General features: G+C 60.7%; 105 protein-coding genes and 1 tRNA gene (1 of these 106 only partly in view). 64 read left to right on the top strand and 42 right to left on the bottom strand.

From position 1 onward, the window contains the following. The 10 genes from MM194_RS04505 to galE all read left to right on the top strand — a co-directional run. Positions 1–86 carry the final stretch of a DUF1365 domain-containing protein gene (locus MM194_RS04505; protein ID WP_033130207.1) on the top strand. The gene continues 652 nt to the left of window position 1, outside the view, so only the last 86 of its 738 coding nucleotides appear in the window; the start codon falls outside the window, past its left edge; it ends in the stop codon at positions 84–86. Then, on the top strand, positions 86–1,342 hold the full coding sequence (locus MM194_RS04500) for a cyclopropane-fatty-acyl-phospholipid synthase family protein (RefSeq protein WP_033130208.1): 1,257 nt from the start codon (positions 86–88) through the stop codon (positions 1,340–1,342). The genes MM194_RS04505 and MM194_RS04500 overlap by 1 nt, the downstream gene beginning before the upstream one ends. Before the next feature lie 3 nt (positions 1,343–1,345). Beyond that, positions 1,346–1,825: a DUF2878 family protein gene (locus MM194_RS04495; protein WP_033130209.1), complete on the top strand. Its 480-nt coding sequence runs from the start codon at positions 1,346–1,348 to the stop codon at positions 1,823–1,825. After that, entirely contained in the window at positions 1,822–2,040 is a 219-nt protein-coding gene (locus MM194_RS04490; protein ID WP_033130210.1) for a TIGR02450 family Trp-rich protein, read from the top strand. Before MM194_RS04495 ends, MM194_RS04490 begins: the two co-directional genes overlap by 4 nt. Beyond that, entirely contained in the window at positions 1,997–2,539 is a 543-nt protein-coding gene (locus tag MM194_RS04485; RefSeq protein ID WP_241342800.1) for a chalcone isomerase family protein, read from the top strand. Before MM194_RS04490 ends, MM194_RS04485 begins: the two co-directional genes overlap by 44 nt. A 14-nt stretch (positions 2,540–2,553) precedes the next feature. Beyond that, entirely contained in the window at positions 2,554–3,099 is a 546-nt protein-coding gene (locus tag MM194_RS04480; RefSeq protein WP_241342798.1) for a DUF3833 domain-containing protein, read from the top strand. A 129-nt stretch (positions 3,100–3,228) separates the two neighbouring features. Continuing rightward, positions 3,229–3,696: a Dps family protein gene (locus MM194_RS04475; protein WP_021140949.1), complete on the top strand. Its 468-nt coding sequence runs from the start codon at positions 3,229–3,231 to the stop codon at positions 3,694–3,696. Positions 3,697–3,944: 248 nt separating this feature from the next. Next, the gene (gene hcp, locus MM194_RS04470; protein WP_241342880.1) at positions 3,945–5,594 is read left to right on the top strand and encodes a hydroxylamine reductase; all 1,650 of its coding nucleotides are present in this window, start codon (positions 3,945–3,947) and stop codon (positions 5,592–5,594) included. 283 nt (positions 5,595–5,877) lie between these two features. Then, the gene (locus MM194_RS04465) at positions 5,878–6,873 is read left to right on the top strand and encodes a hybrid-cluster NAD(P)-dependent oxidoreductase (protein WP_033130213.1); all 996 of its coding nucleotides are present in this window, start codon (positions 5,878–5,880) and stop codon (positions 6,871–6,873) included. Between the two features lie 84 nt (positions 6,874–6,957). Beyond that, positions 6,958–7,983: a UDP-glucose 4-epimerase GalE gene (gene galE, locus MM194_RS04460; RefSeq protein ID WP_241342797.1), complete on the top strand. Its 1,026-nt coding sequence runs from the start codon at positions 6,958–6,960 to the stop codon at positions 7,981–7,983. Between the two features lie 130 nt (positions 7,984–8,113). Here the strand turns inward: galE and MM194_RS04455 are convergent, their stop codons facing one another. Then, positions 8,114–8,863: a DsbA family protein gene (locus tag MM194_RS04455; RefSeq protein ID WP_241342795.1), complete on the bottom strand. Its 750-nt coding sequence runs from the start codon at positions 8,861–8,863 to the stop codon at positions 8,114–8,116. 198 nt (positions 8,864–9,061) lie between these two features. On the opposite strand from MM194_RS04455, the gene MM194_RS04450 reads away from it, so the two are divergent. The 7 genes from MM194_RS04450 (at position 9,062) to MM194_RS04420 (ending at position 17,336) form a co-directional block, all read left to right on the top strand. Continuing rightward, positions 9,062–9,149 (top strand) — tRNA-Ser (locus MM194_RS04450). A gap of 863 nt (positions 9,150–10,012) precedes the next feature. Further along, the gene (locus MM194_RS04445; protein ID WP_241342794.1) at positions 10,013–10,780 is read left to right on the top strand and encodes a LuxR family transcriptional regulator; all 768 of its coding nucleotides are present in this window, start codon (positions 10,013–10,015) and stop codon (positions 10,778–10,780) included. Positions 10,781–11,010: 230 nt separating this feature from the next. Next, positions 11,011–11,529, top strand: a complete 519-nt coding sequence (gene hcp1 / locus MM194_RS04440; protein ID WP_033130216.1) for a type VI secretion system effector Hcp1 — start codon at positions 11,011–11,013, stop codon at positions 11,527–11,529. A gap of 290 nt (positions 11,530–11,819) precedes the next feature. Then, positions 11,820–13,856 (top strand): type VI secretion system tip protein VgrG, encoded by a 2,037-nt coding sequence (locus tag MM194_RS04435; protein ID WP_241342793.1) that lies wholly within the window; start codon positions 11,820–11,822, stop codon positions 13,854–13,856. A 2-nt stretch (positions 13,857–13,858) separates the two neighbouring features. After that, positions 13,859–14,656, top strand: coding sequence for a DUF4123 domain-containing protein (locus MM194_RS04430; RefSeq protein WP_033132089.1), 798 nt, complete (start codon positions 13,859–13,861; stop codon positions 14,654–14,656). After that, a complete protein-coding gene (locus MM194_RS04425; RefSeq protein ID WP_241342791.1) occupies positions 14,656–16,656 on the top strand; it encodes a DUF2235 domain-containing protein in 2,001 nt (666 codons plus the stop codon). The genes MM194_RS04430 and MM194_RS04425 overlap by 1 nt, the downstream gene beginning before the upstream one ends. Then, the gene (locus MM194_RS04420; RefSeq protein ID WP_241342790.1) at positions 16,653–17,336 is read left to right on the top strand and encodes a DUF2931 family protein; all 684 of its coding nucleotides are present in this window, start codon (positions 16,653–16,655) and stop codon (positions 17,334–17,336) included. Before MM194_RS04425 ends, MM194_RS04420 begins: the two co-directional genes overlap by 4 nt. A 25-nt stretch (positions 17,337–17,361) precedes the next feature. Here the strand turns inward: MM194_RS04420 and MM194_RS04415 are convergent, their stop codons facing one another. Then, positions 17,362–17,922, bottom strand: coding sequence for a DJ-1 family glyoxalase III (locus MM194_RS04415; RefSeq protein WP_033132091.1), 561 nt, complete (start codon positions 17,920–17,922; stop codon positions 17,362–17,364). A gap of 145 nt (positions 17,923–18,067) precedes the next feature. Further along, positions 18,068–19,015 carry a 2-dehydropantoate 2-reductase gene (locus MM194_RS04410; protein WP_241342789.1) on the bottom strand — a complete coding sequence of 316 codons (948 nt, stop codon included), beginning with the start codon at positions 19,013–19,015 and terminating at the stop codon, positions 18,068–18,070. A 202-nt stretch (positions 19,016–19,217) separates the two neighbouring features. Here MM194_RS04410 and MM194_RS04405 point away from each other — a divergent pair, with 202 nt between their 5' ends. After that, a complete protein-coding gene (locus tag MM194_RS04405) occupies positions 19,218–19,700 on the top strand; it encodes a YajQ family cyclic di-GMP-binding protein (RefSeq protein WP_033132093.1) in 483 nt (160 codons plus the stop codon). Positions 19,701–19,832: 132 nt separating this feature from the next. On the opposite strand, the gene MM194_RS04400 is transcribed toward MM194_RS04405, so the two are convergent. The 6 genes from MM194_RS04400 to MM194_RS04375 form a co-directional block, all read right to left on the bottom strand. Continuing rightward, complete coding sequence (locus MM194_RS04400) at positions 19,833–20,639, bottom strand: outer membrane protein OmpK (RefSeq protein WP_033132094.1); 807 nt, start codon at positions 20,637–20,639, stop codon at positions 19,833–19,835. A gap of 157 nt (positions 20,640–20,796) precedes the next feature. Continuing rightward, on the bottom strand, positions 20,797–22,188 hold the full coding sequence (locus MM194_RS04395; protein ID WP_241342788.1) for an MFS transporter: 1,392 nt from the start codon (positions 22,186–22,188) through the stop codon (positions 20,797–20,799). A gap of 85 nt (positions 22,189–22,273) precedes the next feature. Further along, positions 22,274–22,600, bottom strand: coding sequence for a hypothetical protein (locus MM194_RS04390; protein WP_241342787.1), 327 nt, complete (start codon positions 22,598–22,600; stop codon positions 22,274–22,276). Positions 22,601–22,715: 115 nt separating this feature from the next. After that, on the bottom strand, positions 22,716–23,267 hold the full coding sequence (locus tag MM194_RS04385; protein WP_033132097.1) for a peptidylprolyl isomerase: 552 nt from the start codon (positions 23,265–23,267) through the stop codon (positions 22,716–22,718). A 14-nt stretch (positions 23,268–23,281) separates the two neighbouring features. Continuing rightward, entirely contained in the window at positions 23,282–23,857 is a 576-nt protein-coding gene (locus MM194_RS04380; protein WP_033132098.1) for a YajG family lipoprotein, read from the bottom strand. A 24-nt stretch (positions 23,858–23,881) separates the two neighbouring features. Next, a complete protein-coding gene (locus MM194_RS04375) occupies positions 23,882–25,021 on the bottom strand; it encodes a methyltransferase (RefSeq protein ID WP_241342786.1) in 1,140 nt (379 codons plus the stop codon). Between the two features lie 209 nt (positions 25,022–25,230). Between MM194_RS04375 and MM194_RS04370 the strand changes: the two genes are divergently transcribed. From MM194_RS04370 to nqrM, 9 genes are all read left to right on the top strand, one after another. Beyond that, positions 25,231–25,539 carry a BolA/IbaG family iron-sulfur metabolism protein gene (locus tag MM194_RS04370; RefSeq protein WP_033132134.1) on the top strand — a complete coding sequence of 103 codons (309 nt, stop codon included), beginning with the start codon at positions 25,231–25,233 and terminating at the stop codon, positions 25,537–25,539. A 433-nt stretch (positions 25,540–25,972) separates the two neighbouring features. Further along, positions 25,973–27,316: a Na(+)-translocating NADH-quinone reductase subunit A gene (locus tag MM194_RS04365; protein ID WP_033132100.1), complete on the top strand. Its 1,344-nt coding sequence runs from the start codon at positions 25,973–25,975 to the stop codon at positions 27,314–27,316. Positions 27,317–27,319: 3 nt separating this feature from the next. Continuing rightward, positions 27,320–28,549, top strand: coding sequence for an NADH:ubiquinone reductase (Na(+)-transporting) subunit B (locus tag MM194_RS04360; RefSeq protein ID WP_033132101.1), 1,230 nt, complete (start codon positions 27,320–27,322; stop codon positions 28,547–28,549). Next, positions 28,539–29,327 carry a Na(+)-translocating NADH-quinone reductase subunit C gene (locus MM194_RS04355; RefSeq protein ID WP_033132102.1) on the top strand — a complete coding sequence of 263 codons (789 nt, stop codon included), beginning with the start codon at positions 28,539–28,541 and terminating at the stop codon, positions 29,325–29,327. Before MM194_RS04360 ends, MM194_RS04355 begins: the two co-directional genes overlap by 11 nt. Beyond that, on the top strand, positions 29,320–29,952 hold the full coding sequence (locus MM194_RS04350) for an NADH:ubiquinone reductase (Na(+)-transporting) subunit D (protein WP_005330711.1): 633 nt from the start codon (positions 29,320–29,322) through the stop codon (positions 29,950–29,952). The genes MM194_RS04355 and MM194_RS04350 overlap by 8 nt, the downstream gene beginning before the upstream one ends. 3 nt (positions 29,953–29,955) lie before the next feature. Further along, entirely contained in the window at positions 29,956–30,552 is a 597-nt protein-coding gene (gene nqrE / locus MM194_RS04345; RefSeq protein WP_005330713.1) for an NADH:ubiquinone reductase (Na(+)-transporting) subunit E, read from the top strand. A 17-nt stretch (positions 30,553–30,569) separates the two neighbouring features. Further along, positions 30,570–31,793 (top strand): NADH:ubiquinone reductase (Na(+)-transporting) subunit F, encoded by a 1,224-nt coding sequence (gene nqrF / locus MM194_RS04340; RefSeq protein ID WP_033132103.1) that lies wholly within the window; start codon positions 30,570–30,572, stop codon positions 31,791–31,793. Positions 31,794–31,796: 3 nt separating this feature from the next. Beyond that, a complete protein-coding gene (locus MM194_RS04335; RefSeq protein ID WP_241342785.1) occupies positions 31,797–32,834 on the top strand; it encodes an FAD:protein FMN transferase in 1,038 nt (345 codons plus the stop codon). Positions 32,835–32,845: 11 nt separating this feature from the next. Continuing rightward, a complete protein-coding gene (nqrM, locus tag MM194_RS04330) occupies positions 32,846–33,070 on the top strand; it encodes a (Na+)-NQR maturation NqrM (protein WP_033132105.1) in 225 nt (74 codons plus the stop codon). An 80-nt stretch (positions 33,071–33,150) separates the two neighbouring features. Here nqrM and MM194_RS04325 read toward each other — a convergent pair whose 3' ends face one another. Continuing rightward, positions 33,151–33,357 (bottom strand): hypothetical protein, encoded by a 207-nt coding sequence (locus MM194_RS04325; protein WP_241342784.1) that lies wholly within the window; start codon positions 33,355–33,357, stop codon positions 33,151–33,153. Between the two features lie 129 nt (positions 33,358–33,486). On the opposite strand from MM194_RS04325, the gene dinB reads away from it, so the two are divergent. The 6 genes from dinB to rlmM all read left to right on the top strand — a co-directional run bounded on the left by dinB (position 33,487) and on the right by rlmM (position 40,129). Then, positions 33,487–34,539, top strand: coding sequence for a DNA polymerase IV (dinB, locus tag MM194_RS04320; protein ID WP_033132107.1), 1,053 nt, complete (start codon positions 33,487–33,489; stop codon positions 34,537–34,539). 67 nt (positions 34,540–34,606) lie between these two features. Further along, the gene (locus tag MM194_RS04315; RefSeq protein ID WP_241342782.1) at positions 34,607–36,748 is read left to right on the top strand and encodes a methyl-accepting chemotaxis protein; all 2,142 of its coding nucleotides are present in this window, start codon (positions 34,607–34,609) and stop codon (positions 36,746–36,748) included. Between the two features lie 283 nt (positions 36,749–37,031). Beyond that, positions 37,032–37,952 (top strand): transcriptional regulator GcvA, encoded by a 921-nt coding sequence (locus MM194_RS04310; protein ID WP_241342781.1) that lies wholly within the window; start codon positions 37,032–37,034, stop codon positions 37,950–37,952. 39 nt (positions 37,953–37,991) lie between these two features. After that, positions 37,992–38,612 carry an alpha/beta fold hydrolase gene (locus tag MM194_RS04305; RefSeq protein ID WP_033132110.1) on the top strand — a complete coding sequence of 207 codons (621 nt, stop codon included), beginning with the start codon at positions 37,992–37,994 and terminating at the stop codon, positions 38,610–38,612. A 31-nt stretch (positions 38,613–38,643) separates the two neighbouring features. Further along, a complete protein-coding gene (locus tag MM194_RS04300) occupies positions 38,644–39,042 on the top strand; it encodes a DUF423 domain-containing protein (protein WP_033132111.1) in 399 nt (132 codons plus the stop codon). Beyond that, entirely contained in the window at positions 39,035–40,129 is a 1,095-nt protein-coding gene (gene rlmM, locus MM194_RS04295) for a 23S rRNA (cytidine(2498)-2'-O)-methyltransferase RlmM (protein ID WP_033132112.1), read from the top strand. The genes MM194_RS04300 and rlmM overlap by 8 nt, the downstream gene beginning before the upstream one ends. Before the next feature lie 342 nt (positions 40,130–40,471). On the opposite strand, the gene MM194_RS04290 is transcribed toward rlmM, so the two are convergent. From MM194_RS04290 to queF, 7 genes are all read right to left on the bottom strand, one after another. After that, positions 40,472–40,915, bottom strand: coding sequence for a hypothetical protein (locus MM194_RS04290; RefSeq protein WP_033132113.1), 444 nt, complete (start codon positions 40,913–40,915; stop codon positions 40,472–40,474). A 119-nt stretch (positions 40,916–41,034) separates the two neighbouring features. Next, a complete protein-coding gene (locus MM194_RS04285; RefSeq protein WP_033132114.1) occupies positions 41,035–42,042 on the bottom strand; it encodes an isocitrate dehydrogenase in 1,008 nt (335 codons plus the stop codon). 144 nt (positions 42,043–42,186) lie between these two features. Then, on the bottom strand, positions 42,187–42,996 hold the full coding sequence (gene xni / locus MM194_RS04280; protein ID WP_241342779.1) for a flap endonuclease Xni: 810 nt from the start codon (positions 42,994–42,996) through the stop codon (positions 42,187–42,189). 127 nt (positions 42,997–43,123) lie between these two features. Beyond that, the gene (gene ppnN, locus MM194_RS04275; RefSeq protein WP_033132116.1) at positions 43,124–44,479 is read right to left on the bottom strand and encodes a nucleotide 5'-monophosphate nucleosidase PpnN; all 1,356 of its coding nucleotides are present in this window, start codon (positions 44,477–44,479) and stop codon (positions 43,124–43,126) included. Between the two features lie 147 nt (positions 44,480–44,626). Further along, on the bottom strand, positions 44,627–46,234 hold the full coding sequence (locus MM194_RS04270) for a GGDEF domain-containing protein (protein WP_241342778.1): 1,608 nt from the start codon (positions 46,232–46,234) through the stop codon (positions 44,627–44,629). Between the two features lie 84 nt (positions 46,235–46,318). After that, on the bottom strand, positions 46,319–48,589 hold the full coding sequence (locus MM194_RS04265; RefSeq protein WP_241342777.1) for a hypothetical protein: 2,271 nt from the start codon (positions 48,587–48,589) through the stop codon (positions 46,319–46,321). 195 nt (positions 48,590–48,784) lie between these two features. After that, a complete protein-coding gene (queF, locus tag MM194_RS04260) occupies positions 48,785–49,633 on the bottom strand; it encodes an NADPH-dependent 7-cyano-7-deazaguanine reductase QueF (protein ID WP_241342776.1) in 849 nt (282 codons plus the stop codon). Positions 49,634–49,723: 90 nt separating this feature from the next. Between queF and syd the strand changes: the two genes are divergently transcribed. Continuing rightward, positions 49,724–50,272, top strand: a complete 549-nt coding sequence (gene syd / locus MM194_RS04255; protein ID WP_241342775.1) for a SecY-interacting protein — start codon at positions 49,724–49,726, stop codon at positions 50,270–50,272. Between the two features lie 113 nt (positions 50,273–50,385). On the opposite strand, the gene MM194_RS04250 is transcribed toward syd, so the two are convergent. From MM194_RS04250 to MM194_RS04230, 5 genes are all read right to left on the bottom strand, one after another. After that, entirely contained in the window at positions 50,386–51,171 is a 786-nt protein-coding gene (locus MM194_RS04250; RefSeq protein WP_241342774.1) for a Zn-ribbon-containing protein, read from the bottom strand. A 9-nt stretch (positions 51,172–51,180) separates the two neighbouring features. Continuing rightward, positions 51,181–51,480, bottom strand: a complete 300-nt coding sequence (locus tag MM194_RS04245) for a hypothetical protein (protein ID WP_241342773.1) — start codon at positions 51,478–51,480, stop codon at positions 51,181–51,183. A gap of 88 nt (positions 51,481–51,568) precedes the next feature. After that, positions 51,569–51,811, bottom strand: a complete 243-nt coding sequence (locus tag MM194_RS04240; RefSeq protein WP_033132123.1) for a DUF2789 domain-containing protein — start codon at positions 51,809–51,811, stop codon at positions 51,569–51,571. A gap of 68 nt (positions 51,812–51,879) precedes the next feature. Next, the gene (locus MM194_RS04235; RefSeq protein ID WP_241342772.1) at positions 51,880–52,176 is read right to left on the bottom strand and encodes a DUF3301 domain-containing protein; all 297 of its coding nucleotides are present in this window, start codon (positions 52,174–52,176) and stop codon (positions 51,880–51,882) included. 79 nt (positions 52,177–52,255) lie between these two features. Continuing rightward, positions 52,256–53,284: a DUF3549 family protein gene (locus MM194_RS04230; protein ID WP_241342770.1), complete on the bottom strand. Its 1,029-nt coding sequence runs from the start codon at positions 53,282–53,284 to the stop codon at positions 52,256–52,258. A gap of 208 nt (positions 53,285–53,492) precedes the next feature. Between MM194_RS04230 and MM194_RS04225 the strand changes: the two genes are divergently transcribed. The 6 genes from MM194_RS04225 to ptsG all read left to right on the top strand — a co-directional run bounded on the left by MM194_RS04225 (position 53,493) and on the right by ptsG (position 60,057). Beyond that, the gene (locus MM194_RS04225; protein ID WP_241342769.1) at positions 53,493–53,828 is read left to right on the top strand and encodes a YqcC family protein; all 336 of its coding nucleotides are present in this window, start codon (positions 53,493–53,495) and stop codon (positions 53,826–53,828) included. A 100-nt stretch (positions 53,829–53,928) separates the two neighbouring features. Then, on the top strand, positions 53,929–54,675 hold the full coding sequence (gene truC, locus MM194_RS04220) for a tRNA pseudouridine(65) synthase TruC (RefSeq protein WP_033132127.1): 747 nt from the start codon (positions 53,929–53,931) through the stop codon (positions 54,673–54,675). Positions 54,676–54,850: 175 nt separating this feature from the next. Beyond that, complete coding sequence (locus MM194_RS04215) at positions 54,851–55,291, top strand: flavodoxin (RefSeq protein ID WP_033132128.1); 441 nt, start codon at positions 54,851–54,853, stop codon at positions 55,289–55,291. Between the two features lie 522 nt (positions 55,292–55,813). Beyond that, positions 55,814–57,136: a maltoporin gene (locus tag MM194_RS04210; RefSeq protein ID WP_033132129.1), complete on the top strand. Its 1,323-nt coding sequence runs from the start codon at positions 55,814–55,816 to the stop codon at positions 57,134–57,136. A 90-nt stretch (positions 57,137–57,226) separates the two neighbouring features. After that, positions 57,227–58,201, top strand: a complete 975-nt coding sequence (locus MM194_RS04205) for a MalM family protein (protein WP_241342767.1) — start codon at positions 57,227–57,229, stop codon at positions 58,199–58,201. Between the two features lie 425 nt (positions 58,202–58,626). Continuing rightward, positions 58,627–60,057: a PTS glucose transporter subunit IIBC gene (ptsG, locus tag MM194_RS04200; protein ID WP_033132131.1), complete on the top strand. Its 1,431-nt coding sequence runs from the start codon at positions 58,627–58,629 to the stop codon at positions 60,055–60,057. 250 nt (positions 60,058–60,307) lie between these two features. Here ptsG and MM194_RS04195 read toward each other — a convergent pair whose 3' ends face one another. The 4 genes from MM194_RS04195 to map all read right to left on the bottom strand — a co-directional run bounded on the left by MM194_RS04195 (position 60,308) and on the right by map (position 65,620). Next, positions 60,308–60,691 (bottom strand): DUF3461 family protein, encoded by a 384-nt coding sequence (locus MM194_RS04195; RefSeq protein WP_033132132.1) that lies wholly within the window; start codon positions 60,689–60,691, stop codon positions 60,308–60,310. A gap of 427 nt (positions 60,692–61,118) precedes the next feature. Continuing rightward, complete coding sequence (dapD, locus tag MM194_RS04190) at positions 61,119–61,946, bottom strand: 2,3,4,5-tetrahydropyridine-2,6-dicarboxylate N-succinyltransferase (protein WP_033132042.1); 828 nt, start codon at positions 61,944–61,946, stop codon at positions 61,119–61,121. A 135-nt stretch (positions 61,947–62,081) separates the two neighbouring features. Next, positions 62,082–64,757: a bifunctional uridylyltransferase/uridylyl-removing protein GlnD gene (gene glnD / locus MM194_RS04185; protein WP_241342765.1), complete on the bottom strand. Its 2,676-nt coding sequence runs from the start codon at positions 64,755–64,757 to the stop codon at positions 62,082–62,084. Between the two features lie 74 nt (positions 64,758–64,831). Continuing rightward, positions 64,832–65,620: a type I methionyl aminopeptidase gene (gene map, locus MM194_RS04180; RefSeq protein ID WP_033132044.1), complete on the bottom strand. Its 789-nt coding sequence runs from the start codon at positions 65,618–65,620 to the stop codon at positions 64,832–64,834. Between the two features lie 361 nt (positions 65,621–65,981). Here map and rpsB point away from each other — a divergent pair, with 361 nt between their 5' ends. The 17 genes from rpsB to accA all read left to right on the top strand — a co-directional run bounded on the left by rpsB (position 65,982) and on the right by accA (position 85,362). Next, positions 65,982–66,710, top strand: coding sequence for a 30S ribosomal protein S2 (rpsB, locus tag MM194_RS04175; RefSeq protein WP_033132045.1), 729 nt, complete (start codon positions 65,982–65,984; stop codon positions 66,708–66,710). Positions 66,711–66,814: 104 nt separating this feature from the next. Further along, complete coding sequence (tsf, locus tag MM194_RS04170) at positions 66,815–67,696, top strand: translation elongation factor Ts (RefSeq protein WP_241342763.1); 882 nt, start codon at positions 66,815–66,817, stop codon at positions 67,694–67,696. A gap of 71 nt (positions 67,697–67,767) precedes the next feature. Continuing rightward, complete coding sequence (gene pyrH / locus MM194_RS04165) at positions 67,768–68,502, top strand: UMP kinase (RefSeq protein ID WP_033132047.1); 735 nt, start codon at positions 67,768–67,770, stop codon at positions 68,500–68,502. A 48-nt stretch (positions 68,503–68,550) separates the two neighbouring features. After that, positions 68,551–69,108: a ribosome recycling factor gene (gene frr, locus MM194_RS04160; protein ID WP_033132048.1), complete on the top strand. Its 558-nt coding sequence runs from the start codon at positions 68,551–68,553 to the stop codon at positions 69,106–69,108. A gap of 72 nt (positions 69,109–69,180) precedes the next feature. Beyond that, the gene (uppS, locus tag MM194_RS04155) at positions 69,181–69,957 is read left to right on the top strand and encodes a polyprenyl diphosphate synthase (RefSeq protein WP_033132049.1); all 777 of its coding nucleotides are present in this window, start codon (positions 69,181–69,183) and stop codon (positions 69,955–69,957) included. Positions 69,958–69,984: 27 nt separating this feature from the next. Further along, positions 69,985–70,842, top strand: coding sequence for a phosphatidate cytidylyltransferase (locus MM194_RS04150; protein ID WP_033132050.1), 858 nt, complete (start codon positions 69,985–69,987; stop codon positions 70,840–70,842). 67 nt (positions 70,843–70,909) lie between these two features. Continuing rightward, on the top strand, positions 70,910–72,109 hold the full coding sequence (ispC, locus tag MM194_RS04145) for a 1-deoxy-D-xylulose-5-phosphate reductoisomerase (protein ID WP_241342761.1): 1,200 nt from the start codon (positions 70,910–70,912) through the stop codon (positions 72,107–72,109). Between the two features lie 230 nt (positions 72,110–72,339). Further along, positions 72,340–73,692: a sigma E protease regulator RseP gene (rseP, locus tag MM194_RS04140; RefSeq protein WP_241342760.1), complete on the top strand. Its 1,353-nt coding sequence runs from the start codon at positions 72,340–72,342 to the stop codon at positions 73,690–73,692. Between the two features lie 34 nt (positions 73,693–73,726). After that, a complete protein-coding gene (gene bamA, locus MM194_RS04135) occupies positions 73,727–76,150 on the top strand; it encodes an outer membrane protein assembly factor BamA (RefSeq protein WP_033132052.1) in 2,424 nt (807 codons plus the stop codon). A 147-nt stretch (positions 76,151–76,297) separates the two neighbouring features. Next, on the top strand, positions 76,298–76,810 hold the full coding sequence (locus tag MM194_RS04130) for an OmpH family outer membrane protein (RefSeq protein ID WP_033132053.1): 513 nt from the start codon (positions 76,298–76,300) through the stop codon (positions 76,808–76,810). A 3-nt stretch (positions 76,811–76,813) separates the two neighbouring features. Continuing rightward, a complete protein-coding gene (lpxD, locus tag MM194_RS04125; RefSeq protein WP_241342759.1) occupies positions 76,814–77,833 on the top strand; it encodes a UDP-3-O-(3-hydroxymyristoyl)glucosamine N-acyltransferase in 1,020 nt (339 codons plus the stop codon). A gap of 24 nt (positions 77,834–77,857) precedes the next feature. Further along, positions 77,858–78,319, top strand: a complete 462-nt coding sequence (gene fabZ, locus MM194_RS04120) for a 3-hydroxyacyl-ACP dehydratase FabZ (RefSeq protein ID WP_277605030.1) — start codon at positions 77,858–77,860, stop codon at positions 78,317–78,319. A 2-nt stretch (positions 78,320–78,321) separates the two neighbouring features. Continuing rightward, complete coding sequence (lpxA, locus tag MM194_RS04115) at positions 78,322–79,113, top strand: acyl-ACP--UDP-N-acetylglucosamine O-acyltransferase (protein WP_241342758.1); 792 nt, start codon at positions 78,322–78,324, stop codon at positions 79,111–79,113. Continuing rightward, positions 79,106–80,245, top strand: a complete 1,140-nt coding sequence (gene lpxB, locus MM194_RS04110) for a lipid-A-disaccharide synthase (RefSeq protein WP_033132056.1) — start codon at positions 79,106–79,108, stop codon at positions 80,243–80,245. Before lpxA ends, lpxB begins: the two co-directional genes overlap by 8 nt. A gap of 80 nt (positions 80,246–80,325) precedes the next feature. Next, positions 80,326–80,916, top strand: a complete 591-nt coding sequence (gene rnhB, locus MM194_RS04105) for a ribonuclease HII (protein WP_241342756.1) — start codon at positions 80,326–80,328, stop codon at positions 80,914–80,916. After that, the gene (gene dnaE / locus MM194_RS04100) at positions 80,916–84,395 is read left to right on the top strand and encodes a DNA polymerase III subunit alpha (protein ID WP_033132058.1); all 3,480 of its coding nucleotides are present in this window, start codon (positions 80,916–80,918) and stop codon (positions 84,393–84,395) included. Before rnhB ends, dnaE begins: the two co-directional genes overlap by 1 nt. Before the next feature lie 16 nt (positions 84,396–84,411). Continuing rightward, positions 84,412–85,362 carry an acetyl-CoA carboxylase carboxyl transferase subunit alpha gene (accA, locus tag MM194_RS04095; RefSeq protein ID WP_033132059.1) on the top strand — a complete coding sequence of 317 codons (951 nt, stop codon included), beginning with the start codon at positions 84,412–84,414 and terminating at the stop codon, positions 85,360–85,362. Positions 85,363–85,457: 95 nt separating this feature from the next. Here accA and MM194_RS04090 read toward each other — a convergent pair whose 3' ends face one another. Then, entirely contained in the window at positions 85,458–86,864 is a 1,407-nt protein-coding gene (locus MM194_RS04090) for an MATE family efflux transporter (protein ID WP_241342754.1), read from the bottom strand. A 107-nt stretch (positions 86,865–86,971) separates the two neighbouring features. Then, positions 86,972–87,877 (bottom strand): LysR family transcriptional regulator, encoded by a 906-nt coding sequence (locus tag MM194_RS04085; protein WP_241342752.1) that lies wholly within the window; start codon positions 87,875–87,877, stop codon positions 86,972–86,974. 500 nt (positions 87,878–88,377) lie between these two features. Here MM194_RS04085 and MM194_RS04080 point away from each other — a divergent pair, with 500 nt between their 5' ends. Together MM194_RS04080 and yjeH are read left to right on the top strand one after the other, a co-directional pair. Continuing rightward, positions 88,378–89,673, top strand: coding sequence for an HAAAP family serine/threonine permease (locus tag MM194_RS04080; protein WP_042639614.1), 1,296 nt, complete (start codon positions 88,378–88,380; stop codon positions 89,671–89,673). A gap of 134 nt (positions 89,674–89,807) precedes the next feature. Beyond that, positions 89,808–91,094, top strand: a complete 1,287-nt coding sequence (gene yjeH / locus MM194_RS04075) for an L-methionine/branched-chain amino acid transporter (protein ID WP_241342750.1) — start codon at positions 89,808–89,810, stop codon at positions 91,092–91,094. Positions 91,095–91,147: 53 nt separating this feature from the next. On the opposite strand, the gene MM194_RS04070 is transcribed toward yjeH, so the two are convergent. The 4 genes from MM194_RS04070 to MM194_RS04055 all read right to left on the bottom strand — a co-directional run bounded on the left by MM194_RS04070 (position 91,148) and on the right by MM194_RS04055 (position 96,453). Continuing rightward, complete coding sequence (locus tag MM194_RS04070) at positions 91,148–91,687, bottom strand: GNAT family N-acetyltransferase (RefSeq protein ID WP_241342748.1); 540 nt, start codon at positions 91,685–91,687, stop codon at positions 91,148–91,150. A gap of 63 nt (positions 91,688–91,750) precedes the next feature. Continuing rightward, positions 91,751–93,481, bottom strand: coding sequence for an ABC-F family ATP-binding cassette domain-containing protein (locus MM194_RS04065; RefSeq protein ID WP_241342746.1), 1,731 nt, complete (start codon positions 93,479–93,481; stop codon positions 91,751–91,753). Between the two features lie 387 nt (positions 93,482–93,868). Continuing rightward, positions 93,869–94,306 carry a PliI family lysozyme inhibitor of I-type lysozyme gene (locus MM194_RS04060; protein WP_033132603.1) on the bottom strand — a complete coding sequence of 146 codons (438 nt, stop codon included), beginning with the start codon at positions 94,304–94,306 and terminating at the stop codon, positions 93,869–93,871. A 113-nt stretch (positions 94,307–94,419) separates the two neighbouring features. Further along, complete coding sequence (locus tag MM194_RS04055; protein ID WP_241342744.1) at positions 94,420–96,453, bottom strand: M13-type metalloendopeptidase; 2,034 nt, start codon at positions 96,451–96,453, stop codon at positions 94,420–94,422. A gap of 271 nt (positions 96,454–96,724) precedes the next feature. On the opposite strand from MM194_RS04055, the gene tilS reads away from it, so the two are divergent. Then, on the top strand, positions 96,725–98,062 hold the full coding sequence (gene tilS / locus MM194_RS04050; RefSeq protein ID WP_241342743.1) for a tRNA lysidine(34) synthetase TilS: 1,338 nt from the start codon (positions 96,725–96,727) through the stop codon (positions 98,060–98,062). A 173-nt stretch (positions 98,063–98,235) separates the two neighbouring features. Here tilS and MM194_RS04045 read toward each other — a convergent pair whose 3' ends face one another. Continuing rightward, entirely contained in the window at positions 98,236–99,069 is an 834-nt protein-coding gene (locus MM194_RS04045; protein ID WP_241342877.1) for a GGDEF domain-containing protein, read from the bottom strand. A gap of 383 nt (positions 99,070–99,452) precedes the next feature. Between MM194_RS04045 and MM194_RS04040 the strand changes: the two genes are divergently transcribed. Beyond that, positions 99,453–101,405, top strand: a complete 1,953-nt coding sequence (locus tag MM194_RS04040; RefSeq protein WP_241342742.1) for a monovalent cation:proton antiporter family protein — start codon at positions 99,453–99,455, stop codon at positions 101,403–101,405. Positions 101,406–101,419: 14 nt separating this feature from the next. Here the strand turns inward: MM194_RS04040 and MM194_RS04035 are convergent, their stop codons facing one another. The 4 genes from MM194_RS04035 to MM194_RS04020 form a co-directional block, all read right to left on the bottom strand. Next, complete coding sequence (locus tag MM194_RS04035) at positions 101,420–102,565, bottom strand: patatin-like phospholipase family protein (protein ID WP_033132607.1); 1,146 nt, start codon at positions 102,563–102,565, stop codon at positions 101,420–101,422. Between the two features lie 137 nt (positions 102,566–102,702). Next, on the bottom strand, positions 102,703–103,560 hold the full coding sequence (locus MM194_RS04030; RefSeq protein WP_241342741.1) for an alpha/beta fold hydrolase: 858 nt from the start codon (positions 103,558–103,560) through the stop codon (positions 102,703–102,705). A 57-nt stretch (positions 103,561–103,617) separates the two neighbouring features. Further along, entirely contained in the window at positions 103,618–104,199 is a 582-nt protein-coding gene (locus tag MM194_RS04025; RefSeq protein WP_033132609.1) for a helix-turn-helix domain-containing protein, read from the bottom strand. Positions 104,200–104,399: 200 nt separating this feature from the next. Further along, on the bottom strand, positions 104,400–105,044 hold the full coding sequence (locus MM194_RS04020) for a response regulator transcription factor (RefSeq protein WP_241342740.1): 645 nt from the start codon (positions 105,042–105,044) through the stop codon (positions 104,400–104,402). A 159-nt stretch (positions 105,045–105,203) separates the two neighbouring features. On the opposite strand from MM194_RS04020, the gene MM194_RS04015 reads away from it, so the two are divergent. Then, complete coding sequence (locus MM194_RS04015; protein ID WP_241342739.1) at positions 105,204–105,830, top strand: glutathione S-transferase N-terminal domain-containing protein; 627 nt, start codon at positions 105,204–105,206, stop codon at positions 105,828–105,830. A gap of 80 nt (positions 105,831–105,910) precedes the next feature. Here MM194_RS04015 and MM194_RS04010 read toward each other — a convergent pair whose 3' ends face one another. From MM194_RS04010 to MM194_RS03990, 5 genes are all read right to left on the bottom strand, one after another. Further along, on the bottom strand, positions 105,911–108,034 hold the full coding sequence (locus MM194_RS04010) for an alpha-amylase (protein WP_241342737.1): 2,124 nt from the start codon (positions 108,032–108,034) through the stop codon (positions 105,911–105,913). A 221-nt stretch (positions 108,035–108,255) separates the two neighbouring features. Continuing rightward, the gene (locus MM194_RS04005; RefSeq protein ID WP_033128719.1) at positions 108,256–109,416 is read right to left on the bottom strand and encodes a membrane protein; all 1,161 of its coding nucleotides are present in this window, start codon (positions 109,414–109,416) and stop codon (positions 108,256–108,258) included. Further along, complete coding sequence (locus MM194_RS04000) at positions 109,416–109,787, bottom strand: GtrA family protein (RefSeq protein ID WP_033128718.1); 372 nt, start codon at positions 109,785–109,787, stop codon at positions 109,416–109,418. The genes MM194_RS04005 and MM194_RS04000 overlap by 1 nt, the downstream gene beginning before the upstream one ends. Next, the gene (locus MM194_RS03995; protein ID WP_033128717.1) at positions 109,784–110,806 is read right to left on the bottom strand and encodes a glycosyltransferase family 2 protein; all 1,023 of its coding nucleotides are present in this window, start codon (positions 110,804–110,806) and stop codon (positions 109,784–109,786) included. The genes MM194_RS04000 and MM194_RS03995 overlap by 4 nt, the downstream gene beginning before the upstream one ends. A gap of 56 nt (positions 110,807–110,862) precedes the next feature. Beyond that, positions 110,863–111,408, bottom strand: a complete 546-nt coding sequence (locus tag MM194_RS03990; protein WP_033128716.1) for a hypothetical protein — start codon at positions 111,406–111,408, stop codon at positions 110,863–110,865. A 504-nt stretch (positions 111,409–111,912) separates the two neighbouring features. Between MM194_RS03990 and MM194_RS03985 the strand changes: the two genes are divergently transcribed. Beyond that, a complete protein-coding gene (locus tag MM194_RS03985) occupies positions 111,913–113,397 on the top strand; it encodes a L,D-transpeptidase family protein (protein WP_241342736.1) in 1,485 nt (494 codons plus the stop codon). Between the two features lie 113 nt (positions 113,398–113,510). Next, positions 113,511–114,087, top strand: a 577-nt coding sequence (locus tag MM194_RS03980) for an IS1595 family transposase (protein ID WP_241342734.1), incomplete at its 3' end; no start/stop codon positions are given.

Here is a 114,087-nt window from a genome sequence, read left to right as displayed (position 1 = left end):
TGCGGGTGCTGCTCGGCATCTATTGGCAGGCCGTGCGGCTCCTCATCAAACGGATACCGCTGTTCACCCACCCGGAGACTCACTAATGGAACTGGTGCAACTCACAACCTCCATCCCCCTGCTCGATCGCTGGGCGCGGCAACTGGTGTTCCGATTGCTTGGACACTTGCAACATGGTCAGCTGCTGCTGCGTGACGGGGAGGCGAGCCTCATCTTCGGGGAGCGCGGGGCGGATCTGCAGGCCGAGGTCGTGGTACTGGATCCCGCCTTTTACCGACGGCTCCTGCTGGGGGGCAGCATAGCGGCGGGGGAGACCTGGGTGGAGGGGCTCTGGACCAGCCAGGCACCGGTCACCCTGGTGCGGCTGCTGGCCCGCAACATGGCGATGCTCGATCGGCTGGAGCGGCGATTTGGCTGGCTCAGCTTTCCGCTCAACAGGCTGCGGCACTGGGGCAGCCGCAATACCCTGACCGGCTCAAGGGTCAACATTGCGGCGCACTACGACCTCGGCAACCGGCTCTATCAGGGCTTCCTCGATAGCCACATGCAGTATTCCAGCGCCATCTATCCGGCTGCGGATGCCACCCTGGAGGAGGGGCAGCAGGCCAAACTCAGGACCATCTGCGAGCGATTGGCACTGGGACCGGAGGATCACCTGCTGGAGATAGGCACAGGTTGGGGTGGGCTCGCCATCTACGCCGCCCGCCACTACGGCTGCCGGGTCACTACCACCACCATCTCTCGGGCCCAGCACGATCATGCCCGCGACTGGATTGCGGCGGCGGGGCTGGAGGATCGCATCACCCTGCTGCTGGAGGATTATCGCAAGCTGGAGGGTCGCTACGACAAGCTGGTCTCCATCGAGATGATAGAGGCAGTGGGTCATGCTTTCCTACCTGACTATTTCAGGCAATTATCGCGCCTGCTCAAACCCGGCGGCCGCCTGCTGATCCAGGCCATCACCATCGCCGATCAGCGCCACGACCAGTATGTGCGCAGCGTCGACTTCATCCAGCGTTACATCTTCCCTGGCGGCTGTTTGCCGAGCGTCTCCCAGATGGCGGGGCTGCTGGCCCGGGAGACCGACATGCAGCTGGTGCGCTTGCATGATCACGGTCACCACTACGCCCGCACCCTGGCCCACTGGTGCGAGCGCTTCCTGGCGCTGGCCCCCGAGTTGCCGAGGCTCGGCTACAGCCAGGACTTCATCCGGCTATGGCACTTCTATTTCGCCTATTGCGAGGGGGGGTTTTGGGAGCGAGCCATCAGCCTGGTACAGCTGGAGGCCGCCAAGCCTGGCCCGGAGGGCTGGTCGGGGGACAGGCCCGTGAACTCCCCCTGAATCATGTGGGGCTGGCTGCAACTGTTGGGGTTCAACCTCTATTGGTGGTTGGCGGTGGTGTGGCAGCAGCCGGGACCACTGCTGTTGCTGCTGGGGTTGCATCTGCTCTGCTCGCCGGATGCCCGTGGGGATCTGCGCCGCTGGCCCCTGGCCTTGGCCGGCTGTCTGCTTGATGGCCTGCTCTGGCATCTCGGATTGTTCCAGTTTCCCCAGGGCTTTCCCCTCTGGCTGGGGCTGCTGTGGCTCGGATTTGCGTTGACTCTGGGCCAGGGGCTGCGCTGGTTGCTGGCGTTGCCCCGCTGGCAGCAGGGACTGCTCGGCATGGTGGGGGGAGCGGGTTCCTATGTGGCGGGAGCCGCCTTGGGATCGGTACACTTGTCTTGGGGCATCGGGATCAGCGCCCTCATACTGGCGCTGATCTGGGTGTGGTGGTTACCCGTATTGCTGTGGGTAATGGTCAAGCTGGAGGGTGAGCCAAGATGAGCACCTTTTCGACCGATACGCTGCTGTTTTCGAAGTGGACCAGGGAGGGCCAGCAAGGGCCAAACGCGCACTTCTATCTGGTGGTCTCCTGCCAGCGGGATGCGCAGGGGCTGCTGGCTCGCGTGGTGTTGCAGGATATCAACACCTTGCAGGAACAGGAGATGAACTGGCATGAGCTGGAAGATCCCACCCGCTGGCACATGGGGTGGAATTAGCACCTTGCTTGCGGCGCTGATGCTGCTTGTGGCCACTGCCGTGCAGGCCTCTACCGCCCCCTGGCAACAGTTGCGCCCGGTCGGACAGGGGGAGATGAGCTGGCTCTGGTTCAAGCTCTATGACGCCACCCTCTACAGCGAGAGCGGCCACTACGAGCCCGGTCGCTATCCGCAGGCCCTGACCATCACCTATGCCAAATCCATTTCCCGCCAGGACTTGCTCGCCGTGACCGGGCAGGAGTGGCAGCGACTCGGGGTGGGCAACCAGGATCAGCGACGCCGCTGGCTGCAACAGCTGGCGACCCTGTGGCCGGATGTGAGCTCGGGGGATGCATTGACCTTCTACGTGGATGACGCCGGGCTTGGCCATTTCTGGTGGCGAGACAAGCCGCTGGGCAGCATGCCTGATCCTCAGTTCCCGGCCGCGTTTCTGGCCATCTGGCTGGCCGACAACAGCCGTGATCCCGCCCTCACCCGCCGCCTGCGCGGCCAACCCTGATACCGGAGTCCCTCATGCCTCTCTACCGCACATGGCGCATTCTGCTGCTGTGGCCACTGCTGCTGCTGCTGGCAGGGTGTGGCGCCAGCCTCGATGACTATAGAGGGCAGGGCCCTAACTGGGATCTCGCCCGTTTCTTCAATGGCAAGCTGGTGGCCCACGGCCTGGTGACCGACCGTAGCGGCGAAGTGACCAGTCGCTTTCGGGTCGAGATGCAGGGACGCTGGCAGGGTGGCAAGGGGGAGTTGTTCGAGCAGTTCTATTTCGACGACGGCCGCCGGCAGACCCGCACCTGGTTTTTGAACAAGGGGGCGGATGGGCACTGGCGCGGCACCGCCTCGGATGTGGTGGGGGAGGCGGTGGGCAAGACGGCAGGCTTTGCCCTGAACTGGCGTTATCAACTCGATCTGGCCCTGCCGGACGGGGAGGTGGTGCGGGTGAGCTTCGATGACTGGATGTATCTGCTGGATCAAGATCGCCTGATCAATCGCGCCGAGATCAGCAAGTTCGGCATTCACCTGGGCGAGGTGATCCTCTATATCGAGCGGCTCGAGCGATGAAAGCAAGTGCTTTTCCCACTGACGATAGCCATTCGCTATCAATGGACAAGGTATAAGCAATTGTCTTTTGAGTCTGTGCGGGGATATGCTGACTCCGTTCCCAATAATGTTTCCACCTGGAGGTGAATGATGAAGAGCCCCATTGGTCTTGATACCGTTCAATCACAAGCCCTGGCCGCCGAGCTGAACAAGTTGCTGGCCAGCTACCAGATCCTCTACATGAACGTGCGCGGCTTCCACTGGAACATCCGTGGCAACCAGTTCTTCGAGCTGCACCTGAAGTTCGAAGAGATCTACAACGATCTGCTGCTCAAAGTCGATGCCCTGGCCGAGCGTATCCTCACCCTGGACGGGGTGCCCATGCACAGCTTCAGCGACTACTTGAAGGTCTCCGCCATCCCCGAGCAGAAGGGGCTGCACGATGGCCGCGCCTGCGTCGAATCCCTGCTGGAGAGCTTCCGCGAGCTGCTGGTAGCTCAGCGCCGCATCCTGGGACAGGCCGCCGAGGCCGGTGACGAGGGCACGGCCTCCATCCTCTCCGACTACGTGCAGCAGCAGGAAAAACTGGTCTGGATGCTGCGAGCCTATCTGGCCTGACGTTAGAAGGGGCTGGATGCAGCATGATTAAATGCTGCTCCGCCCCTGATGTGCTCGAATATTGTTGCAAGCCTGAGTTGTCTTTCCCCTATATCTACCCCTTTGCCGCCCTGTTTGGGCGGCTTTTTTGTTTTTGATCTGCATCAATGAATACTTAATTGGTAAATTGAATGCCTATTAAGTTTTTACCGGGGGGAATAGAATCGCCACAAAACAAGCAACTGAAATGTCCAATTAGGAGAGGCATGATGTTTTGTGTGCAATGTGAACAGACAATTCGTACCCCGGCAGGCAATGGCTGCGCTTACGCACAAGGTATGTGCGGCAAGACGGCCGAAACCTCGGATCTGCAGGATGTGCTGATTTATACGCTGCAAGGCCTCAGTGCCTGGGCGTTGGCCGCCCGCGAGCATGGTATCGTCGATGACGAGATCGATGCCTTCGTACCCAAGGCGTTCTTCGCCACCCTCACCAACGTCAACTTCGACTCCGCGCGCATCGTCGGCTATGTGAACCAGGCGATCGCTTATCGCCAGCAACTGGCCGACCGTCTGACCGCGCTGGCGGTGCAGGTCAGCGAGCTGCCCGCCGCCGCCCGCTTCGAGCCGGGTGCCGAACTGCTGGAACAGCTGGCTCATGCGCCCCAGACCGCGGTCAATCGCGGCAAGAGCGAGGTCAACGAAGACATCATGGGGCTGCGCCTGCTCTGCCTCTACGGCCTCAAGGGCGCCGCCGCCTACATGGAGCATGCCCGGGTGCTGGACCAGCAAGACAGCGCCGTGGCCGCCGAATTCCACCGCATCATGAGCTGGCTCAGCACGGATCCGAGCGATCTGGATCCCCTGTTCAAGTGCGCCATGGAGATAGGCCTGCTCAACTTCAAGATCATGGAGATGCTGGATCTCGGTGAAACCACCGCCTTCGGCCACCCCGAGCCGACTCAAGCAAGAGTCACCCCGATCCCGGGCAAGTGCATCCTGGTCTCCGGCCACGACATGATGGATCTCAAGCTGATCCTGGAGCAGACCGCAGGCACTGGCATCCATGTCTACACCCACGGCGAGATGCTGCCCGCCCTGGCCTACCCCTTCTTCAAGCAGTACCCGCACCTGGTGGGCAACTATGGCTCCGCCTGGCAGAACCAGCAGAAGGAGTTCGCGAACTTCCCCGGCGCCGTGGTGATGACCTCCAACTGCATCATCGACCCGAACGTGGGTGACTACAGCGACCGCATCTTCACCCGCTCCATCGTCGGCTGGCCGGGTGTGACCCACCTGGAAGGGGAAGACTTCTCCGCCGTAGTGGCCAAGGCGCAGGCACTGGAGGGCTTCAAACACACCGAGCTCGAGCACTTCATCACCATCGGCTTTGCCCGCAATGCCCTGATGCAGGCCGCCCCCGCAGTGATCGACAAGGTGAAAGCAGGCGAGATCAGCCACTTCTTCCTGGTGGGCGGTTGTGACGGCGACAAGGCCGAGCGCGCCTACTTTACCGAGTTTGCCAAGGCCGCCCCCCGAGACAGCCTGCTGCTCACCCTGGGCTGCGGCAAGTACAAGTTCAACAAGCTCGATTTTGGCGACATCGGCGGCATCCCCCGTCTGCTGGACGTGGGTCAGTGCAACGATGCCTACTCTGCCATCCAGCTCGCGCTGGCGCTGTCCGAGGCGTTCGAGTGCGGCGTCAACGATCTGCCGTTGACCCTGGTGCTCTCCTGGTTCGAACAGAAGGCCATCGTCATCCTGCTCACCCTGCTGGCGCTCGGCGTGAAGGACATTCGCACCGGCCCGACCGCCCCCGCCTTCCTGACCCCGGCCCTGCTCAAGGTGCTGGAGGAGCAGTTCGCTCTCAAGGGAACCACGACCGCAGAGGCAGATCTGGCCGAGATCCTGGCTGCTTGATCAAGGTGCTGGAGACATAGTCCGGTCTCAAGGGCACCACCACGGCCGAAGCTGATCTGGCCGAGATCCTGACAGCTTGATCAAGGTGCTGGAGACATAGTCCGGTCTCAAGGGCACCACCACGGCCGAAGCGGATCTGGCCGAGATCCTGGCGGCCTGATCCCGGCTTTTTCCGGCCAGACGCATTTCGCATGTTGTAAGCCTTTGGCGAGCCGATTGGCTCGCCTTTTTTTCAAACAAGGCTGTTCATCAGACCTTTTACATTCGATAGAGGAGCCTAGTGATGAGCTCAACGTCTCTCACGCTCACATGCATCGCACGCCGGGCGGATACCCACGATGTGACCAGCTGGCAATTTGCCTCGCTAACGGGCGACCTGCCGGCCGTGCTGGCTGGCCAGTGCATCACCCTGCACACCGAAATAGACGGCAAGCTCCAGTGCCGCGCCTATACCCTCTCCTCCAGCCCGCAGGATGCCTGCTGGCAGGTCACCATCAAGGACGTGGGCCTGGTCTCCCATCACCTGCACCAGAGCCTGCAGGTGGGGGGCGAGATCCGGGCCGACGGTCCCTTCGGTGACTTTCATCTGACCGCTTTGCCCTGCGAGCGACCGCTGCTGCTGAGCGCGGGCTCCGGCATCACCCCCATGTGGGCCATGCTGCGAGACGAGCTCGCCAGGCGACCGGAGGCGGATATCCGCTTCATTCACAGCGCCCGCTCCCCCGAGGATGTGATCTTCGCGGGTGAATTGGCCGCCCTGGCAGAGGCGCATCCCGGCGTGCGCCACGCGCTGGTGTTGGAGCAGGCGCCGGCGGCTCACCCCTGGGTCGGTCGGCTCAGCCCGGACATGCTCAAAGAACTGGCGCCGGACTTGCTCAGCCGCCACGTCTACCTGTGCGGGCCGGCGCCTTACATGACGGCGGTCTGCACCATGCTGACAGCGCTGGGGCTGCCGGCCGGCCAGCTGCATCAGGAGTCGTTCGGTCTGCCCGAGGCGCCGCCGGTGGCTACCGATAGCAACCATTTCTGGCTGACCCTCAAGAAGAGCGGCAAGAAGGTGAAGATACTGCCGGGGCAGACCCTGCTGGCCGCGCTGGAGGGGGCGGGGGAGACCATGATGGCCGCCTGTCGCGCCGGGGTGTGCGGCGCCTGTCGCTGCTCCACCACGGGGATCATAGAGCGCCAGAGCGTGATGACGCTCAGTGCGCAGGATCTTGAAAATGGGGTGGCGCTCGCCTGCTCCTGCACCGCCAAGGGGGACGTCAGCCTCGACTATTGATGGCGCCATGAGTATCCCGGTCTTCTCCCGTCGAAACCGGGCGGGTACACTTGGCCCAGTTTCAACGGAACACGGGATAAATAAATGACAATTCTGGTCACGGGGGGCGCCGGTTATATCGGCTCCCACACCTTGGTGGAGCTGCTGGAAGCCGGGCAGCAGGTGGTGGTACTGGACAATCTCTCCAACGCATCGCCGGAGTCCCTGCGACGGGTCGAGCGGATCACCGGCAAGGCTGTCACTTTCGTCGAGGGGGATATTCTCGACCGTGGCTGCCTGCAGGCGCTGTTTGCCCAGCACCAGATCGAATCAGTTATTCACTTCGCCGGATTGAAAGCGGTGGGGGAGTCCAGCCAGATCCCGCTCACCTACTACCAGAACAACGTGACCGGCACTCTGGTGCTGTGCGAAGAGATGGCCAAGGCCGGGGTGTTCCGGCTGGTGTTCAGCTCCTCGGCCACCGTCTATGGCGATCCAGCCTCTGTGCCGCTGCGGGAAGACTTCCCCACCGGCGCCACCAATCCCTACGGCCGCTCCAAGCTGATGGTGGAGGAGATCCTGCGGGATCTTTCCAACTCCGATCCGCGCTGGGCCATCGTCCTGCTGCGTTACTTCAACCCGGTCGGCGCCCACCAGAGCGGTCTCATCGGTGAAGATCCCAACGGTATCCCCAACAACCTGCTGCCCTACATCAGTCAGGTCGGGGTGGGCAAGCTCAAGGAGCTAGGGGTATTCGGTGACGACTACCCGACGCCGGACGGTACCGGGGTACGCGACTACATCCACGTGGTGGATCTCGCCATCGGCCACCTGAAGGCGCTGGCACGCATCGCAAGCGACACCGGGGTGTTCACCTACAACCTCGGCACCGGCCAGGGCTACTCGGTGCTGGAGATGATCCGTGCGTTCGAGGCGGCCAGCGGTCGCCCCATCCCCTACCGGATCAAACCCCGTCGCCCTGGCGACATCGCCGAATGCTGGGCCGAACCCACCCTGGCCCGTGACGAGCTGGGCTGGCAAGCGATGCGTGGGCTGGAGCAGATGATGGTCGACACCTGGCGCTGGCAAAGCCAGAACCCGAACGGCTATGGTCCTGCTGCGAAGCAGTGATCAAGGCTCATGCGCAGCTCTTCGCCTTGCTGACAGCGTCTCGCGACGGTCTATCAGACTTGAAGGTGCGAAGCCTGAATAGCAAAACGCCCCGATAAATCGGGGCGTTTTTTATGGGCGCGGGGCAGGATTACTGAATGCTCTTGCCCGCGCGCACGTCCTTGACGATGGCCTGCAGGCTGGCCAGATCGCGGGGGGCACCGCGCAGGATCTGGTCGCCGATGATGAAGGCCGGCGTGCCCGAGATGCTCATGGCTTCGGCCAGGGCACGGTTGGTGCCAAGGTTTTGATCGATGCTGCCATCCTTGATCTTCGCCTCGACCTTGTTCCAGTCCACCCCGGCGGCCTTGGCGACGGCTTTCACCTGGGCTTCGTCGGACAGCGGGCCCTGATGGGCATACAGCTTGTCGTGGAAGGCCTGGTACTTGTCGGGCTGGCCGAGCTGCACCGCCAGTGCCGCGCGGGCGGCGTAGTAGGAGGTCTCGCTCAGGATGGGGAACTGCTTGTAGATGTAGCGGATCTCCTTGTCTTCGCCGAGCAACTGCTGGATGAGCGGATGGGCACGCTTGCAGTAGCCGCAGTTGTAGTCGAAGAACTCGACCACGGTCAGGCTGCCCTTGGGGTTGCCGCTCTCGGGATCCTTGTTGGAGTAGAGCTGCTTGGCATGCGCCTCTATCAGCGACTTGTCGTTGGCGGACTGCTGGCTCTCCTGCTTGGCGCGCAGGGCGTTGGACATCTCGACCAGTATTTCCGGGTTCTTGACCAGATAGTCGCGCACTATCTGCTCGACATCCGTCTTGGTCAGCTCACTCGCCTGCAGCGGCGCCGCAAGCAGGGTCGCGCCAGTCAAGGCGGCGATCAGGGCATGTTTGATTCTCATAGGTCCAACTTGCTGGGAATATCGTGGAGGCCACTATAGTGGGTGAGTCTGTTTTCAAGTCAAGTTATCCGGCTGAAAAAGCACGACCTGTGCCCAATTTACGGGTTTTATGCGTCATTTAGCCCAATAAATCGGCAAACAGACAGGGCAGGGATTTACAAGCCGGATCGCGATGGGTAGTATTCGGCGCACTGCTGCGGAGGGGTGGCAGAGCGGCTGAATGCACCGGTCTTGAAAACCGGCGATGGGCGACCATCCGTGGGTTCAAATCCCACCTCCTCCGCCATTTATATAGCCCAATCGATTGAATCGGTTGGGCTTTTTTGTGTCTGTGATTTTTAGTATGCCACTTGGTATGTCATTAAGTGTTGGCTGGCATGCTATCGAGATGAACTGGGTTGGACACAGCACTGAATCGATGCAACTAATCATGGAAATATGGAGTGTCTATTCCGTAAGCTGACTGCGTCAATCTCACTTGCTTCTTCATAAGTCATAAGGGTGAATCGCCCGGCCGGTTCCGGGGATAGTTGCCCATTTGTCCACCTAGCCAGCGGCAAGGTGGGCCAGTCGCTTGTCAATCCAGCGCACTCGGGCAGAGGCCTGGCTGCGGCAGGCGGGCGCACACTATATGGGCGACACCTGACCGATATCGAGCCGGTGATTGCCGATATCAACCGCCGTCTGGCGTGCGGGGCGTATAAAGCCACCGTCCGGGTGTGTGATGGACCTGTTGTTGCACGAGGCCGAGGAAAAGCCTGCTCCCAGGCGCGCTGTCTTCCTTGATTTACCCGATCCGACCAAGCCCTGCAAATACGCTGTCTCAGGATCCTTCTTTGGATATGCCGCTATCAGGTAAGGTGCCATTAGTCGAATATGCTGAAGTGGTTATTTTTATCGAGCGTAATTAGTGGTAATTAAATGAAAATATGTACAATATATCGATAAATATGCCTTCATTGTATTTTAATGGGAGTGGCATAGTTTGAGTTACGGTGAGTTGTTGTTTCTGTGAATATAACCCAAGTGACTGAATTACTTGGTTTTTATTTTTATATTGTACGTATCTCAACTTATTGAGATGTGATTCAGCACCCATTGTGGTTCATGCTGAACAATATGGTTACCCTTTGAAAGCAGCATCATGACATGGATACAACTGACGCATTAGATCTCATTTCCCAGTTCGATCGGGCCAGCGATGAAGGCACCATAGTGGCCTTGCTGCGCAAACTGACGCGCCAGATGGGGTTTGATTATTTCCGGCTGGCGCTGATTTTCCCGAATACCATACAGCGGCCAGATGTCATCATCTTCAATGGCTGTCCGCTGGCCTGGGTGGATGCCTATACCCAGGCAAACTTCTTCGCCATCGATCCCGTGGTGCAGCGTGGCATGGTGCAGAGTACCCCTATCCTGTGGGCGGATCTCATGGAGGAGGTTATCTGCGATGTCCAGGGCCTGGCGGTCATGAGGCTGGCCCAGGAAGCGGGATTGCGAGATGGCATCACCTTTCCCTGGCACGGTGCCAATGGCCATGTTGGCCTGCTCTCCCTGATCAGCCGTGAACCTCGTAGCGGGCAGCAGTGGCTGGCCGTCACCCCCTCCCTCACCTGGTTATCCATGCATATCTTCGAGGCCGTGGCTCGGGTATGCCTGGTGGGCCTGTCGCCCCACGATGCCTTGAGCCTGCGAGAGCTGGAGGTGTGCCGCTGGGCGGCAGAGGGCAAACAGGTGAGCGACATCGCCCAGATCCTGGGGATCACCCCGCGTACCGTGACGTTTCATCTGAACAACGTGGTCACCAAGCTGGGGGCGAGCAGCAAGTGCCAGGCCATCTCCTGGGCCCTCAAGCAGGGAGTCGTCAGGTTGAATGTCGAGCTGGCGTCCGTCGCCAATGTGGATGAGAAGCAGTGAACTCGTCTGCATGGCGCAACAAATTGCGCACGGTGCGGAACATTATTCCAGTCAGGCAATCATTGGTGGTTTAAAAGAGGGGGAAACACAATTCGTTGCGCTATTCATACTGGTAGTCGTGCCGGGTTATTTATAAAACATTGAAATATATTGATTTTAATGGGTGGCATGGTCACTGCTAAGGGTTTCGGTCGAGTGTCATTACCGTTCAACCCATCAGGAGCATACCCATGCCAACTCCATGTTATATCAGTATCGAAGGCAAAACCCAGGGCAACATCACCGCCGGTGCCTTCACCTCTGACTCCGTCGGCAACATCTTCGTGCAAGGTCATGAAGACGAGATGCTGGTTCAGGAATTCCAGCACATCGTCACGGTGCCGACCGACCCGCAATCCGGTCAGCCGGCTGGCCAACGTGTCCACAAGCCGTTCAAATTCACCGTCGCGCTGAACAAAGCCGTGCCGCTGATGTACAACTCCCTGGCCTCCGGCGAGATGTTGCCTAAAGTGACCCTGAAGTGGTATCGCACCTCGGTCGAAGGCAAGCAGGAGCACTTCTTCTCTACCGTGCTGACCGACGCCACCATCGTCGACATCGACTGCCAGATGCCGCACTGCCAGGATCCGGCGAAGTCTGACTTCACCCAGCTGATCCAGGTCTCCCTGGCCTACCGCAAGATCGATTGGGAGCACACCGTTGCCGGTACTTCCGGTGCCGATGACTGGCGCGCGCCCATCGAAGCATGATGACATGCAGGAGCACCCGTTTGGGTGCTCCTCATCTTTTGGGGGGCCCATCCTGTGCAAGCCACTGTCCAAGTACCCGTGTCCCCCAGTCGTTTCTTGTCTGTGCCATGCCTTCCTTCTGCCCGTTTGTTTGCCGAGCGGGCACAAGAAAGAACATGACGACGGATCTTCACGCACGCCTTCGGGGCGTGCGGTAGCCATGGTGGCGAAACAGCGGCGACCATGGTGGATCTTTCCCCCATCTTGAGGCCAGCCGGCAGAAATGCGGGGCCGACAGCAGAGGCGCACCGATGGCAGACAGCACAGGATTACAATTTACCGTCAAGGTGGGGGCGCTGCCCGAGACCACCTTCGTGGTGGCCGAGTTCATGCTGGAGGAGGCGTTGAACGGGCCCTTCCAGCTGAGGCTGGAGCTCGCCAGCCCCGAGCCGGACGTCGACTTTGGCGCCGTGCTGGATCAGCCCTGCGAACTGCTGGTGTGGTACAACGGCGAGCTGCAGCGGCGGGTGTGCGGTGTGGTGAGCGACTTTGCTCAAGGGGACAGCGGCTTTCGCCGCACCCGTTATCAGCTGCTGGTACAGCCGGCCCTGTGGCGGCTCTCCCTTCGCCAGAACTCCCGCATCTTCCAGGCCCAGAAGCCCGACGAAATCCTCTCCATCCTGCTGCAAGAGCACGGCATTACCGACTACGCCTTCGCGCTCAAGAACGAGCATGCCCAGCGCGAATACTGCGTCCAGTACCGTGAGACGGACCTTGAATTCCTAAACCGCCTCGCCGCCGAAGAGGGGCTCTTCTACTTCCACGAGTTCGAAGCTGGCAAGCATCGGCTGGTGTTTGCCGACGATGCAGCGGCCCTGACCGCCGGCCCCGAGCTGTTCTTCAACCTCGGCAACCGCTCCCTCGAACAAGGCCCCTATGTGCGCCAGTTCCACTACCGCGAGGCGGTGCGCCCCAGCGATGTGGAGCTGAAAGACTATAGCTTCAAGACCCCGGCCTATGGCCTCTCCCATAAAAAGCTCGGCGCCGAGCTTTCCCATCAACGCGACACCTACCAGCACTTCGACTACCCGGGCCGCTACAAGCTGGACGGCAGCGGCAAGGCGTTTGCCCAACATAGGCTCGATGCGCTGCGAAGCGATGCGGTGACCGGCTTGGCTAAGTCCAACTGCGCGGCCCTGCTGCCGGGTCAGACGTTCTCGCTGACCGAACACCCGAACGGAGCGCTCAATGTCGACTGGCAAATCGTGCGTATCAGCCACGTGGGTTCTCAGCCCCAGGCATTGGAAGAAGAGGGAGGCAGTGGCCCGACCGTCTACCACAACGCATTCGGGGTGGTGAAGGGGAGCACCACCTGGCGTGCGCGCATTGGCAGCCCACAGGCGCTCTACAAACCCATGGTGGACGGCCCGCAGATTGCGACCGTGGTGGGGCCGGAAGGGGAGGAGATCTACTGCGACGAGCACGGCCGGGTGAAGCTGCAATTCCCCTGGGACCGCTATGGTTCGAGCAACGATCAGAGCTCCTGCTGGGTGCGGGTATCTCAAGGCTGGGCCGGCGGTCAGTACGGCATGATGGCGATCCCGCGCATCGGCCACGAAGTCATAGTGAGCTTTCTGGAAGGAGATCCGGACCAGCCCATCATCACGGGCCGTACCTATCACGCCACCAACAGACCCCCCTATGAGTTGCCGGCCAACAAGACTCGCACCGTGCTGCGCACCGAGACTCACCAGGGGGAGGGTTTCAACGAGCTGCGCTTCGAAGATCAGGCGGGCCAGGAAGAGATCTATATCCACGGTCAGAAAGACCTGAATCTGCTCATCGAGAACGATGCGGCCTGGCACATCAAGCACGACGAGCACAGGGACATCGACAATGAGCGGGTGACCCGGATCAAGGCCAATGACCACCTCACGGTGAATGGTGAGAAGCGGGACCATATCAAGGCTGACCTGTCGCTGACAGTGGATGCCTCCATGCACCAGAAGCTCGGGCAGTCCCTGTTGGTGGAGGCGGGTACTGAGGCGCATCACAAGGCGGGCATGAAGATAGTGATGGAGGCGGGCTCAGAGCTGACCCTGAAAGTGGGGGGGAGCTTCGTCAAGATAGACCCAAGCGGCGTCACCCTGAGCGGCGGCTCCATCAAGATGAACTCCGGCGGCAGCGCAGGCTCAGGTTCAGGTTGGGCTGGACAGATGCCGCTCCAACCCGGCGAGGTGGAAGTGGTGGCGCCGCCGCCAGCAACCTTGCCCGCCCCGGCCATTTTCAAGAGCATGGCGTCCATGGCTCCACTGGTTAAGCCCTGTCCTTTCGCCGAGGAAGGTTAATCATGGACTTTTATGAATGGCGGGCCAAGCACCAGGGAACCTTGTTTGTCATCGTAGATGGCGGTGCGGACAGCACATTGATACAACGCTTCTACGAACTGGGGAGCGGAGAAGCCTGCCCCCTGTTTGCTGGAACCCCTTTTGCTGAACAATCCGCACTAGGCCCCTGGTTGTTGCAAGAGCCCTCTGCCGAATTTGTGACCTTGTACCCAACTCTGAGCGGTTTTTATCTGATCAGTGATCAGCCAGCCGAGGAGGTTCGCCGCCACTGGCGAAGCTTGATAGAGGTTATCCACGAAGGAGAGGCTGTCTGGTTTCGTTTCTCTGACCATCGTATTTTCTTGCCGATGCTCACGACCATGACGCTTGACGAGCTCGATGCCGTTTTGGGTCCTTGTGCCGGATTGTGGGCCAATAACGATGGGTTTTCCCGCACACAGGGGGCCGAGTTTCATCCACCGAGACAGACCCCCTGGTTTCACATCCGACCTCATCACCTGACTGCGCTCTACGACGAGAGTCGACATGCCTATATCTTGCGGCGGCGGTTATGGCAGGCCATGACGGCTATGATGGAGCGTCATCCGAACCCTGAGGATGTGATTCTTCCCCTGCTTAAACGGGCCAATCAGGCAGGATTGCAAGATGACATTCGTGATGGTGTCGTGGCCGGGGCTCTCACTCTACAGGTGGGACTGCCGCTGGATAGCATCCAGGTACCCTTGGTATTGACGGAAGATGAGCTGGCGCAGATTGAAAACTGGTTGAACAAACATAACGACCTGACGGGAGCCCGCTGATGTTTTCCGATCCCCACTGCATACCCTGCGAACGCTATAACTGCTGGATAGAAGTAGACGTTCGCGATGAACATAATCGATCGTTTAAAGGCCTAAAGGCAACGCTGACGGATGAGGCTGGCAAGAGCAAGACAGTGACCTTGAAAGACGGCCCGACCCTGGTTGAGGGCTTTGCGGTCGGCTCGGTAACCGTCAAGCTGGAGACCCCATCCTGGCTCAAAGCGGCGCAATCCCGTGAGACGCTCAAAGAAGGGGACATCAGTGAGGTTCCTGCCTATACCGACAAGTTGCCGGGGCACTGCGATATCAAGCGCGAGCATATCAAGGTCACCTCCGGCGACCTCTGCCTTACCTACCCCGAGCAACCACTACCGGAAGGACATAAAGCCGGACAGGCACAACCGCCGCGCTTTATCACCAAACATTCCTATGTGATCGAGGTTAAGGGCTATCAAATCAATGTATTACGGATTGGAGTTTTCTTCGATGGTACCGGTAACAATACCCGTAATGCTCAGGCCGGGTTGCAAAAGGTAGAGCAGTGGTTGCTCGAGACCTGCTCCGATCCGCACCAGCGGGAGAAGGAACTGCGTGGTTGTCAAATGGGGAGAAGTCCGGTCGAGGGGAGTGCCGCCAATGATGTGACCAATGTTTGGAAGCTTCGGGAGCAATATCGGATTGGTGAGGATACCCTGAGTGCTCGCGCTTACATTAGTGGCATAGGTACTCGCGATCCCGAGCCAGGAAAGGATGGCCCTGTATATCGTTCTGACGACCCTTTTACTCAGGGCCTAGACCTCGATCTGGGCGGAGAAAACACCTCCATCATTGGCAAAGTTATGTTGGCTTGTGAACTTAAAATTACTGAGGGTATCCAACTTGATCTGGGACGGGTGCTGCCCGAAATAGACTGCATCCATCGTATCGAGTTTGATGTGTTTGGCTTTAGTCGTGGTGCGGCAGCGGCTCGTCATTTTGTTAATGTGATTGACCAAAAGGCCGACCATCCTCTAGTCAAGGCTGTGGCCAATAATTCGGATATCCGGCTTAAGGCGGGGTTTGATTGGGCCAGCCGAGACGATGTGCGCTTTACCTTCATTGGTCTGTTCGATACAGTCGTTTCCTCTTATAACGCCAGCGTCAATGTCCATCTAAAAGCCGATTGTGCTGAGCGGGTGGTGCATCTGACAGCGCAGGATGAGGTCCGTAAACACTTCCCGTTGTCGCGCATCACCGAGGATAAAGCAGGCACTGATATTCCGGCTCACTTTACCGAACTGGCGTTACCGGGGGCCCACTCGGATATTGGTGGTGGGTACTACAGTCGCTGGAGTCTGAGTAATCCCAATAGCGCTCCTGCGCTGACCGAATGTGTCGAGCTGGAGCGCTTTATGAGCGTAGAGAGTGCCAACACCCCAGATGGCACCAGCCGTGCCTATCAGCAGGCCAAGGTTTATGCCGAGGAGAAAAAGGCCATGGGTTGGGTGGATAGTATCAATCCCCACTTGCCTCGTGGTGTCATACCTTCGCTCGGGGCCATCAGCCTGAAGCCCTACTCATTCCGGCGCTCCGAGGGGAAAAATAGCTCAGGCCCCAGCAAGAAATCCGTCTATGTGGAAGTACTGATGAACAGGGTGGTGGAGGGGGAGTACTCCCGTATACCGCTGCATATGATGGTGGAGGCCGGACGCGCCGTAGGAGTACCGTTTAAACAGTGGAGGTCAGAAGAAAGAACACTTCAACTTGAGTCGCTTTCAGTTAAACGACCTGCAGTTAATCTGACTAAGCTGGATCAGCTTTGGGTTCAGGCTGCTGCAAAACAAAAGGTGGTGGAAAATTTGGCTTATTCACTATCCCTCGATGATTACCGCGCGCTGCGCCGCGACTATTTACACCATAGCGCCAGTAGTCAAGGGATTGCTAACCCAGCTAATACCAATAAATACGAGGCAACAGTCAGCAAGGAAAGGCGCGAATTGATAGGGAACAAAAAGGAATGATATTAAATAAATTATTTATCCTGAGTAACCTTGTGTGGTCTCTGGCGGTTTATGCAGTACAGCCGATTTATTGGATTTATGGAACCGGAAGTAATATTGATGAGATTTGGACTAGTAAAGCTGAATTTTATCGCAATGACCGTTTGATCGTGAGTTATCCGGGCGGAGGGGGAGGGCCAGAGACTAGCGAAAAGCGTATTATTCAAAAAAAATACTACTGGAGTGGAGGAGATGGTGGGCCGACTAATGGGGCTCCTGTACCAGATAAAGCCATTATTGAGATGGTTTCATTTCACGATCGTAAACGCTATCGCATCAAGGTAGATTTACCCGCCGATCTGGAAAAATGGATACGACAAGAGTACATGGTCGATGGAAAGGTTGAGCGTCGTCATTGGCTCTACTTTGGATTAGCACCAGGTGGTTATTTTGAAGTGCTGTTGCAAGGATTCAAGATCCGACCTGATCAGTTGCTTGTTCGCGGTATTGCCGAAGAGGTGACCGACGACTGGTATGATAAAAAAGTCCCGGTAGCTCGCCAATATGGCATGGATGATTTCGACAAAAAATATGGCGAGCTATTCAAGCAATATCCTGTGCCGCTCGGCATGGATTGGGCCCCCATCATGGATGCCTACCGCGCCAAGCAGCCCAAAACAGATATAGAACCAGTCAACTAGTCTGTTGCATCCAGAATCTTCGCTTTTATGGCATCACCATGGGGCCAGCCACAGCATGGGCAATATCATCACCTCGCAATGCCCGCACGATTTCGAGGGCGAACTCGATGGCGCTGCCGGGGCCCTGACTGGTGATAAGCCGATGGGCCTCGTCCCTCACCACCCGCTCTGTGCTGAGTTGAGCGGGAGGGAGCTTGGACTGAAAGCCCGGGTGGCAGGTGACCCGCGCATCTCCCAGCAGATGATGGTGCTGCAGCACCACCACGGGGGCGGCGCAGAGGGCGGCGCGCCAGCGGCCAAGCAGAGCCTGCTCCTTGAGCAGGTCGATGGCGAGGGGGGTATCGCGGATCACCTCGCTGCCGGGCAGGCCGCCCGGCACGACGATGGCCTCGAAGTCACGGCTGGTCAGCTCGTCGATGTGGCAGTCGGCCACCAGCTGCACTCCGCGGGAGGCGCGGATCTGGCGCTGTCCCGCCGGGCAGCAGGAGGCGAGCACCACTTCGATGGAAGCCCGTACCAAGGTGTCGACGATGGCGACGGTCTCGATCTCTTCCGAGCCCGGGGCAACCAATACCAAAACGCTCATTGTGCACTCCTCGCTGTACGGGCTCGGCGCCTCTCTTATATCTGGATCCCGATACAGGCCCTGATTGACAGGCACCGTGATGGGGCCATTTGGTCGGATGGGTCAAACGGTGGCGATGACCCCATCCTCGCTTACATCCTTGGATTCAACTCTTCTCTTTGATGGCCTGATAGAGGCCCTGATTGACCGGCACCGCGATGCCGTGCTGGGCGGCGCAGGCCAGCAGGAAGCCGGTGATGGCCTCGATCTCGGTCTCGCGACCCAGCTCCATGTCCTGATACATGGAAGAGTAATTGTCGGCGGTGAGCTCCACCACCATCATGGCGCGGCGCAGCAGTTCCTCGGCACTGGTCGGCTGGCCTTCGGCCTGCATCACGTCCGCCACTTCCACGCAGATCTGCTGCAGGGCGTCGGCGAAGCGGGGACCGGTCAGATCGCCATTCTTGAGTCTATACAATGCGGTCAGCGGATTGATGGCGCAGTTGATGGCGAGCTTCTGCCACTGGCGGGCCAGGATATGTTCATCCCATCCGGTCTGGCCGAGGGCGGCGGCGAGCTCGTCCGCCAGGCCGGCGTGGGCCTTGGCGGCCTCGTTGACCGGGCCGAGCCAGGTCTCACCCTTGCCGGTATGGCGGAACACGAAGTGACCGTTCTGCATGGCGCCGTGGCTGGTGACGCCGGCGATCACCGGGTTGTGCGGGAACAGCTGCACCACCTGCTCGGCGATGCCCATGCCATTGTGCAGCAAGATGATGGGGATGCCTGCCGCCAGCTTGCCCGCCAGCGGCGTCAGGGCCGACACCACCTGGCCAGCCTTGGTCATCACCAGCAGCCGCTTGATCTGGCCGGGCTCGCTGACGAAGCCCCGCTCGATGGCGATCAACTGGGTATGGCCTTCCAGCGAGGTGAAATCGATGCCGGGGTGCAGGGTCGAGCGGTGCCGATCGCGCAGCAAGACGCGGGTCGATTGGCCGCTCAGGGTCAACAGGGATGCGAACACGCCACCCAGGGCACCACAGCCCAGCAGTGACCATTGAGGGGAGGAGGGCTGTCGGCTGTTTTTAAGGTTTAAATCGCGTAATCCGCTTGGCATGGAGAGGCTCAATCAAGGTAGGGGTCGCGTTCCGAACAACCACCTGCCGGGGATAAGTGAAGATGTCGCGTGGCGGACACTAACGGGTCTCGCCATTCCTGTGCGCAGGGGATTCTAGCAGAGCAACCCCATCAAAATCAGCAAATTTGCCGGTTTTCTGGTAGATTTGCCCCCCTATAAGCGCAACTTGAGGAGCCCTGACATGCCGTCATTCGATATTGTCTCTGAAGTCAAAATGAACGAGGTGTTGAACGCCGTCGATAACGCCAATCGTGAACTGGCGACCCGTTTCGATTTTCGTGGTGTTGAAGCCAGCTTCGAATTGAACAAAGAAGAAGTCAAACTGGAGGCCGATGCCGATTTCCAGCTCAAGCAGATGGTCGAGATCCTGCGCGGAGCCCTGCTCAAGCGCAACATCGAAGGCAATTCCATCGACGTGGGTGACAGCGTTCACTCCGGCAAACGCTTCCACCTGAACGTCAAGTTCAAGCAGGGGATCGAGAAGGAGATCGCCAAGAAGTTGGTGAAGCTGATCAAGGACTCCAAGATCAAGGTGCAGGTCGCCATCCAGGGCGATGAGGTGCGTGTTACCGGCAAGAAGCGTGACGATCTGCAGGAGGCCATGGCGCTGGTGCGCGGGGCCGAGCTGGGTCAGCCGATGCAGTTCCAGAATTTCCGTGATTGATCGCTGGCGGGGAGGGTTCGGTCCTCCCCCTTGTTCAATGGCAAGACGTTCGATGGCAAGACCGTCGATGGTCGAGCCATAAAAAAACCGGAGCAGCTGCTCCGGTTTTTTGTGTCCGCGATACCCGTTCGATTAGAACTTGTAGGTAACGGAGAAGTAGTGACCGAAACCAGTGGTCTTCAGGCCGTAGGAGCCGTTCTGGATGCCATAGATGTCGTTGAAGTACTTCAGGCCGTAACCGACGGCGTAGCGGTCGGAGTGCCAGTACAGGCCGTTGAACATGGCGGTACCGTCGGTGGAGGTGTCCTTGGCATCAAACAGGTGATCCAGGTAACCCTGATACGCGATGAAGCTGCCGTTGGAGAAGGTGTAGAAAGGCTTGAACCAGTTCATGGAGAACTGATAGCCGTTCCAGCCCTGCTCGCCGCTGCCTTCGTTGACGTGACGGGCATACAGGTTCATGCCAACCTTGCCGAACCAAGGCACCTGTACGTCGGCACCCAGACCGGTCATGGCTTCAAACAGACCATCCGGACCACCCACGTTGATCAGGTTGGCGATGTACAGCTCTTGCACCGGGCCGAAGGAGAGATCTTTGCCGGTCATGCCGTCGATGGAGATACGCGGTGCAAACTTGATGAACAGGTTGTCCTGGTTGTGCTTGTCGTCGCTGTTGTTCTGGAAGATGTCGAAGACGTCGACGTAACCGTACAGATCGAAGATACCAGAGCGGCCACCAAACTCCATTTCGAAGTAGGTATCGTTGTAACCACCTTCAGACTCGCTGTAGGGCATCTGATCGATGGTGTGCATGACGTTGAACTGGAACCACTTGTAGTCGTTCTTGTGGATGTCGCCGCTGTAGTCGGCAGCGAAGGCCGGGGTGGCGGATGCAGCCAGCAGACCGGCAGCGATCAGAGTCTTGGTAAATTTGGCCATTTTATTGGTCTCTTGTGTGTTTAGTTGAGGTTTTCCGTAGCCTGCCCACAAGGAGCGGGAGGGATTCTAGCCAATTAATTTCAACGGATAAACAAGAGCCAGGGAACTTTGTCAGGATTTGTGAATCTAATCACCCCTCAAATCGCGCAAACGCTTGCTATTTGTTCGGTTGTGGTAACAAATGCTTGTGCCGTTTGGAAATCATGATGATCAGCACCATCACCGGAATGCCGAGCAGGCTGGTGCCAATGAAGAAGCTGCTGTAGCCAAACTGCTCGACGAAGTGGCCGGAAAAACCTGCAAGCAATTTGGGCAGCAGCAGCATGATGGAGCTGAACAGCGCGTACTGAGTGGCCGAGAAGGCGACGTTGGTCAGGCTCGACAGATAGGTCACGAAGGCCGCCGTGGCGATCCCCGCGCTGAGGTTGTCCAGCGAGATGATCAGGGTCAGCAGCTCCAGATCGTGGCCAACCTGGTTGAGCAGGGCGAACAGCAGATTGGTGCTGGCGGTGAGCACGGCGCCGAGAAACAGGATGCGCAGGGTACCGAAGCGCATTACCAATACCCCCCCCAGGGCCGCCCCCACTAGCGTCATGATGACGCCATACACCTTGGTGATGGTGGCCACTTCCGTCTTGCTGAACTGCAAGTCCACATAGAAGCTGTTGGACATCACCCCCATCACCACATCCGAGATGCGATAGCAGGCGATGAGCCCGAGGATCAGCAGGGCGGAGCCGCCATGGCGGCGGAAGAAATCGGCAAAGGGACACCAGATCGCCTCATAGGTCCAGGCGCCCAGCCCGGCCAGGGTCTTGGGGCAGCCCCGCTCGAGCAGCAGCGCCTTGCGCTCCATTTGCTGCTCGTTCTGGCGATGGAGGTCGATATCCGGCTCGTGGCTGAGCAGTGTGGTGATGACGCCGAGGGACATGAGTCCCGCCATCAGCAAGTAGGTGAGCTGCCAGCCGCGGTAGTTATAACCGCTGTTGCTGCCAAGCCAGGCCGCCAGCGCCAGCGCGCCCGCCCCCGCCATGATCATCGCCAGCCGGTACCCCGTCATGTAGGAGGCAGCCATGGCCGCCTGCAGCCGCTCCGGTGCCGACTCGATGCGATAGGCATCGATGACGATGTCCTGGGTGGCGGAGAAGAAGGCCACCAGCAGGGCGAACAGGGCGAGCTGGGCGAGCTGGGTCTTGGGATCGCAGTAGGCCATGCCCACCAGGGAGAGGGCGACCAGCAGTTGGGAGAGCAGCATCCAGCTGCGGCGGCGCCCCAGCAGGCGGGAGAGCAGCGGCAGCGGCAGCCGGTCGACCAGCGGTGACCACACCCATTTAAAGCCGTAGGCCAGCGCCACCCAGCTCATGTAGCCGATGTCGGTCAGGCTGACATCGGCCTCACGAAGCCAGAAGGAGAGGGTGCCAAACACCAGCAGCAGCGGCAGGCCGGAGGAGAAGCCCATGGCAAACAGGGTGAGCACTCGCCCCTCCAGATAGACGGCGAGGGCATCTCGCCAACTGGTAAGGCGGCTTGGCGGGCGGAGAGTGTTCAAATGCCTGACTCCTCTGGGAAAAGGGGGTCATTTTGTCAGGTTCGCGGGGGATAGCCAAGGCAAGCCGAGTGCGGCCATCAGGATTTCAGGGGCGTGAGCCGATGCAATGAGGCGGGCAGGGGCCTTCCGCCGTGAGGAAGCTGGCGCAGGCCATCAGCTGCAAGCGCAGCCAGGCATGGGTGATGAGCTGTTGTTCGTCCCACTGATGCAGGCTGTGCAGCAGGTGCCAGAAGACGGCCTCCTGTGTGCTGGCCGGTTGCTTGTCGGGGATGTGAGGCAGGGTTTGCCAGTGGGAGAGGAGTTGCCAGCTCAGATCTTCCAGCTGTCGATAGGGCATTTCCCGCGCCAGAAAGTGGCGAACCGCCCGGGCCAGCGGGATGGCGTGTTGGGCTATGTAGTCGCGATAGATCACCGGAGCCTCCTTCTTTCTCCTCTGGGTCATGCCCCGGAAATGGGGTAAGGCCAGAGTATAGAAAGGGGCGCCGGCGATCTTGGCAGGGATGCGGCGGAATGTGATACGAACCCCGTTATTTGTCTGCCAGCAACACCACTTTTTTCAGGATGATGGGGCTGGTCGGCACGTCGTTGGCACGCAGGATGGAGCTGTAGCCCGTCTGTACCTGCGCCAGCTTGTCCAGCACCTCCATGCCCTGTACCACCTGGCCGAATACGGTGTAACCGGCGCCGGCATTGGCGTTGAGATTGTCGTTATCCACCAGGTTGAAGTAGAACTGGCGGGTGGCGCTGTCTACCGCCTGGGTGCGCGCCATGGCGATGCTGCCACGTTTGTTGGGCAGGCCGCCCCTGGACTCGTTCACCACGGGTTCGAAGGTCGGCAGTGGCTGGAATTGTTGATTGTATCCGCCCCCTTGCACCACGAAGTTCTGGATCACGCGGTGGAACAGACTGCCGTCATAGCTGCCATCCGCCACGTAACGCAGGAAGTTCTTCACCGTCTGCGGCGCCTGTTTGGGGGCCAGCTCGATCACGATGTTGCCGTGGTTGGTCTCCATCCTGACCTTGGGGCCAGCGAACGCCAGCGGGGCGATCAGCATGGCCAGTAACCAGAGTTTCTTCATCTATCTTTCCTCGCTCAGCTCGTTGGCTGGCCCTTGAGATAACCGCGCAGCGCCTCGTCTGCCATGATCTGCTGCAATAGACTGCCAAGCTGCTGGTTCAGGGTGGATTCCAGATCGGCCATGCTCGGCTCCCCCGGTTCTTCCTTGCTGGACGACATGTTGAACTGCTTGGTCAGCTTGTTGCCCTGGAAGTCGGCGATCACCTGCAGGCTGACCCTGGACTTGGTGACGTAGGTGAAGGTTTTCTCCTCCACGTTGACGGCGGCGGTGGAGATGGCCAGGGTCAGGTTGGTGGTGCCGCTGTTGCCTACTTCCAGCCCCTGGCTGCGCAGGCCTTCTGCCAGCTTCTCGGCCAGCAGGTTGTTGAGGGGCTGCTCACTGTTGACCAGCACGGCGGCCTTCTCTTTCTTCTTGATGGAGAAGACATAGGCGGCTTCACGCTTGTCCACCCCTTCCATGGTGATCCTGTTGCCGGAGTAGTACTGCTGGTTGGAGGGGATGACCTGCGGATTGAGCATGGCGGTCTCCGGCCAGTGAGTGGCACAACCACCCAGCATCAGGGCGGCCAGCAGCAAGAGTGACTTTTTCATCGTGGGTTTCCTTTAGCTTTATCTTTAGCGTTTGATGGCTTTCAAAATAACGAATTTGCTGTTCGACGCAACCACTTGTGCGTTGGCAAACAAGCGCTTGAGTTTGTTGTGATAGTCCAGATGGCGGTTGCCTACTATCCAGAGTTCCCCCCCCTGAGGCAACACCCTGTGCGCATCGGTGAACATCTGCCAGGCGATGTGATCCGTGATCGCCTGCAACTGATGGAAGGGGGGGTTGCAGAGGATCCGATCCGCCGTCCCCACCGCCACGTCGTCGAGACAGTTGTTGACCATGAAGTGGGCGCGGGGCAGGGCATCCGGCAGATTGTGCTCGACGTTCAGCCGCGCCGAGGCGACCGCCATATAGGATTCATCGATGAAGGTCACCTCCACCTCGCTGTCCCGTGCCAGCAGCGCCAGCCCCAGCACGCCGTTGCCACAGCCGAGGTCTATCACCTTGCGCGCGCTATGGATCGGTAAATTATCCAGCATAAAGCGGGCGCCGATATCCAGGCTGGTGCGGGAGAAGACGTTGGCGTGGTTGTGGATGAGCATGTCGGTGCCCTCCAGCGGCCAGACCGTCGGGAAGGGGTTGTCCGGCGCCGGGCGCTCGGCCGCGTCGTCAATGATGCAATAAATGAGGCGCGCCTTCTTCCAGGCGAGCGAGGTTCTGGTCGCTCCCAGGTATTTCTCGAACAGCTTGAGGGTCGAGCTATGGATATCTTTTGCCTTACCGGCGGCCAGGATGCGGGTCGCCGGTGTCACCACCTGGCGCAGCGCCAGCAGCTGTTGTTCCAGCAACGCCTGGTATTTGGAGACCTTGATCACCACCAGCGCGGGGGCTGCGGGCAATGGCGCCAGCGCATCCTGCAGGGAGACCTGTGCGGGATCCAGCTCGTTCTCGATCAGATTGGCCAGGATGGCCCGCTCGCTGATATAGGAGTCGCTCACACAGATGGGCGCATGAGCGTGCAGGTAGGCGGCCAGGGCGCCGAAGCCATCGTTCATGATGATGACGGGGCCGTCCTGCTCGAGCGGCGCCTCTGCGAGCTCGTTGATCAGGTACTCGTCCGCCGCATCCCAGGCCTGCAGGGGATCCTGGCTCTGCCGCGGGTAACGATAGAGGGTCAGGCGACAATGGGCCGTGTCGAGCAGGGTTTGCATAAGAGAGAGTCCAACCTGTTGCGAAGAGAGGTGCCCACCGGGTGTTGCCTGGCGGACAAATAAAGTGGCGCTATTCTAGCGGCGGCAAAGAATTTCACCAGCCTGGTGCACCTCTGAACACCGCCCAATTTCCCACGGGGTTGATGTATCCGGCGCGCAACCCTGGCTACAATGGCCACATATCCATCGAGGGAGTTTTTACCGTGAGCATGCAACAACAGATCGAGGCCAAGCTGGCCGCCGCCTTGTCCCCCAGTCACCTTGAGGTGATCAACGAGAGCTACATGCACAGGGTGGAGCCGGGCTCCGAGAGCCACTTCAAGGTGATAGTGGTGAGTCAGGCATTCGAGGGTCAGCGCCTGCTGGGGCGTCATCGTCAGGTCAATGGAGTGCTGGCCGAAGAATTGGCTGGGGCTATCCATGCATTGGCGCTGCATACCTATACCGACGCTGAATGGCAGCAACGGGAACAGGCCCCCAAGACGCCGAGTTGTGTCAGCAAATCCCCCTTCGCCTGAGCTCCTTTACCTTTTAATTACTTAATCCTCGACCAGTTAACAAATTACCTACATTTCCAATTCCCAGATGCCTGGAAGTTGGAGAGAGCGGGCCTGGATGAGGATTATTTTTTCTAATCAATGGTTTCCTCTCCCTCAAAGTACCCCTATTGGGGTATTTGAGTGAAAAATCCTTTAAAACCACGGGTTACAACGACGGACCACAAATATTCATTAGAGGTTAATTTTGTGATAGCGCGGGGGTTTTCCCCATTTTGCGTGGCGACGAACTTGCCGAAGGTGGTAAACTCAAGCGCTTTTGAATGAACCTGTATGTTGCTGATTTGTTTGTTTTCCCGACAATTTGTCGCGACCTTGACGGGCTCATTCAACAACTCGTCGGGATCTGTTCCCGGCGCCAACCTGTCTTCCCTTAACGGTAGTGCAAGTGAGTATGATTACAATTAAAAGAGGACTGGACATCCCCGTGCTGGGTGCTCCGGAGCAAGTAATCTACGATGGCCCGGCCATCACCCGTGTTGCTACACTCGGCGAAGAGTTCGTGGGGATGCGTCCTACTATGTTCGTCAAAGTAGGTGATCGCGTCATTAAAGGTCAGGAGCTCTTCGAAGATAAGAAGAATCCCGGCGTTAAATTCACGGCCCCTGCCACCGGTGTGGTTTCTGAGATCAACCGTGGTGCCAAGCGTGTTCTGCAATCTGTTGTCATCGACATCGATGGCTCCGACGAGCAGGTAACCTTTGAACACTTTGCGTCTGCCGAGCTGGCACAGCTCGAGCGCAGCAAGGTGCAGGAGATCCTGGTCGCATCAGGTCAGTGGACCGCATTGCGTACCCGTCCATTCAGCAAGGTGCCGGCCGTGGGCTCTGCCCCACGTGCCATCTTCGTCACCGCCATGGACACCAACCCGCTGGCTGCCAATGCCGAGCTCATCATCAAGGAACAGGCCCAGGCCTTCCTCGATGGCCTGGCCGTGCTGAGCCGCCTGACCGATGGCAGCGTCCACGTCTGCAAGGGTGAAGGCAGTCTGCCGCACTCCAACCTGGCGCAAGTCAAGGAAGCCGTGTTTGTCGGCCCGCATCCCGCCGGTCTGCCTGGCACCCATATCCACTTCCTGGATCCGGTTGGCAGCAAGAAGGTGCAGTGGCACATCAACTATCAGGATGTGATCGCCTACGGCAAGCTGTTCACCACGGGTCAGATCTTCACCGAGAAGGTGATCGCCCTGGCCGGTCCGAACGTGGTCAAGCCACGCCTGCTGCGCACCCGCATGGGCGCCTGCATCAGCCAGCTGACCAACAACGAGCTGCGCGCGGATGAAAACCGTGTCATCTCCGGTTCCATCCTGAGTGGTGCCAAGGCCGAAGGGGTCCATGACTACCTGGGTCGTTACCACAATCAGGTGAGCGTGCTGGGCGAAGGCCGTGAGAAAGAGTTCCTGGGTTGGGTCAATCCCAGCGCCGACAAGTTCTCCATCACCCGTACCACCCTCTCTCATCTGATGAAGGGCAAACTCATCAACTTCACTACCACCACCAACGGTAGTGATCGCTCCATGGTGCCTATCGGCAACTATGAGCGCGTGATGCCGCTCGACATCCTGCCGACCCTGCTGCTGCGGGATCTGGTCTCCGGCGACACCGACAGCGCACAGTCGCTCGGCTGCCTGGAGCTGGATGAGGAAGATCTGGCGCTCTGTACCTTCGTCTGCCCCGGCAAGACAGAGTACGGCCCAGTCTTGCGTGAGTGCCTGGCCAAGATAGAACTGGAAGGTTAAGCGATGAGTTTCAAGCAACTTCTTGAAAATTTGGAACATCACTTCGAGCCGGGTGGCAAGTACGCCAAGTACTATGCCCTGTTCGAGGCGGCGTATACCCTGTTTTATACCCCCGGGTCCGTGACCCGCAATGCTGCCCACGTCCGTGATGCGATCGATCTGAAACGCATGATGATCATGGTGTGGCTGGCCGTGTTCCCGGCCATGTTCTGGGGCATGTTCAACGTCGGCAACCAGTCCATCGCCGCCATTGCCCATCTGGGCAGCGCGGCCGGTGCCGATACCTGGCAATACACCATCGCGACCCTGCTGGGTGCCTCGCTGGATCCGGCCGTGGCCGGCATCGGCAGCAAGATGCTGATCGGTGCGGCCCACTTCCTGCCCATCTACCTGACCGTGTTCCTGGTCGGTGGCTTCTGGGAAGTGCTGTTCGCCATGGTGCGCAAGCACGAGATCAACGAAGGCTTCTTCGTGACCTCCATCCTGTTCGCCCTGATAGTGCCGCCCGAGCTGCCCCTGTGGCAAGCCGCGCTCGGCATCACCTTCGGTGTGGTGCTGGCCAAGGAAGTGTTCGGTGGTACCGGCAAGAACTTCCTGAACCCGGCCCTGGCGGGTCGTGCGTTCCTGTTCTTCGCCTACCCCGGTCAGATCTCCGGCGATGCCGTCTGGGTGGCCGTTGACGGCTATTCAGGCGCGACCGCGCTGAGCCAGTGGGCCCAGGGCGGCCAGATGGCGCTGATCAACGGTGCCACCGGCGACGCCATCAGCTGGATGGATGCCTTCCTGGGGAACCTGCCGGGTTCCATCGGTGAAGTCTCCACCCTGATGATCCTCATAGGTGCGGCCATGATCGTCTACATGCGGATCGCCTCCTGGCGCATCATCGCCGGTGTGATGATCGGCATGGTGGCCACCTCACTGCTGTTCAACGTCATAGGTTCCGACACCAACCCCATGTTCAACATGCCGTGGCACTGGCATCTGGTGCTGGGCGGCTTCGCCTTTGGTATGGCTTTCATGGCGACCGATCCGGTCTCCGCCGCCTTTACCAACAAGGGCAAGTGGTGGTACGGCGCCCTCATCGGCGTCATGGTAGTGCTGATCCGGGTAGTGAACCCCGCGTTCCCGGAAGGCATGATGTTGGCCATTCTGTTTGCTAACCTGTTTGCCCCCTTGTTTGACCATTTCGTGGCGCAGGCGAACATCAAGCGGAGGATCGCACGTGGCGTTTAATAAAGACTCAACCATCGGCACCCTCACCGTGGTGACCGGTCTGTGTCTGGTCTGTTCCATCGTGGTCTCCGTGGCCGCCGTGGGGCTGCGCCCGGCTCAGCTGGAAAACAGGGCGCTGGACAAGCAAAGCAACATCCTGTCCGTTGCCGGTGTCGATGTCAGCTCCGTGGCCAAGCGTGATCTGGCCCAGCTGTATGGCAACAAGATTGAAGCGCGCCTGGTCGACCTGACCACAGGTGAGTTCGTTGACGGCGATGCCGACAACTTCGACACCAAGCTGGCGGCGAAGGATCCGGCCAAGAACATCCGTCTGGCCCCGGCCGACGACAAGGCTGGCCTGCGCCAGATCTCCAGGCTGGTGCCGGTGTTCTTCGCGAAGGATGCAGAGGGCAAGGTCGACAACATCATACTGCCGGTCTACGGCCAGGGTCTGTGGTCCACCATGTACGCCTTCGTGGCGGTCGCGGCCGATGGCCAGACCATCAAGGGCATCACCTACTATGACCACGGCGAAACACCGGGTCTGGGCGGCGAGATCGAGAATCCGGCCTGGCGTGAACTGTTCGTCGGCAAGAAGCTGTTCGATCAAGACGGTCAGCCCGCACTGCGAGTGATCAAGGGGCATGCTCCGGCTGGTTCCGAGCATGACATCGATGGCCTGTCCGGCGCGACCCTGACCGGCAATGGCGTACAGCACACGTTTGACTTCTGGATGGGACCCAAGGGCTTTGGTCCTTTCCTGGCCAAGGTTCGTGCAGGAGAAATCAACAATGGCTGACAAGAGCGAAATGAAAAAATTGCTGTTGACGCCTGTGCTCGGCAACAACCCCATCGCCTTGCAGGTGCTGGGTGTCTGTTCCGCGCTGGCCGTTACCAGCCAGATGAAGACGGCGTTCGTGATGACGCTGGCCGTTACCGCGGTCACCGCCTTCTCCAACCTGTTCATCTCCCTGATCCGCAATCAGATCCCGAACAGCGTGCGGATCATCGCCCAGATGGCGGTGATTGCCTCGCTGGTTATCGTGGTTGACCAGGTGCTCAAGGCCTATGCCTATGACATCTCCAAGCAACTGTCGGTGTTCGTGGGCCTGATCATCACCAACTGCATCGTGATGGGTCGTGCCGAAGCCTACGCCATGAAGAGCGCCCCGCTGCCCTCCTTCCTGGACGGTATCGGCAACGGTCTGGGTTACGGCGCCGTGCTGCTGGTCGTGGCCACCGTGCGTGAAATCCTGGGCTCCGGCACCTGGTTCGGTATCGAGCTGCTGCCGCTGGTGAACAATGGTGGCTGGTATGTGCCTAACGGCCTGCTGCTGCTGCCGCCGAGTGCATTCTTCATCATTGGTCTGATCATCTGGGGCGTTCGCACCAAGGATCCCAAGCAGGTGGAGGCAAAGGATTAAGGTATGGAACACTATCTGAGTCTGTTGATTCGTTCGATCTTCATCGAAAACCTGGCGCTCTCCTTCTTCCTGGGGATGTGTACCTTCCTGGCGGTGTCCAAGAAGGTCAAGACGGCCATGGGTCTGGGTATCGCCGTCATTGTGGTACAGACCGTGGCCGTGCCGGCCAACAACCTGATCTACAACTACGTCCTGAAAGATGGCGCCCTGGTGTCCGGCCTGGATCTGAGCTTCCTGAGCTTCATCACCTTCATCGGGGTGATCGCGGCGCTGGTGCAGATCCTGGAGATGGCGCTGGACAAGTATTTCCCTGCGCTCTACAACGCCCTGGGTATCTTCCTGCCGCTCATCACCGTGAACTGCGCCATCTTCGGTGGCGTCTCCTTCATGGTGCAACGTGACTACAACTTCGTGGAGTCTGTGGTCTATGGCGTGGGCTCGGGTGCCGGTTGGATGCTGGCCATCGTGGCGATGGCAGGGATCCGCGAGAAGATGAAGTACTCCGATGTCCCCGAAGGCCTGCGTGGTCTGGGCATCACCTTCATCACCGCGGGTCTGATGGCGCTGGGCTTCATGTCCTTCTCTGGTATTTCCCTGTAATCGGAAAGGAAATATAGATGGAAATTATTCTGGGTGTGGTCATGTTCACCGTGATCCTGCTGGCCCTGGTAGCAGTCATTCTGTTCGCCAAGTCCAAGCTGGTGACCGCCGGTGACGTGACAATCAGCATCAACGGCGACCCGGCCAAGGCTGTCACCAGCCCGGCGGGTGGCAAGCTGCTCGGCGTGTTGGCCGGCAGCGGTATCTTCGTCTCCTCCGCCTGTGGCGGCGGTGGCTCCTGTGGTCAGTGCAAGGTGCGGGTGAAGGCCGGCGGCGGCGATATTCTGCCGACCGAGCTCGATCACATCAGCAAGGGCGAGGCCCGTCACGGCGAGCGTCTGGCCTGTCAGGTCACTGTGCGTGGCGACATGGACATCGAGCTGCCGGAAGAGATCTTCGGGGTGAAGAAGTGGGACTGTACCGTCATCTCCAATGACAACAAGGCCACCTTCATCAAGGAACTCAAGCTGCAGATCCCGGACGGCGAGAGCGTGCCGTTCCGCGCCGGTGGTTATATCCAGATCGAAGCCCCTGCACATCATGTGCACTACAAAAACTTCGATATTCCAGAGGAATATCGCGGGGATTGGGATCGCTTCAAGATCTTCGAACTGGAGTCCAAGGTAGACGAGCCGATCATTCGTGCTTACTCCATGGCCAACTATCCGGAAGAGTTCGGCATCATCATGCTGAACGTGCGGATCGCGACCCCACCGCCCAGCAACTGGACCGCCCCTCCCGGTCAGATGTCTTCCTACATCTTCAACCTCAAGGCGGGTGACAAGGTGACCATCTCCGGTCCCTTCGGCGAGTTCTTCGCCAAGGACACCGACGCCGAGATGGTGTTCGTCGGCGGTGGTGCAGGCATGGCGCCGATGCGCTCCCACATCTTCGATCAGCTGCGTCGCCTGAAGACCAAGCGCAAGATGAGCTTCTGGTACGGTGCCCGTTCCAAGCGCGAGATGTTCTACGTCGAAGACTTCGATATGCTGGCCGCCGAGAACGACAACTTCCAGTGGCACGTCGCCCTGTCCGATCCGCAACCGGAAGACAACTGGGATGGCTACACCGGCTTCATCCACAACGTGTTGTTCGAGAACTATCTCAAGAACCACGAGGCGCCGGAAGATTGCGAGTTCTACATGTGTGGACCTCCCGTCATGAACGCTGCCGTCATTAACATGCTGAAAAACCTCGGTGTTGAAGACGAAAATATCCTCCTGGATGACTTTGGTGGTTAATCCATGCACAGTGTTGTAAAGACTTGGCTAGCCTTCGGGCTAGCTTTTTTCATGACGGCTTGTGGTCAGGAAGCGGTTAAAGCCAACCCCGAGACGCACATCACCGGCAGCACCATGGGCACCTACTACTCCATCAAGGTGGCGGACGGTGCCGCCCCGGATGCGGCCAAGCTGCAGGCCGAGATCGATGTGCTGCTGGAGCGGGTCAACGATCAGATGTCGACCTACCGACCGGACTCCGAGCTGTCGCGCTTCAACCAGCACAAGGGGCCGACCCCTGTGGTGGTCTCCCGCGACACCGCGCGGGTGGTGACCGAGGCCATTCACATCGGCCGCGAGAGCCGCGGTGCGCTGGACGTGACCGTGGGTCCCCTGGTCAATCTGTGGGGCTTCGGGCCGGATGCCAAGCCGACCAAGGTGCCGTCCGATGAGTTGATCAGCCAGACTCGCCAGAAGACCGGGCTCGGCAACCTGCACGTCCTGACCTCCGCCGACGCGGACACCCTGCAAAAAGACATCCCGGATCTCTACGTGGATCTCTCCGCCATCGCCAAGGGCTTCGGGGTGGACAAGGTGGCCGAGTACCTGGAATCCCTGGGGTCGCGCAACTACCTGGTGGAGATCGGCGGTGAGCTGCGCATCAGTGGCGTCAACGGGAAGGGCCACCCCTGGCGCGTCGCCATCGAGAAGCCGACCGCCAACGCCGGCTCGGTGCAAGAGGTGATCCTGCCGGGGGCCAATGGCGTAGCCACCTCGGGTGAGTATCGCAACTACTACGAGATGGATGGCAAGCGCTTCTCCCACACCATAGATCCGGTGACGGGCAAGCCTATCCAGCATCGTATGGTATCGGTGACCGTGATCCATCCCTCCTGCATGACCGCAGACGGCTTGGCGACCGTGTTCATGGTGATGGGGCCCGAGAAGAGCCTGGCCTATGCCAAGGAGCGGGGCATCGCGATCTTCACCATCACCAAGACGGACGAGGGATTCGAGGAAGCCTACTCGGATGCCTTCAAACCCTATTTAGTGAAAAAGTAAGGGGTCATGACATGCAGATTTTTCTGATTACCTTCGGGGTATTTCTGGCGGTGGTGGTGGCCATGGCCATTGGTTACATCTTCCAGAAGAAGACCATCTCCGGCTCCTGTGGCGGCCTGGGCACCATCGGGATCGAAAAGGAGTGTGATTGCCCTGAGCCCTGCGACAACCGCAAGAAGAAGATGGCCAAGGCCGAGGCCCGTCGCAAGATGCTGACCGAGAACCGCATCATCTGACTCTGCGCTGGTCACGGATGCCTGATGCAAGCGAGCCGACCCATGTGTTGAATCAAGGGTCGGCTCGCTTTTTTATGGCCTCAGTAGTCGTATTGCTGGCAGGACTTCTTGCGAAATTCGACCTTCCAGCGCGCCAGCTCCTCCTTGGTATTCAGCTCGTCCCCTTTCTTGATGGCTTTCTCCAGCACCTCGATGCGCTTGAACAGCCAGCTGCATTCGGCGGTCGGATGATCCTTGGCCATGCCGAGCAGCGGTAGCAGGCAGAGCCCCAGCCAGATTGCCTTCATCTCTCTCCTCCTTGAGTCTCATAGTGACGGTGCCTTAGGAGTCTATGTGCAAGCCACACCCGCCGTGACTGGCAGAAATAGCAGGGCTGGGGTAGCATGGGGCAGGTAACTGTTCATATATACAGTGATATGCGCAAGATCATTCACATCGACATGGACTGCTTCTTCGCCGCGGTGGAGATGCGGGACAACCCGGCCCTGCGGGAGGTGCCGCTGGCCATCGGCGGTTCCTCGGACAGGCGCGGCGTCATCTCCACCTGCAACTACGTGGCGCGCCGCTTCGGGGTACGCTCCGCCATGCCGAGTGCCCTGGCCATGAAGCTCTGCCCGCCGCTGGTACTCATCCCCGGCCGGATGGCCGTCTACAAGGAGGTCTCACGCCAGCTGCGCGCCATCTTCCTGCGCTACACGGAGCTGGTGGAGCCGCTCTCCCTCGATGAGGCCTACCTCGACGTCACCGACAGCCCCCATTGCGGCGGCAGTGCCACTCTGATGGCGGCCGAGATCCGCGCCGCCATCGTCAGCGAGCTGGGGCTGACCGCCTCGGCCGGGGTGGCACCGAACAAGTTTCTGGCCAAGCTCGCCTCCGAACAGCGCAAGCCCGACGGCCTGTTCGTGATAACGCCGGGCGAGGTGGATGAGTTCGTGCGCCAACTGCCCCTCGGCAAGCTGCCCGGCATCGGCCGCAAGACCGCAGAGCGGCTGGAGTCCCAGGGGCTCTATTCCTGCGAGGATGCCAGGGCCATCAGCCGCGAAGAGTTGATCGCCCGCTTCGGCAAGCTGGGGGAGATGCTGACCGGACGTATCTGGGGACATGATGAGCAGCCGGTCCAGGCCGAGCGGGTGCGCAAGACTGTCGGGGTGGAGACCACGCTCGCCAGCGATGTGCTGGATGAAGATGCCTGCTGGCGGGTGCTGAGCCAGCTCATCCCGGAGCTGGAGTTGCGCTTCGCCCGGGCCTGTCCCGCCGAGGCGCTGATGGGGCAGGGGATCAAGCTGAAGTTTGCCGATTTTCAGCAGACCACCGTCTATCGACGGGGTGGCTATCAGGCCGGGTTGTTCCACGATCTGCTGCACGAGGGGTTACAACGGGCTCAAGGAAAACCCATTCGCCTGTTGGGTCTGGTGGTGGGCCTGCCCGGTGCCGGGGAAATCAACCAACTTAGTCTGGATCTCAGCTGATTTAGTTAAGTTTTTGTATCCGAAACCGATACAGATGATCACATCTGTAGACGTTAGGAAATCATGCATGAGTGCTCTCTCTGTTCAGGGACGGATCACCCTGATCGCCGGTTGTTGTCTCTTGGCCAGTGCCGGTGCACTGGTTGCCTCATCCCTCTTCAATGCGGCCCGCATGCAGGAGCAAGTGCGCACCTCCACCACCCTGGAGGCGCAGCACGCGGCAGAAAACTGGATGCAGGCCATGGGCGCCACCCAGGCGGCCAGGGTGACCAGCTACCTCGATGAGGCCTACTTCAGGGTCACCCTGCTGGCCGAGGGCATTCTGTTTCAGCGCAAGAATGCGGCCGACAACTTCGTCCACTCCGAGGCGCTGCGTGGCGCCGTGAACCAGCAGCTGCAGGATGCGGCGGAGTCGTCGGACAATCTGCTCGGGGTCTATGGCATCTTCGAACCGAACCAGCTCGACGGGGAGGACGAAAACTACCAGGGCTCGACGGCGCTCGGGGCCAACGACAAGGGGCGCTTCTCCAGCTACTGGGCCAGGGTCGATGGCAAGGTGACGCTGGAAGTCATGGACGAAGCGACGCTGGCCGACGACAAGCCGGCCGCCAACGGCGGCGCCAAGAACGACTGGTACAAGTGCAGCATTCGCACCGGCGCGCTCTGCCTGCTCGAGCCCTATCTCGACGAGGTCGGCACCCAGGAGGTTCTGATGACCTCGGTCACCGCCCCCCTGCGGGATCAGGGCAAGCTGCTCGGCATGGTCGGGGTCGATATCTCGCTGGCCAGGCTGCAGACCCTGGTGCTGGAGATGGACAAGGCTCTCTACGGCGGGCAAGGCAAGGTGCTGCTGCTCAGCCACGAGGGCCGGGTGGCCGGGGTCGAGGGGTTCAAGATCCCCCTTGGCAACACCCTGGGCCAGCAGGAGCAAGGGCTGGCGGCGGATCTGAATGGCTGGCTCGCGAAAGGGGAGCTGGTCGCCCGCTGGAGCCCCGACGGCGCTTTGCTGCAGACCTTCGTGCCGGTCAGCATGCGCGGCACCGATCACAAGTGGGGCATCTATATCGAGCTGCCCCGCGCCGTGGTGCTCGCCTCCGCCTTGCAGTTGCAGGGGGATCTCGAGGATCAGGCCCAGCGCAGCGTGGTGACGCAGCTGCTCATCGGCGGCGCCATCTCGTTGCTGGGGCTGCTCTGCATCTGGCTGATGGCGCAGCGCATCGTCGCGCCTATCCGTGCCATGGTGGCCCGCCTCAAGGACATCGCCAGCGGTGAGGGGGATCTGACCCAGCGCATCGTTCTGCAGCGGGACGACGAGATCGGCGAGCTGGCCAGGTGGTTCAACAACTTCCTGGACAAGCTGCAGTCCACCATCAGCCAGGTGATCGATACCGTGGCGGGCACCAGAGCCAGCGCCGTGCTGGCGGCGCACGGGGCCGAGCGCACCAGCGCCGGCATGCAGGCCCAATATCAGGAGGTGGACCTGGTGGCGACCGCGTTCGAGGAGCTCAGTGCCACCGCCCTGCAGGTCGCGGGCAACGCCAGCTCGGCGGTGAACGCAGCCAATCAGGCCGACACGGCGGCCCAGGAGGGCAAGTCCGTGGTGGCGGACACGCAAGCGGCCATGTCCCGACTGATGACGGTCATCAGCGATGCCAAGCCGGTGGTGGAGCGCCTGGCCGCCAACAGCGACAACATCAACGACATCCTCGCCGTCATTCAGGGCATCGCCGAGCAGACCAACCTGTTGGCGCTCAATGCGGCCATTGAGGCGGCGCGGGCCGGTGAGCAGGGGCGCGGCTTCGCGGTGGTGGCGGACGAGGTACGCAACCTGGCCGGTCGCACCCAGAATGCCATCGTCGAGATCCAGACCCTGATCGGCCAGCTGCAGTCGGGCACCGAGGCGGTGGTCAAGGCGATCATGACGGGCCACAGTCAGGCCGATGTGACGCTTACCAAAGTGGAGCTGTCGGTCAGCGTGCTGGAGCAGATCATCCATGCGGTGGCCACCATCCACCAGATGAACGAGCAGATCGCCCGGGCGGCCCAGGAGCAGAGCGGGGTGGCGGACGAGATCAACCGCAACGTCAGCAACATCCGCGATGTGAGCCACACCATCAGGGCCGAGGCGGCGACGTCCGCTGAAAACGGGCGCGAGTTGTCGCAGCTGGCGGACAAGCAGCAGCAACTGGTGGGACAGTTCAGGGTGTAGGGATGAGAAAAAAGGCGCCATCCAACCGGAGGCGCCAAACACATTCAGATGACAGACTGGGTTAAATCGGTCCGATTTAGCCCTTTCTTCCCGCAGAGGAAGAAACACAACACCACAATCTTTGCCGGCCCACTCACAAAAATCACATGTAAACCAACATGGAAGAAAAAGTGTGAGCCATATGGCAACGAATTGCGTGGCGAATTATGTTTATTCACTGGTCGGCCCGCAACCGACAATTTATAATGCGCACCATTAGAAAAACTCATCGTCGGCCGATCCCATGTCTCGTCGTTTACCCCCGCTCAATGCACTGAAGGCCTTTGAAGCCGCGGCTCGTCACTTAAGCTTCACCCGGGCTGCGGAAGAGCTGTTCGTGACGCAGGCCGCCATCAGCCACCAGATCAAGGCGCTGGAAGAGTATCTCGGCATCAAGCTGTTTCGCCGCAAGAACCGCTCTCTGCTGTTGACCGAGGAGGGGCAGAGTTACTTCCTCGACATCAAGGACATCTTCGCCTCCATCTCGGAGGCGACCGACAAGCTGCTGGCGCGCAGCGCCAAGGGGGCGCTCACTGTCAGCCTGCAGCCGAGCTTTGCCATTCAGTGGCTGGTGCCCCGGCTGGTGAGGTTCAGCGAGCGTCATCCGGACATAGACGTGCGGATCAAGGCGGTGGATCTGGATGAGGGATCGCTGACCGACGACGTGGACGTGGCCATCTATTACGGCCGCGGCAATTGGCCGGGACTGCGCTGCGACAAGTTGCACACCGAATACCTGATCCCGGTCTGCGCCCCGCTGCTGCTGACGGGCCCCAAGCCGCTGCGCACGCCGGAGGACCTGACTCGTCACACCCTGCTGCACGACACCTCCCGCCGCGACTGGAAGGCCTGGTTCCGCCAGCTCGACATCGATGCGCCGAACGTCAATCAGGGGCCCATCTTCAGCCACTCGACCATGGTGATCCAGGCGGCGATCCACGGCCAGGGCGTCGCGCTCGGCCACAGTGTGCTGGCCCAGCCCGAGATCGAAGCGGGACGGCTCATCTGCCCGTTCGAGCAGGTGCTGGTCAGCAAGAACGCCTTCTATCTGGTGTGCCAGGAGCAGCAGTCCGATCAGGGCAAGATAGTGGCTTTCCGTGACTGGATGCTGGAGCTGGTGGAGCAGGAAGAGGCTCGTCGCCGGGCACGGCTCGCCGATGCATGAGGCCTGAGGGGCGGAAGCGATTGGGTGAGAGAGGACATCATGACTGAGGTGATAAGGGAGGGGGCGAGCGACGCCCCCGCTCGCATTCTGCTGGCCCACGGCGCCGGTGCTGGCATGGAACATGCCTTCCTCGCAGAACTGTCACGGCTGTTGGCGGGGCCGCAGATCGAGGTGGTGCGTTTCAACTTTCCTTACATGAGCAAGCGTGCCCTGGATGGCAAGCGCAGGCCGCCGGACCGGCAGCCGGTGTTGCTCGATCATTGGCGCGAGCGGGTGCGGGAATTTGCCCACCCCCGGCTGTTTGTGGCGGGCAAGTCCATGGGCGGGCGCATGGCCGCCGAGATCTGTGATGAGATGAATGCTGCAGGATTGCTCATTCTCGGGTATCCTTTCCACCCCCCGGCCAAGCCCGACAGCTGGCGGGGCGAGGTGCTCAAGCAAGTCAAGACGCCAACCCTGCTGTTGCAGGGGGAGCGCGACACCTTCGGTACCCGCGCCGAACTGGCCGATTTCCCCTTCTCACCCGCTGTATCGGTCCACTGGCTGACCGATGGCGATCATGGCTTCAAGCCACGAAAGGCGAGCGGCGTGAGCGAACAGGAGAATCTGCAGCAGGCGGCCGATCGGATGAGGGGTTTTATCGCCGAGGCCGGGGCCTGAGGGCCTTGGGCGAGACAACGAGGAGCTAAGGATGCAGATCCATCGAGATGTTCAGCGGCATTGGTTGGTGCTTGCCGGTTTCTTCGGCCTGACGGGCACCCTGCTGGGGGCCTACGGCGCCCATGGCCTGGCGGCGAGCGGCATCACGCCTGCGCTACTGGCGGCGTTCAATACCGCCGTGCAATATCAGTTTTTTCACGCACTGGCCCTGCTGGTGCTGGGTTGGTGCGGTGTGCGCGGCAAGGTTATCACCTTTGCCGGCACCGCCTTTGTGCTGGGGATCCTCGGGTTCTCCGGCAGTATTTATGCCATGGTGCTGTTCGGCAGCAAGGGGCTGGGGCTCATTACCCCAGCCGGTGGCCTCTGTTTTATGTTGGGATGGGCGGCTCTGATATGGGCTGGCTGTCGTCTTGGAGGAAAAAATGAATAATCTGCTGCTTTATTGCCGCCCCGGTTTTGAGAAAGAGGCGGCGGCAGAGATCACCGAGCGTGCCAGTAACATGCAGTGCTACGGCTTCGCCCGGGTCAAGGACGACAGCGGTTATGTGATTTTCGAGTTGTATGACGAGGAGCAGGCGGATCTGCTGGCCCGCAAGCTGCCGTTCAAGGAGCTGATCTTCATTCGCCAGATGCTGGTGGTGACCCATGAGCTGAAGGATCTGGATCTCTCCGATCGAATTTCCCCCATCCTGGAGGCGGCCGCCGGTTATACCATCTGCGGCGATCTGCGGGTGGAGACGGCCGACACCAACGAGGCGAAAGAGCTGTCGGCCTTCTGCCGCAAGTTCACCGTGCCGCTGCGCCAGGCGCTGCGCAGCAACGAGTTGCTGACCAAGAAGGAGACGCCGCACCGTCCGGTGTTCCACGCCTTCTTCATGGCCAACGATCACCTGCTGATCGGTTACTCCTATTCGTTCAACAACTCCGAATTCCACATGGGCATCCCGCGTCTGCGCTGCCCGGCGGACGCCCCGAGCCGCTCCAGCCTCAAGCTGGAAGAGGCCTTCTACGTATTCGTGCCACGGGAAGAGTGGGAACTGCGCCTCACCTCCGGCATGAAGGCGGTCGATCTGGGCGCTTGCCCGGGTGGCTGGACCTATCAGCTGGTGCGCCGCGGCATGATGGTGACCGCGGTGGACAACGGCTCCATGGCGCCCTCCCTGATGGAGACAGGCCAGGTCAGGCATATCCGTGATGATGGCTTCGTCTGGCGGCCCAGCAAGAAGAACATCTACTGGCTGGTGTGCGACATGGTGGAGAAGCCGGCGCGGGTGACCCACATGATCGCCGACTGGTTCCGCGAGAACGACTGCCAGGAGGCGATGTTCAACCTCAAGCTGCCGATGAAAAAGCGCTACGCCGAGGCGGTACACAATATCGAGGTGCTGCGTGGTCTGCTCAAGGAGATCGACAATGCGTTCGTGATCCAGGCCAAGCAGCTCTATCACGATCGCGAAGAGATCACGGTGCACGTCTACAACAAGTACTGGGTCTCCAAGCTGGAGCCCAAGGCGTAACTCGCAGAATAAAGCGCACGTCTACAGCAGTAGACCGGGTTTCCAAGCTGGAGCCCAGGGCGTAACTCGCAGAATAAAGCGCACGTCTACAGCAGTAGACCGGGTTTCCAAGCTGGAGCCCAGGGCGTAACTCGCAGAGTAAAGCGCACGTCTACAGCAGTAGACAGGGTCTCCAAGCTGGAGCCCAGGGCGTAACTCGCAGAGTAAAGCGCACGTCTACAGCAGTAGACCGGGTTTTCAAGCTGGAGCCCAAGGCGTAATAGCAGGGTTATCCCGGCTGTTGTCGCGGCATCAAAAAACCGGACGGGTTAACCCAGTCCGGTTTTTTGCATTTCAGACGGTTTAGAAACGGTAATCGAAGGTGACCTTGGACTCGTCATTCGTGACCTTGAGTTCCACCTGCAGGGGAATGGTCCTGTCGGTCGGGTTGAACTGCATCTTGACCCCGTCGCCCCTCAGCTTGATCGCGGTGTTGATGCCGCCGGCGTTGAACTTGATCCTGGGTTTGTGCTGTTCGAAGGAGAGGCTGACGCTCTTCTCGGCGGTGATATTCAGTTTCTGGTAGGGGGTGATGCTGCGGGCGCCGTTGCTGTCGGTCATGATGTCCACCCCGAAGGAGAGTTGTTTGGGGGCTTTAAGCAGGTCGTTGGTATTGATATTGGATTGCCAGACCTGCTTGGCCGGTTGTGCGCTCTGGGGCGGGGGGGTCAACCAGGCATTGTCGATGGGCCTGTCCAATGCCATGGCAGCGCTGCTGAATACCAGCAAGATGAACGTAGCACGCATAGTGGATCTCCTTATCCTCCTTATGAACATAGTATTCATCTGACAGGGGGGGTAGGGGGATCCGATATAAAACAAAGGGAGCCTAAGCTCCCTTTTAAAATCATGATGTTAGCTGTGATTTACAGACGGTCTATGATGGCCTGGGTAAATTCGCTGGTGGAGGCGGTGCCCCCCAGATCCCGGGTGACCCGATCGCCGGATTCGATGGTCGCACGCACCGCCTCGCGGATGCGCTCGGCCTTGTCCTGCATCCCCAGGTATTCCAGCATCTGGATGGCGGCGAGGATCACCGAGGTGGGGTTGGCGATGTTCTTGCCAGCGATGTCAGGCGCCGAGCCGTGCACCGCTTCGAAGATGGCGGCCCCTTCACCTATGTTGGCGCCGGGCGCCATGCCCAGCCCGCCCACCAGACCGGCGCACAGATCCGAAAGGATGTCACCGAACAGGTTGGTGGTGACCATCACATCGAAGCGCTCCGGGTACATCACCAGGTTCATGCAGGCGGCATCGACGATCATCTCTTCGTTCTGGATGTCCGGATAGCGGGCAGCCACTTCCCGCGCCACTTCCAGGAACAGGCCCGAGGTGGACTTGAGGATGTTGGCCTTGTGGATGATGGTGACCTTCTTGCGCCCTTCCTGGCGTGCCAGCTCGAAGGCGAAAGTGACGATGCGCTCGGCGCCGTCACGGGTGATGATGCTCATCGCCTCGGCGCTCTGGTTGTCATCACTGCGCTTCTGACCCGCACCCGAGTACATGCCTTCGGTGTTTTCACGCACCGTGATGATGTCGATGTTGTCGTAACGGCTCTTGGTGCCCTTGAAGGAGATGACCGGGCGCACGTTGGCGTAGAGGTTGAACTTCTTGCGCAGGGAGACGTTGATGGAGGTGAAGCCGCCGCCGACCGGAGTGGTGAGCGGGCCTTTCAGGCTGACCTTGTTCTTCTCAATCAGGTCGAGGGTGCTTTGCGGCAACAGCTCGCCGTGCTTCTCCAGTGCGACCAGACCGGCATCGGCATAGTCGTAGTCAAAATCACAACCGACGTGCTTGAGGATCTGGATGGCGGATTCGATGATGCTGGGGCCGATGCCGTCGCCCGGAATGACGGTAATCTTTCTTTTTGACATGAGGCGTATCCACTTCTAGGGGACAGAGGGGGAGGATTCGGCGGTTTTATACCATTTTTGCACCACATTCTCCATGTTTCTTTACATGTTTCCCATTTATGTCAACAGAAAGATGCGCGCAGGATGTGGGTTATGCTGGCCGCCTCACTCGGCCCTGTCCGGCTGGGGTGGATAGCGGATCTCCCGCAAGTTGAAACCCAGGGGGATATCCCGTTGCAGCCGCACCAGCCGCTGGGCCAGCAGTGCCTCATCTCTGTGCTGGCGCAGCTTGAGCAGGGGCTTAGCGGCGTCCTCCTGCTCGCAGGCGCTCAGCAGGGCGGCCAGGGTGCCGTGCTGCAACAGCAGCGTTGTGGCCGTCTTGGGGCCAATTCCCGGCACCCCCTTGATGTTGGAGCCGCCGATGCCGGTCAGGGCCCAGAAATCCACCAGTTGAGCCGGGGTCACGCCATATTGCTGCTGGACGAAGGCCGCATCCAGCCAGCGTTTGTTGAAATGGTCCCGGATCTGGATCTGCGGGCAGAGGAGCTGACAGAACCCCTTGTCGGTGGAGATGATGGTGGCCCTGGCGTCGTGCTGGGCAATTCCACTGGCTAACGTGGCGATAAGATCGTCCGCCTCGTCGGTCTGGGAGAGCAGGGCATCCACGCCGCACTCCCAGAAGGCATCCTGCAATTCGGCCAGCCCGTCGCGCAGCTCTTCTGGCATGGGGGTGCGTCCCTCCTTGTAGGCCGGGTAAATCTCCTTGCGCCAGCTGTGCACCTCCCCATCAAACACCGCGATGGCGTGGGTCGGCTCGCTGTTGGCCAGCAGCTTCTTGCAGGTGTTGATGAGGTTGGCGCGGGTGGCGATCAGCGCCTGAGCCGGGGTCAGCGCCTGCTGGACCTGGACCGCGTGCAGACGGCGGATGAGGTTGAGGGCATCGATGATAAGCAGCTGTGGCCTGGGGTTTTGCATGGAAGGGAGGGCTCCTGGCGGTCGGGACGGTCCATTGTAACAAGGGACGCGCGGCTTGCCGACAAAAGAGGAGGGGCCTCTTGGCCCCTCTCGTCATCATCTTCGGCTTGTGTTCCTGTGCCGCTGTTTATTTCACTATCTCGTAACAGGGGATGTACTGGGTGCCGGGCAGCTTCATCCGTTGCTGCTTGACGAAGCTCTCCAGCAGTCTGTCCATCAGGTGCATCAGCTCCTTGTCGCCGTGCAACTTGAACGGCCCCTTCTTCTCGATGGCGCGGATGCCCCCTTCCTTGACGTTGCCCGCGACTATGCCGGAGAAGGCGCGGCGCAGGTTGGCCGCCAGCAGCTGGGGCGGCTGGTTGCGGTGCAGATCCAGGCTGGCCATGCTGGCGTGATCCGGCTCGAACGGCAGCTGGAACTCCGGCTCTATCTTGAGGGACCAGTTGAAGGAGTAAGCATCCCCGACCGATTTGCGGTATTCGCGGATCTTGGGCATCGCCTCCTTCATGGCCCGGGCCACCTCCGGTGCATCGCCGATGATGATCCGGTAGAGGCGGGTGGCCGGTTCCCCCAGGGTGGCCTTGACGAAGTCGTCGATGGCGCGGAAGTAGTCGGCGCTCTCCTTGGGCCCGGTCAGGACGATGGGGATGGGTTGGCGTTCGTTGGCCGGGTGCATCATGATGCCGAGCAGATAGAGCAGCTCCTCGGCGGTGCCGACCCCACCCGGGAAGATGATGATGCCGTGACCCAGGCGCACGAAGGCCTCCAGTCGCTTCTCGATGTCCGGCAGTATCACCAGCTCGTTGACGATGGGGTTGGGGGGTTCGGCGGCGATGATGGAAGGCTCGGTCAGACCGATGTAGCGACCGTTGCGCACCCGTTGCTTGGCGTGGCCGACGGCCGCTCCCTTCATGGGGCCCTCCATGGCGCCCGGCCCGCAGCCGGTGCAGATGTTCAGCTCCCTCAGCCCAAGCTCACTGCCCACCGAGCGGGTGTACTGGTATTCGATCTCGTTGATGGAGTGACCGCCCCAGCAGACGATCAGGTTAGGATCCGCCCCCGGCAGGATCGCCTTGGCGTTGCGCAAGATGGCGAACACCACGTTGGAGATGTGGGTGGAGCTGGTCAGGTTGACCAGACGGTTCGACTCCAGCTGGGTCGAGACGTAGAGGATGTCCCGCAACACGGAGAACAGGTGCTCCTGAATGCCACGGATGATCTCGCCATCGACGAAGGCGTGCTCGGGGGCGTTGAACAGCTCGAGTTTGACTCCGCGTTCGCGCCGGATCACATGAATGTCGAAGGATTTGAAGCGCTCCAGTATCTCCTTGGAGCTGTCGGTGTGACTACCGGAGTTGAGCACCGCCAGCGAGCAGTTGCGAAACAGTTGATAGATATCGCTGGAGGCGGTCTGTTTGAGGCGGTCCACCTCGAGTTGAGACAGCAAGTCCATGCTGCCGACAGGATTGATGTGCGTAATCATAAGTTCCCCTTCACTCGTCTTGTTATCGTTGTGCTTTCCCTGGGGAGAAAACGGGATGCCGTGACATCCCTCGATTTCGATAGTAGAGGCAAGGGGTAGGGAAGGGGAATAGGGGGCGGGTGCGTTTGCGCGTTTTTTAGCCGTTGCTCAGGCCAGATTGACCTGATCCCGACCCAGGTGCTTGGAGCTGTAGAGTGCCTTGTCGGCGCGCTCAAACGCATCCGTGGTGTGGTCCCCCTCGCGAAACAGGGTGGCACCGATGGAGATGGTGATCTCGACCTTGGCATCCCGGAACCGGAACGGGATGCTCTTGATGGTCTGGCGCAGGTTCTCCAACGGCTTCTGGTACTTGTCCGGGTTGATGTTGGGCAGCAGCACCACGAACTCTTCACCGCCGAAGCGGGCGATAAAATCGGTGTCGCGCAGGGCGCTCTGCAGCGCCTTGGCGACCACCTTCAACGCCTTGTCGCCGGCCATGTGGCCGTAGTTGTCGTTGATGTTCTTGAAGTGATCGATGTCGATGATGGCCAGACAGAGAGGGGTGCTGTAACGCAGCCAGCGCTTGTATTCGAGCTCGAGCCGCTCGTCGAGCGCCGCCCGGTTGTGCACCTGGGTCAGGCTGTCGAGGAACAGCTTGTGCTTTTGAATGGTGAGCCGCTTCTTGTACTCGGCGGTCTCCTCCTTCATCAGCCGCAGCTTGGCCTCCATGTTGGACAGATGGGTTAGCAGGTGACGCTCACGGCCGGCCATGGCCTCCCTGTCCTGCTGCAGGCGGCGAATGGCGTCCACGTGGCAGCAGATGGTGTCTTTCAGAACGATGGAGGAGTCATGGGTGATCAGGGTGCGATCGATGGCCTCGAGCTCCCGTGTCAGCGCCTGGTCGCTGAGGTGGGTGGCATTTTGCAACGCCCGCCCCTCGTCGAGGGATTCGGTGAAGTTGAAATGGACGGCGGACAGACTCTCGTTGAGGGTGCTGAGGAAGGCCTGGGACGATTTGCGCTCCTCCCGGGTGCCCTCGATGATGAGTTCGATGATCTGCAGGCAGATCTCGGCCAGCAGCTGCGGCGTGATGCCGGTGAGCAACTGGCGGCGGATGTCCGCCAGGCTCTCGCCGACGGCGCCGGCGAAGTCGAGCTCGGTGATGAGTCGCTGCAATTCGTCGGCGATCTGGGCATGGGCCTTGACGTCAAACGAGGCGGCCACCTCCGACGGAGCCAGATCCGTGCCGGTCAGCCGGGGTGGTGGCTGGCTGAGCAGGGGCTGGGTCGGCAGCAGCTGGATCTTGATGGCCTGCTGGTAGAACTCCAGCAGACGGATCACCTTCTTCTGGTGATCGCCAATGCCATAGCCTTCGGGGCTGGCGAGAAACTCTTTGAGCGAGCGACGACTATCGTCCGGGAAGCCTTTGAGGGACTTGAGCTGCTTGCTGCCGAGTTCGATGGCGGCCCGGGTCAGGCCGATGGACTCTTCCAGCGCATTGCCGTGTTGCTGCAACAGCTTCTCGATGACGGCCAGATCCCCGTCGAGGGACGAGAGCGGAGGATTGCCATCGAGTTTCTGCTTGAGCTTGGCGAGGCGGCTGTCCAGCTCGCGGTCGTGACCACGGCAGGCCTGCATCAGCTTGCCGATAAACTGGACGCTACGGGTACGTTCAGCATCGGAGAACGTGGCCATGCCCTCGAGCTCCTGCTGTTTTTGCTGAAGGGATTCCCTGAGTCTTGCCAGTTGTCCTGTTACGGCAGCGATATCATTCATTGTTCAGGTCGCCCTGTTGTCATTATCGTTTTTGTGTCGTCCCGCAACAGTAAGCCAATGAAAGACCCCGTTGAGTACCTTTTATCACATGTTATCCGGCACTTTCGTCCGTGAAAGCACAAGCCAGTTAACCCATTGCTTTTCATGAGAAGAATTTACTTTTACCAGCCCCTTGTCAATTGCCATCAAGCAGCATTGCCACACATCGCCATTAAAAAACGCGGCTTGCTGGCAATCGATGGCGGCCAGCTCCAGCCAGACACTTTGGCGGTATTTTTCACTGAGTTGCATGGCCCCTGACAGCGCCAGGTAGCAGAGATCGAACAGGCCATGATGATCGAGCGCCATCGCCGCTTTCGGCAAGAAGGGGTGGCTGACGATGCCGAGGCTGATATGCCTGTCGAGGGGGTAATCGCAGGGGAAGGCGGCGAGGGTATCGAGCAGCTCCTGCGCCAGCTCATGCAACTGCGCCACGTGGCGTTGTGGCACCACATACAGCAGGTGTCCTTCACGCAGATCGTAGATGCGGCCATCTTGTGGAGTCAGCTGGTTGACGTAGTCGCCGAAGGCCTGCTCGATCTCGCGGCTGACCTGATAACCATGCCGTTCCAGGCTGTTGACCAGGAAAGGCACCCGAAATAGCAGATAGTGCAACTTGTCGTCAAATTCGCTGGTCGGGCTCTCGCTCAGATACCAGCGCTCGGATTGCTGCTGGCGTTTGGCCATCTCCCGCGGCCAGCGGCTCATCAGCCGCTGCCAGTTGGCCAGCCCGCTGCGCGGTTCGACCAGCAAGGCTTCTTTCAGCTGCTTGGCATTGAGACGAGCGACCCGCAGCTTGAGCCAGAGCGTGAAGAACAGGTAGATGAAGAGGGCCAGCAACAGGCCGGTGCTGACGCTGGACCAGAGATAGCGATCCTGCTGGTGCTGGCTGATATCGAGCCGTTGCTCCAGCTCCTTGACCTGCTGTGTCCGCTCCACCTGGGCGTAGTTGTCACGGACAGTCTCCTGCTCCAGATCCAGCTGCTGTTGGCGCACCAGCTCGCTGCGCTGGTGGAAACTCTTGTAGCTGTCGAGGGCTTGTTTGATATAGCCCTTCTGCTCGTAGGCGATGGAGAGCAGGCGGAAGATCTCGAACTGGCGCCGGATGTCGCCAATCCGGTTCGCCAGGGTCAGGGCATTCTCCAACTGCAAAATGGCGATCCCCGCTTCCTGCTGCTTGAGATGCAGCTCCCCGAGCAGCAGCAGGGTGTCGATCAGCGACTCCTTGTCATCCCCCAGCTCGTTGGACTGGCGCGCGGCATTGAGGTAGTTGCGGGCCAGGGTCAGGTTGCCGGTCAGCAAGTAGGTCTTGCCAATCTCGTACTTGAGGTTGGCGATGCGGATGCGGTTGTTGCCCTCGTCGAGCAAGTCCAGGGCATTGAAGAAGTAGACCAGCGCCATGTTCATCTCGCCCTGATCACGGTTGAGGCGGGCGAGCACGATCAGCGCATCGCTGAGCAGGGAGGGATTGCCCAGCGCGTGGAAGTAGTTGGCCGCCTCATTGGCATATTGCAGCGCCTTCTGCGGCTCCTGCTCCTCCTGATAGAGGCTGACCATCTGGTTTGACAGCAGGCCGAGGAACAGCGGGTCTTGCAGGCCCCTGGCTTGCTGCTGGGCATCGATGTATTCGCCAAGGGCGAGCTGTGGCTGACCGAGGGCATGGTAGAGATCCCCCCCGACGGCACTGACCCAGGCCAGGGACAGGGGATTGTTGCCCTGCTCGGCCCACTTGTGACTCTCTGCCAGCTGGCGCTTGGCCGCCTCGAACTGTAGCCCCTCCATGCTGGCGTTGACGTGCAGCAGACGGCTGTATACCTGCAACTGGCTCTCTTTGAGGCTCGGATTGGCCAGCAGCTTGTCCAGCTCGTCGAGTAGGATGGCGCTGGCCCCGTGGGATCGCTCCTGCATGTTCCGGCTGCGGATCTTGAGGTAGAGGCCGTGGGCCTGCAGCTCGAACTGCTGCTCCTTCTCGGCCATGGCGATGCCCTGCTCGAGGGACTCCTGCGCCGCCTTGGATTGCCCCAGTTGCTGCAGGCACTCCCCCTTGAGCAGGTAGGCGCCGGTGGCCTGGGTGGCCGTGCCATAGCTCAGGATCGGCTCTCTGTAGCCATATTCCTGGCGGTTGCTGATGATTTGCTTGGGATTATTGGCGGTACGTTCGAGGAAGGCGGTGGCGATCTGGACACATCTGGCGGGATCGGTCAGTACCAGGGTCTGTGCCTGCTGCAGATCGATAGACAACTGCTCCTTGGCCAGATCCAGATCCGGAGCCGACAGGGAGGACATCATCATTGCCAGAAAAAACAGTTGATTCATTGGATTAAGAACGCCACAGGAGTGCTGGCATGTTATCCAAGCCCACCCCTGCGCGTCCAGAGTTTACTCAATAGATTGGAAGGGCCGGGCCCACTGCCGTCAGCGGCGCACAGCGTTGGCCGACAGATTGGGCACTATGGCCAAGTGGGCGATGGCAATGGCGGCCAGACCCACGCTTGCCAACGGCGCCGGTGTTTACTGGCGGATCAGGCGCAGGTTGGCGGGAACCGGCTCCCAGTCGCTGCGGAAGGGGTTGATGTCCAGTCCACCGCGGCGGGTGTAGCGGGCATAGACGGTCAGCTCGCTTGGGCCGCAGAAGTGCTTGAGATCGATGAAGATCCGCTCGATGCACTGCTCGTGGAACTCGTTGTGCTGGCGGAACGAGATGAGGTAGCGCAGCAGTTTCTCCCGATCGAGGCGCGGGCCGCGATAGTGGATCACCAGGGAACCCCAGTCCGGCTGACTGGTGACCAGGCAGTTGGACTTGAGCAGGTGGCTGTGCAGCGTCTCTTCCACGACCTCGGGGCCCGCCGCCCCCCGCAGCAGGGTCTGGTCGAACTCGTAGTTGTCGACCTCGAGATCCTGCTCGTCGATACACTCCCCCGGCAGGGTCGCTATCTGGTGTGGCGCCTGGTTGAGGGTGAACAGGCTGACGCCGACCTCGGCCCCGGCACAGGCGCTCAGATCCTTGACCAACAGGGCCTGTACCGCTGACAGCGAGTCGCAGCGGGTCTGGTTGAAGGAGTTGAGATAGAGCTTGAACGACTTGGATTCGATGAGATTCGGGCTCTGCGCTGGTACCGACACCTCGCCAACCGCCACCATGGGCTTGCCCTTGGCGTTGAGCCAGGAGAGCTCGTACAGTGTCCAGACGTCACAACCCTGGAAAGGCAGCGCCTCGCCAAGGCCGAGATCGTCACGGTTCAGGCTGCGTGGCACGGGTTGCAGCAGCTCGGGGCTGTACTGGCTGATGTAGGCCGATTGCTGGCCCAGGCTCAGGCCCTGCAGCGCGCTGGCGCCGGCGTATCTCTCTTGTTTGCTCATTGCTTGTCTGCTCAGCTGTTTGATGGTGCAATAGCCGGATTTTGCGTTCGAACTTGCGGCTATTTTGGGCCGTTATTGTGGGGGATTTCGATGTCGGATCAAGTCTTGTCTGCCCTTGAGCAGTTTTTTTTACGCTGGCAGCGCGATGGCGAGGCGAGGCGAGGGCTGCCCCTGTGCGAGTGGGAACAGGGATGGCGCTCTCCCTGCGAGCTGGATGAGCCCAAGGAAGGCAAGGTGGCCTGGCGTCCTTACCAGCGCAGCGAGCCGGCGGATTTCGGCGCCATGGCCGATGCGCTGGAGTTGACGCTACACCCCGCCGCCCTTGCCCTGTTTGGCCACTGGTTCAGTCACCCCATCCCCTGTTCGTACAAGGGGCTGCGCATCGAGCTCATCCTGCCGTGGAACGAGGCCGATCTGGACTTGCTCAGGGAGAACCTCATCGGCCACCTGCTGATGCTGCGCAAACTCAAGCGCTCGCCGTCGATCTTCATCGCCACCACCCGCAACGAGATGACGCTGATATCCCTCGACAACGAGAGCGGGCAAGTCTGGCTGGAATGGCTCGACTCCGGTCGTCGGCTGGTGCTGGCCCCTTCATTGCCCGCCTTCCTCGCACGGCTGGAAACCCTGCCTCAGTGAGACTCCAATAGCAGAAGGGCCTTGCCAGATGGCAAGGCCCTTCTTTTTTATATCGTCGTTCCATGGCCACGAGCGCTTTTATATCGCCGCTCGATGGCCGCGAACGCAGTGTCTCAATCCTTGAAATCCCAGGAGAGGTTGGAGACCAGCCTGCAGGGATCGCACTTGAAGTCGAAGATCTCGTGCAGCGGGGCCGCGAGCGCCCAGTCGCCACCACAGCCGGGGCAGGGGCGAGCCTGCTCCGCCGCCTTGCTCAGGCCGCCAACCCGATAGAGATAGTAGTAAGTCGGGATGCCGCTCACGGCTTCCAGCCGCTTGACCAGATCGCTGCCCCGGCGCTGCAGGCGGCTGCCCACCTCACCGATCTCGTGCAGCACGGCGTGTTCGGCGATGGAGCCGTTCATCTGCAACTGATCGCAGGCCTCCCAGTCCTCCTGCCACTTGATGATCTGCTTGTGATCGCCGTTGGCGACGGCGGGCAGCCGGTAGAGCGGGATGGGGGCGAAATGATCGCCACAGCGCAGGGGCGAACAACTGTGCAGGAAGCTGGTGTAGAGCAGCATCCAGCTCGGGCGCTCACCTGTGTGGCCGCAAGGATCCGTACTGTCGGAGAGCAGATCCATGCCCTGCAGGTGCAGCTTGGGCGCCAACAGGCCCGCCTGATGCAGGCCCTGCTCGGCCAGCGCGACCTGCTCGCTCTGATTGTCCGGGTGCAGGCTGTCTTGCTCGGGACAGACCACCCGGCTGATGAAATGGCCTTCCTGCATGCTGGTGGGAAATTCCCGCCCCAGGATCTGGCCCTGATAACGCAGCATGTCGAGGTAGTTGACTATGGCCCGCTCGGCCTCGCCAAGGGAGGTGTCGCGGTAACATTCAAAATGCAGTTCGAGGATATGCATGGCGGCGCGTCAGTCCGGCTGGCGCTGGAGCAGCAGGGCGGTCAGGCGATCCACCTTCTGCTCGAGCCTGTTGAGCTGCTCGCTCAGTTGCTGCAGGTTGACGGCATCGGCCGGTGTCTTGGTTGTGCTGGGCGTCGTGGCCGGGACTGGCTCGGTGGGCTGGGGCTGCTGTTTCCACTGGCTCAGCACCTTGAGCAGCTCGGCCATGGGCACGGGGTGGCTGAGGCGTGCCTTGACCATGGCGGTGGAGGGGGTGATCCCCTTGGCACTCAGTTCGTTGGCGATGCGGATGATCTCTTGGGCAGACATGAGGGGCTCCTGCGCAGATGCGACTGTCTTGCTGGGCCCCAGAGCTTACCCAAACCGCTTCTGTCTGGAAAGCGAGGGAAGGTGTGATTCAGTTGCAGTTGGCTTGGCGCAGCAGCACATCCAGCTGGTCGATGGTTGCCGACCAGTCGGCGTCATTGCTGAGGGCATCGCGCAGAAAGCCAGCCTGGGCCGGGTTCCAGAACTCCGCCTCGGGCAGCAGGGTGTGAGAGTCCAAATGGTACTCATGGATGAAACGGTGCACGCTCGATGCGTCATTGGCCAGTCCCAGCTGGGCAAACAGGGCGGGCATGTCGTGGGTCAGCAATTCCATCTCGTCTCTCCTTGAAGGGGCTTTTCGAGAATTATAGTCAGCCTGATCCCTTTGCCCCCAAGGCTGAGCTAGGAGGGCAGGCGATGGGGCGGCAGCTCGACGCCGGCAACGTGGAACCCCTGCATGCAGAGCTGACCCTGATAGTGGCTCTCACCATCGCTTGAGAACTCGAACTGGTAATAGGTCAGCAGTCGCAAGGGGCTGTGCCCCAGCTCACGGTGGGTGCGGGCGAGGGAGAGCAGTTGCAGATCGTGGTGCTGGCAGTAACGTCGCATGTATTGCCAAGCGATTTCGGCCTGACGACGTTGCTGCCAGAAGGTCCCACCAATGAGGATCAGCAACAAGATTCCGAGCATTTCTCCCATCAACGGGCTCCTTCTGTGAGATGAGGGTCTGGGACGGTGGTTTGCGGTGGCTCATCGGGTCGACGCGCCACCGTGTTCATTATGCCGACGCGAACAGCCGGCCGATGGCCTGACCGAGTGCGTCGCTGCGCTCCGGATCACGCAATCTCGCCAGCATATCATCGCGCAGGGCCGGCAGGGTCACCAGCTCGGCAAAGACCTGATTGAAGAACTGGCCGGGCTGCAGCGCCAGCTGCTCCAGGAACAGGCTGAGCAGCGTGGGTGACTTCAGATCGGGCCAGAGTCGGCCGGCGATGGCGAGCAGCAGGGCCGGGCTCGGCTGGGTTTGCAACAGGGTCAGCAGCTTGCTGGTGCGCAGGGCGTTGCCGTTGCAGGAGGCCAGCGCCCGGCACAGATAGGCCAGGGTCTCGGCATTGGGTTCACCACATTCCTGCTCCTTGCCGATGCGCTCGAGCAGCGCCCCCTGCAGCGCCGGGGGGAGGGGGGCGTTTTCCAGACTCTGGCACAGGGCATAGAGCGGGGCCTGGGGCAGCTTGGGCAGTGCCTTGCACACCAGCGCTAGATTGCGCTCGTCCTGCAGGCGTTCGGCCAAGTCGGCGAAGCCTTGCAATCCCAGGCTCTGCCAACCCTCTTCACCGGGCGCCGCCAGGTAGAGGCACAGGGCGTCGTAGTAGGCTGAGGGCGGCTGTTCCAGCTGGCGGGCCAGCTTGGCATGCAGGCTGGCCATCTTGGCCTCGGCCGGGCGGAAGGTGTAAGGATTGTCGGCCAGCCGCCCGGCCTTCTCCTCATCCAGCTCGCCGGTGAGCTTGTAGCCCAGGGTCTCTATCACCTGATCCATGAAGTGCTTGGGGCCGGCGCCCATCAGCAGGCCACGCTCATCGAGCGCAAACTTGAGGAACCAGAGGTAGTGCTTGGCATCGCTTGGCTGGAAGAAGTGCACGCCGAGCCAGGCATGCTGTTGCAGGGGCCAGGGGTAGGGCTCCTGCTGCTGCTCGATGCGCGTGAAGAGATCGCTGGCCAGCGGGCGTACCTGGCGACCCATGTCAAACAGCTGGAACTGGGTGTCGGCCTGGGTCAGGAATTCGGTCAGGGTGTTGATGTCAGACATGTGATGGTCCGGCTTAAAGAGGATGTCGGCGATTATAAGGAGGCTGCATCAGATAGCCAGTGGTGGCGTGCGAGGGCGTGGCCGTGATGGCAACATGGCAGCCGCCGGGGGGGCGGTGTATAGTAGCGCCCCTTTTTGATGAGCTCGGCCATCTCCCTCTGTCATGCAGTGGGTGGGCCGTTAATGTGGTGATGAGGAAGAGAGCGAGATGAATCAATATTTGCTGGTAGCCAACCTGCTGGGTGAACTCACCGCCGAGTTGCAACGCCTCGATCGCTGGCAAACAGGCCATCCGGGCACCGAGGCACTGGCAAGCGAGCTGCCCTTTTGCGTCGATACCCTGAGCTTCGATCAGTGGTTGCAGTTCGTGCTGATCCCGCGCATGGAACAGTTGGTGCTGCTGCAGGCCCCCTTGCCGACCAGCGTCTCTCTCTACCCCATGGCGAGCGAAGTCTATAAGGAAGAGCTGGCCGAGGTGGCGGGGTTGCTGCGACTCATCGCGCGCTTCGATCTGCTGCTCTCCGGCAAGATAGTGGCGCAATGATGCCGACGGCCCCCGATCGGCGCCGGATGGCGGAAAGAGCCGGCCCCTTGCGACGTCGCCGAAATAATATGCTGTATATTGGCAACGTGGTGGTGCAATTATGAAGTTAACCTTGCTCTATCAGGATGACTGGCTGGTGGCGGTCAACAAACCGTCCGGTCTGCTGGTGCACCGCAGCTGGCTCGACAAGGCCGAGACCCGCTTCGCCATGCAGATGACCCGGGATCTCATCGGCGGTCGCCACGTCTACCCCGTGCACCGGCTCGATCGCCCCACCTCGGGGGTGCTGCTGTTTGCACTGGACCCGGCGGTGGCGCGCACCCTGACCGAGGCGTTTGCCGCCCGCCGGGTGCACAAGGAGTATCTGGCGCTGGTGCGTGGCTGGGCGCCCGAGCAGGGCCTCATCGACTATCCGCTCAAAGAGCAGCTGGACAAGATAGCCGATGCCATGAGCAACCCGGATCGCCCGGCCCAGGAAGCGGTGACGGCGTTTCGCCGCCTGCATCGGGTCGAGCTGCCCCATGCGGTCTCCAAGAAGCATCCCACCAGTCGCTACAGCCTGGTGAGGCTCTTCCCCAAGACCGGTCGCAAGCATCAGTTGCGTCGCCATCTCGATCACCTGTTCCACCCCATCGTCGGTGATACCACCCACGGTGATGGCCGTCATAACCGCTTCTTTCGCGAGCACTATGGCTGTGAACGGCTGTTGCTGGTGGCCCACCGTTTAAGTTTCGAGCACCCGGTGCTCAAGGTGCCGATGCGGATCCAGGCTCCGCTCGGACCGGAGGTGTTGAGCCTGTTTGCCAAGTTGGGCTGGCCCGCCAGCGAGAGCGATTACGCGCTCTAGCCATCCCATCGTCTGTTTCCTCTGACCCGACTGTGGCATGCTGTAGGCCACGCCAGTCAGAGGAACAGGTTATGGCTCAAAGAGATACCCCACTAGCAAGCCCCCGTCTTCCCGCGATCGCAAGCCTGAGCATGTGGTCGCCCCAGCGCCGCCTTGGTTGCCTGAGGTGGCGCTGATGGCCGAGATAGATATCCTGGTCGGCACCGTCTACGGTTCGGCCATGCTGGTGGCCGAGACCTTGAGCCGCCATCTGCAGGGAAAAGGCCATGTCTGCCGGATCTTCGATGAGGCAGAGCTGGAAGACATCGACTCATCCCGCTTCTTGCTGCTGATCACGGCGACCACGGGGCAGGGGGACATCCCCCCCAACCTGCAATCCTTTGCCAGCGCCCTTGCCGATCGCGCCCCCTACATGAAGGGTTGGCGCTATGCCCTCATCGCCATGGGAGATAGCAGCTATGAGCATTTCTGCGGGGCAGGCCGCAGGCTCGATGAATTGCTGCAGGAACTGGCCGCCGAGCCTCTGGTAGAGCGTCTGGAGATAGACGCGACGGTGGAAGACGAGCCCGAAGTTGCGGCGCTTACCTGGCTTAGGCACTGGGAAAATACGCTGTAAATTTTTCATCCCGGTATTTCAAATTATCCCCCCTTGGCTTGCCAACGGGGGATAGTTATTTTTGGGCTCACGCAGCCTGATTTGGAAATATATCCTGCATTTTGTCAGGTTATTTTCTATGCGTAAAACACTCCCTCCAAGCCCGTTATTAATCGACGGTGCGACAAATCAGAAAATTAAAAGTTCCGCAGTGAAAGCGATTTCAGTCATGTTTTCGTCATGGAATAACCTGGCTGCCACTTAATCTCCATCGCAAATTAATGCAAGAAAGCCTTTTCATAGGTTTTTTATTTCTCATTAACGGGGGATATTGGTTGATGATTGCGTGTTTTATTGGTTTTACATTCATGGAGTGCCCGTGCTGGCTGGGGCGGGCAATTTGTCGCCGTTTTGTGAATCAGCTCATGTTTGTCGCGAAATGAGCTACTTATAATCGACCTCGGTTATCACCCAAACGTTTTTACGGTGATAAGAACTTGAATATCAGGATCAGACTCCCAGCGGGAATAAGGAAAAATGAAAATGAAAGCAAAGTGGCTCCCGATCGCAGCAGCAGTAACCGCTGCCCTGGCTTCACAAGCCGCCTTCGCCGTTGATTTCCACGGCTACTTCCGTTCCGGTGTCGGTGTTTCCGGCGACGGTGACATGGTGAAATACAACGTCAACAAGGTTGGCCGTCTGGGTAACGAAAATGATACCTATGGCGAAGTGCAACTGGGTCAGGAAGTCTTCAACAAAGATGGCAAGACCTTCTATGTAGACTCCATGTTCGCCATGACTTCCAACGGTTCCAATGACTGGGAAGGCACAGGTACCGTCTGTAACTTTGACGCCAAACAGTGCAACGGTGACTCCGAGTTTGCGCTGCGTCAGTTCAACGTACAAGCCAAGGGCCTGCTGGGCTTCGCGCCGGAAGCTACCCTCTGGGCTGGTAAGCGTTACTATCAACGTCACGACATCCACATCTCTGACTTCTACTACTGGAACATCTCCGGTGCCGGTGCCGGTATCGAAGGCATCCAGGCCGGTCCTGGCAAGCTCTCCTTCGCTTGGGTTCGCAACGACCGTAGCGCTGCCGACGTATTCGGTCAGTACACCCAAACCAGCCCTGGCGTGTACCAGAAGAACGAAGATCTGAACGTCAACACCCTGGACGTGCGTTATGCCGGCATCCCGCTGTGGCAAGACGGCTCTCTGGAAGTGGGCGCCATGTATGCGCTGGTCAATGAGACCGAAGCCCAGAAAGATCTGAAAAACGACAACATGAAGAACGGCGTCATGCTGACCGCCGAACTGACCCAAGGCATCTTCGGTGGCTTCAACAAGACCGTGCTGCAGTACGGTACCGAAGGCTACTCCAAGACCATGGCCTTCTACGGTGATGGCTCCTGGTACGGTGCCGAAGCCAAATCCGGTGCCGATGGCTACCGCCTCATCAACTGGGGTGTCATCCCGATGGGTAACTCCTGGGAGATGGGTCACCAGTTGGTCTACGGGGTAGGCAACGAGATGTGGGATGGTCACGACGAGACTCAAACCTTCTCTGCCGTTATCCGCCCGATGTACAAGTGGGATGACTTCAACAAGACCATCTTCGAAGGTGGTGTGTTCAAGGACAAGACCAGCTATACCAGTGGCGGCAGCGACAAGGATGGTGGTTACAAGCTGACCCTGGCTCAAGCCTGGTCTGCCGGCTCCAGCTTCTGGGCCCGTCCGGAAATCCGTGTGTTCGCCTCCTATCTGGCTGACACCGAAGCCGATAGCACTGGTAGCAAGAACAGCTTCGAAGGCGGCACTTCCAATGACACCTGGCAAGTGGGTGTGCAAGCGGAAGCTTGGTGGTAAGCAGTATCTTCAGTTAAGTTAGTCACTGCCCCCTTATGGGGGCAGTTTTGTTTTGCTGGATTTGGCAACCGGGTTATGGAGATAAGAAGAATGAAACTGGTAAAGATGTCTATCGCGGCCGTGGTTACCGCGCTGTTGGCCGGCTGTTCCGGTAGCATGGTCGTGCCGATGCAAGAGCATGCCTCCATCCTGAGCAATGCCGACCAAGCCAAGCAGGCGCTCTCTCAGACTACGAGCTGCTGCAAGGGCTTCAACGAATTCAACTATGTCTCTCTGCCCGAAGGGGAGACGCTGCTTGCCATCGATGGCAAGCAGCCCAGCTACCAATTTGACGAGGGGATGAGCTACTTTGCTGCCTATCGTCTGCCCGTCAATACCGGCAACCTGGCTATCACTCTTGCCTCTCAAGTCAGCAAGACGGTGCTGATCCCCAAGGTGGTCATACTGGATGCCCAGTTCAAGGTGACCCGCGTACTGGGTGAATCTGTCTTCACCTACCAGCCGGCCTACCTGCTCGACAACGACAGGATTGAAGGCAAGGTGTTCGTCGATCGCAGCATGCCGGGCAACCCGGCCACCGAAACCTACATGGTGGTCTATGCCCCGGCCGATGAACTCGCTGGCAGCACCACCATATTGCACCCGGCCAAGGCGTTTGCCCGCGCGAATGGCACGGTGGAGCCGGATATCAAGGATCCCGTCATCCCGCACTCTCCCTGGGGTCTGGTCCAGATCAAGGTCGTCGACATGGCCAAGGGGCAGGGTCTGGAAGCCGTGTTCAAACCTGAGTACTCCGACAAGGTGGAGATGAGTCAGGCCAAGCCTGCTGCAACCGCCGTAGCCGCGACTGCCGCGACGACTGCCGCTGTCGCAGCTGCCCCCAGCAAACCGGTGCCGGCCATGCTGAGCGAGACCGAAGCCTTCTACAACAGCCAGATCGAGAAGGCAGTGAAGGCCGGGGATATCGACAAGGCGATGCAGCTGGTCAATGAAGCGGAGCGAGCCGGTTCGACCAAGGCGAAGTCGGTCTTTATTGATGCGGTGAAACGTTCACAGAAAAATTAAATAGCCGTATTTATATTGTCTAATATTTATTTGAGGCCTCCTTGTTGGAGGCCTTTTTAATCGGTAGACTAGGTTATAGAAAATAGCAATGCGTTACGTTATGTTACGATGAGTTTCCTTTGGTATTGTTGTGATTCTTTAAAATACAATGCGAAACAGCACTTCTTGTTTATTCGTAATAAGATGATGCTGAGAAATAATATCCGTGATCTGCGCAAATAAACCTCTTCTTATTATCTTGTGATCTCCCCTCCAAATTCATTATTCCCTTCTGCCTGATGGAAGAAATTCCAATACTGCTGGGTTATATTCAGCTGGTCAAAATAAGTAAACCCGGGTCGACTCGGCACAAAGCCGGATGATGAACGCTGTCATCTCTCAATTGCACCGAGCCGCTTACGGAAAATCCATTCAGGAGCGCACACATGTTAAAAAATGCTTTCGCTAATCTGCAAAAGGTCGGTAAGGCGCTGATGCTGCCAGTATCGGTCTTGCCCGTTGCAGGTATTCTGCTGGGGGTGGGTGCTGCCCACTTCAGCTGGTTGCCGGAAATTGTTTCCCAGTTGATGGAGCAAGCCGGTGGTTCCGTATTCGGTCAGATGGCCCTGCTGTTCGCCGTGGGCGTGGCCCTTGGCTTCACCAATAACGACGGTGTATCCGGTCTGTCTGCCATCGTAGGCTACGGCATCATGACCGCGACCTTGAGCGTGATGGCACCTGTGATGGGTGTGGAGAAGATCGATACCGGTGTACTGGGTGGTATCCTCGCCGGTGGTGTCGCCGCCTGGGCCTTCAACCGCTTCTACAAGATCCAGCTGCCAGAGTATCTGGGCTTCTTCGCCGGCAAACGCGCCGTGCCCATCATCACCGGCTTCGTTTCCATCGGTCTGGGTGTCATCCTGTCCGTGATCTGGCCGCCAGTGGGTGGCGCTATCGCCGCCTTCTCCGACTGGGCTGCCAACCAGAACCCGGTACTGGCCTTCGGTATCTACGGCGTGGTTGAACGCTCCCTGATCCCGTTCGGTCTGCACCACATCTGGAACGTCCCCTTCTTCTACCAGGCGGGTACCTGTGTCAACGGTGCCGGTGAAACCGTACACGGTATCATGACCTGCTTCCTGACGGCTGATGACGCTTCCCGCGCTGCCGGTAACGGCTTCGGTCAGCTGGCCGGTGGCTACCTGTTCAAGATGTTCGGTCTGCCTGCCGCTGCATTTGCCATCGCGCACTCTGCCAAGCCGGAAAACCGTGCCAAGATCGTCGGTATCATGGCCTCTGCCGCCCTGACCTCTTTCCTGACCGGTATCACCGAGCCTATCGAGTTCTCCTTCCTGTTCGTGGCCCCGGTACTGTACGCAATCCACGCCCTGCTGGCGGGTCTGGCCTATGTGCTGACCAACTCCCTGGGTATCGTACACGGTCACACCTTCTCCAACGGCTTCATCGACTTCGTGGTGCAATCACCCCGTGCCGATAACATGCTGCTGCTGGTGGGTCTGGGTCTGGTCTACGCCGTCCTCTACTACGTGGTCTTCACCGTGGTCATCCGTGCCATGAACCTGAAGACACCGGGTCGTGAAGACGAAACCCAAGAGGCGACTGCCACTCAGAGCAAGGACGAGATGTCTGCTGCCCTGGTCTCTGCCTTCGGTGGTAAAGATAACATCGCCTCCCTGGACGCCTGCATCACCCGCCTGCGTGTCGGTGTGAAGGACGTGGCCAAGGTTGACCAGGCTGGTCTGAAGAAGCTGGGCGCTGCCGGTGTGGTCGTGGCCGGTTCCGGCGTACAAGCCATCTTCGGTACCAAGTCCGACAACCTGAAAACCGAAATGGACATCTGGATGAAGAGCAACTGATAGTTGCCTGACATCGAGAGTTCCGAAAAGGGAGGCGCAAGCCTCCCTTTTTTCTGGGCGTCATCCGGGCCTGGCACCAGTGGTGGGAGATAATCCCGGCATTGATACTGTGTAGACATGGGCCCGGCAGGGCCTCAAGTCTCGCTGGAGACGGATAAATAAACTGCTTATGTTAAATGTAGTGGCGGGTTTCACTGCTTTTAGTGCTAAAAAAGGCGCCTGATGGCGCCTTTTTGCAATGAGGTGAGATCTACAACTTCTCCAGATCCCGCTCTATCTCGCTGATCTTGTTCTGTACCACCTTCTCCAGGTGGCGCAGGTCACGCAATATCTTCTGCTTGATGTCCGGGTCAGCCTGGACGTGCACGCCCTGAGTCAGGTTGTCCAGCTCATCCACCACGTACTTGAGGTTGGCGTTGATCTCGGTGACATCCTTGTACTCGTGGGTGCCCGAGTCGATCAGCATGGTCTTGCGCTGGCGCGGGTACTTGAACTTGACACTCTTGGCGAAGAATTCACCCTTCTGCTTCTTGAAGTAGATCTTGAGGATGTCGTGATTGGCTTCCTGGCGCAGGGTATAGCTGTCCACTGAGGTGGGTTCCTGGATCCCCAGGCTCTTCAGATTCTCGTACATCGGGCTTCCTCGGTTTGAAACGATCCTGACCCATCTATCTTAACCGAGTCACTGTGGCTTGCCTGTGACAGGGGCGCCAAAATCAAAAGGGGCCAAAAGGCCCCTTGTTTTGTCCGCGCCTGTTGATGCGAGTGCTGGCATAGAAAAAGGCACCGTCAGGCGCCTTCTTTCATTCAGCCGCATCAGCTGCAGATGACTCGTCGATGGAGCGCAGCAGGGCATTGATGCCGACGGCTTGGGCCGCGGGTCCAGAGGGGCGGCCATAAAAAAGGCGCCATCAGGCGCCCTTTCATGCACGCGACATCTTATTCGTCGATGGAACGCAGCAGGGCGTTGATGCCGATGGCTTGGGCCGCGGGTCCAGAGGGGCGGCCATAAAAAAAGGCGCCATCAGGCGCCCTTTCTATTGCGCTGTATCAGCCGAGCATTATTCGTCGATGGAGCGCAGCAGGGCGTTGATGCCGACCTTGGCACGGGTCTTGGCATCCACCTTCTTGACGATGACGGCGGCGTACAGGCTGTACTTGCCGCACTTGGAGGGCAGGGAGCCAGAGACGACCACTGAGCCTGCCGGTACGCGGCCGTAGTGGATCTCGCCGGTCTCGCGATCATAGATGCGGGTGGACTGGCCGATGAAGACGCCCATGGAGATGACGGAGCCTTCCTCGACGATCACGCCCTCAACAACCTCTGAACGGGCACCGATGAAGCAGTTGTCTTCGATGATGGTCGGGTTGGCCTGCAGCGGCTCCAGTACGCCACCGATGCCGACGCCGCCGGACAGGTGCACGTTCTTGCCGATCTGGGCGCAGGAGCCGACGGTGGCCCAGGTGTCGACCATGGTGCCTTCATCGACGAAGGCGCCGATGTTGACGTAAGACGGCATCAGCACGGTATTGGGGGCGATGAAGGAACCTTTGCGGGCGGTCGCCGGCGGTACCACGCGCACACCGGCCGCCTTGAACTGCTCGGCGCTGTAGTCGGAGAACTTGAGGGGAACCTTGTCGTAGTACTGAGCATCGTCGCCCTTGATGATGCCGTTGTCATTGATGCGGAAGTAGAGCAGTACCGCCTTCTTCAACCACTGGTGGACGACCCACTCGCCGGCAATCTTCTCGGCGACCCGGGCCTTGCCGGAATCCAGCAGCTCGATGGCCTCCAGGATGGCAGTCTTGGTGGCGGCATCGACGGAGCCGGGAGTGATGGTGTCGCGGCGCTCGAAGGCCGCTTCAATGATCTGTTGCAACTCGGTCATGACAGGTTTCCTTTAAAAAATTCTGTTTGTTGTATCACACTTTTCCCGCCGGTTTTAAGGGGGAGGGCCGATTTCTTCGGGAGAATGGCGACTTATTGTTCGTTGGTTGCTCAAGCGCTTGTTCTGACTGATAAATCAGAATGACAAATGGTGTCCTGTGAAGCCCCCTGCCGCGCGGTCAGCACCCTCTTCCTGCGGATTGAGCTGATTGACCAGTCGCTCCTCCAGCGCCTGCTGCTCGGCCTGGCTCAGGGGTTCACCGCCCAAGGTCGTCAGGCTGAAGAAGTCTTCCACCCGCTCGCCTATGGTGGTGATCTTGGCCGCGTGCAGGGAGAGGCCGCATTGCTGGAAGACGGCGCCGATGCGAGCCAGCAGGCCGGGGGTATCCAGCGCCGTCAGCTCCAGCAGGGTGTGGCGGTTCTCCCCCTTGTGGGGCAAGAACACCACCCGGGTCGGCACGCTGAACTGGCGGTGGCGCCGTGACAGGGGTTTGCTGCGCAGCACCAGCTTGCCGGGCTCTTGCAGCGCCTTCTCCAGCGCCTTCTTGATGGTGGCGGTGCGGTTCGGGCTGATGGGCTCGCCGGTCGGCTCCAGCACTATGAAGGTATCCAGCACGTAGTCGCTGCGGGAGTTCATGATCTGGGCGTCGTGGATATTGAGGTTCTTCTGATCCAGCGCCGAGGCCACGGTGGCAAACAGATTCGGGGTGTCGCGGCAATAGATGAACACCTCACTGCCCCCACGAATGGGGTGCTTGCCGATCAGCACCAGGGGCGCCGGGTTGTCGCCGTGAGCGATGATCTTGCGGCAGTGCCAGGCAATCTGCTCCGGGCTGTGGCGCAGGAAGTAGTCGGCCTTGAAGTCGTTCCAGAGGGCGTTGACCGCATCGATCGAGACCTCGCGCTGGGCCAGGATCTGTTTGGCCTGACGCTGGTTCTCGCGGATCTTGAGCCGCATGTCCGGCGGGTTCTCCAGCCCCTGGCGCAGTGCTTTCTGGGTGGCGAAGTAGAGCTCCCGTAGCAGGGTACCTTTCCAGTCGTTCCAGAGGGTGTCGTTGGTGGCACAGATATCGGCCACGGTCAGGCAGTAGAGCAGGTCGAGGTGCAATTCGTCTCGTACCTTCTGGGCAAAATCGGCCACGACCTCGGGATCATAGATGTCCCGGCGCTGGGCAGTGACCGACATCAGCAGGTGGTGGCGCACCAGCCAGGCCACCAGTCGGCTCTCGTAGCGGTCCAGCCCGTGCAACTGGCAGAATTCCAGCGCATCGACGGCGCCGAGCTCGGAGTGATCGCCGCGCCGGCCCTTGGCGATGTCGTGGAACAGGGCGGCGATGCTGAGCAGCTCCGGCTTGCGCAACTGGGTGAACACCTCGTGACAGAGCGGGTGGGTCTGGCGGCTGGCCGGGTTCGCGAAGCGATGGATGTTCTTGAGCAGGCGATGGGTGTGCTCATCCACTGTATAGGCGTGGAACATGTCGAACTGCATCTGGCCGACGATGAGGTTCCACTGGGGCAGATAGGCCGCGAGGATCCCATATTTATGCATAAGAGTGAGCGGCTGGCCTATGCCGTTGGGGTGGCGCAACAGCGCCATGAACAGGCGGCGACACTCGGGCAGGTCCTGCAACCAGCAGTTGAGGGTGCGTCTGGCCTCCCGCAATTGGCGCAAGGTGGCGGAGTGAATGCCGGCTATCTCGGGGTGCTGGGCTATCTGGTAGAAGAGCCGCAGTATGGCGGCGGGATCCCGGCCAAACAGCTCGGAGTCCACCGCATCGATGAGGCGACCGCGGAGCTGGAATTCGTCGCTGATGCGGCGCACGTCCATGGCGGTGTTGCCGAGAATAGCCTCGTCAAACAGCTGCAGCAGCATCTCGTTGAGCTCCGCCACCCGCCGCACCGTCTGGTAGAAGCGCTTCATCATCTGCTCGACCGGGCCGTTGCCTTCTCCCTCGAAGCCGAGCATCTGGGCCACGGTGCGCTGGCGGTCGAACAGCAGGCGGTTGTCCCCCTTGTTGATGGCCATGTGCAGGGCGAAACGGACTTTCCACAGGAAGTTCTGGCAGTCCAGCAGCTCCCGGTACTCGGCCCGGTTCAGGAAGCCGTGGCTGGTCATCTCATAGAGGGTGGTGGCGCCGAAATGGCGACGGGCGACCCAGGCCAGGGTCTGGATGTCGCGAAGACCGCCGGGATTGCTCTTGAGATCCGGCTCGAGCTTGTAGGCGGTGCCGAGGAACTGCTGATGGCGCAGGTGTTGCTCCTCACGCTTGGCGCGAAAGAACTCCTCGCTCGGCCAAAAATGCTGGGGCAGGGTGGCGGCCTGCAATTGCTCGAAGCCCGCCTTGCGGCCGGTGATATAGCGCGCCTCGATGAGGTTGGTGGCGATCGTGATGTCGGCGCGGCCCTGCTCGATGCACTCGCTCACGTTGCGCACCGATTGTCCCACCTCCAGCTTGAGGTCCCACAGCAGGGTGATGAACTCGCCGATGCGCAGCCCCAGCACCTCGTCGAGCTCCTCCCCTTCATAGAGAATGAGCAGGTCGATGTCGGAGTGGGGGTGCAATTCGCCGCGGCCATAACCCCCCACCGCGATCAGGGTGAGGCTGGTCTTGTCGAAGCCGAACTTGTGCCACAGCCGGGTCAGCAGTGCATCCATGTATTCGGAGCGGGTGGCCACCAGTTCGATGATGTTGTCACCGGCATCGAAGCGCTCATGTAGCCAGGAGAGGAAACGGCTCAAGTACTCCTTACAGTTCTCGCGGGTGAGCTGATCGTCGGGTAACAGGTGGGGGGAAAGCAGGCTGGCATCCATGGCATCTCACACTCTTGTCGCACGCATGCACGGCGGATAAAAACAAAACCCCGGCGAAGGGCCGGGGTTTGATGTTAACCGTGTTTGATGACCCGGTCGATAGTGTCATCGGGGCGCAGGGTCAGCACCTCGCAGCCATCCTCGGTCACCAGCAGGGTGTGCTCCCACTGGGCGGAGTCGCCGCCATCCTTGGTGGTCACTGTCCAGCCATCCTTCGGGTTGACGCGGCAGTGATACTTCTTGCTGTTGACCATGGGCTCGATGGTGAAGCACATGCCGGGCTTGAGCTCCTGCTTGCCGCCGTTGCGATAGTGCAGGATCTGCGGCTCTTCGTGGAACTCGCTGCCGATGCCGTGGCCGCAGTAGTCGCGCACCACGGAGAAACCGGCCTGCTCGACGATGGGCTGGATCACGGCGCCAATTTCGGTGATGCACATGCCGGGACGCACCCGCTTGATGGCGGCGTACAGGCTCTCCTGGGCCACCTTGCACAGCTGACGGCGCAGCGGGGTGGTCTGGCCCACGATGAACATGGCGGAAGTGTCACCGTGGTAACCGTCCTTGATGACGGTGATGTCCAGGTTGATGATGTCCCCTTCCCGCAGCTTCTTGTGATTGGGAATGCCGTGGCAGATCACATCATTGACCGAGGTGCAGATGGACTTGGGAAAACCGTGGTAGTTCAGCGGCGCGGGCACGGCCTGCTGCACGTTGACGATATAGTCGTGGCACAGGGTGTTCAGCTCGTCGGTGGTGACACCGGCGTTGACATGGGGGGCGATCATCACCAGCACATCGGCAGCCAGCTGGCCGGCAATGCGCATCTTTTCAATCTCTTCCGGTGTCTTGATTTTGATGGACATGGGATCTCTCTTGGGGCCTGACTTCTCATCCTGGGATGACCTAAAATCAGGTAATGAAAAATAGATGCGTTTGCAATCAGGCCAAAATTTTATCCCCAACCTCCGTTTACTTCCAGTGTGATTGTCATCACAGCGTCAGCCAGCGGTCGTACCCCCGCTCCTGGGGAGCCATTTTTAGCGTGGCTGCTGGTGGTGTCCTGACCAAAGTTATGGTATAAAGCGCGCCGGAATGGGGAACTTGCGTCCGCATTTCATCACCCTTACTCAATAACACACACACATCGACACCTGTACCGGGGTGCCCCTTTGGGGTCGGTTACATGGGATGTGTGGAGGCCTAACCCCAATACAGAGGTATAAAATGGCTAAAGTTTCTATGCGCGACATGCTGCAAGCCGGCGTTCACTTCGGTCACCAGACTCGTTACTGGAACCCGAAAATGAAGTCCTACATCTTCGGCGCCCGCAGCAAGGTTCACATCATCAACTTGGAAAAAACCGTTCCGATGTTTGACGATGCCATGAACTTCATCAGCTCCGTAGCTGCCAAGAAAGGCAAGGTACTGTTCGTAGGTACCAAGCGTGCCGCGTCTGAAGCCGTAAAAGATGCCGCTGATCGTTGTGACCAGTTCTATGTTAACCACCGCTGGCTGGGCGGCATGCTGACCAACTGGAAAACCGTTCGTCAGTCCATCAAGCGCCTGAAAGATCTGGAAACCCAGAGCCAAGACGGTACCTTCGACAAGCTGACCAAGAAAGAGGCGCTGATGCGTACTCGCGAAATGGAAAAGCTGGAGAAGAGCCTGGGTGGTATCAAGAACATGGGCGGCCTGCCTGACGTTCTGTTCGTTGTCGATGCCGACCACGAGCACATTGCTATCAAAGAAGCCAATAACCTGGGTATCCCGGTCGTTTCCATCGTTGATACCAACTCCAACCCGGACGGCGTTGACTATGTCATCCCGGGTAACGACGATGCTATCCGTGCTGTGAACCTGTACCTGAACGCTGCCGCTGACACCGTACTGGAAGCTCGCGCTCAGGACATCGTTGTTCAAGCCGAACAAGATGGTTTCGTTGAAGCTGAGTAATTGATAAGGACTGAAAAGCCCTTATTAACCAAGCTGATGTAATTGGTTAGCAGGGGCCCTTGTGGCCCCTGTTTCTTGTCAAATCAAGACCGAGGATACTGAAAATGGCTAACGTTACTGCCGCCCTGGTAAAAGAACTGCGCGAGCGCACCGCCGCTGGCATGATGGATTGCAAAAAAGCACTGGAAGAAGCTCAGGGTGATATCGAGCTGGCTATCGAGAACATGCGCAAATCCGGTCAGGCCAAGGCCGCCAAGAAAGCCGGCCGTATCGCCGCTGAAGGCGTGATTTTCGCCCGTACCGAAGGCAACGTTGCCGTCATGATCGAGCTGAACAGCGAAACCGACTTCGTCGCCAAAGATGCCAGCTTCATGGGCATGGGCCAGAAGATCGCCGACATCGCCGCTACCCAGAAGATTGCTGACGTTGACGCCCTGAAAGCGGCCGACTTCGGTAACGGTGAGTCCGTTGAGCTGACTATCACCAACCTGATCGCCAAGATCGGTGAGAACATGAACCTGCGTCGCGTGATGCTGGTTGAAGGTGACAACCTGGGTACCTACGTACACGGTTCCCGTATCGGTGTTATCACCAAGCTGATCGGCGGTACTGCCGAGCTGGCCAAAGACCTGGCCATGCACGTTGCTGCCAACAGCCCGCAGTTCGTCAAGCCGGAAGACGTGTCCGCTGAAGTCGTTGCCAAAGAGCGCGAAATTCAGATCGACATCGCCATCAACTCCGGCAAGCCGAAAGAAATCGCCGAGAAGATGGTTGAAGGCCGCATGAAGAAGTTCACCGGTGAGGTTTCCCTGACTGGTCAACCCTTCGTGAAGGATCCGTCCATCACCGTCGCCGAACTGCTGAAGAAAGAAGGTGCTGACGTTGTCTCCTTCACCCGTTTCGAAGTGGGCGAAGGCATCGAGAAGCAAGAGACCGATTTCGCTGCTGAAGTTGCAGCCCAGATCGCAGCCGCTCAGAAGGCTTAATCGAACCGGTTTTTCCGTTTCCCCAGACCGCGACTTATGTCGCGGTCTTTATATGACCAGGAATCAGTGACATGAGTACCAATCCCAAGCCTGCATACAGACGTGTTCTTCTGAAGTTGAGTGGTGAAGCCCTGCAAGGATCCGAGGGTTTTGGCATTGATCCGGCGGTGCTGGAACGGATGGCCCAAGAGATCAAAGAGCTGGTTGAGCTGGGTGTTCAGGTCGGTCTGGTCATTGGCGGCGGCAACCTGTTCCGTGGTGCCGGTCTTGCCAAGGCAGGTATGAACCGCGTGGTGGGTGACCACATGGGCATGCTGGCAACCGTGATGAACGGCCTGGCCATGCGTGATGCCCTGCATCGTGCTTATGTGAATGCCCGTCTGATGTCTGCCATCTCCCTGCAGGGCGTGTGCGATTCCTACAGCTGGGCCGAGGCCATCAGCCAGCTGCGCGCCGGCAAGGTGGTGATCTTCTCTGCCGGTACCGGCAACCCCTTCTTCACCACCGACTCCGCAGCATGCCTGCGCGGCATCGAGATCGAAGCCGACGTGGTACTCAAAGCCACCAAGGTCGATGGTGTATTCAATGAGGATCCGGTTAAGAATCCGGACGCCGTGCTGTATCATGAGCTCAGCTACAACGAAGTGCTTGAAAAAGAGCTCAAGGTAATGGATCTTGCTGCCTTTACCCTGGCCCGTGACCACGATCTGCCGATCCGGGTGTTCAACATGAACAAACCGGGTGCGCTGCGTCGGGTTGTCATGGGTGAGCCGGAAGGTACGCTGATCCATCACATCGCTAAATAAGATAGACACGAGCCGCGTGACGGCTCGTTCGCCAGAAGGAAAACCACTGTGATCAACGAGATTAAAAACGACGCCAAGGACCGCATGGCCAAGAGCGTAGAATCGCTCAAGACCCAGATGTCCAAGATCCGTACCGGCCGCGCTCATCCGAGCCTGCTCGATGGTATCCAGGTGGAATATTACGGCTCTGCCACTCCGCTGAAACAGTTGGCTAACGTAGTGGCAGAAGATGCCCGTACCCTGTCCATCTCCATCTTCGATCGCTCCATGATCCAGGCGGTGGAAAAAGCCATCCTGACCTCCGATCTGGGCCTGAACCCGTCAAGCAACGGTCAGACCCTGCGCGTGCCCTTGCCGCCGCTGACCGAAGAGCGTCGCCGCGATCTGACCAAGATCGTCCGTGCCGAAGCGGAAGGTGCCCGAGTTGCCGTGCGTAACATCCGTCGCGACGCCAACGCCGACTTCAAAGCGCTGCTCAAGGACAAAGAGATCTCCGAAGACGACGACCGTCGTGCCCAGGAAGAGATCCAGAAGCTCACCGACGCCTTCATCAAGCTGGTCGACGACGCCCTGGCTGCGAAGGAAAAGGAGCTAATGGAAATCTAAGCCTCCGACAGGTATATTACGAGCGCCGTGTAGTGCCCCTGCACGGCGTTTTTGTCTTTGTGGGAGAAATGAATGTCGCTTTTGGCAGCGCTAGGCGATAGCGCCAGCTCGTCCTTGCCTCGTCACGTCGCCATCATCATGGATGGCAACGGTCGTTGGGCCCAGAACCGTGGCAAGATGCGGGTCTTCGGCCACAAGGCGGGCGTGAAGTCCGTGCGTGAAGCCGTGACCTTCGCCGCCCGTGCCAGAATGGAGGCACTGACCCTGTTTGCGTTCTCCAGCGAGAACTGGCGGCGCCCGGAAGGGGAGGTCAACGCCCTGATGGAACTGTTTCTGACGGTGCTCGGCCGCGAGGTGAAGAAGTTGCACAGCAACGGTATTCGGCTCAAGGTGATCGGCGATACCGCCCGCTTCAGCGAACGGTTGCAGGCCAAGATAGCCAAAGCCGAGGCCCTGACCGCAGGCAACCAGGGGTTGACGCTCAATATCGCTGCCAACTATGGGGGCCAGTGGGATATCGCTCAGGCGGCTCGCAAGCTGGCTCGCGCCGTGGCGGCCGGTGAACTGGATGCCGAGGCCATCGATGAGGCGGCGTTGGCACAACAGGTTTGCATGGCCGACCTGCCGCCGGTGGATCTGCTGATCCGCACCGGTGGCGATCATCGCATCAGCAATTTTGTGCTATGGCAGCTTGCCTATGCCGAGCTCTATTTTACCCCGGTATTGTGGCCCGATTTTGACGAGGCCGAGTTCAGTGGGGCGGTTGCCTCCTTCGTTGCTCGCGAGCGTCGCTTCGGGTGTACGGGTGAACAGATCCGGGAATTGATCGCCGCACAACAGACCGGCTAAACCCCGCTCCCAAGAGAGAGGTTTCTTTTGCTAAAACAACGAATTATTACCGCATTACTGTTAGTGCCCATGGTATTGGGGGCACTGTTTTTCCTGCCATTGAAATTCTTCGCCCTGCTCGCTGCCCTGGTCTTTCTGCTGGCCAGCCGTGAGTGGAGCGCCTTCGTCTCCGCCCAGCCGCAACAATGGTTGCCGCTGGTGTTCTGCCTGTTGCTCGGCGCCAGCCTGTTCTGGGTGCCGGTGGAGCAACTCTGGATCCCCCAGTTGCATCCTCTGTTGATGGGGGTGCTCTGGACCGCAGTCAGTTGGTGGCTGCTGGGCCTGTTATTGGTCTTGCGTTACCCCCAGAGCGCCAGGCTGTGGAAAAATTCCATCTGGCTGAAATCCCTGTTCGGCCTGGTGACCCTGGTGCCCTTCTTCTGGTCACTGGTGGCCATCCGTGGCTACCACTTCTATCACGATCCCCTGATGGGGGCCTGGGTCCTGCTGTTCGTCATGGGCTTGGTCTGGGCGGCAGATTCTGGCGCGTATTTTTTCGGCAAGGCCTTTGGTAAACACAAACTGGCGCCGGCCGTCAGCCCGGGTAAAACCATCGAGGGCATGTTGGGTGGCCTGTTTACCGCCAGCCTGTTGGCCGTCGGCGTGACCTGGTTCATGGGCTTCGTGCCCGCCAAGATGGCGGTAGTGCTGCTGTGCTCCCTGCTGGCGGTGCTGGCCTCTGTGCTCGGCGATCTCACCGAAAGCATGTTCAAGCGCGAGGCAGGCATCAAGGACTCCGGTACCCTGTTGCCGGGTCACGGCGGTATTCTCGACAGGATCGACAGCCTGACAGCCGCCCTGCCGGTCTTCCTGCTCAGCTACATGCTGCTCAGTCAGGAGTTTTGATGCCTGACTCGCGGGTGATATTGAGGGCCTTCGGCTCCATCTGTCAGTTATTCATTCAGGAGTCTTGATGCACAACTCACTGGTGATCCTGGGTGCCTCCGGCTCCATCGGTCAGAGCACTCTCAAGGTACTGCGGCAGAACCCGGGCCGCTGGCAAGTGCTGGCGCTGACGGCCGCTCGCAGCGTGGATGCCATGCTGCGCGATTGTCTCGAATTTACCCCCCGCTTCGCCGTGATGGTGGATGAGGGCGCGGCAGCCGAACTGGCCGAGCGACTCAGGACCCACGGCGCTTCAACTCGGGTGCTGTCCGGTCAGGCTGCCCTGTGCGAAGTGGCCGCTCACCCGGATGCCCACAGCGTCATGGCCGCCATCGTCGGCGCCGCAGGATTGGCACCCACCATGGCCGCCGTGCGGGCCGGCAAGCGCATCCTGCTGGCCAATAAAGAGGCGCTGGTGATGTCCGGCGCCTTCTTCATGGAGGCTGTGCGCCATCACGGCGCCGAGCTGCTGCCCATCGACAGCGAGCACAACGCCATCTTCCAATGCCTGCCCGAGAGCATTCAGCGCCAGCCGGGTTTCTGCTCCCTGACTGAGGCGGGTATCAGCAAGATCCTGCTGACCGGCTCGGGCGGCCCCTTCCGCTATACCGACATCGGCGATCTGGACAAGGTCACACCGGCCCAGGCGGTCGCGCACCCCAACTGGTCCATGGGGGCCAAGATCTCGGTGGACTCCGCCACCATGATCAACAAGGGGCTGGAGTACATAGAGGCGCGCTGGCTGTTCAATGCGGCTCCTGAGCAGATCCAGGTGGTGATCCATCCCCAGTCGGTCATCCATTCCATGGTGCAGTACAAGGACGGCTCAGTGCTGGCCCAGCTCGGCAACCCCGACATGTGCACCCCCATCGCCCATGCCCTGGCCTATCCGAGCAGGATCGAATCCGGGGTGGAACCTTTGGATTTCTTCAGTGTCGGAGAGTTCAGCTTTATTCGTCCCGACTACGAACGCTACCCCAACCTGGCACTGGCCATGACGGCCTGCCAGCAAGGGCAGGCTGCCACGACCTCGCTCAATGCCGCCAATGAAGAGAGCGTCGCGGCTTTTCTTGCAGAGCGGATCGGATTTATGGATATTGCCAGAGTCAATGAATCCATCATGACGGCATTGGGTGGCTGCGCTGCAGGGTCGCTTGACGATCTGATTGCCCTGGATGGCATGGCCCGTGCCCGTGCCCACGAACTGATTGAGGAGCTTGCTCGATGAACGGACTGTGGTGGCCAGAGGCCGCTCTCTACGCGACGGGTCATGACCTTGAGGTATCTCACTGATGGGCGGCGTATTGTGGAGTATTGATGCCTTTCTTGTTGCCCCTGGGGATCAGACGGGCCATGACCTTGAGGTATCTCGCTGATGGGCGGCGTATTGTGGAGTATTGATGCCTTTCTTGTTGCCCTTGGGTATCAGACGGGCCATGACCTTGAGGTGGTTTGCTGATGGGCGGCGTATTGTGGAATCTTGGTGCCTTCGTCGTCGCCCTCGGCCTGTTGGTGGCGGTGCATGAGTTCGGCCACTTCTGGGTGGCCCGTCGCTGTGGCGTCAAGGTGGAACGTTTCTCCATCGGCTTTGGCAAGGCGATCTGGCGCCGCATCGGCAAGGACGGCACCGAATATGTGCTGGCCCTGATACCGCTGGGTGGTTATGTCAAGATGCTGGACGGTCGGGTCGATGAGCTCAAACCCGGTGAGGAGGCGCAGGCCTTCAATCACAAGAGCGTCTGGGCGCGGATGGCCATAGTCGCGGCTGGCCCCATGGCGAACTTCCTGTTCGCCCTGTTCGCCTTCTGGCTGATGTTCATGATCGGCGTCCCCAGCGTCAAGCCGGTGATCGACGAGGTGCGTCCCGCCTCCATCGTGGCCCAGGCTGGTGTTCTGCCTAGCATGGAGATCGTCGGGGTCGGTGATGAAGAGACCGGAGACTGGGAAGCGGTAACCTACGCGCTCATCAGCCATCTGGGGGATGACTCGGTACGGCTCAAGCTGAAGGCGGCGGATACCAGCTATGTGGTCGACAAGACACTCGAGCTGGGCGACTGGAAATTTGATCCGGAGAAAGAGTCTCCCATCGGCAGCCTGGGGATAGTGCCCCTCGGTGGCAAGGTGCTGCCCGTGGTGGAGGCCATTGTACCCAACAGCGCCAGCGAGAAAGCCGGTCTGCAGGTGGGAGATCGCATCAAGCGGGTAGGGGAGCAGGAGATCACCGAGTGGACTCAGTTTGTGCTGCGAGTGCAGCAGTCCCCCGAGCAGCCACTGCAAGTCATGGTGGAGCGCGGGGGCAGCGACCTGACCCTGACGCTGTTGCCGGATGCGAAAAAGGTGCGCGGCCAGCTGGTCGGTTTTGTCGGCCTCTCGCCGCAACTGGTTCCATTACCGGATGAGTATCGAGTTCTGTTACAGTATGGGCCTTTGCAAGCCCTGTGGCATGGGGCCCAGAAGACCTGGAGCCTGACCACGCTGACCTTTGATATGATTGGCAAGCTGATCGGTGGCATCGTCTCGCTGGATAACCTGAGCGGCCCCATCTCCATTGCCAAGGGGGCAGGCAGCAGCGCCGATTACGGGTTGGTCTATTTCCTCGGTTTCCTGGCGCTGATCAGCGTCAACCTGGGGATCATCAACCTGTTCCCCCTGCCGGTGCTGGACGGGGGCCATTTGGTCTACTTCCTCATCGAGGCAGTCACCGGCAAGCCGGTACCAGAAAAAATTCAGGAAGTTGGGTTCAGGATAGGCGCCGCCATTCTGATGTTACTGATGGGCATTGCGCTGTTTAATGATTTCGCTCGCCTCTGAGGCTAGAGCATCAACAAGGACACATAAGAACAAAATGGCTGTTAAAAAAGCATTGGTGTTGAGTTGCCTGCTGGGAGCCAGCCTCCTGGCTCAGGCGGCCCCTGCCTCTTTTGTGGTGCAAGACATTCAGGTCGAGGGTCTGCAGCGGGTGACCCTGGGCGCCGCCCTGTTGAATCTGCCGGTCCGGGTCGGGGACTCCGTCGATTCCGTGACTCTGGCCAACGCCATCAAGCGGCTCTATGCCTCGGGCAACTTCGAGGACGTCAAAGTCTATCGTGACGGTCAGGTGCTGCAGGTCGTGGTGAAGGAGCGCCCGACCATCTCCAGCATCGAGTTCTCCGGCAACAAGGACATCAAGGAAGAGCAGCTGACCCAGAGCCTGGAATCCTCCGGCATCCGGGTCGGTGATCCCTTGGATCGCACCGTGCTGAGCTCCCTCGAGAAGGGCTTGGAAGACTTCTACTATGGCGTGGGTAAATACTCCGCCAGGGTCAAGGCCATCGTCACGCCCTTGCCCCGCAACCGGGTCGACCTCAAGTTCACCTTCGTGGAAGGGGCCGCGGCCAAGATCCAGCAGATCAACATCGTCGGCAACAACGTGTTCCCGGAAGAGAAACTGCTGGCTCAGCTCTCCCTCAAGGACGATGTGCCCTGGTGGAACTTCACCGGCGATCAACGCTACCAGAAGCAGAAGCTGGCCGGTGACATCGAAGTGCTGCGCTCCTACTACATGGACCGCGGCTACATACGTTTCGCTCAGGAGTCCACCCAGGTCTCCATGACCCCTGACAAGAAAGGGGTCTACGTCACCCTGAACATCAAGGAAGGGGATCAGTACAAGGTCTCCGGAGTAGAGATCAAGGGCGATCTCATCGATCGCGGCGCCGAGATGAAGGGATTGGTCCCCATTGAGGCGGGCAGCGTCTACTCCGCCAGCCAGGTGACCCACACCGAAGAGGTGCTCTCCAAGTTCCTCGGCCGTTACGGTTACGCCTACCCCAAAGTGGTCACCTTCCCCCAGGTCAACGACGAGACCAAGGAAGTGGAGCTGATCGTCAACATAGAGCCGGGTCCCCGGGTCTATGTGCGCAACATCAACTTCAGCGGCAACGTCACCACCAAGGACGAAGTGCTGCGTCGCGAGATGCGTCAGATGGAAGGCACCTGGCTCTCCTCCGACAACGTCGAGCAGTCCAAGACCCGTCTCAACCGCCTCGGCTTCTTCGAGACCGCGGAAGTGGACACCAAGCGGGTGGCGGGCAGCGACGATCAGGTCGATCTCGACTTCAAGGTCAAGGAGCAGCCGGCGGGGTCCATCAACGCGGGTATCGGCTACGGCACCGAGTCGGGCCTGAGCCTGCAGGCGGGTCTGCAGCAAGACAACTTCATGGGTACCGGCAAGAAGATCGGTATCAACGCCAGTACCAACGACTACTCGAAGAGCATCGATCTCAGCTACAACGATCCCTACTTCACCGTCGACGGTGTCAGCCTGGGTGGCCGTCTCTACTACAACGAGTTCAGCGCGGCAGATGCCAACATCGTTGACTATGAGAACACCACCATCGGCTTCCGCCTCTCCAGCGGCTTCCCGGTCAACGAGAACAACCGCCTCGACTTCAGCCTCGGCTACGAGAACAACAAGCTGTCCCAGCCCAACCCCTATGTTCAGGTGGATGAGTTCTGGAGGGTGTACAGCGGCAATCTGGACGGTGACAACCGACTGGTGTTCAACACCGTCGACGTCACCGCCGGCTGGACCCGCTCCACCCTCAACAAAGGTCAGTTCCCGACCGCGGGTGACCGTCAGCGGGTGAATGCCAAGGTGACGGTGCCGGGCATGGATCTGCAGTATTACAAGCTGAACGCCGAAGACTCCCATTACTTCCCGTTCGATGCGGATCACCAGTGGGTGATGCTGGCCAAGGCCCGTGCCTCTTACGGCAATGGTTATGGCAGTAACGGCGACTACGATCACGTGCTGCCGTTCTTCGAGAACTACTATGCCGGTGGCTTCGATACCCTGCGTGGCTTCAAGAGCAACACCGTGGGTCCGAAGGCGCTCTATTACTACAACCTGGGCGGTAATGACGTCGTTCAGGGCACCGACAGCTCGGTGGGGGGCAACGCGCTGGCGGTCGCTTCCCTCGAGATGATAGTGCCGACGCCGTTCGCCTCCGAAAGCTATCAGCCTCAGCTCAGAACCAGCTTCTTCCTCGATGCCGGTACGGTCTGGGACACCAACTTCGACTTCAACCAGTACAAGAATCGCTGCTTCAGCGGTTGTAACTACCTGATGGACTACTCCGACCCCAGCAATATCCGGGTGTCCGCCGGTCTGTCACTGCAGTGGCTCTCCCCCATGGGCCCGCTGGTCTTCGTGCTGGCACAGCCGCTCAAGAAGTACGAAGGGGATGATACTGAAGTCTTCTCGTTCAACATCGGCCGTACCTTCTAAGAGGAACGGACGCGCCCCGCTTCGGCGGGGGCATCAATGATGGGATGCGCAATCTGCGTGCCTCACCAGGCAACAAGACGGTCCTGAGGATCGCTTGCATTATCAGGTAAATCAGGTAGCCCTCAACCGAGGGACCAAGGAGTAAGTGTGAATAAAGCGTTGAAAGTAGCTGGTTTGAGTTTTGCACTGATGGCTGCCGGTATGGGCTCCGCCTGGGCTGAGACCAAGATTGCCGTGGTCGACATGAGCGAAGTCTTCCAAAAGCTGCCCCAGCGTGACGCCGTGGCCAAGAAGCTGAAGAGCGAGTTCGAGCCGCGCATGCGTGAGCTGCAGAAGCTCGAGTCCGACGGTCAGACGCTGGTCGAGAAGTTCAAGAAGGATGAAGCCTTCATGAGCGCCGAGCAGAAGAAGCAGAACCAGGAGAAGCTGGCTAAGCTGCAAATGGAATTCAACCAGAAGCGTCAGGCATTTGAGCAGGACAACGGTCGTCGCCAGGCGGAAGAGCGCAACAAGATCCTGACCAAGGTTCAGGCTGCCATCGACTCCATCGCCAAGAGCAATGGCTACGATCTGGTGCTGGAGCGCAATGCAGCGCCTTATGCGGCCAGCAAGCTGGACATCTCCGGTCAGGTTATCTCTCAGGTAAGCAAGAGCAACTAATTGATGGCATTCACTCTCGCACAGCTGGCCCAGCAACTGGGGGCCCAGGTCCATGGCGATGGGACCCAGGAAATCCGCAAGGTAGCGACACTGGAAAAGGCCGGGGAGGGTGACATTACCTTCCTGTCCAACAAGAAGTACCGGCACTATCTGGAGCAGAGCAAGGCCACGGCCGTGCTCATCACAGAGGCGGATTTGCCATTTTGTCCCACCAATGCCCTGGTGCTCAAAGACCCTTATGTGGGCTTTGCCCGGGTCGCCCAACTGCTGGACACCACGCCGCAACCGGCCACGGATATCCATCCGAGCGCCGTCATCGCGGCGGACGTGCAGCTGGGTGAGAGAGTAGCCATCGGCGCCAACGCCGTCATCGAGTCCGGCGTCGTGCTGGGGGATGACGTGCGTATAGGCCCAGGTTGTTTCGTTGGCCAGCATACCCGACTGGGAGCGCGCTCCCGGTTGTGGGCCAACGTCACCCTGTATCACAACGTGACCCTGGGCACGGACTGTCTGGTGCAAGCCGGCACCGTGATCGGGGCAGATGGCTTCGGTTATGCCAATGAGCGTGGCGAGTGGATCAAGATCCCCCAGCTCGGTGGCGTGACCATAGGCAACCGGGTCGAGATCGGTGCCTGTACCACCATAGACCGGGGTGCGCTGGAAGATACCCGCATCGCGGATAACGTCATCATCGACAACCAGTGCCAGATCGCTCACAACGTCGAGATCGGCTACGGCACCGCCGTGGCGGGCTCCACCGTGATGGCCGGTAGTCTCAAGGTCGGCAAATACTGTATCATTGGCGGCGCCTCCGTCTTCAACGGGCACATGGAGATCTGCGACCAGGCCACCGTCACCGGTATGGCCATGGTGATGCGACCCATTACCGAACCCGGCGTCTACTCTTCCGGTATCCCTCTGCAGACCAACAAGGAGTGGCGCAAGACCGCCGCTCGGGTGATGCGTATCGAAGAGATGCATAAACGGTTGAGCCGGCTCGAGAAAGCGCTGGAACAAGAATAACCACGATTGGTATAGGGTACTGTTTTGACTACTGAAAAGAAGAGCCTGGGCATCCAGGAAATCATGGATCTGCTGCCCCACCGTTATCCTTTCCTGATGGTGGACAAGGTGGAAAATTACGAGATCAGCGATGAGCGCAAGACCCTGCGCGCCATCAAGAACGTCTCGTTCAATGAGCCGATCTTTCAAGGCCACTTCCCGGCAAAGCCGGTGTTTCCTGGCGTGCTGATCCTGGAAGCCATGGCGCAAGCCACCGGTATCCTGGCCTTTACCATGGTGGGCAAACCGTCCCCCAACGAACTCTATTACTTTGCCTCCATCGACCACGCGCGCTTCAAGCGCCCGGTCGGCCCTGGGGATCAGCTGGTGCTGGACGTGGAGTTCCTGAAGGAGCGCCGCGGTATCGCCAAGTTCACCGGTGTCGCCACCGTCGATGGTGAAGTGGTCTGTACTGCCGAACTGATGTGTGCCAAACGCGAGGTGTAACCGTGATCGACCAGACTGCCATCATTCACGATACCGCCATCGTCCATGAGTCTGCCGTGATCGGCAAAGGGGTGGAAATCGGCCCCTTTTCCGTCATTGGTGCCGAGGTGGAAATCGGTGACAACACCTGGGTCAGCTCCCACGTGTTGATCAAGGGCCCGACCAAGATAGGTCGTGGCAACAAGATCTTCCAGCACTCCTCCATCGGTGAGGACTGCCAGGACAAGAAGTACGCCGGTGAGCGCACCTTCCTCGAGATCGGCGACAACAACGTCTTTCGCGAGAACTGCACGGTGCACCGTGGCACCACCCAGGATCAGGCCCTGACCAAGGTGGGCAGCGGCAACCTGTTCATGGTCAACGTGCACGTGGCCCACGACTGCATCATCGGTGACAACTGCATCTTCGCCAATAACGCGACCCTGGCGGGTCACGTGGTGATCGGTGACTTCGTCATCTTCGGCGGCCTCTCCGCCATTCACCAGTTCGGTCGTGTCGGCTCCCACGCCTTCGTCGGCGGCTGCGCCGCCCTGAACAAGGACGTGCCGCCCTACGTGATGGCCGCTGGCAATTACGCCAAACCGTTCGGGGTGAACTCCGAGGGGCTGCGTCGCCGTGGTTATAGCCCGGAGGCGATTTCTGCTGTCAAACGTGCCTACAAAGAGATCTTCCGCTCCGGCAAGACCATCGAAGAGGTGCTGCCGGTGCTGATCGAGATGGCTGCCAGCGAACCTGCGGTCCAGCTCTATGTCGATTTCCTCAAAGACAACGAGCGCGGGATCATCCGTGCCTGATCCCATCCGCATCGGCATCGTCGCCGGAGAGACCTCCGGTGACATCCTGGCCGCCGGTCTGGTGCGCGAGCTCAAGGCCCGCTACCCGGATGCGCGGTTTGAAGGCATTGCCGGACCGCGGATGCAGGCGCTCGGCGTCAAGGCCCTGTTCGAGATGGAAGAGCTTTCCGTCATGGGCATCAGCGAGGTGCTGGGTCGTCTGCCCCGCATCCTGCAGGTGCGCCGCGAACTGTTGCGCCATTTTATTGCTAATCCACCCGATATCTTCATCGGGGTGGATGCACCTGATTTCAATATCGGGGTGGAGCTCAAGCTGCGCCGCGCCGGTATCAAGACGGTTCACTACGTCAGCCCCTCGGTCTGGGCCTGGCGGCAGAGCCGCATTCACAAGATCAAGGCCGCCACCGACATGGTGCTCGCCTTCCTGCCGTTCGAGAAAGCCTTCTACGACCGTTTCGATGCGCCCTGCCGCTTCGTCGGGCATACCATGGCCGATGCCATCCCGCTCGAGCCGGATCAAGCCGCCGTGCGCCGGGAACTGGGCATAGACCCCTCCCGCCGCTGGCTGGCGATATTGCCGGGTAGCCGCAGCGCCGAGGTTGGCTTCATGTCGCCTGTGTTCCTCGAGGCCTGCAAGCACCTGACGGTGCATTGCCCGGATCTTGGCTTCATCGTCCCCCTGGTGAACCAACAGCGCCGTGAGCAATTCCTGCAGATCAAGGCTGAGGTAGCGCCGGATCTCGAGATGGTCATGCTCGATGGCCAGGGTCGCGAGGCCATGATCGCCGCCGACGTGGTGATGCTCGCCTCCGGCACGGCCGCCCTGGAAGCCATGCTGGTGAAGAAACCCATGGTGGTGGGCTACAAGCTCAAGCCATTCAGCTATTGGCTTGCCCAGTGGCTGGTGAAGACGGACTATGTCTCCCTGCCCAATTTGCTGGCAGACCAGATGCTGGTGCCCGAGCTCATCCAGCACGAGTGCACCCCCTGCAATCTGGTGGAGGAGGTGAGCAAGTTGCTGGATCACGACAACCGTGAACTGATCGCCACCTTCACCAAGCTGCACAAGAGCATTCGCTGCAATGCCGATGTGCAGGCCGCCGAGGCGGTGGCCGAGCTGCTCGGCAGATAGGTGTGATGGCAGGTGCGCCCGAGGCGTTAGGTTGTGCTGACACTGGCCCTGCGGGGCCGGTTTTGATTCAAGGCGTTGATATGCAAATCGATATTCCGCAAGACAAGCTGGTAGCCGGGGTTGACGAGGTGGGCCGTGGCCCCCTGGTGGGGGACGTGGTCACCGCCGCCGTGATCCTGGATCCGGCCAACCCGATCGCGGGCCTTGCCGACTCCAAGAAACTCTCCGAGAAGAAGCGGCTCGCGCTGTTTGACGAGATCAAGGCCAAGGCGCTGGCCTGGTCCATCGGTCGGGCCAGCCCGGATGAGATCGACGAGCTGAACATCTTGCACGCCACCATGCTGGCGATGCAGCGCGCGGTGGCGGGTCTGGCCATCGCGCCTGAGCTGGTGTTTATCGATGGCAACCGCTGCCCGGCCTTAGCCATGGAGGCCCGCGCCGTGGTCAAGGGCGACAGCCTGGTGGCCGCCATCAGCGCCGCCTCCATCCTCGCCAAGGTGACCCGGGATGCCGAGATGACCGAGCTCGATGGCCGTCATCCCGACTACGGCTTTGCCCGCCACAAGGGCTATCCGACCGCGGAGCACCTCGCCATCCTGGCCGAGCGTGGCCCCCTGCCCGAGTATCGCAAAAGCTTCAAACCGGTGCGCCGTGCGCTGGGGATCGAATAATGGCCGAGCCTCGCTTCATCCACCTGCGGGTCCACTCCGATTTCTCCATGGTCGATGGCCTGCAAAAAATCGGCCCCATCGTCGGCGCTGCCGCGGCCAACGACATGCCGGCGCTGGCGCTGACCGACCAGATGAACATGTGCGGCCTGGTGCGCTTCTATGGCGGCGCTCATGGCAAGGGGCTCAAGCCCCTGGTCGGGGCGGATGTCTGGGTGCAGAGCCAGGAGCTCGGTGACGAGCAGTTCCGCCTTACCCTGCTGGCCATGGACAACGAGGGCTACCAGAACATCACCCTGCTCATCTCCCGTGGCTACCAGCGCGGTCACGTGCAGGGGCGTCCCGTCCTCGACAAGGAGTGGCTCGCGGATCACGCCAAGGGGGTCATAGTGCTCTCCGGCGGCCGCGAGGGGGATCTGGGCAAGTTCCTGCTCAAGGGCAACCGCCAGATGGTGGAGCAGAGCCTTGCCTTCTACCAGCGCCACTTCCCCGACGCTTACTACCTCGAGCTGCTGCGCACCGGTCGGCCGGACGAAGAGACCTACCTGCACATGGCGGTGGCCATCGCCACCGAGTTTGGACTGCCGGTCGTCGCCACCAACGAGGTGGTGTTCCTCAAGCAAGAGGATTTCGATGCCCACGAGATCCGGGTCGCCATTCACGATGGCTACACCCTGATGGACAAGCGTCGGCCGCGCCGTTACAGCCCGCAGCAGTACCTGCGCAGCCAGGAGGAGATGCTGGATCTGTTCGCCGACATCCCCGAGGCGTTGGAAAACACGGTGGAGATCGCCAAGCGCTGCAACGTGACGGTGCGCCTCGGCGAATACTTCCTGCCGAACTTCCCGACCGGTGACATGAGTACCGAAGACTTCCTGGTGATGAAGTCCAGGGAAGGGCTGGAAGACCGACTGGCCTTCCTGTTCCCGGATCCGGCGGTGCGGGTCGAGCGTCGCCCCGAGTATGACGAGCGCCTCGAGGTCGAGCTCAAGGTGATCAACCAGATGGGCTTCCCGGGTTACTTCCTCATCGTGATGGAGTTTATCCAGTGGTCCAAGGACAACGGCATCCCCGTTGGCCCTGGCCGGGGCTCGGGTGCCGGTTCGCTGGTGGCCTATGCCCTCAAGATCACCGATCTGGATCCCCTCGAATACGATCTGCTGTTCGAACGCTTCCTGAACCCGGAGCGGGTCTCCATGCCCGACTTCGACGTCGACTTCTGCATGGACCGACGGGACGAGGTGATCGATCACGTCTCCGAGATGTACGGCCGGGAGGCGGTCTCCCAGATCATCACCTTCGGCAGCATGGCGGCCAAGGCGGTGGTGCGGGACGTAGGAAGGGTGCTGGGCCATGCCTACGGCTTCGTGGATCGCATCTCCAAGCTGATACCGCCGGATCCGGGCATGACCCTGGCCAAGGCGTTCGAAGCCGAGCCCAAGCTGCCGGAGCTCTATGAGCAGGACGAGGAGGTGAAAGACCTCATCGACATGGCGCGCCGGCTGGAAGGGGTGGTGCGCAACGCCGGCAAACACGCCGGTGGTGTGGTCATAGCGCCCACCAAGATCACCGACTTCGCGCCGCTCTATTGCGATGATTCCGGTAATAACCCGGTCACCCAGTTCGACAAGAACGACGTGGAATACGCGGGCCTGGTGAAGTTCGACTTCCTGGGGCTGCGGACCCTCACCATCATCGACTGGGCGCTCGGCATGATCAACCCGCGCCTGGCCAAAGAGGGCAAGGCGCCGGTCGACATCGCCGCCATCCCGCTGGACGACAAGAAGTCGTTCGCGCTGTTGCAGCGTTTCGAGACCACGGCGGTGTTCCAGCTCGAATCCCGCGGCATGAAGGATCTGATCAAGCGGCTCAAGCCCGACTGCTTCGAAGACATGATCGCCCTGGTGGCCCTGTTCCGACCGGGCCCGCTGCAGTCCGGCATGGTGGACAACTTCATCGAGCGTAAGCACGGTAAGGAAGCCATCTCCTATCCGGACGAGAAGTGGCAGCACGAGAGCCTCAAACCCATACTCGAGCCCACCTACGGCATCATCCTCTATCAGGAGCAGGTGATGCAGATAGCCCAGGTATTGGCGGGCTATACCCTCGGCGGGGCGGACATGCTGCGCCGGGCCATGGGCAAGAAGAACCCGGCGGAGATGGCCAAGCAGCGTTCCGGTTTCGAGGAAGGCGCCGTCAAGAACGGCGTCGACGGCGAGCTGGCGATCAAGATCTTCGATCTGGTGGAGAAGTTTGCGGGCTACGGCTTCAACAAGTCTCACTCCGCCGCCTATGCGCTGGTCTCCTATCAGACGCTCTGGCTCAAGACCCACTTCCCGGCGGAATTCATGGCGGCGGTGATGACCGCCGACATGGACAACACCGACAAGATTGTGACCCTGGTGGACGAGTGCCAGCGCATGGGGCTGACCGTGATACCGCCGGACGTCAACACCGGTCGTTACCGCTTCAGCGTCAACGAAGACGGCCACATCGTCTACGGTATAGGCGCGGTGAAGGGGGTCGGCGAGGGCCCCATCGACGCCATCTTGGCGGCGCGAGACAGTGAGGGTCCCTTCCGCGATCTGTTCGACTTCTGCAACCGGGTCGACATCAAGAAGATCAACAAGCGGGTGATGGAGAAGCTGATCTTCTCCGGCGCCATGGACAGACTGGGCCCGCACCGGGCGGCGCTGATGGCCACGCTGGAGGAGGCGATGCGCGCCGCCGAGCAGCACGCCAAGGCGCAGGCGGTGGGCCAGGTCGACATGTTCGGGGTGCTCACCGAGGAGATCGATGACGTCAAGAAGGCGTTCGCCAACGTGCCGCACTGGCCCGACAAGGTCTGGCTGGAAGGGGAGCGGGAGACCCTCGGTCTGTATCTGACCGGCCATCCCATCAACCAGTACAGCAGCGAGCTGCGCCGTTACACCTCGGGCCGGTTGTGCGATCTGCACCCCACCTCCCGCGACACCATCACCACGGCGGCGGGGCTGGTGATCGCCGCCCGCAGCATGGTGACCAAGCGCGGCAACAAGATGGGGATCTTCACCCTGGACGACAGATCTGGCCGTCTGGATGTGACCCTGTTCAGTGAAGCGCTGGAAAAATACGAAGAATTGATGCAAAAAGACCGTATTTTGGTGGTTTCTGGACAGGTCAGCTTTGATGACTTCTCCGGTGGCCTTAAAATGTCGGCCCGCGAATTGCTGGATATTAACGATGCGAGGGAGCGTTTCGCCAGGGCGATCCGCATTTCCCTCGATGAACAACGCATTGATGAGCGCTTTTTCCCGCGTTTGTGCGAGATTTTGGAACCCGCCCGTGCCGGAGTCTGTCCGGTTCAGGTAAACTATCGTCGCCCCGGCTCCCGGGTGCGATTGACGCTCGGTACCGAGTGGCGGGTGACGCCCACCGATCAACTGATAGATGACTTGCGAGTCCTGCTTGGACGAGAGCGGGTTGAATTGGTTTTTGATTAGAGGATCTATAGTCCCTATGAGTCTTTTTCTGGATTTTGAACAGCCGATCGCCGAATTGCAGGCTCAGATCGATGAACTTCGCCATGTGAGTGAGCACAACAGTGCCGTGGACCTGAGCGAAGATATCCGTCGGCTGGAGAAGAAAAACGAAGAGCTGACCAAGAAGATCTTCGGCGATCTGGGGGCCTGGCAGGTATCCCAGATGGCGCGTCATCCCCAGCGCCCTTACACCCTCGACTACATCGAGCAGATCTTCACCGACTTCGACGAGCTGGCGGGTGATCGCGCCTATGCCGATGACAAGGCCATCGTCGGTGGCATCGCCCGTCTCGACGGCGAGCCGGTGATGGTGATTGGTCAGCAGAAGGGTCGCGAGACCAAGGAGAAGATCCGACGAAACTTCGGCATGCCGCGTCCGGAAGGGTACCGCAAGGCCCTGCGTCTGATGGAGATGGCCGAGCGCTTCAAGATGCCGATCATCACCTTCATCGACACCCCGGGCGCCTACCCCGGCGTGGGTGCCGAGGAGCGTGGCCAGTCCGAGGCCATCGCCCGCAACCTCAAAGTCATGGCCGGTCTGACAGTGCCGGTTGTCTGCACCGTGATCGGTGAAGGCGGCTCCGGCGGCGCGCTGGCCATCGGCGTCGGCGATCGGGTCAACATGCTGCAGTACTCCACCTACTCCGTCATTTCGCCGGAAGGTTGCGCCTCCATCCTGTGGAAGAGCGCCGACAAGGCGCCGGTCGCCGCCGATGCCATGGGCATCACGGCCCAGCGCCTGAAGGAGCTCAAGCTCATCGACAACATCGTCGAAGAGCCCCTCGGCGGTGCCCACCGCAACGTGGAGCTGATGGCCCAGCGCCTGAAGGACCGCATCAAGCAAGATCTCGCGGTCTTGCGCCCGCTCGACAGCGAGCAACTGCTGGAGCTGCGCTACCAGCGCCTGTTGGGTTACGGCTACTGCTGATCCCGTCGGCAGTGCGAGCCAAGAAAAAGTCCCCGCCATGCGGGGACTTTTTTTATGGACAATCTTGGTGATGCGCGGTGGCGGGCTCGCGGGCCCTATCCCGGCGTGACACCCTGCTGTTGCCGGCTGGGCAGGGGGACGGGTCGCTTGGCTGTGCTGGCCGGGGCCAGGGCGCGCCACTCTCGCCACAGCAGGTAGCACAGCGGCGGGGCCAGCAGCAGTATGCTGGCGGGTTGGGCCAGCAGCACACCGTCACGGCCCCACCAGAGCGGCAGCAGGGTGATCATCGGCAGCAGCAGCAGGGTCTTGCCAAGGGAGAGCGCCAGCGCCTGGCGGGTATGGGCCATGGATTGCAGCAGCACTATGCCAAATAGCAGCACCCCCTCCAGCGGAATGGCGGCCAGGTTGAGGGTCAGGCTGCGCACCGCCGCCGCCAGCAACTCGGGATCCTGGACGCCGGTATAGAGCATGGCGACCTGGCGTGGCAGCAGCTGGATCAGCAGCCAGACCACCATGCCGTAGATCACCGTGATCTTGAGCCCCATCATCATCAGGAACCTCAGATCCCTGTGTCGCCCGGCCCCTGCCGCCTGGCCGATGAGGGGCTGGATGCCGAAGGCCAACCCCTGCAGGATCACCACGAATACCGCCTCCGTGTAGCCGGCCACGGTGAAACCGGCCAGATCCTTGACCGAGCCGTGGATCATCAGCTGGCTGTTGTGCAGCAGCAACAGCAATCCCAGGTTGAACTGGGCGATGAGGCTCGGCAGGCCGCAGAACAGCAGGGCGGGCATGGCACCGACTCTGGGCAGCAGCATGGACGGGGAGAGGCGTAATCTGGCATAGGGGGTGAAGAAGTAACTCAGCCCGAGCAGGCTGACGACGGCCTCGGAGATGAGTGTCGCCTGGGCGGTGCCCACCAGCCCCAGCCCCAGCTGACCGACCATGAGGTAGTTGAGGAGGATGTTGAGCACGGCGCCGCTGCTGACCAGGATCATGGCCAGCCTGGGGCGCCCGTCATTGCGCAGCAGATAGGGCACCGCCAGGTTGGCGGCCAGTAGCAGGGTGCCGCCACCAATCCAGGTGAGATAGTCGCTGGCCTGTTGCCAGATGGCCGAGCCTGGCTCGATTCCCAGCGCTCGCAGGATGTCGCCGTGCCAGTGGTGCAGCAGCAGCGGCGCGATCGCGCCCAGGATCAGCACCAGCCAGAGGGCATTGACCAGGGTCTGGCGGGCCGACGTTAACTGCCTGGCCCCTTGCTGGAGGGAGATGGTGGTGGCGGCCCCCATGGCGAGCATGGCGGCGAGGCCGATCAGCACCATGATGACCGGGTAGACCAGGTTGATGCCGGCGAGGCCGGCAGCCCCCACGTAGTGGCCGACGAAGATGCCATCGACCAGGTAATAGGCGCCGGAGACCAGCATGGCGAGGATGGAGGGGAGCGCGTAGCCCCAGAAGCGCCGGGTCATGGCCCGCTGGCGTCGGATGAAATAGGCTGACATAACTGTGCTTCTCGCCGGGTTCAGGGATCGAAGTCACAGTGTAGATTGTCACATTTTAATTGATAATCCGGCTTTTACTTGATGAATTGCTGAATACTGCTCATTAATCAAGGCTGGCGATGGTGCGCCTTCAACATGTCGATCAGGGCTCGCAGGCCGCTGCCGAGCTGGTGGCGACTGGGATAGAAGAGATTGAAACCGGCAAAAACGGGGCTCCAGGGAGCCAGCACCGTCACCAGCCGACCCGCCGCCAGCGCCTCCTTCACCTCCTCCTCATAGCAATAGGCCAATCCCAATCCCGCCTCGGCCGCCCCCAGATAGAGTGCCGGGGTGCTGGTGGTGAGGGGCCCGCTCACCTCTATCTCCAGCAACTCGCCGTCGGCGGCAAATGCCCAGCGGTAGTGATGATGGGGGGTGAGGCGATAACCGATGCAATCATGCTGGGTCAAATCAGATGGGTGGTTGGGTGTGCCACAACGTGCCAGATAATCAGGTGATCCCACTACCAGATAACGGTGCAGCGGGCCCAGCGGCACGGCGATCATCTCCTTGGGCAGGAGGTCGCCATAGAAGAGGGCGGCGTCGTAGCCATCCTCGATGAGGCGTGGCATCAGCTCCTGCTCCACCACTTCCACCTGCATGCGCGGGTAGCGGATCAGATAGTCGATCAGCACGGGGGCCAGCAGATCGTGGATGGCGGCGCGGGGTGCGCAGATCTTCAATCTGCCGACCGGTTCATCACCGTGGCGGGTCAACTCCTCGAGCGCCCCTTCCAGCTGGCTCAGGGTCGGCAGCAGTTGTGCCAGAAGCCGCTGGCCGGCGTCGGTCGGTACCACGGCTCTGGTGCTGCGATTGAGCAATCTGACGCCCAAACGACGCTCAAAACCTTTCAGCGAGTGACTCAGGGCCGAGGCCGAGACCCCGAGTTCGAGTGCCGCCTTGCTGAAACTCTGGTGGCGGGCGACGGCGGCAAATACCGCGAGTTCGGCGAGGTCGGTACGGGTGATGGCCATGGTAATTAAGCAACTGGGAGGGGGAAAACTAGGGTACGCCATGGCAGGAAGGGACACAATCAGCACGCTAAAACGGAAGTTGTGAACGAATTGTGTTGCTCTCAGGCCATAGAATCCAGTGAAACAAATTTGATTTGTTAAAAAAATCTAACAAATCGGCGCCTGAAATGTGATCTTGCGCGATTGAAAGGCGACTGGAGTCAAACTTTGGTTGATTAATTCAAAAAAACGCTGTGATTAATAGCCCCTTTTAATTAGAGTCAGCCCATCGAATGAGGTGGTCGTTGCGAGGTTGTTAAATAAAACGCGCGACACACATCAGCATCACGATCTCACACCTTCGTTTGTTGCGATTTGGTTGCCACAAGGAGTGATGGCCCGATTGCCGGGGTGTGAGAGTAAAAAGGACGAAGAGCAGGCGTTCCAGGGAGATGGAACCGGGCCCATGGCCCACACCCGACTAGTAAGATTCCACTTTCCTTGATGACAGGAACAACCCTATGTCTGACATGAATATTGCAGTTGAAGGCAGCTTAGCCAGTAATGCATCTTCCCGTGGCATCAACAAGGCCGATCTGGTCTGGATGCTGGGCCTGTACGGTACCGCCATCGGTGCCGGTGTCCTCTTCCTGCCGATCAACGCCGGTGTCGGTGGTCTGTGGCCGCTGGTGGCCATGCTGGTCCTGGCCCTGCCGCTGACCTTCTTCGCACACCGCGGCCTGACCCGCTTCGTGCTGTCCGGCTCCACCCGTGATGGCGACATCACCGAGGTGGTGGAAGAACACTTCGGCAAGACCGCAGGCAAGTTCATCACCCTGCTCTACTTCTTCGCCATCTACCCGATCCTGTTGATGTACTCTGTTGCCATCACCAACACGGTCGAGAGCCTGATGGTGCACCAGCTGGGCATGTCTGCTCCGCCCCGTGCCATCCTGTCGCTGGTGCTGATCCTGGGTCTGATGGCGATCGTTCGCCTCGGCGGCCAGGTCATCGTCAAGGCGATGAGCGTGATGGTGTTCCCGTTCGTCATCACCCTGATGGGTCTGGCACTCTACCTGATCCCCCATTGGAACGGTGCCATCATCACCGAAGCACCGGCCCTGTCCGATGCCTTCAACGGTGACTTCATCAAGACCCTGTGGCTGGCGATCCCGGTGATGGTGTTCTCCTTCAACCACTCCCCGATCATCTCCTCCTTCGCGGTGGACAACAAAGGCCGCTACGGCGAGAACGCCGAGAAGAAGTGCAGCAACATCCTGCTGGGCGCCCACGTCATGATGGTCATGACAGTGATGTTCTTCGTGTTCAGCTGCGTACTGAGCCTGTCCCCGGCCGACCTGGCTGCCGCCAAGGAACAGAACATCTCCATCCTGTCCTACCTGGCCAACCACTTCGACAACCCGGTTATCGCCACCGTAGCACCGCTGATCGCCCTGGTCGCCATCAGCAAGTCTTTCCTGGGCCACTACCTGGGTGCACAAGAAGGCATGAACGGCCTGATGGCCAAGGCACTGCGTGAGAAGGGCAAGAAGGTCGAGATCAAGCAGCTCAACAAAGTGACCGCTATCTTCATGATCCTGACCACCTGGGCTATCGCCACCATCAACCCGAGCATCCTCGGCATGATCGAAGACCTGGGCGGCCCCATCATCGCGATGCTGCTGTTCCTGATGCCGATGTACGCCATCACCAAGGTGCCTGCCATGCGCAAATACGCTGGCAACATCAGCAACGGCTTCGTGACCCTGATTGGCCTGATCGCCATGTCCGGCATCATCTACAAGCTGATTGCCTGATAACAAAGCAAGACCTTGTGAGAAAGCCGCCTCGAAAGAGGCGGCTTTTTTTATGGGAGCACGATAGCCCTTAACAAGCGCGTGATGGCGGCCTAACATGGCGGGATGTTTTTTTGAGTCGGGACAAAAGGAATATGTCTGCGTTGAAAAAGGAGCTCGGGCTCTGGCAGGGGATGGGGCTGCTCGCCACCTCCCTGCTCGGTACCGGGATCTTTGTGGTACCGGCGACCGCGGCGTCGCTGGCGGGGGGGGCCTCGCTCTGGGCCTGGGTATTGCTGATCGTGCTGGTGCTGCCCATCGCCTTTACCTTCGCCCGGCTCGGCCGCCGCTACCCTCATGCCGGTGGTGCGCCGCACCTCATCGGTCTCGCCTTTGGTAACGGCGCCGAGCGCTTCTCCGCCTTCCTGTTCCTGGCGGTGCTGCCGGTGGGCTTGCCCGCCGCCCTCACCATAGCCGCCGGCTTCTGGCATGCCCTGTTCGACATGGGGGAGTGGACCCTGTGGGGCATCCAGCTGCTGACCCTGCTCGGGGTATTCTTGCTCGGCCTGCGCGGCGCGCGCTCCTCGGGCAACCTGCAACTGCTGATCGCCCTGGCCATCCTGGGGCTGACCCTGCTCATCTGGTTCAAGGGGGATCTCGGCTGGCGCGATGCCGCCCAGCCGCTGCCGACCGAGACGCAGTGGCCCGCCATGGGCACGGCGCTGGCGGTGATGTTCTGGTGCTTCGTGGGGCTGGAAGCCTTCGCCCACATGGGGGAGGAGTTCAAGCGGCCGGAGCGGGATTACCCCTTGGCACTGCTCGGCGGCGTGCTGCTGGCGGGGCTCATCTACTGGATCCACTCCCTGGTGGTGCTGAAATATGGCCTCTACGGGGACGAGGCGAAGAATGCTACCGCCATCCCGGCCCTGCTCTCGCTGTTGTTCGGGCCGACCGCCAAGTGGCTGGTGGCGATCCTGGGCTATCTCTCCTGTTTTGCCAGCATCAACATCTATCTGCAGGGCTTTGCGCGCCTGATCTGGAGCATGGCGCGGGAGGGCAAACTACCGGTCTCCCTCTCCCGCCTCTCGGCCCGGGGGGCGCCGCTGGCGGCCCTGTGCTGGGTGCTCGTGATCTGCCTTGTCTCCATCACCCTGATCCTCTGGCTCAAGCTGCCGCTCGATGAGCTCATCCGCTATGCCAACGGCAACTTCGTGCTGGTCTATCTGCTCTGCATGGCGGCGGGCTGGCGCCTGCTCGGCGGCATGGGCAAGGGGCTGGCGGGGCTCAGCGTGCTGCTCTGCCTCGCCGTGCTGGTGGCGCTCGCCTCCCAGGTGCTTTACGCCGTGCTGCTGAGTGCGGGTTACGGCCTGTTCTCCCTGTGGCGCCGCGCGCGTCGTCGTCGGCGCCTGCACGATGAGGGCCCCCTCTCCGCCATCAAGTAATGCCAGTCGGCAACCCGATAGCAAAAGCCCCGCAGTGCGGGGCTTTTTGTTGGCTACTGATTGCCTGGCAGGTCACTGCGCAAGATGGCGTATTGGTGCAGGGAGATGAAGCCACCGGCCTTGATTTCGCACTCCCGTGCCGTGCCTTCATAGTGAAAGCCGGCCCGCTCGAGCAGGCGCGCAGAGGGGGTATTGGGCTCCTCGACCACCGCCAGTAGCCGATGCAGATCCGTGGTGCGGTAGATCAGGGCCAGCGCCTGCCGCAAGGCCTCGCCCATGATCCCCTTGCCCCAGTATTCGGGATAGAGCCAGTAGCCGAGCTCGGCACACTTGTGGCGCGGGTCGGCGTCGTTGTAGCCGATGGCCCCCATTGGCTCATGGGTGTCCGGGTCGCGGATCAGGAACCAGGCGCCGCTGCCGGTCCGGGTTATCTCGGCGTACCAGTCCATCTGTTCCTCGCAGGCCGCGAGGCTGTGGTAACTAACGCCGTAGTAGGCGATGACGTCGGGATCCGACAGGCCGCGATAGATGTGGATCAGATCGCTGACCTGGATGGGGCTCAGCTCGAGCTTGGCTATTGATGGGTGTGACATGGGTGTCTCCTGGCGGCCACGGTGGGCCGCCTTGGGTTAATGGGATGGGAACGGGTTGCCGGATCAGCACTCGTTGAGGCCAAGATGCGCGGTGAGTTGATGCAACTCGTCGCGCCATGCCTGTTGCAGCCTTGGAGTCTGGTGCTTGGGCCTGCGGGCGAGATCGGCGGCCAGCAAGGCCTCCAGCTCATACCAGCGTGCCAGCTGCGCCTCTTCGTCATCCCCGGTCCCGCTCGGCTGCTCGGCGGCCGCGTCGGGCGAATCGCTCACCTTGTCCTCTTCTTGCGTGCCGAGCAGTTCGGCATAGGCCCGCTCGGCGCTGTGCGCCTCGTGGATCCGCCCGTCTCGTATCAGCCAGAAGCGGTTGCAACTGCGCTCGATCAGATCCCGGTCGTGGGAGATCAGCAAGACCCCGCCAGCAAACTGAAGCAAGGCCTCGGCCAGCTCCTCCTTGCCCTCCAGATCCAGGTGGTTGGTGGGCTCATCGAGCCAGAGCAGATGATGATTGGCCAGCGACAGGGCGAGAAACAGCAGTCTGGCCCGCTCGCCGCCACTCAAGGCCCGCACCTGCTGGCCGTGCCTGGAGTAGGGGAAGCCCGCGCGGATCAAGGCCTGACGCAGCGTCACCCCCGGCAGAGGCGCCAGGGAGTAGAGGGCGTCGGTCAGGCTGGCGCCATCGTCGAGCTGCTGCAGGGCCTGATCGTAGTAGGCGATGCTGGCGCCGGGGTGGTGATACCAGCCCTCGGGTGGCACTTGCTCGCACAGCTCGCGCCAGCACTGGCGCAGCAGGGAGGACTTGCCCGTGCCGTTGGCACCGAGCAAGGCGACCCTGTCTCCCGAGCGGAGCCTGAGCCCCTCGGCTCGCAGCAAGGGGGGCAGGTCGGGGGCCGGACGCACCTCGAGCGCCTCCAGCCGCAGCAGGGCGTCGGCTTGCAGCCCCAGTCCGTGCAGCTCGAGCCGCCAGGGGGCACCGGCGCCGACCTGGCTCTGCTCCTCCTGTAGCCGGACGATGCGTTTCTCCATGGACTTGGCCTGGCGCACCAGCTTCTCGTTATCGTGCTCCCGCCCCCAGATGGCGAGCCGCTTGCTGCTGGCACTCAGTCTGTCTATCTCCTTCTGCTCGTCGGCCCGGCGCTGGCGGGCATTGTCGTCCTCCTCGGCCAGCGCCACCCTGGCCTGACTGCAGGGCAGGGCGAAGCGATAGAGCCGCCTGTCCCGCAGGATGAGGGTGTCGCTGGTCACCCGATCGAGCAGGCGAGCGTCGTGGGAGACCAGCACCAGGGCGCCGCGCCAGCCCAGCAGGAAGCGCTCAAGCCAGAGCAGGGAGGGCAGATCCAGGTGGTTGCTGGGCTCATCGAGCAGCAGCAGGTTGGGTTGGCGCAGCAGGGCGCGCCCTATCTGCAAGCGGCTGTGCTGGCCACCGCTCAGGGCACTGACCGGCAGTGCCGCCTGTTCGCTCAGTTGCAGTTCGGTCAGCATCTTGTCCACCTGCCAGTCGAGGCTGGGGTCGAATGCCAGGGTCTCTGCCAGCACGTCGCGGGTGCTGAGTGTCTGCAACTGTGCGGGCAGATGCTGGGACACAAACTCGCAGCGACAGGGGGCGGCTCTGTGTATGCGTCCGTCATGGGGCGGGATCTGGCCGGCGAGCAGGGCGAGCAGGGTGCTCTTGCCACTGCCATTGGCGCCGATGAGGCCGATGCGATCGCCGCTCTGGATGCTGAGATCGAGGCCGTCGAATAAGGGAAGGTGTCCCGCAGTCATCTGCAGGGAGTGGGTACTCATCAGGGTTGTCATGCTCTTGCTCTCTTAAATCACGGGATCGGAGATCCCTGTCATCAGGAGCGCTGGCGACAACGGTCGAGAAAGGTCTCGGTTTGGAAGGAGTCGGCTTTGCTCGAACCCGCTATCGCAGCGCGATGGTGTGCAGGCAAGAGCACTCGAATGTGCCGAACAGGCGGGCCGAGAACATCGGACACGCTTGGATAACCATTTTTTACCTCCTTGTGTTTCGTTATGGCAATGTGCGGCGATTATAGGCGGAGAAAAAATAGCCGTCTATCGAGGAATGGGGGGGATATCGGGTTGTGATGAGGGGATCTGGCAGTGAAAAGGGGCCTTCATCGGGGCAGCCGGAAAAACAAGAGCCCCGCGGGGCGGGGCTCTTTTCGCAGAGGGGCGGGATCAGTCGCGCGGGGTCTTGAGCGCCTGGATCAGGTCCTCGCCCGGGGCCAGTCCCTCCACATGGTTGAAGCTGTCGAGCCCCTCCTGTGGGTTGATGGTGAAGGCGTCGGCGCTGCGATAGCTGCCGCTGCCGGCGCTCTCGACGATGACGATGAGCTCGGGCTGCTTGTCACCGTTGAGATCCTGCAGCTTCAGCTCCTTGATGCTGCCATCCCGCGGCAGCACCTTGCCGTCGATGAACTGATCGAGGGGAAACTCGGGGTTGGCACCGGAGTAGAGGCGCACGTCGTAGCTGCCGGTGGAGGCGGGCTCACCGCGCCCTTCGCTGACGGTGATCACCTGGCCGGAGGGCAGCGTCAGCTGTTTGAAGAGACCGTCCGCCGCTTGTGTGGTCAGTGGCAGGCTAAGCAGACCGAGAGTAATAAATAAGGCTTTCATGGATGTGACCCTTGTTGCTGCTATTGATGGCGGGAACTGGGTCCCCGCCGTATACCGGCTCTCGACAGGGGCGCCGGCAGTCTCTGCTGACCGGCACCCTGTCGAACGCCTCATTACCATATCTTGACTCGTTTGGCCGGGTCCAGATAGAGCTTGTCACCCGGCTGTATGTTGAACGCCTCGTAGAAGGCGGGGATGTTCGGCACCACGCCGTTGACCCGATATTCGGGCGGGGAGTGGGGATCCGAGGAGAGCAGCATCTGCATCAGCTCGGGCCTGTACATCCCCTTCCACACCTGGGCCCAGCCGAGGAAGAAGCGCTGCTCGCCGGTGAAGCCGTCAAGCACCGGGGCCTCCTTGCCATCGAGGGACAGCAGGTAGGCTTTGTGGGCTATGGTGAGGCCGCCGAGATCGCCGATGTTCTCCCCCAGGGTGAACTGGCCGTTGACGTACTGGCCCTTGATGGGCTCGAAGCGGTTGTACTGGGCCACCAGCCGGCTGGTACGGAAGCGGAACTCCTTGAGATCCTGCGGCGTCCACCAGTCGCGCATCAGGCCGTTGCCGTCTGACTTGGCCCCCTGATCGTCGAAGCCGTGGCCCATCTCGTGGCCGATCACCCCGCCGATGGCGCCGTAGTTGACCGCATCATCCGCCGTCATGTCGAAGAAGGGCGGCTGCAGTATGGCGGCCGGGAACACTATCTCGTTGTTGCTCGGGTTGTAGTAGGCATTCACCGTCTGCGGCGACATGTGCCACTCATCCCGGTCCACCGGCTTGCCGAGGCGCGCCAGGTTGTCGGCATATTCGAAGGCGCGGGCCCGCTGCAGGTTGCCCATCAGATCATCGGGCCGGATCTCGATGGCGCTGTAATCCTTCCACTTGTCCGGGTAGCCGATCTTGGGCCTGAACTTGGCCAGTTTTTCCAGCGCCTGGGCCTTGGTGGCCGGCGACATCCAGTCCAGCTCCTGGATGCTCTGGCCGTAGGCGGTGCGCAGGTTCTCCACCAGCTGCTCCATGCGGGCCTTGGCCTCTGGCGGGAAGTAGCGCTCCACGTAGAGCTGGCCGACCGCTTCACCCAGGTTGTTGTCCAGCACGCCGAGGGCGCGCTCCCAGGGGGCGCGCTGCTTGGGAGTGCCGCTCAGGGTGGTGCCGTAGAAGGCGAAGTTCTGGGCATCGGTCTGGCTGTCGAGGTAGGGGGCGTAATCGGTGATGAGGTGCCACTTGAGGTAGGCCTGCCAGTCACCGATCGGGGTTTGGCGCATCAGGCCATCTAGGGCCGTCAGGTAGCTCGGCTGGCCGATGACCAGGCTGCTTTGATTGGCGAGGCCCGTCTCGCCGAGATAGGCGTCCCAGTCGATGCTGGGGGAGAGACGTTTGAGCTCGCTCACCGGCCCCTTGTTGTAGTTCTTCTCCCGATCCCGCAGGGCCACGTTGTCCCACTGGATGCGGGCGATCTGGGTCTCGAGGGCCAGGATGCGCTTGGCCTTGGCCCCCGCATTCACCTCGCCGAAGCGGCTCAGCATGGCGGCGATGTGCTGTTCGTATTTCTGGCGCAGGGCCTCACTGACCGCATCCGTCTTGAGGTAATAGTCCCGATCCGGCAGGCCGAGACCGGATTGAGAGAGGTAGACCGCATAGCTGTCCGGCGCCTTGGCGTCGGCGCCTATCCAGAAACCGAAGGGGGCATCGCCGCCGGTGCGACCGGCCTGGGCGAAGGCCCTGGCCAGCGCACTCTTGTCACGGATCTGGTCGATCTCGCCGAGCAGGGGCAGCAGCGGGGCCGTGCCTCTGGCATCCCGGGTCCCCTGATCCAGATAGCTCCGGTAGAGATCGTGGATCTGCTGGGCCGGGGTGCCGGGGGCTGCCGACTTGCCGTCCAGCCCTTCCACCAGCACGCGCACGTCGGCCAGGGATTTGTCCCGCAGCATGTAGAAGGCGCCGTCGGCGGGCCTGTCGTCCGGGATCTTGGCGGTGCCGAGCCAGTGGCCGTTCACGTAACGGAAGAAGTCGTCGCCGGGTTTGACCTTGGTGTCCATGTTGGCCAGCGCGAGGCCGGAGTGCTTGTTGCCGTTGTCCGGTGCCTGACTACAGCCGGCCAGCAGGGCCAGCCCGATGAGGCCAGCCAGTATGCTCTTCTTATTGTTCATTCTGCTTGATTCCAATTCGGGTTATTCAGTTTCCCTGGCATGCCGGGAGGAGGCTCACTCTAGCAGCCGGATCGGGGCTTGATAAGCCCGGCGCCGCCAGGCACTCACCTCTGATGTGCTTTCAGGCCCTGCTCCGGGTGACGGCACCGCTCGGAATTCTCCCTTATTGGTATAAACTCCGGTGCCTGTGGGGATCGAAAGCGGGTTGACGATCTCCCGTGATCGTTCGTGAGCAGGGGCCAGGTTCGGCCCGGCTATGTTGGGGAAGCCAATGATTTCTCGTATGTATTCTCGCTTTTGTCAGACTCTGCCAGCGCCAGAAGGTTCCAATGGCGTGCTGGTGGCCTTCAGTGGCGGGCTCGACTCCACCGTCTTGCTGGTGCTGGCGGCGCAATTTGCCCGCGAGCAGGGGCTCCGGTTGCGGGCCCTGCACGTGCACCACGGCCTGAGCCCCCATGCCGATGCCTGGGTGCGCCACTGCGAAGGGGTCTGTCAGCAACTGGCGGTGCCGCTCATCGTCGAGCGGGTGACCCTGGAGCGCGGCAACGGCGAGAGCCTGGAGGCGCAGGCGCGCAAGGTGCGCTACCAGCGCCTCGCCGCCCGACTGGGGGAGGGAGAGTGGCTGCTCACCGCCCACCATCAGGACGATCAGCTGGAGACCTTGCTGCTGGCCCTCAAGCGCGGCGCCGGTTTGCGGGGGCTGGCGGGGATAGTGCCGAACCAGCCGTTTGCCGCCGGCCGCCTGCTGCGCCCGCTGCTCGAGGTGAGCCGCGACGAGCTGGCGGAGCTGGCCGCCAGTCTGCCTTATGGCTGGGTGGAGGATGAGAGCAATCAGGACACCGAGTACGATCGCAACTTCCTGCGCCAGACGCTTATCCCGCAGCTCAAGGCGCGCTGGCCCGCCATGGCCCAGACGGCGGCCCGCAGCATGGCGCTGTGCGCCGAGCAGGAGGCGTTGATCACCGAGCTGGCGGAGGCCGACTGGCAGGGCGCCGGAGAGGGAGAGTCGCTGCACATAGCGCCGCTAATGGCTCTGTCCCCTGTGCGGCGCAATAACCTGCTGCGCCACTGGATCCGCCTGCAGGGGGAGGAGATGCCATCGCGGGAGCTGCTCGGCCTGCTCTGGCAGGAGGTGGCGCTGGCGCGAGAGGATGCCAACCCCTGCTTGAGTCTGAAGGGGCGGGATTGCCGCCGTTTTCAGGGGCGGCTCTATCTGGTGCGGCCGGGCTTGTCGCCGCGCCAGGAGGTGCTGCCCATCCGGATCGGCGAGACCATCTCATTGCCGGACGAGCTGGGGTTGGTCAGCCTGCTGTCGTGCGCGGCGGGGGAAGGGTTGCGTCTGCCGCGGGAGGACGAGCCGCTCACGGTGCGCTTCGGGGTGGCGGCGGGCAGCATGCTCAAGCCGGTGGGACGCGGCGGCAGCCGGCGACTCAAAAAGCTGCTGCAAGAATACGGGGTGCCCTCCTGGCAGCGGGGCCGCATTCCCATCCTCTATTACGGCGAGCAGGTGGCAGCGATGGCGGGGCTCTTCATCTGTGACGGTTTTCTGGCGCCGAGGGGCGGCATCGACTTGCACTGGCAGCGAGCCATCACCCCCGACAACCTGTAAGCCATATCCTGTCACGGCGGCGAGCCCGTGAGGCTCGCCTTCTGGCGGGCATAGAAAGAGGCATCCGCCGGCGGCACGATACGCCCTTCGATATGGAATGAGGTTTAGTCGATCATCCCGGCCTTCTTGCGAGCATAGAAAGGGGCATCCGCTCCCCCCGAGATGGCATGACGTCAGTCTATTAGGCCGGCCTTCTTGCGGGCATAGAGGTGGGCATCCGCCGACTCGTACAGGCTCTGCACGTCCAGCCCCGAGTGCCAGCTGGCGGCCCCCAGGCTGCAGCCCACCGCGAAGGCGCTGAGCTCCTTGTGGCTGTGCAGCACATGTTGCAGCCGCAGCCAGACCGGGCGCCAGGCCTCGGGCTCGGCCGGTTGCAACAGCAGGGCGAACTCGTCACCCCCGAGGCGAAACGCCTGATCCGTGCTGCGGATGCAGCCGGTGAGCAGCTGGGCGAAGCGGCTGAGCACCAGATCCCCCACCGGATGACCCCAGGTGTCGTTCACCTGCTTGAACCTGTCCAAGTCCAGCAACACCAGCACCAGACCATGGGACTCCCGGCAGTGCTGCTCTACCGCGCGGCCGATGGCCTCGTCGAAATAGGAGCGATTGCCGAGGCCGGTCAGGTGATCGAGCCGCACCTGCTGCTCCAGCCCATCGAGGCGCAGATAGAGGGGCAGCGGCAGACTGAGCACCTGATGATACTGCTGCAGGATCCGCTGCTGGCTGCTGCTCATTGGCTGCTCCAGCTCGTATTGCAGCTGGCCGAGCCGCAGATCGTGCTGACCGCGCAGCTCGAAGCTGTAGCTGTGCAGCACCTGTCTGGCCTGGGGAGGGTGAGAGATGAGGGCGTGGGGCTGGCCGGCGTCAAAATGGAGTGACTGGATCCGGACAATGCTTGCCGCCCGCTCGGCAAAGATTGCCAGCAGTGCGCCCAGATCCCGTTGTGCCAACAACTGCTCGAGCAACAGGTTGCGATCCTGGCTGACCAGCGGCGTGAGCCGCTCCATCTGCTGGACCCACTGCTCTATGCCATGCCCGAAGCCATTCAATGACGATGTGTTTTCCACGTTGCAGCCCTTCAGCCTCTCCACTCATTGCCCCTTCACTTGCAATCCTTGTGCCCAAAATATGCGCGATGAGAAACAAGAGGCTAACTAGGCTTAATGAAATAAAAAGAGAGGAGAAAGGGGGTCATGGCGCCCGGTTTTTCCCTCTCGGCTATCCCGCCGGAGGAGGCTCGTGTCCCTGTTTTAACGCGAAGCATTCGACGCGGGGAGGCGAGAGGCAGAGAGGTATCGAGTGCTTGATAGGAGGACATGGCGTCGCGTGAAGGGGGTGGCAGCGCGTTATGTCGTTGGGTGTTTCACCGGTAGATGAAGAGGAGGGGAAAGTGTATGCAGACGTATTGATCCTGCTGCTTGCCGCCGTCCTGTTGGTGGCGATCTTCCGGCGTCTCGGTCAGCCGGTGATCCTCGCCTACCTGTTCGCCGGCATGTTGCTCGGCCCCCACGGGGTGGCCATCGTCACCGGTCAGGCCATGATGCAGACCATAGGGGAGTTGGGGATCGTCTTCCTGATGTTCTCCCTCGGCCTCGAGTTTTCGCTGCCACGGCTGCTCTCCATGCGCAAGCTGGTGCTGGGGGTTGGCGGCCTGCAGGTGCTGCTCACCACCTCGTTATTCTTTTGGCTCGCCTGGTGGTGGGGGCTGAGCCTGCCCCAGGCGCTGGTGGTGGCGGGCACCCTGGCGCTCTCCTCCACCGCCGTGGTGATCAAGCAGCTCGGCGAGCTGAAGCAGATGCACACCCGGCGCGCCCAGCTCGGGGTGAGCGTCTTGCTGTTTCAGGATCTGGCGGTGGTGCCGCTGCTGGTGATGATCCCCATCCTGGCCCAGCCCGAGGTGCAGGGCAGCGCCCTGCTGGCGGAGGTTGCCTGGGCTTCCCTCAAGGGGCTGATCGCCCTGATCGTCCTGCTCGCCGTGGGCAAGTGGCTGCTGCCCATGGTGTTTCACGAGGTGGCGCGGGCCCGATCCGACGAACTGTTCGTGCTCAGCGCCCTGCTGGTGGCCCTGCTCGCCGCCTCCCTCACCCAGTGGATGGGGCTCTCCATGGCGCTCGGCGCCTTCCTGGCCGGCATGATGCTGGGGGAGTCCCACTATCGCCATCAGCTCGAGGTCGACATCAAGCCGTTTCGGGACGTGCTGATGGGGCTCTTCTTCATCACCATCGGCATGACCATGGACTGGCAGCTGGTGGCGCGTTTCTGGTGGCAGGTCATCGCCTGTGTGCTCGGACTCATCCTGTTCAAGTCCCTGCTGGTGCTGCTGGCGGGCCGGCTGATGGGGGAGCGCAAACGCGATGCGCTGGCCGCCGGCATCATGCTGAGCCAGGTCGGCGAGTTCGGCTTCGTGCTGCTGGCGCTGGCGAGTCACCACGGCCTGCTCAGCCAGCAGCAGGTCTCCTTGCTCATCGGCATCGGGGTCACCTCCATCGCCCTGACCCCCTGGTTGGTGCAGCAGGCCCAGGGGCTGGCCCACTCCCTCACCGACACGGGGCTGCTCTCTCGCTCCGAAGTCGCCCAGTCGGGCCTGAGCAAATACCAGCATGTCATCATCGCCGGCTTCGGTCGCACCGGGCAGACCTGTGCCCGCTTCCTGAAACTCGAGGCGCTGCCCTTTCTCGCGCTGGATCTCGACCCCGAGCGGGTGAGCGAGGCCAAGCTGGCAGGGGAGCAGGTGGCGTTCGGCGATGCCAGCCGGCGCGACATCCTGTTGGCGGCGGGCCTGATGCGGGCGCGGCTGGTGATCATCACCTTCGACGATCCCAAGCGGGTCGACGCCATGCTGATGCTGGTCCGGGAGCTGGCGAGCGGGGTCAAGGTGCTGGTGCGCACCCGGGATGACAGCTTCCTCGAGCACTACAAGCAGGGCGGGGCCTTCGAGGTGATCCCCGAATCCCAGGAGGGGGCCCTGATGCTGGTGTCCCACCTGCTGCTCAACTGCGACATCCCCATCGGCCGGGTGATCCGGCGCATGGAGCACGAGCGCAGCAGCCAGTACCGCTTCCTGCACGGCTTCTACTGGGGGGATCAGAGCGCCAGCAATCTGGAGACGGATCAACAGCTCGAACGGTTGCACCCCGTGCTCTTGCACGATCAGGCCTGGGCGGTGGGGCGCCGGGTGCGGGAGCTGCCGCTGGGGGAGGTGCGCGTCAAGGCGGTTCAGCGCGGGGAGCAGAGTCTCGAGGCCAGGCCCGAGCTGCGGCTGGCCGCGGGGGACAGATTGGTGCTGTTTGGCAATGCGGTGGCCATGGAGCAGGCCGAGCAGCGGCTGCTGGAGGGGTACTAGGCTCCCTCCTGTCTTCAAGCCTCCTCGCGCACCCGCTCGGCGATGCCCAGAAATTCCTCTATGCGCTGACGCTCGTTCAGCGCGTCCTGATACCCCAGCTTGATCAACTGCTGGCAATACCCCGGATGAAACATCAGGAAGCTGGCCAGGCTGCTGCTCTCGTGGCCGTTCACCCCCAGCACCCGCAGCAGGCGGCGCAGCTGGGTCGGCAACTTGTGCAGGTAGTCGAGGGCGATGAGATCCAGGTCCTGGCTTGGCCTTATCACGCAGGTCTCCACCTGGCGCAGTTTGAGCCGATTGCGCTCCCGCTCAGGGATGAGGGACAGGGTCTGATTGATGCGGCCCAGCCGCTCCAGATCCGAGTTGAGGGTGTCGGAGAAGACGGTATTGAGCAGGTGCCCGGCGATGTTGGAGCTGGTCAGGTGACCCTGACGAGGGGCCATCTCACCCTGATGGGGCGAGTCCAGGGTCACCAGCAGGATCCGCTCCGCCCCCAGGTGGATGGCGGGGCTCAAGGGGCTCAGCTGGTGGATGGATCCATCCCCGTAGAAGCGCTCGCCGATGCGGGTGGCCGGAAAGACGAAGGGTAGCGCCGAGGAGGCCAGCAGGTGATCCGAGGTGAGCAGGGTGCGCAGGCCGCGCCGTCTGGCCCGCTCCCAGGGCTGGTGCTCGGCCCGTCCCTGGAAGAAGGTGGTGGAGAGGCCATCGTCATAGTCGGAGGCGGTGATGGCGATGGCCTCCAGGCTGCCGTAGAGGATGTTGTCATCGATGCGGTGATAGTCGATGAGCTGATCCAGCAGGCGGCGCAGGGGGGCATTGTCGAACAGATGGAAGGCGCGGTTGCTGTCCGGGCTGATGAGGCCGGCCGAGCCCTGATACAGGGTGCGCCACAGCAGCTGGCAGGGGTGGAAGTCGAAGATATGGTGGGTCTCGAAACGGCGCCAGACCCACTCCAGTTTGCGTACCCCCAGGTGGAAGCAGGAGGCATAGCAGGCCAGCGCCGTGATGTTGAGCGCCCCGGCCGAGGTGCCGCACAGGATGGGAAAGGGGATGCCGAGGTTGCGGGGGTAGAGCTCGGCCACCGCCTTGAGGACGCCGACCTGATAGGCGGCGCGAGCACCGCCACCGGTCAACAGAAGAGCTGTGCTGGGTCTGGCCATGATGGAGCGCCTTATTGTGATTGCAAGGGCGGGTTGCCACCGCGCAATTTAACTATAAGGCGCTGTATCAAATATAAAAATGGGCCGCGCCATCATTTTTTGGGGCGGCCTATTTGCGATAGGAGCAGGGAGTGGGTTCAGGCCGGATGGTGCGGCTGGATCAGCTGATCGAAGGCGGCGAACACCGGCGGGCTGGCGAGGATGCGCCCGTGGCCGAGTCCGCGGGTGCTCACCAGCCGGGTGCGACCGTCCTGGGCTGCACGCAGGGAATCCTGGTGGGGGGCAAACCTGTCCTCCTCGTCGTGGACGATCAGCGCAAGCCCTTCGCGATCCGCGAGCCGGCCGAGGGGATCCACGGTGCTGAGGGGATGCTGGTATTCGCGCTCGATCTCTTTGACCACCGCATCGAACAGCCGGATGGAGTAGCCGGAGCGCGCCACCATGCCGTAGAGCTGGGGCACGTAGTCGAGCACCGGCGAGATGAGCAGCAGCGGCAACTTGTCGAGGGCAGGGTGGTGGCTGGCGAGGGTGACGGCGCCCCCCATGCTGTGGGTGATGACCCCCTCGATGGGGCCAAAGCGCTCGAGCAGCTCGTCGAAGGCGCGCACGAAACGGGGCAGATGACCGGTGTGGCCCTCGCTCTGGCCGTGGGCGGGATGATCGTAGGCCAGCGCGGTGTAGCCCTGGGCGGCGATGTGGCTCATCAGCGGGTAGAACTGGCTGGCGCTGCCGGACCAGCCGTGCATCAGCAGCCAGACCGGGCCCTGACCGAGCCGATAGCTCATCAGCGCCCCTTCGCGGGTGTGCACCGCCTGCTGCACCAGCCCGGCCGGTGCGTCTGTCTCGCGGCTGGGTCGTTGCGGGGTCAGCAACAGCTTGCTGGCGGTGCGCCTGGCGTGGGCGGGGGCCAGCACGTGGTGCAATCGGGTGCCGAGCCCCAGCAACAGTTTGCTCGGGCTGAAACGGCGGGTGTTGAAGTAGATCTTGCTGCTCATGGTCATCCTGTCGTTTTTATGTGCGAACGGTCGTGCTTTTTATCGGGTTTTTAAAAACTAGTGCCAGCTCATCAGCAGATTTTCCACCTCGGGCCAGAAGTGGCGGGCCGGATCCTGACACAGATCCAGCGCATTGAACACCTGATCCCCCAGATAGAGGCCATAAAGCCGGTAGACGGCGCGCCAAGGATCGAGATCCCTGCGCCACTCACCCTGGGCCTGGCCCTGCATCACCTGGCGGGCCAGGTAGTCGAGCCAGAAGCGCACCAGCTGGCGGGCGGCTCGCTGGACCTCCCCCTCCTGGGCCGAGGTCCAGGCGTCGAGGAACATGCAGCGGCCGGAGAAGCTCTGGTTCCAGGCCAGCCAGGCCTGGAGCAGGGCGACCAGCTTCGCCTGCTGGGTCTGGTGTTGCTGCTGGCGCACCGGCTGGATCACCCGCTCGCGGAACACCTCGGCGGAGTAGGTCAGCACGGCGATCTGCAGGTTGTCGCGGGACTGGAAATGAGCAAACAGACCGCTCTTGGACATCTCGCATGCGCTGGCAAGGGAGCCGATGGTCAGGCTCTCCAGCCCTTGCTGGCTGGCCTGCTCGAATGCCGTCTGCAAAATGTTCTCGCGGGTCAACCGGCCCTTGCTCATCACGCGCTCCTCAATGTTGTCAGCAGCATAAAGTACGACCGTACTATTTGTCGAGGGATGACAGCCAGAGGATGATCATCCGTCTGGCTCAGTCGTTCTTGATGCCCATCTGCTGCAGGGCCATGACAGCCTGGGTACGGTTCTTTACGTCGGGTTTACGGAAGGCTGTGGTGATGTTGGGTCTCGCGGGTAGCACGGGCTCAATCGTCCTTGATCCCCATCTGCTGCAATGCGATCACCGCCTGGGTACGATTCTTGACGCCGAGTTTTCTGAAGATGGCGGTGATATGCGCCTTGATGGTGGCCTCTGAGACATTGAGCTCCCAGGCGATCTGCTTGTTGAGGCTGCCGTCCCGCAACATGATCAGCACCTTGTATTGCTGGGGGGTGAGGCTGGCCAGCTTGCTGGCGAAATCGGGGCCATCCTCGGACTCGGGGTGAAGGGAGATCCCTTCCGGTACCCAGTTATCCCCCCCGATCACCGTATTGAGGGCGCTGACCAGCTCCTTCATGGGAACCGACTTGGGAATGAAGCCCAGGGCCCCGAGGCGCAGCACCTGCTGGATGATGGCGGCATCTTCCGAGGCGGAGACAACTACGATGGGCAAATCCGGGTACTGGCCGCGCAGATAGGCCAGCCCCTCGAAGCCGTTGGCCCCCGGCATCTTGAGATCGAGCAGCAGCAGATCGACTTCGGGGTGCTCCGCGAGCAGGTGGGTCAGGCTGTCGATGGAGTCGGCCTCCAGCAGCCTGGCCTCGTCGATGGCCATGTGCACCGCTTGATAGAGGGCGCCCCGAAACAGGGGGTGGTCATCTGCGATGACGATGGTAAATTGGCTGTCCATTGCTCACATTTTTGCTAACTGATTGTTTTGAAAAATCAAACTAGCACTGCTCCCCAAGGGGGTCAAACTCGCAGGTGTGCAAATGTGAGGCGACCATGAGATGTCGTGCCCGCGGGGCCGATGCCGGGTCATGAACAACCCCAACGCAGGAGGCAATAAATGGGATCCTTGGTATTGACGGTAGGCACAGGTTCCACCTGGGCGATGCGGGCGTCGCTGGTGCTCGCCATGAGCGGGCTGGAGTGGCAGGAGCAGGTGTTAGATCTGGAGGATGCCAAGGCGTTGGCGCGGCTCAAGCGCACGGCGCCAGCCGGGCTGGTGCCCTGGCTCGATGACGGTGAGCTGCGGATCCACGACTCCCTCGCCATCGCCGAGTATCTCCACGAGCTGTGCCCGGCGCGCCACCTCTATCCGGTGGATAGGGCCGAGCGGGCACTGGCCCGCAGCCTCTGCGCCGAGCTGCACTCGGGTTTTGGCCAGATCCGCAGCCGTCTGCCCTTCTTCCTCGGCGCGCCGACCCAGAGCGAGCCCCCGGTGGAGACCCTGGGGGAGCTGGCCCGGCTGCAGACGCTCTGGTCCCAGGCTCGGGGGCCCTTCTACTTTGAGGAAGCAGGGATCCTCGATGCCTTCTATGCAGTGATGGCCTATCGGCTGGCGAGCTACGGCATAGGCTTGCCCGGTCAGGCGGGGGTCTATCAGCAAGCCTTGCTGGCCTGGCCCCTGTGGCAGGAGACGCTGGTCAAGGCGCGGTTGCAGTGGCCGGAGCAGGCCCGCCGACCGGCATAAGCGCAGCTGACCTTGCCGTCAAACGAGAGAGGGGAGCCGATGGCTCCCCTTTATGTCTTCTTGTCAGGCTAGTTGTTAGGTCATTTCTGCCGTCCGGCGAAGACCACCACCACCTTGTCGGCCCCCTTCTCGCGCACGAAGGCGTAGGGGGCATCGGACAGCTTTTGGTGGCTGCCCGCCGCCACCGCCGGGTGGGCGGCCCTGAATTGACCGAGGCGCTGCCAGTGCTTGACCAGCTCGGCCTTGTCACCGCTCCCCAGCTCCTGCCAGTTCATGTCGCTGCGCACGCTTTGATCGAACACGCCCCCATCCTTGGCCAGCCCCCGGCCAGACTCGTCACCGTAGTAGAGCTGGATGCCGCCCGGCAGCAGCATGAAGCTGTTCGCTACCCTGCGTTGCAACGGCACATCCTGATAGTCGCCGAAGAACAGCTTGGTGTCGTGGGAGCTGATGTAGCTCAGCACGTTGAACTCGGGATCCTGATTGATGCGGCTGGCATAGCTGGCGTAGGTCGGCTCTGCCCCGGCCAGGCACTGGGCCTGGGGCAGGGCGAACTCACGCTGATAGTCGAAGTTGATCAGGGAATCGAAGCCGTGTCGATACCAGAAATCCTTGGCCACCCCGTGATCCCACACCTCGCCCACCATGTAGAACGGCAGGGCGTCGAGGGCCTTGCTCGGGTTGGCGGCCTTCCACTCCTTGAGCGCCGCCGTGCCCGCCTGCTTGAGTCTGGCCCACACCGCCGGCTCCAGGTGCTTGACGGTGTCGGCCCGGAAGCCGTCGATGCCGAAGCGGCGTACCCAGTCGGTGTGCCAGGCGATCAGGTAATCGCTGACCGTGGCATTGGGCAGCGCCTTGGCCCTGGTGTCTTTCTTCGCCGCGAGCAGGGGAGGCAGCCCCACCGGCTTGCTGGACTCGGTCAGGAAGTCCGGCAGCCCGGCCACCGAGCCGGTCACGTCGTCGGTGCCGGGCTGCGGATAACCGGGCAGGCCGGTGCGCATCCAGTCGGGGCCCCACCACTGATCCCAGTTCGGGGACTGGTAGTCGATAAACTGGTTGTAGCCATGCCAGTTGAGGCCGCCGCTCGGGCGCCAGTCGTTCCAGCGAGGGGGCAGCTTGCCGGTGTTCTGGGTCAGGGTTTCGAGCCCCAGGTCCTGCAAGTCGGCCAGGGTGGCGTAACCTGCATGGTTCATCACCACGTCCAGGATGATCCGCATGCCGCGCTTGTGGGCCTCGTCCACCAGGGTCTTGAGGCTTTCCTCGTCGCCATAGTTGGGGTCTATCTTGGTGAAGTCCAGTGCCCAGTAGCCGTGGTAGGCGTAGAAGGGGAAGTTGCCCTGCTCACCGCCGCCGATGAAGCCGTGGACCTGCTCCACCATGGGGGTGATCCAGATGGCATTCATGCCGAGGGACTTGATGTAGTCGAGCTTCTCGGTCAGCCCCTTGAAGTCGCCGCCATGCCAGGTGGCGACCTCGTCCTGACCATCCTTCTGGCGGCCGAAGCTGTGATCGTTGCCGGGATCGCCGTTGTGGAAGCGGTCGGTCAGCAGGAAATAGACGCTGGCCTGATCCCAGCTGAAGGGCTCAGCCTTCGCCGCCGCCACGGGCTCGAGCAGCAGCAGGCCGCCGCTCGAAGCGCTCGGTATCAGGGTCAGCTTGCCGCCCTTGACCACGGCCTCCTGTTTTGAGTAGGCATCCCGCAGCCTGGTGCCATCCGGCCAGACCCCTTTGAGCGACACGGTGACGGGACCACCATCCCAGGCGATGCAGGGCTCCTCGGGAGGCTGGCGTTTGAACTCGCTCTTTTTGGTCGCCCGAAGGACCTTGAGGCTGGGGGTATCAGGGTTGAAGGTGAACTCATAGTCCCCCGCCAGCAACACTCGCAGGGTGAAGTTCTGATCCTTGGCGCAGTTGTCCATGGGCTGGGCCGTGCCGAAGGGGAGCGGCTTGGTCTCGCTCGGGCCGAAGCTGGTGCCGCAGCTGTTGTCGGCGTCGCCGATGCGGATCTGGTGGCTGCCCTTGCTTAAGGTGTGGGTCAGGCTGATGGTGCCCTTGTCCAGCGTCAGCGCCTCGGCCACCGGCTTGCCATCCACATAGAGGTGGACTGCCGGTGCGGCCAGTGCCTGGCCGACAAACAGTGGTGTGGCCAGTACGGCGAGCCACAGGGGCGAGAGGCTGCGATCGAGGCGAACAGAGGGGGGCATAAGCCATTCCTTGAGCTGAGGGTGAGCAGGGTTCCGTTAAGGCACTCATTCTAGGGGGCATGGCGAGGGGACATGGATCGGCAAAATTCCGATTTGTGAGGTCAGTTCAAATGGTTACGTTTTCAAGCGGCGCAAAGTGTGACGCCTGCCGTGCTGGTCTCTGAGCGAGGCCCATAAAAAATGCCGGTCATGGGACCGGCATTGTCGGATTGGGGTCTTCGTCAGACGGTGAAGAACTTGAAGTTGACGAAGGCCACCGCGATGAAGGAAGCAACCATGCCGCTGACACACAGGATGGCCGGGCGGATGGCAGGCCAGCGATGGGCCAGCAGTACGATGGCCAAGAGGGTCGGGTAGAGGCCGAACATGTAGCGCGGCATCGCATTGAGCCCTGTCATCAGCGGTATGGTGCAGCAGATGAACATCAGGGTCGCTTCGGCCCAGCGCTTCTGGCTGAACAGATAGCCGTTCAGGCACCAGCCGAAGATCACCATGATGGAGAGGTAGGCCTTGCGGCCGCCGAGCTCGAAGCCGCTCAGCCACCAGTCCAGCGGGCTGTCCATGTAGCGGCCCCAGGCGACCTGGATGTGCTTGAAGGCGAGCGCATCCCCGGTGAGGTGATAGAGATAGACCATGTAGGCGAACAGGCCGAACGGGATGACCCAGAGGGTGAACACTACCTTGAAGGCCCGTTCGGTGAAGCGGAAGAACTCGCGCCAGCCATAGGCCTGCAGCGCCAGGATCAGCACCGGGAAGACCATCATCACCCCCAGGTTGCGAGTACCCGAAATGAAGACGCCGAACAGGGCCACCATCAGCCACTGTTCCCGATAAGCAAACAGGAACATACCCAGCATCAGCGCCATGAACATGGGCTCGGTGTAACCGGACACGAAGTAGGCGGAGAAGGGGGAGAAAGCCAGCAGCCAGACCCCGAAGCGGGCGGTCTCATCCCCCAGCTTGAGTTGGCGCAGCACCAGCAGCATCAGCGGCAGGCTGAGGAAGAAGGCGATGTTGGCCACCAGCATCAGGCCGATCAGGCTCTCGATGTTGAGCAGGCTGGAGAGTGCCCCCGAGATCATCGGGTACAGCGGCATAAAGGCCCAATTTGCCGCGTTGCCCTTGCTGAGCCAGCGCGGATAGAGGTCATAGCCGTTCTCGATGATGCGCTGGAACCAGACGCAGTCGAACTGGCAGTACGCCTGCAGCGGGCCGATACCGGGGACGCCGTAAAGCTGGACGCCGAAGTAGCCCATGCCGTAGAGGGCGGCTCGGCTTAGCACGAAGGCGGCGATGATCATCAGCCAATCGCGGCCGCTGATCCGTAAGGAAGGACGATAGGGGCCCGCGGTGGCGGGAGTCGGAATTGTCATGTCATTCATCAGGCAAATACCCAGACGCGAGAGAGGATATAGGTGAGCACGGTCACCGTCAGGGTGGCGATCACCACGGGCAGCAAGCCGGAGAGGCCCGCAAACAGCAGGCCGCTCAATAGCAGGTTACGCACCGCCAGGGAGAAGAGGGCCACCAGCAGGAACTTGCCGGCCGCTCCCTGCTTCTGGAAGGTGATGTAACGATGACCAAAGAAGGAGAACCAGAAGGCCACCGCGAATGCCAGGGTGGTGACCAGGTGTTCCGAGATAGTGGGCCAACTGCGAAACAGCGCGAACGAGGTGCCAAGATCGACGAGGGTAGCTCCCCCGCCGACGAAACCAAAGCGAACCAGACGCCAGAATTCCTCACGGGAGATCATTGAGGCGTCGGCTCCTGCTTGTCTGCATCTTGTGCGCTGTCAGCCTCTGGAGCTTTGTCGGCCGCCGGCTTGGCATACTGGCCATAGACCCCTTCGATGAGGTAAACGGGGCGCTGCTTCACCTCGACGAACATGCGGCCTATGTATTCGCCGATGATGCCAAGGGAGAGCAGCTGGATGCCGCCGAGGAACAGCATCACCGACATCAGGGAGGCGTAACCTGGGACGTCTATGCCGAAGAACACCACCTGGGTGATGATCTTGAGGATATAGAGGAAGGCGATGAGGGAGACGCCGACCCCGACGTAACTCCATACCCGCAGCGGCCAGCTGGAGAAGCTGAGCAGGCCGTCGAGGGCGAAGTTCCACAGCTTCCAGTAGTTGAACTTGGTCTCACCTGCGTGGCGAGCGGGGCGCTCGTAGGGCACGCCGACGGCGCGGAAGCCCGCCCAAGCGAACAGCCCTTTCATGAAGCGGTTGCGTTCAGGCAACTGCTTGATCGCCTCGACCACCTTGCGATCGATCAGACGGAAGTCACCGGCGTTCTCCGGCAGCTTGGTGCTGGTGGAGAGGGCGTTGAAGAAGCGATAGAAGCCACCGGCGGTCAGGCGCTTCATCGGGGTGTCGGCACTGCGATCCACCCGGATGCCGAAGACGGTGTCGTAGTCACCGGTCTGCCACAGCTTGACGAATTCCAGGATGAGGGCGGGGGGATCTTGCAGATCCACGTCCATCGGGACGATGGCATCGCCTCTGGCATGATGCAAGCCGGCGGTCATGGCCGCTTCCTTGCCGAAGTTGCGGGCCAGGTTGACCAGGGTGACGCGGGGATCGCGGGCGATGGCCTGCTCGACCACTTCGCGGGTGCGGTCGCGACTGCCGTCGTTGACGAACACGATTTCAAGCTGGTCTTTGAGCGGGGCCAGTTCGTCATCTATCGCGCTGATGAAGGCGTCAATGCTCTCTTCCTCGTTATAAACGGGGACGACCAGAGAGAGTCGAAAATCGGCACGGGACATGGGAACTTCCTTATTAAAGAATTATTTAATAAAACAGATTCTTATCGTTTTTAGCTTCACTGGGCGACGGTCAGACGCACCGACTGGACGTTGAGCGGTGTCGGGGCGGACAAGGCCAGGAAGTTGGGGCGCTTGGGATCGGCGGTCAGGGACTCGCCCGGCAGGCTGAGACGGATCTCGTTGATGCCCGCCTTGGCCAGTTTGACCGTGGTGGTGAAGTCATGACCCAGGGCCACCTTGAGCAGGGTACCTGCCTGCGGGCTGTTGATCCTGGCCTGGATGGTGAGCTGTTCCGGTTGCGCCTGCTGCTTGGGCAGCACGAAATAGAGGCCACCCTGGCCGCTGAGTTCGGTGCCCTCGGCGCTCGGCTTCTTGGCCCAGCCTTCGCTGGAGAGGAAGCGGCTCGGTTTGGTCAGGTTGAGTTCGTTGCCCGGTTGGTAGGTCATGCTGGAGTTGTGCTCCCAGAAGCGGGTCTTGCCTTCCAGGTAATAGAGCTTGTAAGCCAGGCTCACGTTGGGGTGAGCGGCCAGATAGAGGGTGTAGAGGTAAAAACCGCTCAGTGCCAGGATGGCAGCCAGAAAACCAAACTTTTTGTAGGTCATATTACTCACTCGACGCCTGACGGATGGGTAGGCAGATTTCGCGCATATGCTAATCCAATTGCAAAAAAAGCATAGTAGATCACAAAAATATATTTGCTCAGATATTAACCCCAATATCCCTGCTCACCAAATGCCTTTGGCACCTTGCGGATCCTCGTGTGGCGACAAGCATCCGCATGCCTGGACACCGGCAGCGGCGAGTGGCGAGGCTCTGATCTTATCAGGCAAATGACTGATATTGCACATCGCTGTGGCAGGATCTGTCGTCATTTACCAAAAGTAGCTTATAAAATGATGAATCCCGTCGTCAGGAGAGTCGGGAGCGCGGTAGCCGGCAGTTTTTTTCCCGACAGCCCATGGCCGGCGCCCCTGGCAAGGGAGTCGAGCAGGCGCCTATCTGGCGCCGTGACGCGCCCGCACGCTAGCAAAGTCAACGCCATTCACGCATCATGGGTTTCTGACCGTTGCGCCTGACAGGCCGAAGTGAACCGTTTTGAGGTAAGCATGGGTAAGAAGTATTGGTTGGCATTGGCGAATCTTATCTGGCTGGGTTGCTGGCCGGCTGGCATGGCGCATGCTAGCGAAGGGCAAATCGTGGTGGCCAGCCCCAGTGTCCAGCACGATTGGTATCAGAGCAGCACCGCGGAGCAGGCGCGCCACGAGCTGGAGAGCCAGTTGCAGGAGGCGGTGCTCGCCCAGTTGCACCCGGATTTCTACCGGCTCTGGCAACAGTTGCAGAAAACCCCGACTGACAAGCGCGGTGCGCTTTACGATGAAGCCTTTGGCAAGCTGGCCCGTTTTCAGCAGGCTTGGCGCGCCATGGATCTGGTCGCCCGTGAGCAGATGCAGACCCTCAAGCTGGACTTGACCAAATCCCTGGCCCACGAGCCGGTTGGCGACAATCTGCTGGATCAGGTCAAACAGCTCAGGCCACAGGTCGCCGAGTATGAGGCGGTGCGCGGGGAAGTGCGCAAGCTGCTGGCCATGCCCATGGCCAAGCACTGGCCCAATCTGGACATACCGACCCTGCGCTCTGGCGAGAGTTCGACCGAGCTCGGTCAGATCCGCGCCATCCTCAATGCGTTGGGGGACGGTGCCCCGAGCAGTGATGAGGAGGTCATCTATGATGCGGACACCGAAGCCGCCATCAAGCAGTTCCAGCGCCGCCACGGTCTGACCGCCGATGGCATCATTGGCCGTCAGACCCGCTCCTGGCTCAACACCGGACCGCAAGTGCGCGCCAGCCTGCTGCTGCGCAATCTGTGGCGCCGGGATCTGGTAGATCAGCTGGCCGGTCGCTATGTGCTGGTCAACATCCCGGATTACCGCCTGAGCGTGGTGGAGTCCGGCAACGAGGTCTTCACCAGTCGGGTCATCGTCGGCAAGGAGCAGCGGGCTACCCCCATCCTCGCCAGCGAGATCCGCTCCATCGTGCTCAATCCGGCTTGGCACGTGCCGCGTTCCATCCTGAGCAAGGACATTCTGCCCAAGCTGGGGCGGGATCCGGCTTACCTCGATCGGGAGCAGTTCGAGGTGATCGACGGCGAGGGCAATCCGGTGCAGTTCAGTGAAGACGGCTGGCACCAGGCGTTGGCATCGGGCTTCCCGTACCGGTTGCGGCAAAAGCCCGGCGATCATAATGCGCTGGGTCGTTACAAGTTCTACCTGCCCAACAACGACGCCATCTACCTGCACTCGACGCCGCGCAAGGCGCTGTTCGAGCAGGGGGCACGCGCCTTCAGCTCGGGCTGTATCCGGGTCGAGCATGCGGACGATCTGGCGGAGCTGTTGTTGGCGGATTCCCGCTACCAGCCGGACAAGGTCGCCAACATCCTGAAGGAGACCCAGACCAAGTGGCTGCCGCTGACCAGCCCTATCCCGGTGTTCACCGTCTACTGGAGCAGCTGGATCGATGAAGAGGGGCGCCAGCAACTGCGCAACGACATTTATGGCTTCGATCGAGTTAGCTTCCAGAGCCGCTTGTTGTGATCCTCGCCACAGAGTGAAAAGCCCGGCCCATGCCGGGCTTTTCTATGGCGCTGTCCCAATTACGTGTTGAAAGGCTAACCTTGAAATAGGTCATCCCCCTGAAGGCCACCATCATGGATACTCAAGCCTTTCAACACCTGCTGTCTCTCTTCCCACTGCTCACCTTGCGCCAGCGTCGTCTCGCACAACATGAACTCACAACTCCCCATCCCATCACCTCGCTGGCCGCTCAACTCCCCGCTTGCCGATGTTGCCCCCACTGTCAGGCCGAGGCCGCCCAATTGGCCCCTTGGGGCTGGAGTCGAGGTCTGCGCCGTTATCGCTGCAAGCTGTGCCTGCGCACCAGTTCAGTGCTCACCAAGACGCCCATGGCCAGACTGCGCAAGGCCCAATGCTGGGAGGACTACGCCCAGGCGCTTATCGAAGGGCTCACCGTCCGGCAAGCCGCGCGTCGCTGCGGGGTCTGCAAAAACACCGCCTTCTTGTGGCGTCACCGTTTCCTGAAGGCCATGGCGAACCATCAGGCGACGCGGGAAGAGGGCATTGTCGAAGTGGATGAAACCTTCTTCCTGGAGTCATTTAAAGGACAGTCCGGATTGTCCCGACCGGCCCGTCACCGGGGTGGGAAAGGCCGCACCCGCGGTACAGGGCCGGACTACATCCCGGTGATGGTGGTGCAGGACCGGGCAG

This window comes from Aeromonas sp. MR16, from assembly GCF_022549315.1.
Taxonomy (GTDB): Bacteria; Pseudomonadota; Gammaproteobacteria; order Enterobacterales; family Aeromonadaceae; genus Aeromonas; species Aeromonas aquatica.
This window is presented reverse-complemented; position numbering and strand designations above follow the sequence as displayed.

Bases quoted from the DNA above. Each gene is read 5' to 3' on its own strand.
- MM194_RS04035 (WP_033132607.1), bottom strand. From the start codon at position 102,565: ATGGCCAGACCCAGCACAGCTCTTCTGTTGACCGGTGGCGGTGCTCGC.
- queF (WP_241342776.1), bottom strand. From the start codon at position 49,633: ATGAGCAAACAAGAGAGATACGCCGGCGCCAGCGCGCTGCAGGGCCTG.
- rpsB (WP_033132045.1), top strand. From the start codon at position 65,982: ATGGCTAAAGTTTCTATGCGCGACATGCTGCAAGCCGGCGTTCACTTC.
- dnaE (WP_033132058.1), top strand. From the start codon at position 80,916: ATGGCCGAGCCTCGCTTCATCCACCTGCGGGTCCACTCCGATTTCTCC.
- MM194_RS04005 (WP_033128719.1), bottom strand. From the start codon at position 109,416: ATGAATGACATGACAATTCCGACTCCCGCCACCGCGGGCCCCTATCGT.
- MM194_RS04000 (WP_033128718.1), bottom strand. From the start codon at position 109,787: ATGATCTCCCGTGAGGAATTCTGGCGTCTGGTTCGCTTTGGTTTCGTC.
- accA (WP_033132059.1), top strand. From the start codon at position 84,412: ATGAGTCTTTTTCTGGATTTTGAACAGCCGATCGCCGAATTGCAGGCT.
- galE (WP_241342797.1), top strand. From the start codon at position 6,958: ATGACAATTCTGGTCACGGGGGGCGCCGGTTATATCGGCTCCCACACC.
- hcp1 (WP_033130216.1), top strand. From the start codon at position 11,011: ATGCCAACTCCATGTTATATCAGTATCGAAGGCAAAACCCAGGGCAAC.
- MM194_RS04080 (WP_042639614.1), top strand. From the start codon at position 88,378: ATGTCTGACATGAATATTGCAGTTGAAGGCAGCTTAGCCAGTAATGCA.
- MM194_RS04375 (WP_241342786.1), bottom strand. From the start codon at position 25,021: ATGCAAACCCTGCTCGACACGGCCCATTGTCGCCTGACCCTCTATCGT.
- MM194_RS04425 (WP_241342791.1), top strand. From the start codon at position 14,656: ATGTTTTCCGATCCCCACTGCATACCCTGCGAACGCTATAACTGCTGG.
- MM194_RS04400 (WP_033132094.1), bottom strand. From the start codon at position 20,639: ATGGCCAAATTTACCAAGACTCTGATCGCTGCCGGTCTGCTGGCTGCA.
- rlmM (WP_033132112.1), top strand. From the start codon at position 39,035: ATGAATAATCTGCTGCTTTATTGCCGCCCCGGTTTTGAGAAAGAGGCG.
- rseP (WP_241342760.1), top strand. From the start codon at position 72,340: ATGGGCGGCGTATTGTGGAATCTTGGTGCCTTCGTCGTCGCCCTCGGC.
- MM194_RS04020 (WP_241342740.1), bottom strand. From the start codon at position 105,044: ATGGACAGCCAATTTACCATCGTCATCGCAGATGACCACCCCCTGTTT.
- truC (WP_033132127.1), top strand. From the start codon at position 53,929: ATGAAGTTAACCTTGCTCTATCAGGATGACTGGCTGGTGGCGGTCAAC.
- MM194_RS04465 (WP_033130213.1), top strand. From the start codon at position 5,878: ATGAGCTCAACGTCTCTCACGCTCACATGCATCGCACGCCGGGCGGAT.
- MM194_RS04195 (WP_033132132.1), bottom strand. From the start codon at position 60,691: ATGTACGAGAATCTGAAGAGCCTGGGGATCCAGGAACCCACCTCAGTG.
- MM194_RS04230 (WP_241342770.1), bottom strand. From the start codon at position 53,284: ATGTCTGACATCAACACCCTGACCGAATTCCTGACCCAGGCCGACACC.
- MM194_RS04060 (WP_033132603.1), bottom strand. From the start codon at position 94,306: ATGAAAGCCTTATTTATTACTCTCGGTCTGCTTAGCCTGCCACTGACC.
- MM194_RS04310 (WP_241342781.1), top strand. From the start codon at position 37,032: ATGTCTCGTCGTTTACCCCCGCTCAATGCACTGAAGGCCTTTGAAGCC.
- MM194_RS04265 (WP_241342777.1), bottom strand. From the start codon at position 48,589: ATGAATCAACTGTTTTTTCTGGCAATGATGATGTCCTCCCTGTCGGCT.
- MM194_RS04380 (WP_033132098.1), bottom strand. From the start codon at position 23,857: ATGAAAAAGTCACTCTTGCTGCTGGCCGCCCTGATGCTGGGTGGTTGT.
- MM194_RS04300 (WP_033132111.1), top strand. From the start codon at position 38,644: ATGCAGATCCATCGAGATGTTCAGCGGCATTGGTTGGTGCTTGCCGGT.
- MM194_RS04455 (WP_241342795.1), bottom strand. From the start codon at position 8,863: ATGAGAATCAAACATGCCCTGATCGCCGCCTTGACTGGCGCGACCCTG.
- syd (WP_241342775.1), top strand. From the start codon at position 49,724: ATGTCGGATCAAGTCTTGTCTGCCCTTGAGCAGTTTTTTTTACGCTGG.
- rnhB (WP_241342756.1), top strand. From the start codon at position 80,326: ATGCAAATCGATATTCCGCAAGACAAGCTGGTAGCCGGGGTTGACGAG.
- MM194_RS04065 (WP_241342746.1), bottom strand. From the start codon at position 93,481: ATGACAACCCTGATGAGTACCCACTCCCTGCAGATGACTGCGGGACAC.
- MM194_RS04215 (WP_033132128.1), top strand. From the start codon at position 54,851: ATGGCCGAGATAGATATCCTGGTCGGCACCGTCTACGGTTCGGCCATG.
- MM194_RS03990 (WP_033128716.1), bottom strand. From the start codon at position 111,408: ATGACCTACAAAAAGTTTGGTTTTCTGGCTGCCATCCTGGCACTGAGC.
- dinB (WP_033132107.1), top strand. From the start codon at position 33,487: ATGCGCAAGATCATTCACATCGACATGGACTGCTTCTTCGCCGCGGTG.
- xni (WP_241342779.1), bottom strand. From the start codon at position 42,996: ATGCAAAACCCCAGGCCACAGCTGCTTATCATCGATGCCCTCAACCTC.
- MM194_RS04290 (WP_033132113.1), bottom strand. From the start codon at position 40,915: ATGCGTGCTACGTTCATCTTGCTGGTATTCAGCAGCGCTGCCATGGCA.
- lpxD (WP_241342759.1), top strand. From the start codon at position 76,814: ATGGCATTCACTCTCGCACAGCTGGCCCAGCAACTGGGGGCCCAGGTC.
- yjeH (WP_241342750.1), top strand. From the start codon at position 89,808: ATGTCTGCGTTGAAAAAGGAGCTCGGGCTCTGGCAGGGGATGGGGCTG.
- MM194_RS04475 (WP_021140949.1), top strand. From the start codon at position 3,229: ATGAAGAGCCCCATTGGTCTTGATACCGTTCAATCACAAGCCCTGGCC.
- MM194_RS04350 (WP_005330711.1), top strand. From the start codon at position 29,320: ATGGCTGACAAGAGCGAAATGAAAAAATTGCTGTTGACGCCTGTGCTC.
- MM194_RS04025 (WP_033132609.1), bottom strand. From the start codon at position 104,199: ATGAGCAAGGGCCGGTTGACCCGCGAGAACATTTTGCAGACGGCATTC.
- nqrE (WP_005330713.1), top strand. From the start codon at position 29,956: ATGGAACACTATCTGAGTCTGTTGATTCGTTCGATCTTCATCGAAAAC.
- bamA (WP_033132052.1), top strand. From the start codon at position 73,727: ATGGCTGTTAAAAAAGCATTGGTGTTGAGTTGCCTGCTGGGAGCCAGC.
- MM194_RS04045 (WP_241342877.1), bottom strand. From the start codon at position 99,069: ATGGAGCGGCTCACGCCGCTGGTCAGCCAGGATCGCAACCTGTTGCTC.
- MM194_RS04415 (WP_033132091.1), bottom strand. From the start codon at position 17,922: ATGAGCGTTTTGGTATTGGTTGCCCCGGGCTCGGAAGAGATCGAGACC.
- MM194_RS04495 (WP_033130209.1), top strand. From the start codon at position 1,346: ATGTGGGGCTGGCTGCAACTGTTGGGGTTCAACCTCTATTGGTGGTTG.
- ispC (WP_241342761.1), top strand. From the start codon at position 70,910: ATGCACAACTCACTGGTGATCCTGGGTGCCTCCGGCTCCATCGGTCAG.
- MM194_RS04315 (WP_241342782.1), top strand. From the start codon at position 34,607: ATGAGTGCTCTCTCTGTTCAGGGACGGATCACCCTGATCGCCGGTTGT.
- MM194_RS04430 (WP_033132089.1), top strand. From the start codon at position 13,859: ATGGACTTTTATGAATGGCGGGCCAAGCACCAGGGAACCTTGTTTGTC.
- pyrH (WP_033132047.1), top strand. From the start codon at position 67,768: ATGAGTACCAATCCCAAGCCTGCATACAGACGTGTTCTTCTGAAGTTG.
- uppS (WP_033132049.1), top strand. From the start codon at position 69,181: ATGTCGCTTTTGGCAGCGCTAGGCGATAGCGCCAGCTCGTCCTTGCCT.
- MM194_RS04210 (WP_033132129.1), top strand. From the start codon at position 55,814: ATGAAAGCAAAGTGGCTCCCGATCGCAGCAGCAGTAACCGCTGCCCTG.
- tilS (WP_241342743.1), top strand. From the start codon at position 96,725: ATGATTTCTCGTATGTATTCTCGCTTTTGTCAGACTCTGCCAGCGCCA.
- MM194_RS04325 (WP_241342784.1), bottom strand. From the start codon at position 33,357: ATGAAGGCAATCTGGCTGGGGCTCTGCCTGCTACCGCTGCTCGGCATG.
- MM194_RS03985 (WP_241342736.1), top strand. From the start codon at position 111,913: ATGGGTAAGAAGTATTGGTTGGCATTGGCGAATCTTATCTGGCTGGGT.
- MM194_RS04070 (WP_241342748.1), bottom strand. From the start codon at position 91,687: ATGTCACACCCATCAATAGCCAAGCTCGAGCTGAGCCCCATCCAGGTC.
- dapD (WP_033132042.1), bottom strand. From the start codon at position 61,946: ATGACCGAGTTGCAACAGATCATTGAAGCGGCCTTCGAGCGCCGCGAC.
- MM194_RS04240 (WP_033132123.1), bottom strand. From the start codon at position 51,811: ATGGAATTGCTGACCCACGACATGCCCGCCCTGTTTGCCCAGCTGGGA.
- ptsG (WP_033132131.1), top strand. From the start codon at position 58,627: ATGTTAAAAAATGCTTTCGCTAATCTGCAAAAGGTCGGTAAGGCGCTG.
- MM194_RS04480 (WP_241342798.1), top strand. From the start codon at position 2,554: ATGCCTCTCTACCGCACATGGCGCATTCTGCTGCTGTGGCCACTGCTG.
- tsf (WP_241342763.1), top strand. From the start codon at position 66,815: ATGGCTAACGTTACTGCCGCCCTGGTAAAAGAACTGCGCGAGCGCACC.
- MM194_RS04490 (WP_033130210.1), top strand. From the start codon at position 1,822: ATGAGCACCTTTTCGACCGATACGCTGCTGTTTTCGAAGTGGACCAGG.
- MM194_RS04500 (WP_033130208.1), top strand. From the start codon at position 86: ATGGAACTGGTGCAACTCACAACCTCCATCCCCCTGCTCGATCGCTGG.
- MM194_RS04010 (WP_241342737.1), bottom strand. From the start codon at position 108,034: ATGCCCCCCTCTGTTCGCCTCGATCGCAGCCTCTCGCCCCTGTGGCTC.
- MM194_RS04285 (WP_033132114.1), bottom strand. From the start codon at position 42,042: ATGTCAAAAAGAAAGATTACCGTCATTCCGGGCGACGGCATCGGCCCC.
- MM194_RS04445 (WP_241342794.1), top strand. From the start codon at position 10,013: ATGGATACAACTGACGCATTAGATCTCATTTCCCAGTTCGATCGGGCC.
- MM194_RS04245 (WP_241342773.1), bottom strand. From the start codon at position 51,480: ATGTCTGCCCAAGAGATCATCCGCATCGCCAACGAACTGAGTGCCAAG.
- nqrM (WP_033132105.1), top strand. From the start codon at position 32,846: ATGCAGATTTTTCTGATTACCTTCGGGGTATTTCTGGCGGTGGTGGTG.
- MM194_RS04235 (WP_241342772.1), bottom strand. From the start codon at position 52,176: ATGGGAGAAATGCTCGGAATCTTGTTGCTGATCCTCATTGGTGGGACC.
- map (WP_033132044.1), bottom strand. From the start codon at position 65,620: ATGTCCATCAAAATCAAGACACCGGAAGAGATTGAAAAGATGCGCATT.
- MM194_RS03995 (WP_033128717.1), bottom strand. From the start codon at position 110,806: ATGTCCCGTGCCGATTTTCGACTCTCTCTGGTCGTCCCCGTTTATAAC.
- MM194_RS04225 (WP_241342769.1), top strand. From the start codon at position 53,493: ATGAATCAATATTTGCTGGTAGCCAACCTGCTGGGTGAACTCACCGCC.
- MM194_RS04205 (WP_241342767.1), top strand. From the start codon at position 57,227: ATGAAACTGGTAAAGATGTCTATCGCGGCCGTGGTTACCGCGCTGTTG.
- MM194_RS04435 (WP_241342793.1), top strand. From the start codon at position 11,820: ATGGCAGACAGCACAGGATTACAATTTACCGTCAAGGTGGGGGCGCTG.
- MM194_RS04485 (WP_241342800.1), top strand. From the start codon at position 1,997: ATGAGCTGGAAGATCCCACCCGCTGGCACATGGGGTGGAATTAGCACC.
- ppnN (WP_033132116.1), bottom strand. From the start codon at position 44,479: ATGATTACGCACATCAATCCTGTCGGCAGCATGGACTTGCTGTCTCAA.
- MM194_RS04055 (WP_241342744.1), bottom strand. From the start codon at position 96,453: ATGAACAATAAGAAGAGCATACTGGCTGGCCTCATCGGGCTGGCCCTG.
- glnD (WP_241342765.1), bottom strand. From the start codon at position 64,757: ATGGATGCCAGCCTGCTTTCCCCCCACCTGTTACCCGACGATCAGCTC.
- MM194_RS04365 (WP_033132100.1), top strand. From the start codon at position 25,973: ATGATTACAATTAAAAGAGGACTGGACATCCCCGTGCTGGGTGCTCCG.
- nqrF (WP_033132103.1), top strand. From the start codon at position 30,570: ATGGAAATTATTCTGGGTGTGGTCATGTTCACCGTGATCCTGCTGGCC.
- MM194_RS04410 (WP_241342789.1), bottom strand. From the start codon at position 19,015: ATGCCAAGCGGATTACGCGATTTAAACCTTAAAAACAGCCGACAGCCC.
- MM194_RS04420 (WP_241342790.1), top strand. From the start codon at position 16,653: ATGATATTAAATAAATTATTTATCCTGAGTAACCTTGTGTGGTCTCTG.
- MM194_RS04360 (WP_033132101.1), top strand. From the start codon at position 27,320: ATGAGTTTCAAGCAACTTCTTGAAAATTTGGAACATCACTTCGAGCCG.
- MM194_RS04305 (WP_033132110.1), top strand. From the start codon at position 37,992: ATGACTGAGGTGATAAGGGAGGGGGCGAGCGACGCCCCCGCTCGCATT.
- hcp (WP_241342880.1), top strand. From the start codon at position 3,945: ATGTTTTGTGTGCAATGTGAACAGACAATTCGTACCCCGGCAGGCAAT.
- MM194_RS04250 (WP_241342774.1), bottom strand. From the start codon at position 51,171: ATGCATATCCTCGAACTGCATTTTGAATGTTACCGCGACACCTCCCTT.
- MM194_RS04370 (WP_033132134.1), top strand. From the start codon at position 25,231: ATGCAACAACAGATCGAGGCCAAGCTGGCCGCCGCCTTGTCCCCCAGT.
- MM194_RS04335 (WP_241342785.1), top strand. From the start codon at position 31,797: ATGCACAGTGTTGTAAAGACTTGGCTAGCCTTCGGGCTAGCTTTTTTC.
- MM194_RS04085 (WP_241342752.1), bottom strand. From the start codon at position 87,877: ATGGCCATCACCCGTACCGACCTCGCCGAACTCGCGGTATTTGCCGCC.
- MM194_RS04090 (WP_241342754.1), bottom strand. From the start codon at position 86,864: ATGTCAGCCTATTTCATCCGACGCCAGCGGGCCATGACCCGGCGCTTC.
- MM194_RS04270 (WP_241342778.1), bottom strand. From the start codon at position 46,234: ATGAATGATATCGCTGCCGTAACAGGACAACTGGCAAGACTCAGGGAA.
- MM194_RS04030 (WP_241342741.1), bottom strand. From the start codon at position 103,560: ATGAGCAGCAAGATCTACTTCAACACCCGCCGTTTCAGCCCGAGCAAA.
- MM194_RS04405 (WP_033132093.1), top strand. From the start codon at position 19,218: ATGCCGTCATTCGATATTGTCTCTGAAGTCAAAATGAACGAGGTGTTG.
- MM194_RS04385 (WP_033132097.1), bottom strand. From the start codon at position 23,267: ATGAAGAAACTCTGGTTACTGGCCATGCTGATCGCCCCGCTGGCGTTC.
- MM194_RS04015 (WP_241342739.1), top strand. From the start codon at position 105,204: ATGGGATCCTTGGTATTGACGGTAGGCACAGGTTCCACCTGGGCGATG.